General features: G+C 62.4%; 97 protein-coding genes, 2 tRNA genes and 2 pseudogenes. 62 read left to right on the top strand and 39 right to left on the bottom strand.

The features are described from left to right. Positions 1–230: 230 nt before the first annotated feature. Together hutC and NKH80_RS17695 are read right to left on the bottom strand one after the other, a co-directional pair. Positions 231–992 (bottom strand): histidine utilization transcriptional repressor HutC, encoded by a 762-nt coding sequence (gene hutC / locus NKH80_RS17700; protein WP_352506564.1) that lies wholly within the window; start codon positions 990–992, stop codon positions 231–233. Then, the gene (locus NKH80_RS17695) at positions 989–2,341 is read right to left on the bottom strand and encodes a formimidoylglutamate deiminase (RefSeq protein ID WP_352992719.1); all 1,353 of its coding nucleotides are present in this window, start codon (positions 2,339–2,341) and stop codon (positions 989–991) included. The genes hutC and NKH80_RS17695 overlap by 4 nt, the downstream gene beginning before the upstream one ends. 98 nt (positions 2,342–2,439) lie before the next feature. Here NKH80_RS17695 and hutI point away from each other — a divergent pair, with 98 nt between their 5' ends. The 8 genes from hutI (at position 2,440) to NKH80_RS17655 (ending at position 20,732) form a co-directional block, all read left to right on the top strand. Further along, entirely contained in the window at positions 2,440–3,675 is a 1,236-nt protein-coding gene (hutI, locus tag NKH80_RS17690; protein ID WP_352738316.1) for an imidazolonepropionase, read from the top strand. Beyond that, positions 3,672–5,207, top strand: coding sequence for a histidine ammonia-lyase (gene hutH / locus NKH80_RS17685; RefSeq protein ID WP_352992717.1), 1,536 nt, complete (start codon positions 3,672–3,674; stop codon positions 5,205–5,207). Before hutI ends, hutH begins: the two co-directional genes overlap by 4 nt. A 421-nt stretch (positions 5,208–5,628) precedes the next feature. Next, positions 5,629–6,447 carry an N-formylglutamate deformylase gene (gene hutG / locus NKH80_RS17680; protein ID WP_352992716.1) on the top strand — a complete coding sequence of 273 codons (819 nt, stop codon included), beginning with the start codon at positions 5,629–5,631 and terminating at the stop codon, positions 6,445–6,447. Between the two features lie 32 nt (positions 6,448–6,479). Continuing rightward, on the top strand, positions 6,480–8,150 hold the full coding sequence (gene hutU / locus NKH80_RS17675) for a urocanate hydratase (protein ID WP_352992714.1): 1,671 nt from the start codon (positions 6,480–6,482) through the stop codon (positions 8,148–8,150). An 8-nt stretch (positions 8,151–8,158) separates the two neighbouring features. After that, on the top strand, positions 8,159–8,746 hold the full coding sequence (locus NKH80_RS17670; protein ID WP_352992712.1) for a HutD/Ves family protein: 588 nt from the start codon (positions 8,159–8,161) through the stop codon (positions 8,744–8,746). A gap of 267 nt (positions 8,747–9,013) precedes the next feature. Further along, complete coding sequence (locus tag NKH80_RS17665; RefSeq protein ID WP_352992710.1) at positions 9,014–17,584, top strand: glycoside hydrolase family 94 protein; 8,571 nt, start codon at positions 9,014–9,016, stop codon at positions 17,582–17,584. 364 nt (positions 17,585–17,948) lie between these two features. Beyond that, on the top strand, positions 17,949–19,718 hold the full coding sequence (locus tag NKH80_RS17660; protein ID WP_254817502.1) for a glucan ABC transporter ATP-binding protein/ permease: 1,770 nt from the start codon (positions 17,949–17,951) through the stop codon (positions 19,716–19,718). A gap of 258 nt (positions 19,719–19,976) precedes the next feature. Further along, a complete protein-coding gene (locus NKH80_RS17655) occupies positions 19,977–20,732 on the top strand; it encodes a heme ABC transporter permease (RefSeq protein ID WP_352703203.1) in 756 nt (251 codons plus the stop codon). A 13-nt stretch (positions 20,733–20,745) separates the two neighbouring features. Here NKH80_RS17655 and NKH80_RS17650 read toward each other — a convergent pair whose 3' ends face one another. Next, positions 20,746–21,804 carry a D-TA family PLP-dependent enzyme gene (locus tag NKH80_RS17650; RefSeq protein WP_352992707.1) on the bottom strand — a complete coding sequence of 353 codons (1,059 nt, stop codon included), beginning with the start codon at positions 21,802–21,804 and terminating at the stop codon, positions 20,746–20,748. A gap of 143 nt (positions 21,805–21,947) precedes the next feature. On the opposite strand from NKH80_RS17650, the gene NKH80_RS17645 reads away from it, so the two are divergent. Next, positions 21,948–22,634: a D-lyxose/D-mannose family sugar isomerase gene (locus NKH80_RS17645; RefSeq protein WP_352992729.1), complete on the top strand. Its 687-nt coding sequence runs from the start codon at positions 21,948–21,950 to the stop codon at positions 22,632–22,634. A gap of 407 nt (positions 22,635–23,041) precedes the next feature. On the opposite strand, the gene NKH80_RS17640 is transcribed toward NKH80_RS17645, so the two are convergent. Genes NKH80_RS17640 through NKH80_RS17615 form a run of 6 tightly spaced genes read right to left on the bottom strand, consistent with a single transcriptional unit; the run spans position 23,042 to position 28,998 of the window. Next, the gene (locus NKH80_RS17640; RefSeq protein ID WP_352992705.1) at positions 23,042–23,908 is read right to left on the bottom strand and encodes an RDD family protein; all 867 of its coding nucleotides are present in this window, start codon (positions 23,906–23,908) and stop codon (positions 23,042–23,044) included. After that, positions 23,895–24,926, bottom strand: a complete 1,032-nt coding sequence (locus NKH80_RS17635; RefSeq protein ID WP_352992703.1) for a stage II sporulation protein M — start codon at positions 24,924–24,926, stop codon at positions 23,895–23,897. Before NKH80_RS17635 ends, NKH80_RS17640 begins: the two co-directional genes overlap by 14 nt. After that, on the bottom strand, positions 24,923–26,230 hold the full coding sequence (locus tag NKH80_RS17630; RefSeq protein WP_352992701.1) for a DUF58 domain-containing protein: 1,308 nt from the start codon (positions 26,228–26,230) through the stop codon (positions 24,923–24,925). The genes NKH80_RS17635 and NKH80_RS17630 overlap by 4 nt, the downstream gene beginning before the upstream one ends. After that, positions 26,227–27,183, bottom strand: coding sequence for an AAA family ATPase (locus NKH80_RS17625; RefSeq protein WP_352506550.1), 957 nt, complete (start codon positions 27,181–27,183; stop codon positions 26,227–26,229). Before NKH80_RS17625 ends, NKH80_RS17630 begins: the two co-directional genes overlap by 4 nt. Continuing rightward, positions 27,170–28,369 carry a DUF4350 domain-containing protein gene (locus NKH80_RS17620; RefSeq protein WP_352992699.1) on the bottom strand — a complete coding sequence of 400 codons (1,200 nt, stop codon included), beginning with the start codon at positions 28,367–28,369 and terminating at the stop codon, positions 27,170–27,172. Before NKH80_RS17620 ends, NKH80_RS17625 begins: the two co-directional genes overlap by 14 nt. Then, positions 28,366–28,998 carry a DUF4129 domain-containing protein gene (locus NKH80_RS17615; protein WP_352992697.1) on the bottom strand — a complete coding sequence of 211 codons (633 nt, stop codon included), beginning with the start codon at positions 28,996–28,998 and terminating at the stop codon, positions 28,366–28,368. The genes NKH80_RS17620 and NKH80_RS17615 overlap by 4 nt, the downstream gene beginning before the upstream one ends. Positions 28,999–29,191: 193 nt before the next feature. Here NKH80_RS17615 and NKH80_RS17610 point away from each other — a divergent pair, with 193 nt between their 5' ends. Continuing rightward, complete coding sequence (locus tag NKH80_RS17610; protein ID WP_352992695.1) at positions 29,192–29,926, top strand: hypothetical protein; 735 nt, start codon at positions 29,192–29,194, stop codon at positions 29,924–29,926. Positions 29,927–29,991: 65 nt separating this feature from the next. Here the strand turns inward: NKH80_RS17610 and NKH80_RS17605 are convergent, their stop codons facing one another. Both NKH80_RS17605 and NKH80_RS17600 read right to left on the bottom strand, forming a co-directional pair. Beyond that, positions 29,992–30,465: an N-formylglutamate amidohydrolase gene (locus tag NKH80_RS17605; protein ID WP_352689418.1), complete on the bottom strand. Its 474-nt coding sequence runs from the start codon at positions 30,463–30,465 to the stop codon at positions 29,992–29,994. Between the two features lie 23 nt (positions 30,466–30,488). After that, positions 30,489–30,740: pseudogene (locus NKH80_RS17600) on the bottom strand (cysteine hydrolase); the annotation flags it as partial. Between the two features lie 152 nt (positions 30,741–30,892). Here NKH80_RS17600 and NKH80_RS17595 point away from each other — a divergent pair. From NKH80_RS17595 to NKH80_RS17565, 7 genes are all read left to right on the top strand, one after another. After that, a complete protein-coding gene (locus NKH80_RS17595) occupies positions 30,893–31,615 on the top strand; it encodes a LuxR family transcriptional regulator (RefSeq protein ID WP_352689417.1) in 723 nt (240 codons plus the stop codon). Positions 31,616–31,698: 83 nt separating this feature from the next. Further along, the gene (locus NKH80_RS17590; RefSeq protein WP_352689416.1) at positions 31,699–32,358 is read left to right on the top strand and encodes an acyl-homoserine-lactone synthase; all 660 of its coding nucleotides are present in this window, start codon (positions 31,699–31,701) and stop codon (positions 32,356–32,358) included. Between the two features lie 37 nt (positions 32,359–32,395). Next, positions 32,396–33,430, top strand: coding sequence for a hypothetical protein (locus NKH80_RS17585; RefSeq protein ID WP_352506544.1), 1,035 nt, complete (start codon positions 32,396–32,398; stop codon positions 33,428–33,430). Between the two features lie 472 nt (positions 33,431–33,902). Further along, positions 33,903–34,334: a YybH family protein gene (locus NKH80_RS17580; protein ID WP_352992692.1), complete on the top strand. Its 432-nt coding sequence runs from the start codon at positions 33,903–33,905 to the stop codon at positions 34,332–34,334. Positions 34,335–34,771: 437 nt separating this feature from the next. After that, a complete protein-coding gene (locus tag NKH80_RS17575; protein ID WP_352992690.1) occupies positions 34,772–35,206 on the top strand; it encodes a hypothetical protein in 435 nt (144 codons plus the stop codon). Continuing rightward, positions 35,203–35,718: a hypothetical protein gene (locus tag NKH80_RS17570; protein ID WP_352992688.1), complete on the top strand. Its 516-nt coding sequence runs from the start codon at positions 35,203–35,205 to the stop codon at positions 35,716–35,718. Before NKH80_RS17575 ends, NKH80_RS17570 begins: the two co-directional genes overlap by 4 nt. A 30-nt stretch (positions 35,719–35,748) precedes the next feature. Continuing rightward, positions 35,749–36,672, top strand: coding sequence for an AbiTii domain-containing protein (locus tag NKH80_RS17565; RefSeq protein WP_352992686.1), 924 nt, complete (start codon positions 35,749–35,751; stop codon positions 36,670–36,672). Between the two features lie 296 nt (positions 36,673–36,968). Here NKH80_RS17565 and NKH80_RS17560 read toward each other — a convergent pair. Together NKH80_RS17560 and NKH80_RS17555 are read right to left on the bottom strand one after the other, a co-directional pair. Next, positions 36,969–37,042, bottom strand: a tRNA-Gln gene (locus NKH80_RS17560). Between the two features lie 111 nt (positions 37,043–37,153). Beyond that, the gene (locus NKH80_RS17555; protein WP_352992726.1) at positions 37,154–38,086 is read right to left on the bottom strand and encodes a lysylphosphatidylglycerol synthase domain-containing protein; all 933 of its coding nucleotides are present in this window, start codon (positions 38,084–38,086) and stop codon (positions 37,154–37,156) included. A gap of 327 nt (positions 38,087–38,413) precedes the next feature. Between NKH80_RS17555 and NKH80_RS17550 the strand changes: the two genes are divergently transcribed. Both NKH80_RS17550 and NKH80_RS17545 read left to right on the top strand, forming a co-directional pair. Continuing rightward, entirely contained in the window at positions 38,414–39,844 is a 1,431-nt protein-coding gene (locus NKH80_RS17550; protein ID WP_352992684.1) for a Ppx/GppA phosphatase family protein, read from the top strand. 58 nt (positions 39,845–39,902) lie between these two features. Then, positions 39,903–40,613: an RlmE family RNA methyltransferase gene (locus NKH80_RS17545; RefSeq protein WP_254817516.1), complete on the top strand. Its 711-nt coding sequence runs from the start codon at positions 39,903–39,905 to the stop codon at positions 40,611–40,613. Between the two features lie 217 nt (positions 40,614–40,830). Here the strand turns inward: NKH80_RS17545 and NKH80_RS17540 are convergent, their stop codons facing one another. Continuing rightward, positions 40,831–42,252: an MFS transporter gene (locus tag NKH80_RS17540; protein WP_352992682.1), complete on the bottom strand. Its 1,422-nt coding sequence runs from the start codon at positions 42,250–42,252 to the stop codon at positions 40,831–40,833. Between the two features lie 293 nt (positions 42,253–42,545). On the opposite strand from NKH80_RS17540, the gene guaB reads away from it, so the two are divergent. Genes guaB through NKH80_RS17525 form a run of 3 tightly spaced genes read left to right on the top strand, consistent with a single transcriptional unit; the run spans position 42,546 to position 45,067 of the window. After that, on the top strand, positions 42,546–44,048 hold the full coding sequence (guaB, locus tag NKH80_RS17535; RefSeq protein WP_254817518.1) for an IMP dehydrogenase: 1,503 nt from the start codon (positions 42,546–42,548) through the stop codon (positions 44,046–44,048). Positions 44,049–44,079: 31 nt separating this feature from the next. Continuing rightward, positions 44,080–44,619: a hypothetical protein gene (locus NKH80_RS17530; protein ID WP_352992724.1), complete on the top strand. Its 540-nt coding sequence runs from the start codon at positions 44,080–44,082 to the stop codon at positions 44,617–44,619. 28 nt (positions 44,620–44,647) lie between these two features. Then, positions 44,648–45,067 carry an MAPEG family protein gene (locus tag NKH80_RS17525; protein WP_352649936.1) on the top strand — a complete coding sequence of 140 codons (420 nt, stop codon included), beginning with the start codon at positions 44,648–44,650 and terminating at the stop codon, positions 45,065–45,067. A 12-nt stretch (positions 45,068–45,079) separates the two neighbouring features. On the opposite strand, the gene rnd is transcribed toward NKH80_RS17525, so the two are convergent. Beyond that, positions 45,080–46,231, bottom strand: a complete 1,152-nt coding sequence (rnd, locus tag NKH80_RS17520) for a ribonuclease D (protein WP_352992679.1) — start codon at positions 46,229–46,231, stop codon at positions 45,080–45,082. A 73-nt stretch (positions 46,232–46,304) separates the two neighbouring features. Then, positions 46,305–47,552, bottom strand: coding sequence for an MFS transporter (locus tag NKH80_RS17515; protein WP_352689404.1), 1,248 nt, complete (start codon positions 47,550–47,552; stop codon positions 46,305–46,307). Between the two features lie 257 nt (positions 47,553–47,809). Between NKH80_RS17515 and NKH80_RS17510 the strand changes: the two genes are divergently transcribed. The 4 genes from NKH80_RS17510 to aspS all read left to right on the top strand — a co-directional run bounded on the left by NKH80_RS17510 (position 47,810) and on the right by aspS (position 52,868). Continuing rightward, positions 47,810–49,078: an ABC transporter substrate-binding protein gene (locus NKH80_RS17510; RefSeq protein ID WP_352992677.1), complete on the top strand. Its 1,269-nt coding sequence runs from the start codon at positions 47,810–47,812 to the stop codon at positions 49,076–49,078. 20 nt (positions 49,079–49,098) lie between these two features. After that, entirely contained in the window at positions 49,099–50,019 is a 921-nt protein-coding gene (locus NKH80_RS17505) for a carbohydrate ABC transporter permease (protein WP_352506571.1), read from the top strand. Between the two features lie 19 nt (positions 50,020–50,038). Next, on the top strand, positions 50,039–50,863 hold the full coding sequence (locus tag NKH80_RS17500) for a carbohydrate ABC transporter permease (RefSeq protein WP_352820779.1): 825 nt from the start codon (positions 50,039–50,041) through the stop codon (positions 50,861–50,863). Positions 50,864–51,077: 214 nt separating this feature from the next. Further along, positions 51,078–52,868 (top strand): aspartate--tRNA ligase, encoded by a 1,791-nt coding sequence (aspS, locus tag NKH80_RS17495; protein WP_352820971.1) that lies wholly within the window; start codon positions 51,078–51,080, stop codon positions 52,866–52,868. 80 nt (positions 52,869–52,948) lie between these two features. On the opposite strand, the gene NKH80_RS17490 is transcribed toward aspS, so the two are convergent. Then, complete coding sequence (locus tag NKH80_RS17490; protein WP_352992675.1) at positions 52,949–54,142, bottom strand: aq_1923 C-terminal domain; 1,194 nt, start codon at positions 54,140–54,142, stop codon at positions 52,949–52,951. A gap of 369 nt (positions 54,143–54,511) precedes the next feature. Here NKH80_RS17490 and parC point away from each other — a divergent pair, with 369 nt between their 5' ends. Together parC and NKH80_RS17480 are read left to right on the top strand one after the other, a co-directional pair. Further along, positions 54,512–56,764: a DNA topoisomerase IV subunit A gene (gene parC / locus NKH80_RS17485; RefSeq protein ID WP_352992673.1), complete on the top strand. Its 2,253-nt coding sequence runs from the start codon at positions 54,512–54,514 to the stop codon at positions 56,762–56,764. 279 nt (positions 56,765–57,043) lie between these two features. Continuing rightward, entirely contained in the window at positions 57,044–58,264 is a 1,221-nt protein-coding gene (locus tag NKH80_RS17480; protein ID WP_352506529.1) for an AI-2E family transporter, read from the top strand. Here the strand turns inward: NKH80_RS17480 and NKH80_RS17475 are convergent. The 3 genes from NKH80_RS17475 to NKH80_RS17465 form a co-directional block, all read right to left on the bottom strand. Beyond that, entirely contained in the window at positions 58,252–59,148 is an 897-nt protein-coding gene (locus NKH80_RS17475) for a DMT family transporter (RefSeq protein WP_352506528.1), read from the bottom strand. The two genes, NKH80_RS17480 and NKH80_RS17475, sit on opposite strands and share 13 nt — an antisense overlap. A 122-nt stretch (positions 59,149–59,270) precedes the next feature. Further along, a complete protein-coding gene (locus NKH80_RS17470; protein WP_023717252.1) occupies positions 59,271–60,035 on the bottom strand; it encodes an arginyltransferase in 765 nt (254 codons plus the stop codon). Positions 60,036–60,173: 138 nt separating this feature from the next. Next, positions 60,174–60,644, bottom strand: coding sequence for an RDD family protein (locus NKH80_RS17465; RefSeq protein WP_352506527.1), 471 nt, complete (start codon positions 60,642–60,644; stop codon positions 60,174–60,176). A 210-nt stretch (positions 60,645–60,854) separates the two neighbouring features. Between NKH80_RS17465 and sthA the strand changes: the two genes are divergently transcribed. Then, positions 60,855–62,243 (top strand): Si-specific NAD(P)(+) transhydrogenase, encoded by a 1,389-nt coding sequence (gene sthA / locus NKH80_RS17460; RefSeq protein WP_352506526.1) that lies wholly within the window; start codon positions 60,855–60,857, stop codon positions 62,241–62,243. 9 nt (positions 62,244–62,252) lie between these two features. Here the strand turns inward: sthA and NKH80_RS17455 are convergent, their stop codons facing one another. Beyond that, positions 62,253–62,927: an alpha/beta hydrolase gene (locus NKH80_RS17455; protein WP_352689395.1), complete on the bottom strand. Its 675-nt coding sequence runs from the start codon at positions 62,925–62,927 to the stop codon at positions 62,253–62,255. Between the two features lie 217 nt (positions 62,928–63,144). Between NKH80_RS17455 and NKH80_RS17450 the strand changes: the two genes are divergently transcribed. Further along, positions 63,145–64,320, top strand: a complete 1,176-nt coding sequence (locus tag NKH80_RS17450; RefSeq protein ID WP_352992670.1) for an OpgC family protein — start codon at positions 63,145–63,147, stop codon at positions 64,318–64,320. A gap of 23 nt (positions 64,321–64,343) precedes the next feature. On the opposite strand, the gene NKH80_RS17445 is transcribed toward NKH80_RS17450, so the two are convergent. Next, positions 64,344–65,426: a LacI family DNA-binding transcriptional regulator gene (locus NKH80_RS17445; RefSeq protein WP_352506523.1), complete on the bottom strand. Its 1,083-nt coding sequence runs from the start codon at positions 65,424–65,426 to the stop codon at positions 64,344–64,346. A 164-nt stretch (positions 65,427–65,590) separates the two neighbouring features. On the opposite strand from NKH80_RS17445, the gene NKH80_RS17440 reads away from it, so the two are divergent. Both NKH80_RS17440 and NKH80_RS17435 read left to right on the top strand, forming a co-directional pair. Continuing rightward, positions 65,591–65,734 carry a hypothetical protein gene (locus NKH80_RS17440; protein ID WP_352506522.1) on the top strand — a complete coding sequence of 48 codons (144 nt, stop codon included), beginning with the start codon at positions 65,591–65,593 and terminating at the stop codon, positions 65,732–65,734. 63 nt (positions 65,735–65,797) lie between these two features. After that, entirely contained in the window at positions 65,798–65,941 is a 144-nt protein-coding gene (locus tag NKH80_RS17435) for a hypothetical protein (RefSeq protein ID WP_352477145.1), read from the top strand. Between the two features lie 70 nt (positions 65,942–66,011). Here the strand turns inward: NKH80_RS17435 and NKH80_RS17430 are convergent. Next, a pseudogene (locus tag NKH80_RS17430) lies at positions 66,012–66,384 on the bottom strand (DUF423 domain-containing protein). Between the two features lie 53 nt (positions 66,385–66,437). Further along, on the bottom strand, positions 66,438–67,697 hold the full coding sequence (locus tag NKH80_RS17425; RefSeq protein WP_352992668.1) for a multidrug efflux MFS transporter: 1,260 nt from the start codon (positions 67,695–67,697) through the stop codon (positions 66,438–66,440). A 181-nt stretch (positions 67,698–67,878) separates the two neighbouring features. On the opposite strand from NKH80_RS17425, the gene NKH80_RS17420 reads away from it, so the two are divergent. Together NKH80_RS17420 and NKH80_RS17415 are read left to right on the top strand one after the other, a co-directional pair. Next, complete coding sequence (locus NKH80_RS17420) at positions 67,879–68,541, top strand: GntR family transcriptional regulator (RefSeq protein ID WP_352506519.1); 663 nt, start codon at positions 67,879–67,881, stop codon at positions 68,539–68,541. Between the two features lie 97 nt (positions 68,542–68,638). After that, positions 68,639–68,896 carry a DUF982 domain-containing protein gene (locus NKH80_RS17415; protein WP_023674477.1) on the top strand — a complete coding sequence of 86 codons (258 nt, stop codon included), beginning with the start codon at positions 68,639–68,641 and terminating at the stop codon, positions 68,894–68,896. A 51-nt stretch (positions 68,897–68,947) separates the two neighbouring features. Here the strand turns inward: NKH80_RS17415 and NKH80_RS17410 are convergent, their stop codons facing one another. Next, positions 68,948–69,106: a hypothetical protein gene (locus NKH80_RS17410; RefSeq protein ID WP_254817539.1), complete on the bottom strand. Its 159-nt coding sequence runs from the start codon at positions 69,104–69,106 to the stop codon at positions 68,948–68,950. A 120-nt stretch (positions 69,107–69,226) separates the two neighbouring features. Next, positions 69,227–70,270, bottom strand: a complete 1,044-nt coding sequence (locus NKH80_RS17405) for an aldo/keto reductase (RefSeq protein WP_352689393.1) — start codon at positions 70,268–70,270, stop codon at positions 69,227–69,229. 279 nt (positions 70,271–70,549) lie between these two features. Between NKH80_RS17405 and NKH80_RS17400 the strand changes: the two genes are divergently transcribed. Beyond that, positions 70,550–71,023: a polyphosphate kinase 2 family protein gene (locus NKH80_RS17400; protein WP_352992665.1), complete on the top strand. Its 474-nt coding sequence runs from the start codon at positions 70,550–70,552 to the stop codon at positions 71,021–71,023. A gap of 45 nt (positions 71,024–71,068) precedes the next feature. Here NKH80_RS17400 and NKH80_RS17395 read toward each other — a convergent pair whose 3' ends face one another. The 3 genes from NKH80_RS17395 to NKH80_RS17385 form a co-directional block, all read right to left on the bottom strand. After that, entirely contained in the window at positions 71,069–71,716 is a 648-nt protein-coding gene (locus NKH80_RS17395) for a dihydrofolate reductase family protein (protein WP_352506517.1), read from the bottom strand. Positions 71,717–72,231: 515 nt separating this feature from the next. Beyond that, on the bottom strand, positions 72,232–73,263 hold the full coding sequence (gene hemB / locus NKH80_RS17390) for a porphobilinogen synthase (protein WP_352506516.1): 1,032 nt from the start codon (positions 73,261–73,263) through the stop codon (positions 72,232–72,234). Positions 73,264–73,349: 86 nt separating this feature from the next. After that, entirely contained in the window at positions 73,350–74,096 is a 747-nt protein-coding gene (locus tag NKH80_RS17385) for a DUF8605 domain-containing protein (RefSeq protein WP_352992662.1), read from the bottom strand. 223 nt (positions 74,097–74,319) lie between these two features. Here NKH80_RS17385 and NKH80_RS17380 point away from each other — a divergent pair, with 223 nt between their 5' ends. The 16 genes from NKH80_RS17380 to NKH80_RS17305 all read left to right on the top strand — a co-directional run bounded on the left by NKH80_RS17380 (position 74,320) and on the right by NKH80_RS17305 (position 89,272). Next, a complete protein-coding gene (locus NKH80_RS17380; protein WP_352992660.1) occupies positions 74,320–75,363 on the top strand; it encodes an enoyl-CoA hydratase/isomerase family protein in 1,044 nt (347 codons plus the stop codon). Continuing rightward, the gene (locus NKH80_RS17375) at positions 75,360–75,782 is read left to right on the top strand and encodes a DUF6163 family protein (RefSeq protein ID WP_352506512.1); all 423 of its coding nucleotides are present in this window, start codon (positions 75,360–75,362) and stop codon (positions 75,780–75,782) included. The genes NKH80_RS17380 and NKH80_RS17375 overlap by 4 nt, the downstream gene beginning before the upstream one ends. A gap of 203 nt (positions 75,783–75,985) precedes the next feature. Continuing rightward, positions 75,986–76,501, top strand: a complete 516-nt coding sequence (ldtR, locus tag NKH80_RS17370) for a transcriptional regulator LdtR (RefSeq protein WP_023674486.1) — start codon at positions 75,986–75,988, stop codon at positions 76,499–76,501. 352 nt (positions 76,502–76,853) lie between these two features. Next, positions 76,854–78,107, top strand: a complete 1,254-nt coding sequence (locus tag NKH80_RS17365) for a L,D-transpeptidase family protein (RefSeq protein WP_352689388.1) — start codon at positions 76,854–76,856, stop codon at positions 78,105–78,107. Positions 78,108–78,545: 438 nt separating this feature from the next. After that, positions 78,546–79,859 (top strand): serine hydroxymethyltransferase, encoded by a 1,314-nt coding sequence (glyA, locus tag NKH80_RS17360; protein ID WP_254817549.1) that lies wholly within the window; start codon positions 78,546–78,548, stop codon positions 79,857–79,859. A gap of 69 nt (positions 79,860–79,928) precedes the next feature. Beyond that, positions 79,929–80,507 carry a hypothetical protein gene (locus NKH80_RS17355; RefSeq protein ID WP_352992658.1) on the top strand — a complete coding sequence of 193 codons (579 nt, stop codon included), beginning with the start codon at positions 79,929–79,931 and terminating at the stop codon, positions 80,505–80,507. A 153-nt stretch (positions 80,508–80,660) separates the two neighbouring features. Then, positions 80,661–81,170: a transcriptional regulator NrdR gene (gene nrdR / locus NKH80_RS17350; protein WP_352506509.1), complete on the top strand. Its 510-nt coding sequence runs from the start codon at positions 80,661–80,663 to the stop codon at positions 81,168–81,170. Positions 81,171–81,172: 2 nt separating this feature from the next. Further along, positions 81,173–82,303: a bifunctional diaminohydroxyphosphoribosylaminopyrimidine deaminase/5-amino-6-(5-phosphoribosylamino)uracil reductase RibD gene (ribD, locus tag NKH80_RS17345; RefSeq protein WP_352992655.1), complete on the top strand. Its 1,131-nt coding sequence runs from the start codon at positions 81,173–81,175 to the stop codon at positions 82,301–82,303. 30 nt (positions 82,304–82,333) lie between these two features. Further along, positions 82,334–82,951, top strand: coding sequence for a riboflavin synthase (locus tag NKH80_RS17340; RefSeq protein WP_352506507.1), 618 nt, complete (start codon positions 82,334–82,336; stop codon positions 82,949–82,951). Between the two features lie 130 nt (positions 82,952–83,081). After that, the gene (ribH, locus tag NKH80_RS17335) at positions 83,082–83,576 is read left to right on the top strand and encodes a 6,7-dimethyl-8-ribityllumazine synthase (RefSeq protein ID WP_352506506.1); all 495 of its coding nucleotides are present in this window, start codon (positions 83,082–83,084) and stop codon (positions 83,574–83,576) included. Continuing rightward, positions 83,573–84,073, top strand: a complete 501-nt coding sequence (gene nusB / locus NKH80_RS17330; RefSeq protein WP_352506505.1) for a transcription antitermination factor NusB — start codon at positions 83,573–83,575, stop codon at positions 84,071–84,073. The genes ribH and nusB overlap by 4 nt, the downstream gene beginning before the upstream one ends. Next, positions 84,070–85,287: an MFS transporter gene (locus NKH80_RS17325; protein ID WP_352992653.1), complete on the top strand. Its 1,218-nt coding sequence runs from the start codon at positions 84,070–84,072 to the stop codon at positions 85,285–85,287. Before nusB ends, NKH80_RS17325 begins: the two co-directional genes overlap by 4 nt. A 159-nt stretch (positions 85,288–85,446) precedes the next feature. Further along, positions 85,447–86,358 carry a glycine betaine ABC transporter substrate-binding protein OsmF gene (gene osmF, locus NKH80_RS17320; RefSeq protein WP_352992651.1) on the top strand — a complete coding sequence of 304 codons (912 nt, stop codon included), beginning with the start codon at positions 85,447–85,449 and terminating at the stop codon, positions 86,356–86,358. A 42-nt stretch (positions 86,359–86,400) separates the two neighbouring features. Beyond that, complete coding sequence (locus NKH80_RS17315) at positions 86,401–87,576, top strand: ABC transporter permease (RefSeq protein WP_352992649.1); 1,176 nt, start codon at positions 86,401–86,403, stop codon at positions 87,574–87,576. Continuing rightward, positions 87,573–88,511 (top strand): ABC transporter ATP-binding protein, encoded by a 939-nt coding sequence (locus tag NKH80_RS17310; RefSeq protein WP_352506502.1) that lies wholly within the window; start codon positions 87,573–87,575, stop codon positions 88,509–88,511. The genes NKH80_RS17315 and NKH80_RS17310 overlap by 4 nt, the downstream gene beginning before the upstream one ends. Next, on the top strand, positions 88,508–89,272 hold the full coding sequence (locus NKH80_RS17305) for an ABC transporter permease (protein ID WP_352506501.1): 765 nt from the start codon (positions 88,508–88,510) through the stop codon (positions 89,270–89,272). Before NKH80_RS17310 ends, NKH80_RS17305 begins: the two co-directional genes overlap by 4 nt. 26 nt (positions 89,273–89,298) lie before the next feature. Here the strand turns inward: NKH80_RS17305 and NKH80_RS17300 are convergent, their stop codons facing one another. Continuing rightward, positions 89,299–89,532 carry a hypothetical protein gene (locus NKH80_RS17300; protein WP_352506500.1) on the bottom strand — a complete coding sequence of 78 codons (234 nt, stop codon included), beginning with the start codon at positions 89,530–89,532 and terminating at the stop codon, positions 89,299–89,301. Between the two features lie 79 nt (positions 89,533–89,611). Here NKH80_RS17300 and NKH80_RS17295 point away from each other — a divergent pair, with 79 nt between their 5' ends. Both NKH80_RS17295 and NKH80_RS17290 read left to right on the top strand, forming a co-directional pair. Then, positions 89,612–90,112, top strand: coding sequence for a DUF2165 family protein (locus NKH80_RS17295; RefSeq protein ID WP_352506499.1), 501 nt, complete (start codon positions 89,612–89,614; stop codon positions 90,110–90,112). 252 nt (positions 90,113–90,364) lie between these two features. After that, a complete protein-coding gene (locus NKH80_RS17290) occupies positions 90,365–92,506 on the top strand; it encodes a sodium-translocating pyrophosphatase (protein WP_352477171.1) in 2,142 nt (713 codons plus the stop codon). Between the two features lie 123 nt (positions 92,507–92,629). Here NKH80_RS17290 and NKH80_RS17285 read toward each other — a convergent pair whose 3' ends face one another. Beyond that, the gene (locus NKH80_RS17285; RefSeq protein WP_352506497.1) at positions 92,630–93,163 is read right to left on the bottom strand and encodes an outer membrane protein assembly factor BamE; all 534 of its coding nucleotides are present in this window, start codon (positions 93,161–93,163) and stop codon (positions 92,630–92,632) included. Between the two features lie 114 nt (positions 93,164–93,277). Between NKH80_RS17285 and NKH80_RS17280 the strand changes: the two genes are divergently transcribed. From NKH80_RS17280 to NKH80_RS17250, 7 genes are all read left to right on the top strand, one after another. Next, entirely contained in the window at positions 93,278–93,817 is a 540-nt protein-coding gene (locus tag NKH80_RS17280; RefSeq protein WP_352506496.1) for a ubiquinol-cytochrome C chaperone family protein, read from the top strand. A 41-nt stretch (positions 93,818–93,858) separates the two neighbouring features. Next, positions 93,859–94,407, top strand: coding sequence for a YceD family protein (locus NKH80_RS17275; protein ID WP_352992646.1), 549 nt, complete (start codon positions 93,859–93,861; stop codon positions 94,405–94,407). A 123-nt stretch (positions 94,408–94,530) separates the two neighbouring features. Continuing rightward, the gene (plsX, locus tag NKH80_RS17270; RefSeq protein ID WP_352477175.1) at positions 94,531–95,601 is read left to right on the top strand and encodes a phosphate acyltransferase PlsX; all 1,071 of its coding nucleotides are present in this window, start codon (positions 94,531–94,533) and stop codon (positions 95,599–95,601) included. Positions 95,602–95,610: 9 nt separating this feature from the next. Beyond that, positions 95,611–96,582, top strand: a complete 972-nt coding sequence (locus NKH80_RS17265) for a beta-ketoacyl-ACP synthase III (RefSeq protein WP_352506495.1) — start codon at positions 95,611–95,613, stop codon at positions 96,580–96,582. Positions 96,583–96,686: 104 nt separating this feature from the next. Further along, positions 96,687–97,010 (top strand): integration host factor subunit alpha, encoded by a 324-nt coding sequence (locus NKH80_RS17260; RefSeq protein WP_023717292.1) that lies wholly within the window; start codon positions 96,687–96,689, stop codon positions 97,008–97,010. A gap of 242 nt (positions 97,011–97,252) precedes the next feature. Continuing rightward, entirely contained in the window at positions 97,253–97,795 is a 543-nt protein-coding gene (locus NKH80_RS17255; protein ID WP_254817568.1) for a MerR family transcriptional regulator, read from the top strand. Positions 97,796–97,854: 59 nt separating this feature from the next. After that, a complete protein-coding gene (locus tag NKH80_RS17250; RefSeq protein WP_254817569.1) occupies positions 97,855–98,196 on the top strand; it encodes a hypothetical protein in 342 nt (113 codons plus the stop codon). A 127-nt stretch (positions 98,197–98,323) separates the two neighbouring features. Here NKH80_RS17250 and NKH80_RS17245 read toward each other — a convergent pair whose 3' ends face one another. Beyond that, positions 98,324–98,509: a hypothetical protein gene (locus NKH80_RS17245; protein WP_352506494.1), complete on the bottom strand. Its 186-nt coding sequence runs from the start codon at positions 98,507–98,509 to the stop codon at positions 98,324–98,326. 315 nt (positions 98,510–98,824) lie between these two features. Here NKH80_RS17245 and NKH80_RS17240 point away from each other — a divergent pair, with 315 nt between their 5' ends. Then, positions 98,825–99,103, top strand: a complete 279-nt coding sequence (locus tag NKH80_RS17240; RefSeq protein WP_352506493.1) for a helix-turn-helix domain-containing protein — start codon at positions 98,825–98,827, stop codon at positions 99,101–99,103. A gap of 118 nt (positions 99,104–99,221) precedes the next feature. Then, entirely contained in the window at positions 99,222–99,680 is a 459-nt protein-coding gene (locus NKH80_RS17235) for a YbaK/EbsC family protein (RefSeq protein WP_352506492.1), read from the top strand. A 38-nt stretch (positions 99,681–99,718) separates the two neighbouring features. On the opposite strand, the gene NKH80_RS17230 is transcribed toward NKH80_RS17235, so the two are convergent. The 7 genes from NKH80_RS17230 to NKH80_RS17200 form a co-directional block, all read right to left on the bottom strand. Further along, entirely contained in the window at positions 99,719–99,910 is a 192-nt protein-coding gene (locus NKH80_RS17230) for a hypothetical protein (RefSeq protein WP_352506491.1), read from the bottom strand. 121 nt (positions 99,911–100,031) lie between these two features. After that, a complete protein-coding gene (locus NKH80_RS17225; RefSeq protein WP_254817574.1) occupies positions 100,032–100,226 on the bottom strand; it encodes a hypothetical protein in 195 nt (64 codons plus the stop codon). A gap of 831 nt (positions 100,227–101,057) precedes the next feature. Then, positions 101,058–101,134 (bottom strand) — tRNA-Pro (locus NKH80_RS17220). Further along, positions 101,125–102,450: an O-antigen ligase family protein gene (locus NKH80_RS17215; RefSeq protein WP_352896583.1), complete on the bottom strand. Its 1,326-nt coding sequence runs from the start codon at positions 102,448–102,450 to the stop codon at positions 101,125–101,127. The genes NKH80_RS17220 and NKH80_RS17215 overlap by 10 nt, the downstream gene beginning before the upstream one ends. Continuing rightward, the gene (locus tag NKH80_RS17210) at positions 102,447–103,982 is read right to left on the bottom strand and encodes an undecaprenyl-phosphate glucose phosphotransferase (protein WP_352992644.1); all 1,536 of its coding nucleotides are present in this window, start codon (positions 103,980–103,982) and stop codon (positions 102,447–102,449) included. Before NKH80_RS17210 ends, NKH80_RS17215 begins: the two co-directional genes overlap by 4 nt. Positions 103,983–104,098: 116 nt before the next feature. After that, positions 104,099–105,223, bottom strand: a complete 1,125-nt coding sequence (locus NKH80_RS17205) for a glycosyltransferase family 4 protein (RefSeq protein ID WP_352992642.1) — start codon at positions 105,221–105,223, stop codon at positions 104,099–104,101. Between the two features lie 12 nt (positions 105,224–105,235). After that, a complete protein-coding gene (locus NKH80_RS17200; protein ID WP_254817578.1) occupies positions 105,236–105,799 on the bottom strand; it encodes a polysaccharide biosynthesis/export family protein in 564 nt (187 codons plus the stop codon). Between the last annotated feature and the right edge of the window lie 223 nt (positions 105,800–106,022).

Raw genomic sequence — 106,022 nt, 5'->3', positions numbered from 1 at the left:
CGCTCAACTGCCTCTCCAAAGAATCCTTTCTCAGCCTAAACTCAACCCCAAAATCGCCATATGCGATTCCCCTGCCCTCGAGGGGAGGGTCGGCGAGTAGTCGAAGCGAAGCGGAGACTGCGAGACGGGGTGGGGTCGGCGAGGTTGCTCCGACCCCACCCCGCGTCACAAAATGCCGCCGCGCGGCAATTTGCTCCGCGACCCTCCCCTCAAGGGGGAGGGTTAGGAGCTCACCCCTGCGACGGCGTGAACCTTGCCACGAGAGTGTGGTTCTCTGCCGCATAGGTGAACCGGACATGGGTGACGGGGTGCTCGGCGCTCCATGTCCGCCGCTCGATCACCAGGCACGGCGCGCCGGTCTCGATGTCGAGCGCCGCCGCGATGTGCTTTTCGGCGGCAACCGCGCGAATGCGATGCTCGGCCGCACTCCACGGCACGCGCCCGATCAGCCACGGACCGGGCGCGGTCTCGAAAAACGCCTCTTCGGCGGCTTCCGGCACGGCAGCCAGGTTGATCAGCCGCTGCTCGTGGGCAAACGGCCGCTTGCCGGCGAAATGCAGGCATTCCAGCGCCAGCACCGGCCCGGCGACGTCGAGTTCCAGCAGGGCTCGGTCGTCGGCGCTGCTGCGCCTTCCGCTTCGCGCCATGCGCTCATAGCGGTAGGGCAGGCCAAGTGCCTCGACCTCGATCCGGATGTCGTGGATTTCGAGAACGGCCGCCTGCGATTGCGGCCGGCGGACAAAGCTGCCCGAACGACGCCGGCGCTCGATCAGCCCAGCCTTGGCCAGTTGCGACAGCGCCTTGTTCACTGTCATGCGCGAACAATTGTATTCGGCCGTCAGTTCATGCTCGAACGGAATGCGGTGGCCGGGCGCCCAGGCACCCGACAGGATCCGTTCGCTGATGTCCGACAGGATGCGCTGGTGCAGCGAAAGAACCTCGCCGCCGTCCGCGCTTCCAGAATCCGCGCTTATTGTCGCGATCATGCTCATGCCGAAAGCGCCGTCATCACCTTGCGGAACCGCTCGGCGATAGCATCGCGCCTGGCATGCATGCCGCCGCTGACCAGTTTCCTGCCATGCACCCAGACGCAGTCGATCTTGGTGCCGTTGGCAAAAATCCAGACGTCAAGGATTGCATCGCCCGTCTTGCCGGCCAGCGATGGATGCTTGCCGTCGAGCGAGACGAAATCGGCCGGGGCACCTGCTGCGATCTGCGAGGGGCCGGCGCCCAGCGCGGCACTGCCGCCATCGAGCGCTGCGTCGAACAAAGCACGGCCGGTCGAGCCGCCGGCGACGGCCAGCACGTTGCGGGCGCGGTGGGCGAGGCGCTGCGAATATTCGAGCTGCCGCAACTCGTCCGGCAGGCCGATCAGGACGTTTGAATCCGAGCCGATGCCAAAGCGGCCGCCATGCTGCATGAACAAGGACGCGGCAAAGGTGCCGTCGCCGAGATTGGCCTCGGTGATCGGACAAAGGCCGGCAACGGCGCCGCCTTTCGCCATTTGCACCGTCTCTGTGTCGGTCATGTGGGTGGCGTGGATCAGGCACCAGCGCCGGTCGACCTTGGCATTGGCAAGCAGCCATTCGACCGGCCGCGCCCCGGACCAGGCAAGGCAGTCCTCGACCTCCTTCATCTGCTCGGCGACGTGGATGTGGATGGGCCCCTCCGGCGCCATCACCGTGATGTTTTCCAGTTCCTCCGGTGTCACGGCACGCAGGCTGTGCGGGGCGACGCCGACAACGCCTTGATTCAAGCTGCGAACGGATTCGCGGCATTTCTCAACAAGCCGCGAGAACTGGTTCACATTGTTGATGAACCGCCGCTGGCCTTCATTTGGCGCAGCGCCGCCGAAAGAGGAATGCGCGTAGAACACCGGCAACAGCGTCAGCCCGATGCCCGTCTCGGACGCTGCGGCAATGATGCGCTCCGCCATCTCGGCGATGTTGGCATAGGGCCGGCCGTCGCGGTCGTGGTGTAAATAGTGAAACTCGCCGACGCGCGAGAGCCCGGCCTCCAGCATCTCGACATAGAGCTGGGCCGCGACCGCCTCGACCTGGTCCGGCGTCATCGACAGCGCGAAACGGTACATCACCTCGCGCCAGCTCCAGAAACTATCGGCGGAAGGCCCGCGCAATTCGGCAAGCCCGGCCATGCCGCGCTGGAAGGCGTGGCTGTGCAGGTTCGGCATGCCGGATAAAAGGATGGCATGGCGCTCGTCGCCAGGCAGGAGCGAGGTATTCGCCTCGACCGTGGCGATCCTGCCGTCGGAGATGACGATCCGCACATTGCTGTGCCAGCCGTCGGGCAGAAGTGCCTGTTCCGCGAAGATTGCCGTCACGTTTTTCTCCAAATCCCGGTCTGCCATGCGATGATAGTGCTTGCAGTGCCTTTTGATATGTATATACATAATCGTCACCGATTGAAACGGAAAAGATGATGGCTGCAGAGAGCAAAAGCCGGGCAGGGGAGGTTCGCCTGTGGCGCAATGCGCGCCTCGCGACCATGGTGGATAGCAGCACCGGGTCAGGCGTCGTCGAGCACGGTGCAATCGCCGTGCGCAATGGCCGGATTGTCTATGCCGGGCCGGAAGCCGACATGCCGGCAGCGCTCCGCGAAAGCGCCGAGGCGATCGACTGCGACGGTCGCTGGATCACGCCTGGCCTGATCGACTGCCACACTCATCTTGTCCACGCCGGCAACCGTGCCAATGAATTCGAGATGCGGCTGGCCGGCGCCACCTATGAAGAGGTTGCCAAGGCCGGCGGCGGCATCGTTTCCTCGGTCAAGGCGTTGCGCGCCGCCAGCGAGGACGAGCTGGTCGCCCAGTCGCTGCCGCGCCTCGATGCGCTGATCGCCGAAGGCGTCACCACAGTCGAGATCAAATCCGGCTACGGTCTCGACCTCGAAAACGAGAAGAAGTCGTTGCGCGCCGCGCGACGGCTGGGCGGTGAGCGGCCGGTGACGGTCAGGACCACTTTCCTCGGCGCCCATGCGCTGCCGCCCGAAGCAAAAGGTGACAAGGACGCCTTTATCGATCTTGTCGCCAACGAGATTTTGCCGGCCATCGCTGCCGAGGGCCTGGCCGATGCCGTCGACGGCTTTTGCGAAGGCATTGCATTTTGGCCGGAGCAGATCGCCCGCGTGTTCGATGCCGCGAAGGCGGCGGGCCTGCCGGTCAAGCTCCATGCGGACCAGCTGTCCAATCTGCACGGCGCCGAACTTGCGGCGCGCTATCGTGCGCTATCGGCCGACCACCTCGAATATACCGACGAGGCAGGTGCGGCGGCGATGGCGAAGGCCGGAACCGTGGCGACCATCTTGCCCGGCGCCTACTACTTCATCCGCGAGACCAAGAAGCCGCCGATCGCCCTTTTTCGCCAGCATGGCGTCAGGATGGCCGTTGCCACCGATAACAATCCCGGCACGTCGCCGCTGACCTCGCTGCTGCTGACCATGAACATGGCGGCGACGTTGTTCGGCCTGACCGTCGATGAATGCCTTGCCGGCGTCACGCGCGAGGCTGCCCGCGCGCTCGGGCTGCTTGGACAGACCGGTACGCTGGAGGCCGGAAAATCCGCCGATCTGGCGATCTGGGACGTCGAACGCCCAGCCGAACTCGTCTACCGCATGGGCTTCAACCCGCTGCATGCCCGCATCTGGAGGGGACAATGACCGAACTCAAGCTAAGGCCAGGCAATGCCACGCTGGCCGAATGGCGCGCCATCTATCGCGGCGCCGCACTGAGACTCGACGATGCCTGCCGGCCGAAGATCAAGGCCAGCGCCGAGGCTGTCGCCAGGATCGTTGCCAAAGGCGAGCCGGTCTATGGCATCAACACCGGCTTCGGCAAGCTGGCCAGTGTTCGCATCCCCGCCGCCGACCTGGAAACGCTGCAGCGAAACATCGTGCTGTCGCATGCCGCCGGCGTCGGCGAGCCGATACCCGTCGCAATTTGCCGGCTGATGATGGCGCTGAAGCTGGCCAGCCTGGCACAGGGCGCCTCCGGCGTGCGGCCGCGGACCATCGAACTGCTCGAGGCGATGCTGGCCAACGACGTTATTCCCGTGGTGCCGGCGCAAGGCTCGGTTGGCGCTTCCGGCGACCTTGCGCCGCTGTCGCACATGACCGCGGTGATGATCGGCGTCGGCGAGTGCTTTACCCCGCATGGCCGCTTTCCCGCCAAGGTCGCCTTCGTTTCGCACGGCCTGGAGCCGGTGATACTGGGCGCCAAAGAAGGCCTGGCGCTGCTCAACGGCACCCAGTTCTCGACCGCGTATGCGCTTTCCGCTTTGTTCGAAGCGGAGGTGCTCTACCAGTCGGCACTGGTCGCCGGCGCGCTGTCGACCGATGCCGCCAAAGGCTCCGACGCTCCGTTCGATCCACGCATCCATCTGCTCCGGAAACATCGCGGCCAGATCGAGACGGCCGAGGCGTTGCGCAATTTGATGGCCGGCAGCGCCATCCGTGAATCGCACCGCGTCGGCGACGAGCGCGTGCAGGATCCGTATTGCCTGCGCTGCCAGCCGCAGGTGATGGGCGCAGCACTCGACGTGCTCCGCAAGGCCGCGGACACGCTCGCCACCGAGGCCAACGGCGTCACCGACAATCCGCTGATCTTTGCCGAGGACGACTCCGCACTTTCGGGTGGCAATTTCCACGCCGAGCCGGTGGCCTTCGCCGCCGACATGATCGCGCTCGCCGTCTGCGAAATCGGCTCGCTGTCGGAGCGGCGCATCGCCATGCTGGTCGACCCGGCGCTGTCGGGCATGCCGGCCTTTCTCACGCCCAAGCCGGGTTTGAATTCCGGTTTCATGATCCCTCAGGTCACGGCCGCGGCACTGGTTTCTGAAAACAAGCAAAAAGCCTATCCGGCCAGCGTCGATTCGATCCCGACCTCGGCCAACCAGGAAGACCATGTCTCGATGGCGGCGCATGGGGCGCGCCGGCTCATCGGCATGGTCGAGAATGCGACGGCCGTCATCGGCATCGAATTGCTGGCCGCCGCACAGGGCTGCGATTTCCATGCGCCTCTGGCCTCGAGCGCGGCACTGGAGGCGGTGCGCCGGCTGGTCAGGGCAGAGGTGCCGCATCTCGACAACGACCGGCACTTCCACCCGGACATGGAGAAGGCCATCGCCATGGTACGCAGCGGCGCGGCGGTGGAAGCGGCAAGCGCGGTGAAGCTGCCGGGGATTACGTCATGACACTGTTATCGCTGCGTTACGCCGCGATGGGTCGTGTTCCGTCGCGCCCCCCTCTGTCCTGCCGGACATCTCCCCCTCCAGGGGGGAGATTGGCAGCTTCGCGGACTGCGCCCTTTCTGCATCCTACGAGATTGGCGAAAGTAGAGATGATAGCCAATCTCCCCCCTGGAGGGGGAGATGTCCGGCAGGACAGAGGGGGGCGCTGTCCCGCCAACCTCAGCCCGGCAACACCGAAACTTTCAAGGCCAGAAACAAAAAACCCGCCTCGAGGGCGGGTCGTCGGGCTGAATCAGCACCATAGGCAAATTAGTAGCATAGCTGCCGGCACAAAGCAAGAACAAAATACGTCGCAACCGACAAAAAGCGAGATCGGTGTTCAAAGACGGTCGCAAAGTGGCGTTCTGTCGCGTGGAGACTTCCGATGACCTCGCCCTCCTGGCTCACCGTCACCCAAGGCACGGCACCCTTGCTGGTTTCGATCCCGCATACCGGCATCGATCTCGCCGGCCTCGACAGCCGGCTAATCTCGCCCTGGCTCGGTCGCCGTGACGCCGACTGGTGGATCGACAAGCTTTATGACTTCGCAGAAGACCTCGGCGCGACCGTTGTGCATACGGCGATTTCGCGCACCGTCATCGACGTCAACCGCGATCCGTCCGGCGCCTCGCTCTATCCCGGCCAGACGACGACTGGGCTCTGTCCGACCGAGACCTTTGACGGCGATCCACTCTACCGCAAAGGTGAAGAGCCGGGACCGTCGGAGATCGACGAGCGCCGCGAGAAGTTCTTCGTGCCTTATCATGCCGCGCTGCAGGCCGAGATCGACAGGCTGCACGCTTTGCATGGGAAGATCGTCGTCTATGACTGCCATTCGATCCGTTCGGTGCTGCCGCGCCTATTCGAAGGCAAATTACCGGTCTTCAATCTCGGCACCAACGACGGCAAGAGCGCCGATCCGACGCTGCAGGAGAAAGTCAGGCCGATTCTGGGCGAAACCGGCGAGAGCTTCGTCGTCAATGGCCGCTTCAAGGGCGGCTGGATCACGCGCCATTTTGGCCAGCCGCAAAACGGCGTCCACGCGCTGCAGATGGAGCTGTCCAACCGCGGCTATCTGCGCGAGCCCGAAGGCAAGGGCATGCCCGGCAATTGGCCGGTGCCTTACGATGCCGAATTCGCGGCGCCAATCCGCATCACGCTGAGAAAGATCCTGGAAACCGCGATCGCCTGGGCCGAGCGCTGACGCGCGGCGCGCTTCATTCGAAAGGGACAATCATGACCGATCCTCGCCACAACATCCGTGAAGTGCGCAGCCCGCGCGGCAGCGAGCTCAATGCCCGCACCTGGCTGACGGAAGCGCCGTTGCGCATGCTGATGAACAATCTCGACCCAGACGTCGCCGAAAACCCCAACGAGTTGGTCGTCTATGGCGGCATCGGCCGGGCGGCGCGCACCTGGAATGATTTCGACCGCATCGTTGCCTCGCTTAAGACACTCGGCGACGACGAGACGCTGTTGGTGCAATCGGGCAAGCCGGTCGGCGTGTTCCGCACTCATCCTGACGCCCCGCGCGTGCTGATCGCCAATTCCAACCTGGTGCCGCACTGGGCGACATGGGAGAAATTCAACGAGCTCGATAGAAAGGGCCTGATGATGTACGGCCAGATGACGGCCGGCTCGTGGATCTACATCGGCACGCAAGGCATCGTGCAGGGCACCTATGAGACCTTCGTCGAGGCCGGCCGCCAGCACTATGGCGGCAATCTCAGGGGCAAGTGGATACTGACCGGCGGCCTTGGCGGCATGGGCGGTGCCCAGCCGCTCGCCGCGGTCATGGCCGGCGCCTGCTGCCTGGCCGTCGAATGCGATCCCGACCGCATCGATTTCCGGCTGCGCACCCGCTACGTCGACGAACGCGCCGACACGCTCGACGAGGCTCTGGAAAAGATCGAGCGCTGGACCAAAGCCGGTGAAGCGAAATCGGTCGGCCTCGTCGGCAACACCGCCGACATCCTGCCGGAGCTGGTGCGGCGCGGCGTGCGCCCCGACATCGTCACCGACCAGACCTCGGCGCATGACCCGCTCAACGGCTACCTGCCCAAGGGCTGGTCGCTGGCCGAGTGGCGCGAGAAGCGCACCAGCGATCCGAAGGCGGTGGAAAGGGCTGCCCGCGCGTCGATGCGCGAGCACGTCGAGGCGATGGTGGCGTTCTGGAACGCCGGCGTGCCGACGCTCGACTACGGCAACAACATCCGCCAGGTGGCGAAGGAGGAGGGCTTCGAGAATGCTTTTGCCTTCCCAGGTTTCGTGCCGGCTTATATCCGTCCGCTGTTTTGCCGCGGCATCGGCCCGTTCCGCTGGGCAGCGCTTTCCGGAGACCCCGAGGATATCTACAAGACCGAAGCCAAAGTGCGCGAACTCACGCCCGGCAACACCCATCTGCACAATTGGCTCGACATGGCGCGCGAGCGCATTGCCTTCCAGGGCCTGCCGGCGCGCATTTGCTGGGTTGGGCTCGGCGATCGCCATCGGCTCGGCCTCGCCTTCAACGAGATGGTCGCCAGGGGCGAACTGAAGGCACCGGTGGTCATCGGCCGCGATCACCTCGATTCCGGCTCGGTCGCCTCGCCGAACCGCGAGACGGAGGCGATGAAGGACGGCTCGGATGCCGTCTCCGACTGGCCGCTGCTCAACGCCCTGCTCAACACCGCGTCCGGCGCCACCTGGGTTTCGCTGCACCATGGCGGCGGCGTCGGCATGGGCTTTTCGCAGCATGCCGGCATGGTCATCGTCGCCGACGGCACGCCCGAGGCGGCCAAGCGCCTGGAGCGGGTTCTGTGGAACGACCCGGCGACCGGCGTCATGCGCCACGCCGATGCCGGCTATGACATCGCGATCGAGTGCGCCAGGGAGAACCAGCTCAACCTGCCCGGCATTTTGGGCTGAGCCGCGCCTTGCGCATCCTTCGGGCAGCCGAATACCGGTCGATGCCGTGGAAGAACGCCGGCGGGGTCACGACGGAGATTGTCGTGTCGCCGCCAGGTGCCGGGCTCGACGATTTCGACTGGCGCGTCTCGATGGCGCGCGTCGAGGGCAGCGGCCCGTTCTCCGGCTTCGCCGGCGTCGACCGGACCTTGGCCTTGCTGGAAGGCGAGGGCATGGTCCTCGATATCGCCGGCCGGCCGCCGGTCGAAATCACCAAGGCTTCCGGCCCGCTTGCCTTTCCGGCCGACGTGCCGACGCAAGCCACGCTGATCGCTGGCCCGATCATCGACCTCAACGTCATGACCCGCCGCGCCCGGGCGACCCACACGGTCGAGCGGCTGCTGATTTCGGCTCCGACGGAGATCCAGGCCGAAGCCGATGAAACACTTATTCTGTGCGTCGACGGCGAACTCAGCGTGGCCGGCGCGGCGCCCGTGCAACTTGGGCCGCTCGACGCGCTGTTGCTCGGGGCGCAAGCGCCGGAACTGCGCCTGGATGCGGTCCGGCCGGCGATGCTGTTCGTGATCCGCATCGACCGCACTGCCGGCAACGATTAACGTCTGTTTCCAAACATGATCGTGACGCCGGCCAAATATCGCGTAAGCTGGTCGCTGCATCACGAAAAAGCCTGAATCTTCCGCCGATCAGAAGCCGAAACGATGCTCATAGTGCTCGCCTGGAAGTTGTCGAGAGACGGCATCTTGTCGTGGTGCGGAAACAAACTTTCGGCCAAGTGTTGCGATGCAACCAATTGCATTTGGACCGGTTTTAGGGACATTGCCGTGGCGGTGACGCCGCACTGCGTCCCCAACACGGAACCTTAGATGAATATCCAGACCAATCTTGCACAGATCGAAAAGACGAGCGCCAGCTTCCCGGCTGTCACCGACGAGCCGATACGCTCCCATTTCCTGCCGGAAGATCGGCTCCGAGCGTTGGGCGCAGCCCTTGCCAATGGCGATGCCAAGGATTTGTTCGGTCTGACGCCTTTCGATTTTCAGGCGCGCATCCGCGACAGCGCCAGGAAGATTCTCGATGTCTACCGTTCCACCAACGCTGCCCAGGCGAGGGGCGAAACGATCACGCCCGCGGCGCAGTGGCTGCTCGACAACAACTACCTGGTCGAGGAGACCATTTTTCAGGTCAAGCGCGACCTGCCGCGCCGCTTCTACCGCCAGTTGCCGACGCTGAAACTGTCGGATGGATCCAGCGTGCCGCGCGCCCTGGCGGTCGCGTGGACCTATGTCGCGCATTCCGACAGTTCCGTCTCGTCGGCCATGTTCAAGGCGATCGTCGAAGGCTTCCAGTCCGTCGAGCCGCTGAAGATTGGCGAATTATGGGCGCTGCCGTCGCTGCTGCGCTTCGTCCTGATCGAGAACCTTCGCCGGATCGCGGTCCGCGTCAATCGCACGCGGGAACTGCGCCAGATCGCCAACGAGGTCGCCGACCGTGTGCTGGCGACGGACGACAGCGCCGACCGGCAGGCGATACTTTCCCACTACAGCGCCCATGCGCAGGACACCACCTTCGCCACCCAGTTGCTCTACCGGCTGCGTGACGGCTCGCAAAATGCCGGCAGGGCGCTGGAATGGCTGGAAGGCGAGCTGGAAAGGACCGGCTCCGACGCCGAGGAGATCATCCTCAGCGAGCACCACACGCTGTCCAGCGGCAACGTGACCACCGGCAACATCATCCGCGGCCTGCGCCTGATCAACGACGTCGACTGGACGGTGTGGTTCGAGGGCGTCAGCCGCATCGACACCTTGCTGCGCGAACGCACCGATTTCGCCGCGCTCGATTTCTTTTCGCGCGACCAATACCGGACTGCGATCGAGGAGCTGGCGCGCCGTTCCGATCTCTCCGAATTTCGCGTTGCCGAAAGGGCGATCGAGCTCGCCGGCCATGCTGCCGATGCACCGGGCTCCGAAAGCGGTCCGATCGCTCACACCGACGTCGGCTTCTTTCTGGTCGGCCCGCGCCGGCAGGAACTCGAGCGGTCGATCGGCTACCGGCCGACCATCGGCAAGACGCTGAACCGGACGTTCCGCAAGACCGGATGGCTGGGCATCGTCGTGCCGGTGTTTGCCCTGACGGTCCTGCTTCTGGTCGTTTCCGGCAATGCGCTTGCCAATCTCGGCCTGTCGGTGCCGTCGATCGTCCTGATGCTGGCCCTGTTCGCGGTGCCGGCCAGCGAAGGCGCGCTCGCATTCTTCAACACCGTCGTCTCGCTGTTTTTGAAACCGACGCGTCTCGTCGGCTATGATTTCAGGCACGGTGTGCCGCCCGAGGCGCGCACGCTGGTGGTGGTGCCGTCGCTGATCGGCTCGCGCGACGATGTCGAGGAGAACATCCGCAACATCGAGGTGCATCACCTCGCCAACACGGCGGGTGAGGTCTATTTCGCGCTGCTTTCCGACTGGCCGGACTCGAAGACCGAGATCGATACGGCGGATGTCGAAATCCTCGAATTCGCCCGCGCCGAAATCGCCAGGCTGAACGCCCGCTATCCCTCGGAAGGCGCACCGCGCTTTTATCTGCTGCATCGGCGCCGGCTCTACAACGCATCGCAAGGCGTCTGGATGGGCTGGGAGCGCAAGCGCGGCAAGCTGCACGAATTGAACCTTCTGCTGCGCGGCGACAGCGACACCACCTTCTTGCCGTTGGAAGTGCCATTGCCGGAGAGCGTCGTCCACGTCATGACGCTGGACGCCGACACCCGCACCACCCGCGACGCCGTCGCTGCGCTGGCCGGCAAGCTTTGCCACCCGCTCAACCGTCCGCATTTCGATGTCGCACGGCGCGAGGTTACTGCAGGTTATTCCATCCTGCAGCCGCGCATCACCGCGTCGCTGACCAGCGGCGACGAGGCATCGTTCTTTCAGCGTGTCTTTTCCGCCAATCGCGGGCTCGATCCGTACGTCTTTGCCGTGTCAGACCTCTACCAGGACATCTTCGGCGACGGTTCCTTCACCGGCAAGGGTCTTTACCATGTCGACGCCTTCGAGGCGGCGCTGAAGGGCCGCATCGAGGAAAACACCATCCTCAGCCATGATCTGCTCGAAGGCGCCCTGGCGCGCTCGGCCTTGGTCACCGACGTCGAACTGGTCGAGGACTATCCGACCCGCTATTCGGTCGATGCGTCGCGCCACCATCGCTGGGCACGCGGCGACTGGCAGCTTCTGGGCTTCATCCTTGGCCCGCGCTCAAACGTGCCGGCGCTGTCGCGCTGGAAGATGGTGGACAATCTGCGCCGCTCGGTGACGCCGATCTTCTGGGTGATGGCCGCGATCGCCGGCTGGACGCTGCTGCCCTTCACGCAGGCCGCGCAATGGCAGGCGCTGCTGATCCTCACGCTGTTCATGGCGCCCACTTTCGACATCGTCAACGCCATCCTGCCGAAGAGCGGCGATCAGACGCCGCGCGGCCATTTCTCGGCACTGGCACGCGACGTTGCCTTCGGTACCGCCCTGGTGGCGCTGAAGATTGTCCTGATGGCGCACCTAGCCTGGATGATGGGCGACGCAATCATCCGCACGCTCTACCGCCTGTTCGTCAGCCGCCAGAACCTGCTCGAATGGCGCACCGCCTCGCAGGCACACAAGGGCAGCGACAACGATCTCGGCTCCTACTACAGCATCATGTACGGCGCCGTGATCATCGGCGTCGTCGGCCTCGCCGTCCCGGTGCTGGCCGATTCCACCGGCGCCTTCGTCGCCTTCTTCTTTGCCTTGTTCTGGATCGGCTCGCCCGCCATCGCCTGCTGGATCAGCCGTTCGGCCGAAACCGAGGACCGCCTGCGCATATCGGCCGCCGACATCCACGCGCTGCGCACCGTGGCGCGGCGTACATGGCACTATTTCGAGACTTTCGTGACGGCCGAGCATCACCATCTGCCGCCGGATAATTTCCAGGAAAGCCCGGCCCCCGTGGTGGCGCCCCGCACCTCGCCGACCAATATCGGCGTCTACCTGCTGTCGGTGATTTCGGCACGCGATTTCGGCTGGATCAGCCTCTCCGACGCCGTCAACCGCATCGACGCGACCATGTCGACCATCGAGAGCATGCCGCGCGATCGCGGTCATCTCTTCAACTGGTACGACACCACGACGTTGAAGCCGCTCTATCCGCTTTACATTTCTGCAGTCGACAGCGGCAATCTCGCCGGCCATCTGGTGGCTGTGGCCGCAGCCTGCGCCGAATGGGCCGAAGCGCCGTCGGTGCATGTGCAGGGCGACTTCGAAGGCATCCTCGATACTGTCACCATCCTCGACGAAAGCCTTGAGGAACTGCCCGACGACCGGCGTCAATTGCGGCCCTTGCGCCAGCGGCTCGCCGACCGTCTCGACGGCATGCGGCGGGCGGTCGAATTGATCAAGGCGCAGCCGGAGATGGCGTCGATCCGTACCATCAACCTGGCCGTCCTGGCCGGCGAGATACGCAAGCTCGCGACAGCCATCCACACCGAGGCCGCGTCGACCCAGAGCGACACCATCGCCGATTGGGCGGCCAGGCTCGAAGCCACCTGCGAGGCGCATGTGCACGACGCGCACAGCGACGAAAACGCCGTCGCGGCATTGCGGGCCAAGCTTCTGACGTTGCGCGAGCGCACGCGCCGTTTCGCCTTCGAGATGGATTTCTCGTTCCTGATGCGGCCCGAACGCAAGCTCCTGTCGATCGGTTACCGGGTCGAGGAGCATCAGCTCGACGAAAGCTGCTACGATCTTTTGGCCTCCGAGGCGCGGCTGACCAGCCTGTTCGCCATCGCCAAGGGCGATTTGCCGACCGAGCACTGGTTCCGGCTCGGCCGGCCGATCGTCGAGATCGGCTTCCAGGGCGCACTGATGTCCTGGTCCGGCTCGATGTTCGAATATCTGATGCCGCCCCTGGTGATGAAGGAACCGCAAGGCAGCATTCTCAACCAGACCAGCAAGCTCATCATCAAGCGCCAGATCCAGTATGGCCGTTCGAAGAACGTTCCCTGGGGGATTTCGGAAGCGGCCTACAACGCCCGCGACCGTGAACTGACCTATCAGTACACCAATTTCGGCGTGCCCGGGCTCGGCCTGAAGCGCGGCCTTGGCCAAAATACGGTAATCGCGCCTTACGCGACCGTGCTGGCAGCGCAGTTCACGCCGCATGAATCCGTGCAGAACCTGGCCAGGCTGAGGCGGCTGGGCGCGCTGGGCCGGCACGGCTTTTACGACGCGGTGGATTTCACGCCGCAACGCGTCCCCGAGGGCACCGACCACGCCGTCGTGCTCAACTACATGGCCCACCACTCCGGCATGTCGATTGCCGCAGTTGCCGATGCGATCTTCGAAGGGCGCCTGCGCGATCGCTTCCACAGCGATCCGGTGATCGAGTCGGCCGAATTGCTGCTGCAGGAAAGGGCGCCGCGCGACATCCCGACTGCGACCGTCAGGACCGAGGCCGACGAGCGCTCGAAGGACGAGACCGAGCTGGAAAGCCCGGACACCCGCATCGTGCTCGATCCGCTCAAGGCGCTGCGCTCGACCAGTGTCATGTCCAATGGCCGCTACTCGGTCATGGTCACCGCCACCGGCTCCGGCTACAGCCGCTGGGGCGACCTTGCCGTTACGCGCTGGCAGCCGGATCCGACCGAGGACCGCCTTGGTTCCTATATTTTCCTGCGCGACGCCAGTAACGGCGACTGGTGGTCGGCCACCGCGGAGCCGAAGCGTGCCGCCGGCGAGCGGGCGCAGACGCTGTTTTCCGACGACAAGGCGAGCTTCGTCAAATCGGTTGGATCGCTGCGTTCGGAAGTCGAGTGCATCGTCATCTCGGAAGGCAATGGTGAGGGCCGACGGGTGACGCTCCACAATGATGGCCCCGCCGACCGGCATATCGAAGTAACCTCGTTTGCGGAACTGGTGCTGGGCTCCGAGCCCTCCGATAATGCCCATCCGGCTTTTTCGAAGATGTTCGTGGAAACCGAGATCGCGCCGAACAACGGCGCGATCTTCGCCACCAGGCGCAAGCGCGAAAAGGATGAACCCGACGTCACCATGGTGCATTTCGTCACCGACCCGTCTGGATCGGCGCGCGACGCCGAGGCGGAAACCGACAGGCGCGCCTTCATCGGCCGTGGCCGCACCATCACCGAGGCGGCTGCCTTTGATCCCGGCGCCAAGCTTGGCGGCCATTCCGGCTTCACCCTGGATCCGATCGCCTCGCTTCGCCGGCAGGTGCGCGTGCCGGCCAACAAGAAGATTTCGCTGACCTTCTGGACCGTCGTCGGTACCCATCGCGCCGAATTGGATGCCGCCATCGCCCGGCTCGACCATCCCGAAAGCTTCGCCCGCCAGGCGATGCTCGCCTGGACGCGCTCGCAGGTGCAGACCCGGCACCTTGGCCTCAGTCTGTCGGACGCCGCCAATGTGCAGAAGCTGGCGCGCTATCTGATCTATCCCGACCCGTTCCTGCGCCTTCCCGGCGAATCCATCGTCTCCGGGCTCGGCAGGCAGTCCAGCCTGTGGCCGACCAGCATATCCGGCGATTTTCCGATTTTCCTGGTCAGGATCGCCGATGTCGCCGATCTGGAGATCGTCGCCCAGGCGCTTCGCTTCCAGGAATACATGCGCGCCCGCGGCATGATGATCGATTTTGTCGTCGTCAACGAGCAGGCGTCATCCTACGTGCAGGACCTGCAGCGCGCGGTGGAGACGCTGTGCGAAAACAGCCGGTTGCGTGGCAAGGAACTCGGACCCCGCCAGCACATCTTCGCGGTGCGACGCGATCTGATGGAGGAAACGACCTACAGGACCTTGCTCGCCGTCGCTCGGGTGGTGCTGCATACGCGCAACGGCACCATCTTCGACCAGATCGAGCGTGCCGAGGCCGCGGCACTGCAGGCGCGGGACGCCGCCCTCCAGCCGGCAGACCTTGCCGCGCTTCGCGAGCCGTCCTTGCCGGTGCCGACGTCGCAAGCATCTGCCGCACAGGCACTGATCGAGGGCCGCGTCGACGGCAGCGGGCTCGACCAATGGAACGGTTTCGGCGGCTTCGACGGCGACGGACGCCACTACGTCGTGCGTCTTGCCGGCCGGCGCACGACGCCGCAGCCGTGGATCAACGTCATCTCCAACCCATCGTTCGGGTTCCACATTTCGGCTGAAGGCGCTGCCTTCACCTGGAGCCGCAACAGTCGCGACTATCAGTTGACGCCATGGTCGAACGATCCGGTCACCAACCGGCCGGGCGAGGGCATCTATATCTACGATCATGCCAGTGGCAGGGCGTTCTCGCCGATGGCTGCCGTGGTTCGTGATCCGACAATGACCTACGAAACCTGGCACGGGCAGGGTTTTTCGACGTTCCGCTCACAACGCGGGCCGCTGTCGATGGACCTGACCCATGTCGTCGATCCCGTCGATCCGGTGAAGATATCGCGGCTGCGCATCCAGAATTCGGGTTCGGTGCCGATGCGGCTGCGCGTCTACGCCTATGCGGAATGGGTTCTTGGCGGCCATCGCTCGCGCACCGCTGCAAGCGTCGTTCCGTCGAGGGATGCCGCAACCGGCGCATTGCTGGCGCAAAATCCCTATGGACTCGATTTCGGCGAGCGAATCGCCTTTCTGGCCGCCGACGGTGCGGTGCATTCGGTCACCGCCGACCGCGGCGAATTCATCGGCAGGCAAGGCACGAGCGAGTTTCCGCATGCGGTGCTGAGCGGCGCCGACCTGTCGGGCCGCGTAGAGGCCGGCGACGATCCCTGCGCGGCCATCGCACGCGACATCGACATCGCTGCCGGTGGCGACGTCACGCTGCTCTGGCTGCTCGGCGACGCGGCCTCGCCCGACGAGGCCAGCGCGCTGGTGCAGACCCACCGCTCCAGGGATTTCGATCAGCGGCTGGCCGACAACGAGCGCACATGGCGCGGTTTTCTCGACACCATCCAGGTCGAGACGCCGGACAAGGCCCTCGACGCCATGGTCAATCACTGGCTGCCCTATCAGAGCCTGGCCTGCCGCATCCGTGCCCGCTCTGCGTTCTATCAGGCGAGCGGTGCCTTCGGCTTCCGCGATCAGTTGCAGGACACGTTGGCTTTGCTGGCGCACGACCCCAAGCTGGCGCGCGATCAGATCCTCAACGCGGCGCGGCGGCAATTTCCCGAAGGCGACGTGCAGCATTGGTGGCTGCCGCGCACCGAGGCCGGCGTCCGCACCATGATCTCTGACGACGTGGTCTGGCTGGCCCACGCTACCGCGCGCTACCTGCTGGTGACCGGTGACACCGCGATCCTGAAGGAGCAACTGCCCTTCATCGAAGGGCAGGCGCTGAGCGAAGGCGAGCACGATGCGTTCTTCATCCCGGAAATCTCGAAGAAGACAGCCTCGCTCTACGACCACTGCGCGCGGGCGCTCGATCTTGCTGTCAAGCGCAGCAGCCCGGCCGGGCTGCCGCTGATCCTCGGCGGCGACTGGAACGACGGCATGAACCGCGTCGGCGAGCACGGCAAGGGCGAGAGCGTATGGCTGGGCTGGTTCCTGCTGAAGACGCTGGGCGAATTTGCCGATGTCGCCAAGGCGGAGCGCGATGCAAAGCGCGTGCAAGCCTGGACGAAGCACGCCGAGGTGCTGAAGCGGGCGCTGGAAAGCACCGCCTGGGATGGCGAGTGGTATCGGCGCGGCAGCTTCGACGACGGCACGCCGCTCGGCTCGCGCAAGTCGGACGAGTGCAAGATCGACTCGATCGCCCAGTCCTGGAGTGTGCTTTCGGGCGAGGGCGACCCGGCGCGGTCGACCACGGCAATGGGGCAGGCGATGAAAGCGCTCGTCGACGACGAGCTCAAGATCGTAAAACTGTTCACTCCGCCCTTCTCGAAGACGGAAAAGGACCCGGGCTACATCAAGAGCTATCCGCCTGGGGTCCGTGAAAACGGCGGCCAATACACGCACGCCGCGACATGGTTCGTCATTGCGCTCGCCGAGATGGGGCGCACCGACGATGCCTACCGCTGCCTTTCGATGCTAAATCCGGTCAACCATGCGCTCGATGAAGCCGCGGCAGAGCGCTACCGCGTGGAACCTTACGTCGTCGCGGCCGATGTTTATTCCGGGCAAGACAAGGGCGGCCGCGGCGGCTGGACCTGGTATACCGGGTCGGCGGGCTGGCTTTATCGTGCTGCGGTCGAGAGCATTCTCGGCATAGAGCGCCGCGGACAGCGCCTCCAGTTCACGCCGCGACTTCCCAGCCATTGGGACGGCTATTCGGCAACCCTGAAGATGCTGGGCGCCGAGATCAAGGTACGCGTCGTCCGCGACAAAAAGGCCCGGGCCATCTCACTTGAAGTGAATGGCACGAAGACCAAATCTTCGTCCTTCGAGCCAAAAGCCGGCGACAATGCCGAGGTGGTCGTTAGAATACCGACCTAGATTCAAGGACTTGGAGCGTCGCTCAGGGTTCCCCAGGGCACGCGCGGGCGCTCCAAGTGCCTCTACCGGTTATATTTGCGTTTGACCTTGCTGAATGCCTGCACACGACTTTGGACGTCGTGCCTGGGGTCTTGCTGATTAAAAATGTGGCAGTGCTTTCCAGTTGCCATGATTTTGCCGCAACGCTGACATTTCACCTTTTATCTCAAACTGTTAGACGATCACGGCAAATTTCGAAGCGTCGTCATCTTTTGTTCGCGGAATGGGAACGGAAGAGGTAGACGAGCATTGTTTTGCGACGCGTCAACCGATACGAGTCAAAAAATGACGCACTGCACCATAAATAATTGGCGGAGTAGCTGAAGTGTCACTTCTGCAAATCTACTGGCGAGCCCTTGGTTATCTCGCTGCCGACAGGAAACGCGTTGCGTTTATCTGCGGGGCGAATGTCGCGCTTGCCATTATCGCCATTCTCGAGCCGATTATGTTCGGCCGGGTGATCGATGCCATTTCGGACCGCGGCTCGGTATTCGCGACACTGGCAATGTGGGCCGGCCTCGGCGCGTTCAATATCATCGCCTTCGTTCTGGTAGCGCGCGGCGCCGACCGCTTTGCCCACCAGCGGCGCAGCGAGGTTCTCTGCCAGTCGTTCGAGCGCGTGATCACCATGCCGCTTGCCTGGCATCATCAGCGCGGCACCTCCAATTCCCTGCACACGCTCCTGCGCGCGGTCGAGACCCTGTTCAGCCTCTGGCTGGAATTCATGCGGCAGCATCTGTCGACCGCGGTAGCGCTGGTTCTGCTGGTGCCCACCGCGCTCAGCATGGATATCCGCATGTCGATGGTGCTGCTGGCGCTTGGCGCGCTCTATGTCGGCATCGGACGGCTGGTGATGCGGCGCACCAAGGAAGGCCAGGCGGCCGTAGAGCGGCACTACCACAAGGTGTTTGCGCATGTGACCGATTCGGTCAGCAACGTCGCCGTCCTGCAGAGCTACAACCGCATCGGCCATGAGACCGAGGCGCTGAAGCGCTACGTCAAGAACCTGCTCGACGCACAGAATCCGGTGCTCGACTGGTGGGCGATGGCCAACGCGCTGCACCGCCTGTCGTCGACGATTTCGATGATGGTGGTGCTCTTGATTGGCGCTTATCTGGTGACGCACGGCCAGTTGCGGATCGGCGACGTCATCGCCTTTACCGGCTTTGCCACGCTGCTGATTGCCCGGCTTGACCAGATGTCGGCTTTCGCCAACCAGATTTCCGAGGCGCGCGCCAAGCTCGAGGAATTCTATCATCTCGAGGACTCTGCATCCGACGCCGCCGAACCCGATGGGCTGCGCGAGCTCGTCAACGTCACGGGGCACGTCCGTTTCGAGAATGTCTGCTTCGAGTTCGGCAACTCCGGGCAGGGCGTCGACGACGCGTCGTTCGAGGTCCAGGCCGGCCAGACGGTCGCCATCGTCGGCCCCACGGGCGCCGGCAAGACAACGCTCATCAACCTTCTGCAGCGCGTCTTTACCCCGTCCAGCGGCCGTATCCTGATCGACGGCATCGACACCCGCACGGTGACCCGCAAGTCGCTGCGCCATTCGATCGCCACCGTGTTCCAGGATGCCGGCCTGCTCAACCGCTCGATCGAGGACAACATCCGCGTCGGCCGTGCGGAGGCGACCTATGACGAGGTCCATGCCGCGGCCAATGCCGCCGCCGCGCAGGATTTCATCCTTTCGAAGAGCGAGGGCTACGACACGGTCGTCGGCGAACGCGGCGGACAGCTGTCCGGTGGCGAACGCCAGCGCATCGCTATCGCCCGTGCCGTGCTGAAGGACGCGCCCATCCTGGTTCTCGACGAGGCGACCAGCGCGCTCGACGTCGAGACGGAAGACCGCGTCAAGGACGCCATCGACGAGTTGCGGCGCGGCCGCACCACCTTCATCATCGCCCACCGCCTGACCACCGTTCGCGACGCCGATCTGGTCGTGTTCATGGACAAGGGCCGGGTGGTCGAGATGGGCGGGTTCACCGAACTGTCGCTGCGCAACGGTCGCTTCGCCAGCCTGCTGCGCGCCGGCGGCCTGCTCAACGACGAGGAGGTTCGCCGCCTCAGCCGCCCGGTGAACGAAGCCGCCTGAGCAGCGCGGCCTGCCTTCTCCCCTTGCGGGAGAAGGTGGCCTCGCGAAACGAGGTCGGATGAGGGTGCTCCGGCTTGGCTCAAATCTTCACCCAAATCCATACTTCGGCGCACGGCGATCATTGGCGCCTCACTCCTTCCAGCACCCCTCGTCCGGCTCGACGCTACGCGCCGATCCGCCTTCTCCCGCAAAGGGAGAAGAGAAGACGTACCGCCGCTGTGGTTGCCGCAACTCCGCCGGCGGTCTATGTAAGGCCGCATGAGCGACACGACTTCACGCCCCTCCGGCTGGATGGATATTGCCAACCCGACGCGGTTCGTCGGGCTTGCCGACAAGGTCGTGCCGTGGCTGGCGAGCGTGGCCGCTGTCGTCCTCGCTGTCGGTCTCTATATGAGCTTCACGGCGCCTGAGGACTTCCAGCAGGGCATCACCGTTCGCATCATGTATATCCACGTGCCTTTCGCCTGGCTTGCCATGATGTGCTACACGCTGATGGCGGTCTCGGCACTGGGCACGCTGGTCTGGCGCCATCCGCTGGCCGACGTGGCGCTGAAATCGGCGGCACCCATCGGCGCCGTCTTCACCGCCCTTGCACTGATCACCGGTTCGATCTGGGGCAAGCCGATGTGGGGCACCTGGTGGGTGTGGGACGCGCGGCTGACCTCCGTCTTCATCCTGTTCCTGATGTATCTCGGCATCATCGCGCTGACCCGCGCGCTAGACGATGCCGGGCGCGCCGCCTGGGCAGCGGCCATCATAACCCTGGTCGGCTTCATCAACATCCCGATCATCAAATTTTCGGTCGACTGGTGGAACACGCTGCATCAGCCGGCGTCGGTGTTCCGGCTTGGTGGGCCGACGATAGATCCAAGCCTGTTGTGGCCGTTGCTGGTGATGGCGCTCGGCTTCACAGTATTGTTCTTCGCCCTGCATCTGATGGCGATGCGCACCGAGATCCGACGCCGCCGCGTCATTTCGATGCGCCGGGTTGCCGCGAGGCAGGCTGAACGGTAGCCCACCGATAGGATCAAGCCATACGCCCGCGTGCTGCCACCGGCAGCGTCTCGATCACCTTGTCGCCTTCGATCAGATGCACCTCGTCGAACAGGTTGGTGACGACGCAGCAATGGTCGGGCACGACGCGCACGCGCTCGCCGATGCGAAGCTCGGCGCCGCCTGACAGCGTGACGTTGCCGTGCTCTTCGCTGAGGCTGGTCACCCTTGCGCCTGAAATGCCCAGCAGCTCGCCGAAATCGGCGAGCCCCAGCGTATCGCTGGAGAGCGCCTTGCTGCCGGCGTCGAGGATGGCGCGTGTCGGCGTTGGGTGGCTGACCACCGTCGACAGCACCGTCAGTGCGCAATCGTCGAGGCTGCCGACGCCTTTGGCGACCTGGTAGCGGTCGAGATAGATGTAGGTGCCGGGCCGGTATTCGGTAACGACGCTATGCTCGCCGGAACGCCACATATCGGGTGTGCCGCCGCTGGAGATGCGCTCGCAAGCAAGGCCGGCTGCGGCAAGTGCTTGCTGCGCATCGGCGAGCCACGCCTCGGTTTCGGCGGCGCGGCCCGCCCCCGGGTAGGTCATCAGGCCGCCGAAGACGAGCCCCCGGACCTTGTCGATCTCGCTCGCCAGCGCGACTGCCTCGCCGGCCGACTGCACACCGCAGCGGCCCATGCCGGTGTCGCATTCGACCAGCACCGGCAGGCGATGGCCGGGATCGGTAAAGGTGGCGGCAAGTCCCATCAGCGTGTCCATACTGTCCGTTGTCACCGACAGGGTTACGCGGCCGTGCAGCGCCTTGAGGCGTTCCAGCTTGGCCCGCCCGAGGATATTGTAGGGCAGAAAGATGTCGGTCAGTCCGGCATCGGCCATGATTTCGGCCTCGCCGATCTTCTGGCAGGTGATGCCGATGGCCCCGGCCGCGACCTGCTTTTTCGCCCAGTAGGGCAGCTTATGGGTCTTGATGTGCGGCCGGAGCTTCAGCCCGTGCCGGTCGGCATGGGCCTGCGCTCGCGCGATGTTGGCTTCTGCGCGGCGGGCGTCGATCAGGATCGCCGGCGTATCGAGGTCGTCTATGCTGCGCATGGAATGTCACCTTTGGGAATTTGTCGGGACTTATGGCCCTGATCGTCGCCGATGTCATGAGGCCAGAATGCGGTTTACGTCGACACCGGATCGGTGTTCGGTTATGCGCTGTATAGGCGCCGCCTGAAGAAGGGATCATGATCATGAAACGCTCGGCCATCAACGACATCATCCGCGACGCCGACGCCTTCATCCGTTCGTTCGGCTACATCATGCCGCCCTTCGCCTACTGGACCCCGGAAGAAATGAAGGCGCACCGGCAGGATTCGGCGGCCATCTTCTCGTCGCGGCTCGGCTGGGACATCACCGATTACGGCCAGGGCAAGTTCGACGAGCTCGGCCTGTTCTTGTTCACTGTTCGCAACGGCCGCTACGAGGACATGAAGAAGGGCATGGGCATGCTCTATGCCGAAAAGATCATGATCTCGCGCAGGGATCAGCTGTCGCCGATGCACCGCCACAACATCAAGGCCGAGGACATCATCAACCGTGGCGGCGGCAAGCTGGTGCTGGAGCTGTTCATGCATGATCGCGATGGCGGCATCGATCCGAAGGCCGAAGTATCGGTGCCTGTCGACGGAACCATCCACAGACTGCCTGCGGGTGGATTGCTGAAGCTCGACCCAGGCCAGAGCGTGACGCTGCTGCCGGGCGTCTGGCACGCCTTCTGGGCCGAGGGCAAGGACGTGCTGATCGGCGAGGTCTCGACCGTCAATGACGATCTCACCGACAACGTTTTTCGCGAGCCGATCGGCCGCTTCGCGGACATCGACGAAGACACAGCACCGCTGCATCTGCTGGTGTCCGATTACGAGAAGTGGGTGGGCTAGGGCAGGAGGTGGCGCTGGTTGGAAATGCCGAAACCGATAGCTAGGAGTCCCAATTCACCTGCTGCAAAAATGTCCGAAAACCGATTGTGCTGTCACTGAATTCGCTCGTGCTATGCAGTGAAAAAACGATATCCACCGTGGGCGGCGCTTCTATTCTCACTATTATTAAACGCACTCCGTCATCCAGGATCTCAACGCCCGTTTCTCGTTTCCAATTCCGCCCACTTGCTGAAGTCTGGGGGAGGAATCGTCGAATTGCTCTCGCATCGATTCGTCGTTTGGAAAGGGAGTGTCGGTGAGGCTGCTGAATTCTTCCCAGGACCCAGAGACCGCCGCCTGAATTGCGCGATCTATCCTGGATTCCTCAATCGCGCTAATTTTGACCTGCATCTCGTCCCTCCTCCGGTCTAACGCTGATGCTTGTCGGCCCTGCGGTTGCCCAGCAGGAGCTTGCGTTCGAGATGGGCCCGCAACTCCCCGTAATACGCCGTCAGGAATGCGCGTGCGTCATGGGCTTGTGGTGCCGCGCCGATCTTGCGTCCGATTGTTTCGGCCACCGTCCGCAGGGCGAAATAGTCGTCGCGGCGCAGCACCTCCTCCAGCTTGTGGAGTTCGGCAATCCCGTAGGCATCGAGCTGGGCGTGGCTGAATCGGAACGCGCCGGCCGCCGGATCCTGTCGTGCCGACAGGTCTTCAAGCAAGGCGCGCTTCGGCGCCTCGACCACCCAGGTCCCTGCCAACAGGTCGCCGATCCGCATGCGGTCTCGATTGAACAGCGGGAACAAGGCAAACAGCAGCGTCCACACCAGTCCGCAGATTGTCGTCAGTGCGTCGGCAAGGTCGGTCCCGCTGCGTCCGGCGATGATCGACAGCGGCAGGAACACCTCGATCTCGCGCATCAGGTTGCGGGCAATGACCTGGTCGATCGACAGGCCGTCGCCACTGCGCGACGCGACCCGGATGCCGACGATCCGCTTGCCGGGCGTAGCCGCGCGCCGGCCTGCTTCGAAAACGATGAAGTAGGCGTTGCGCAGAAAGAAGATCAGGATGATCCAGACGACGAAGAGCGGCTGAAACCCCTCGCTGCCAAGGCCTCCCACCCCGAACAGCGCGACGATCGTGATCACGATTGCAGCCACGGCGATGAACACGACGTCAAGGAGGAAGGCGGCGGCCCGCGTGCCGGCGTCGGCGAGCCTAATCCGGAGATCGACGCCTTCGGGCGTGATCAGCGGCCGTATGGCCGCGAAGGCGGCGCGCCTACCGATCGCCATGCCGCACCGCCCGGAACAGGTAGAAATAGCCGAGCCACAGCGCCAGCATGCCACCGCCAATGGCGTAGCGCGTGACGTCGCTGGTGATGGTCTGCCTGCCAATGCCCTCGAGCAGCCCGGCAAACAGCAGCATGACCGAGACCCCGACCATGGCGTTCGCGGCGATGCGACCGGCGCGAGCCGCTGCCGCCATGCGTGTCAATTCGCCGGGAAAGGCGATGCTGGTGCCGATGCGCATGCCGGCCGCGCCGGCCAAAGCGATCGCGAACAATTCGGTGGTGCCGTGGATGGCCAGCCAGCCGCCGAGCTCCATGCCAAGTCCCTTGGACCAGTAGACTTGGAACAACGCCCCGATCATGCAGCCGTTGAACAGCATCAGCAGCACTGTCGGCACGGCGAAGGCGAAGCCGAGGGCGAAGGCCAGGATTGCGACCTGGACGTTGTGCGTGAACAGATAGGCGGCAAAGCCTGAGAGAAAGCCATTATCGCCATCATAAAGCATGTTGCGCAGCAGTTCGGCCGAGGTGTCGGGGCCGCGGCCTCCTGCCAGGCCGGGCGGGATAATCGCGTCGAACCAGCTCTTGTCGGACGCCACCAGCCAGGCGCCTGCACCAATGCCGATCACCATCAGCGCGACCGACGCCAATGTCTCGCGCCACAGGTCGCGAATGGCCTCGGGCCAGTCGTGCAGGAAGAAATCGGCGAGGCGCTTCCGCAGCCCGCGACGCGCCCCGTAGAGATAGAAATAACCGCGCAGCGACAGCGCTTCGAGATAGCCGACCAGCGCAGTGTCGAGCGAGGTTGCGCGCGCCACTGACAGGGAAGACAACGCCGATCGATAGAGCAGGGGCAGCGACAGCAGCTCCTCTTCGGAAAGCGTCCGCGGCGCACGCTTCTCGACACGCGCCAGCAGCGCCTCGAATGCCTTCCAGTCCGCCTCGCGCTCGCGGCGGAAGCTGGCCAGCGACTGGCGTACCGCGTCGCCACGTGCAGCATTGTCGACGACTGGCGCCGTCACAGCAAGTCCTCCTGCTTGAACTGCAGATAGCGCTCGACCAGCGCGGGACCCAGCCGATTGTGGTCGGCTTCAATCACATGCGCCCCGAGCAGGCGCAGCCGGCCGATGACGACCTGCCTTTCGCGCAAAAGCCCTCCGGCGACGACCGCGCGGGCAACGTCCTCGCCAGAGCGTGGCGGCATATCGGCCAGGCCCTCCAGTTCGGTGTCCTTCATCAGCATGAACAGCACGAGATGCCGTTCGGTGAGCCGGCCCACGGTGCGCAGCATCAATTCCGCGCTGATCGGATCGACAAAATCGGTGAAGATGATGACGAGCGAGCGGCGGTCGAGCCGCGCCGCGAGCGTCGTCAGCGCCAGCGTGAAATTGGTCTCCTCGCTGGAATAGTCGATCTCCGCCGCTCGTTTCTGGATCATCGCAAAGTTGGCGGGGCCGCGTACCGCGCCGCTCGAAACGCGCGGCCTTGCATCGAAGCCAAACAGGCTGACCATATCGCCGCCCTTCAGCGCGATGAACGCCGACAGCAAGGCGGCCGTCACGGCGCGGTCCACCTTAGGCACACCGTCGACCGGCTCGCACATCAGGCGTCCGCTATCGATGGCCAGCACGATGTTGTTGTTCTCCTCGATACGGAACTCGCGCGCCAACAGCTTGCCGTGGCGGGCGCTGCGCTTCCAGTCAATCATCCGCCGGCCCATGCCCGGCTGGTAATCCTTGAGCGCGTCGAACTCGCGGCCTTGACCGGCGCGGCGCTGCGCATGGCCTTCGGCAAGCGCCGCATGTTGCAGCAGCGTGATCGCTTCGCCGCGAGCGCTGCTGACGTCGGGCAGCACCGCAACCTTGCTTTCCACCGGCAGCACGACCTGGTTCCAGACTAGCCCAAACGGCCCGCGCCAGCGCACCCAGAGACGGTCGAAGCTGGCGACGCCGCGCCGCAGCGCCTGGAAGCGGAGGTTGAGCGACCCGCCTCCGGCGATCGGCTGCAAGGCCCCGCCGCTGCCGCTCACCGGCGCCAGACGCGCATCGTGGCCGACGCGAGCCTCGGCGGCGCGCGGCCCCGAGTGACGAGCGGTGATTTGCACGCCGAATTCCCCACCGACACCGACCTGCTGCGGCGCATCGATGCTGGCATTCAGCGATGCCCGTCCGCGTCCGGCCGCGGCATCTACCGCCAGGAAGGCAAGCAGCAGGCAACTCCACAGCAATCCCAGATACCAGAAGAACGGCAATGCCAGCGCGACCAGGAAGGCCGGCACCGCGCCGGCAGCAGCTGCCCACACCGCTCGGCCGCTGGGATAGATCAACGTGGTGCTTCCGTCTGGTCGACCAGGTCGGAGACGATCTGCTCGACTAGGCGGCCGTCGATCTGGGCGGCAGGCGAAAGGATGACGCGATGGCGCAGTGCCGGCACCGCCAGCGCCTTGACGTCGTCGGGGATCACATAGGCGCGTCCGTCCAGCGCCGCCCGGGCACGCGCCGCCCGCGCCAGCATGGCGCCGGCGCGCGGGCTGGCTCCGACTTCCAGATCGGCATTTTCGCGCGTAGCCCGAACCAGCGCCGCTATGTAGCCGACGACATCGTCGACAAGGGTGACGGAGCCGACGACTTCAAGGGCCTCCTGCAGCGTCTCGCGGTCTGTCTGCGCCTTGATGCCGTATTGCGCGATCTCGTGCGAGGCGGAGCCGCCGCCGTGATGGACGATGATGGCCCGTTCTTCTTCGGGGCCGGGATAGCTGACGCGGTGCTTGAACAGGAAGCGGTCGAGCTGCGCCTCCGGCAGCGGATAGACACCCTGGTGCTCGATTGGATTCTGGGTCGCGACGACCATGAAGTTGCGGCCGAGCGAATGCGTGGTGCCGTCGAAGGTGACCGCATGTTCCTGCATCGCCTCGAGCAGTGCGGCCTGCGTCTTGGGCGGCGTGCGGTTGATTTCGTCGGCAAGCAGGAGATCGCAGAAGATCGGGCCGCGCGTCAGCGTGAACTGCCCGGTCTGGAAGTTGTAGATGTTCGACCCGACGATATCGCCGGGCATCAGGTCCGGCGTGAACTGGATCCGCCCGTAGGCGATCCCAAGCGCCTGGGCGAAGCAGCGTGCGGTCATGGTCTTGGCCGTGCCGGGAGGACCTTCGAGCAGGATATGCCCGCCCGCAAACAAGGCGGTCAGCATCAGGTCGACTGTATCGTGCTGCCCGGTAATCGCCTTGGCAACTTCTTCCCTGATCCGTGTCGCCAGGGCCTTCACATCATCGACGTTCACCGAGCCTCCTTGCCGTCCAGTCGTGCAGCCGTTCTGCTGCCTGTTGCATCTGCGCCAGGTTCTTCGCCTCGCCGGCGGCTTGCGAACGCGTCGTGAAGCCGCCAGCTTGTTCCTTATCGCGAGAGTCGAGCCAGCGGTCGAGCGCTTTGCCTTGCAGTCCGTGCGGTGCCCCGAGCAGCGCGCCGGCGCGCACCCGCATCAAGGCCGCATAGCGGCCTCCCAGCTCATCCAGCCGGCCGGCACGCCGCATGAGCATCGCCGTCGTATCGACCAGCGCACGCTTGCCGAAGGCGATCGCGCGCGGGTCGATACGCGGCGGGCCGAACCGGCCAAGGCCATGCAGGAACGCCAGCGCCGCCGCGATCAGGATCGTCAGTGTCAGCGCCAGGAACGGCGGCTCGACCAGAAGCTTGGCCAGATCATACTTCCGCCCCGCGCCGTGCAGCGTCAGATCGAACATCACCGGGCCGTCGTCGGGCTGGAGCAAGGCAATCAGCCCGAGCGCGGCTGCGGCCTTTTCGGGGTCCTTGAGGGCGGCGTTGTTGATCAGGTCGGGGTCAGTCAGGATATAGAACGGTTTGTCGTCTAGTTCGGTAAGCACAGCCTTGTCATTGCCGGCTGCGATGAGAGGGTACTTGTCGGCCACCCACTGCAATTCTTCGGGTGCGGCAACCATGTTGCCTTCGATGTCGAGTTGCTTTGCCGTGCTCTGGCCGGCACCGATCTTTGCATCGGTTATCCGGCCAAGCCATTCGTTCACTACCGAACCGGGCAATCGCCCGAATTTCATGTTCCAGCCTTCATGCCCCTGCAGCGGCAGGATCTGCCATTTGGGCAGCACGAAGAGCGTGTTCTGGTCCTGGCGCAGCTCAAGAATGCGATCAAGCGCCTCCTGGTCGCTGTCGGGCGAAATGGTGACGATCAGCAGTATATCTCTGGCAAGATCGTCTTCGGTCCGCGCCATCAAGGGCGCTTCGCCGGTGAGCCGCAGCCATTCCACCAGACCGGCGTAGCCGACGCCGCTCTTCGACAGCGGCGTGGCGCCGCCATTGCCGGGTTGCCGGAAATCGGGAGCATAGGTGGACAGCAGGAAGAAACCGGCGGCCGCAAGCAGGCTGGCGAAAATCCCCCAAAACAGTGTCTTTCGATTGAACGGCTCCTGCGCCTCGACTGCCGGTGCGCTCACGTCCAGGCATCCCGGAAGGCGAAACGTTCATAGGCGCCGCGTGCTTGCCGCCAGCCTTCCGCGCCAACTGGCCGGCGCGCGAACAGCGCCGCCTCGACGATGCGGGCGATCTCGGTGAACGCATGGCGTGCCCTTCCCGGCAGGGAAGGGGCATTGGCGATGTCGCGCGCGGTGAGCGACGGGCGCAGGAAGTCCGGCAGCCGGCCGGCAATATCGGCGACGCTGCGCCGAAGCAAAAGGTGAACCGCCTCGTCATAGTCGCCGCGTGCGGCCAACGCATCCGCTTGCGACAACAGGATCTGCGCGGCGCCGGCGTCTGGGCGCCAGGCTTCTTCGTCTTCGACTTCGGGCCGCGCGCGCTGCCACGGCAGCCGCCAGGCGATGCCTTTCACCTCGAGGAAGACCAAAAGCAGGATGATTGCGACGCCCGATATCACCGCCCCCCAGAACAGATAGATCATGTAGGGGCCGAGCCACGACAAAAAATCCTGCAGCGGCTTCAGCCACTCGGGCGGCTTTGGCGGCACATAGGCCGGCAGGTCGAACTGGATCGACTCATCGGCGATCAGCTGCTTGTGCAGATTGGTCAGCCGTTCGGCTTCCGCTGTGCCTGGCTGTGCCACCGCCATCCGCTCCCCTGCAACCTGTGGTTCCCAGCCGACACTGACAATGCAGCACAAGAATTGCAAGTGGGCTGGACGGCGACCGTCAATCTTGGCAGAATCACTGTTAGGGGCGCCGTGATACTGTTACGGCGAAACACGGGGGGAAATCATGGCTTCAACGACACTGGAACGGCCTGAGAAATTCGAGATCGGCAGGGTGTTCAACAACAGCTTCGCCGTAATCGGCCGCAACATCGGCTTGTGCGTTGGGCTCGCGCTGCTGTTTTCAGGCTTGCCGGCGATTATTCTTCGGCTGTGGAGCCAACCACAAATAGATGCGGTTCTGCAGGGCGACCCCGGCGCCGCGGCCGATGCGTCTATGATGTTTCAGAATTCATGGATTACGGTCATTACGGGATTGCTATCGTTCGTTTTCGCGCTGCTGCTACAATCGGCGCTGGTGCGGGCGACTATCGAGGACTTGAATGGCAAGCGGCCGACGTTTGGCGACTGCATTCAGATAGCCATCCGCAATTTGCTGCCGACCCTTGGTATTGGCCTGCTCGTCGCCCTGGGTGTGGGCCTGGCGTCGATAGCTTTGCTGGTTCCCGGCATCATCTTATGGCTCGGATGGTGCGTGGCAGTGCCGGTTCTGATTCAGGAGCGGCTTGGCGTGTTCGGTTCGATGTCGCGCAGCCGTGTGCTGACCAAGGGCAACCGCTGGCCGCTATTTGGCCTGTTCCTGATCCTGATGGTCATCGCGATGGTCATCCAGTGGGTAATGCTGGCAGTCATCGTCATGTTTGGCGGGATCATTGCAGATGTGTTGGCAGCCTTGGTGTCGACCGTACTGTCGATGGTGCTGTCGGTTGCCACGGCGGTTAGCTATGTCGAGCTGCGTCAGGTCAAGGAAGGCACCAGCGTCGAAGAACTGTCGGAAATCTTCTCCTAAGGAACTTCGCCAAGCTTTTCACCAGCGCCTGGGTTCACGCGTTACGCTTACGCAGCCGAGTCTGTTCACGAAGCTTGCCTCTGCCGCGCCGGCAACGCTGCGGCCAGGCGCTTCGCCCATTCCTCGATGCCGGTGCGGCTCGCCAGCAGGTCCTGCCTGATCTCGATGAGGACGGCGGGAATGCCGCGATCCTCGCCATGGACCGGTATGGCGTAGTCGCCGTCGCGGCTGATCACGTAGGGCTCGTTTGCCGCGACATTGAGCGCACCGTCGATGTTCAGGCCGGCAAGCACTGCCTGGCCGAACTCGATTGCCTGGTCGTAAAGGACGCCGGCGTGCCAGGGCCTGCCAACACCGAGGAAGACTGGGGTGAAGGAATGAATCGTCGCGATCCGCGTCGCTCTGCCCTGCTTCGCCTGCTCGTCGAGATGGGCGGCCACGCGGTCATGAAACGGCGCGAACATGATTTCGGCACGCCGGCTTCGTTCCTCCGGATCGAGGCCGACATTGCCGGGGATGTCCGTGTCCTCCGATTGCACCGGAATGCTGCCGCTGGAACCAAGCGGCCGTCCTCGGTCAGGCTCTGGATGATGGTGTGGATCACCTCGACGCCATTGGCCCGCGCCGCCAGCAGGCGCTCCTGGTTGGGGATCGTTTGCGACGCCGCCTGCCGGTAGAAATAGTGATCGGGCCCGCGCTCCAGATGCGCCGGATCAGCACCCGGCTCGAGCCAGACCCGCCGCATGTCGACCAAGAGCAGCGCGGTTTCGCCGGCCCGGAACGGCTCGTTTCGTTTCGGCAATGCTGGCGTCATGCTTGGGTCCTGTCAGTTGGTGATCACAATCCGGCTGATTTAGCTGATTTTGGTCCACGCGTCCTGCGTGGCGGACACACTTATTGGGAGTATTCGAAGTTGCTAATTTGAGTTAAACTTTGTTTTCGGGCGTGGAGACGGGGGTCTCTGTGATGATCGATTCAGACGTGTTCGACTTTGTCGAACGCTGCAGGAAACATACAGCCACCGGGCCGCTGCTGAGCGACCTTCTCGATACCGTGAGGAATCTCGGCTTCGAACATCTTATCCTGAGCGGTGTGCCGCTCAGTGGCCAGAAACTTGCGCCGATGGTTGAACTGAATGGCTGGCCGGCGGGCTGGTTCGAACGCTATGTCGAGGCCGAGCATGCCGCGGTTGATGGTGTTTGCATCTACTCGGCAAAGACCCTGAAGCCGTTCCTCTGGTCCGAAGTTCCGGCAAAGTGGTCGGATACGGAAGGTTCCCGACGCGTCGCCGGCGAGGCGACGGAGTTCGGCATCTGGAGCGGCTTCGCTGTGCCGATGCTCAGCATTCACCACTGGCAATCCGTGCTGTCGTTCGCCTCCTCCGCGAAGTGCTGCACCCTCTCGCCGCGCCATCAGGTGCAACTGGTGACCATGGCGGTCTACGCGGGCATGTCGATCCAGGCCTTGGCCAATGACGATGACGACCATGAGGGCGTGCTGACCGACCGCGAAAAAGAAGTGCTCTTGTGGGCCGCGGCCGGCAAGACCTCGTCGGAAACCTCGCAGATCCTTGGCCTGACCGAGCGCACGGTCAAATGGCACTCGACACGGGCTCGCGAGGCTTTTGGCGTCGCAACGACCACGCAGGCGGTCGTCGAAGCGGTGCGCCGGCGCCTGATCCATCCCTAAGCGCGTCAACTGTCCCATCGGACAGGTGACGTATATTAGCGCGACTGCGAGTATCCCTTTGAGAACGATCGGGGGATCGCGCCATGATAACGGCCCACGTAGTCAATGCGCATAACAAGCATCTCTATGAAAACGAATTCGACGAGTTTCTGCGCCGCCGGCACGATTTCTTCGTGCACCAGAAACATTGGCGCCCTCCGAGCCCGGACGGTCGCGAGCTAGACCAATTCGATACCGACGCGGCGACTTACCTGCTGGGTATCGAAGATGGTCGCGTGGTGACTTCGGCTCGATTGATCCCAACGAGCGAGCCGCATATGGTCTCGGAGGTTTTTTCTCACATGTGCGAAAAATCGGGCGTCCCGAGGCGTCCCGATTGGGCCGAATGGACGCGCACATTCGTCGTTCCCGACAAGCGCATCGCAGGGCTGCGCGGCACGCTCACACAACTGTGCTGCGCGGTGATGGAATACGCTCTCGACGAGGGCCTCGGCGCCGTCGGCGGCATCCAGGAAACCTACTTCATGCCACACCATGGCGCGCTCAAATGGCGGGCCGAGCCGTTGGGCATGGCCAGGGAAGAAAACGGCGAGTGGTACATCGTCGCGTATATCGATGTGAACGAGGCGGCACTCGCGAGTGTGCGGAAGATCTTGGGGATTGGGCGTTCGTTGCTGGTTCGGCGTGGGAGGCAGGTGCCGTTTATCGATCACAAAAGAAGCCTGTGGCAGGCAGCTTCATGAGCAGGGTATTCTTGAGTTCCTCAAAAGGAGCATCAGCATGTTAAATCGCGCAACGTTTCTGAGTAGTGTTTTCCTTATGGTTACGCCTTATGCTCACGCGCAAAACCCGTCATATTGCAGCGTGGCCTTGACAGAAAAAGCCTACGATAAAATTTCGTCAAACATAAATTCCACGCTTGCGTTTTCTACAAGAGATGATTTGTGTAGCAGAGAATACAGCAATGTGGGAGAGGCGCAGTCTACAGCAAGAAATAGTGGTTTTAGCTTGGGATACAAGCTACTTTCAATTGATGCCTCGGACGCAAAACAGTCGTCAACTGGTCGTTGGAACATATCAGAGACTACGTTCTGCAAGTCTACAGCATCTGATCTAAAATCGGCATTTTCTGGGGACTATGAGTCAGTTGTAGCGAGCATTGCTGTTAAGTCTTGGCTCGAATGCGTGCGCCAGTCTTCTGAAAATGCGTTATATATTGAATACACTGTATCTAAGGATGGACAAGATTTTGCAGGAACGCTACGTGTGACAGCAAATACGGGTTCTTTGAATAGGCAAATTACCGGTATTTCGGTTGTCGGAAGAGCAAAAAATTCAGTTAAATGCAATATTGGTGGAATAGTTTATGAGCCTGGTGACCCTCCGTCGAACCCCATAAATGTTGAAACTGCCGGGACCGCTATAGCTTGCGAGAAAGCGGGCGACGAAGGTGTACGAATAGCGTTACAGACCTCTGGTGGCTCAACTCCCTTCATCACACTGCCAAGCGTCAGCGATCTGAAATTTAGTGAGTCGGAAAAACTGATGCAGGAAACGGTGAGAATCGGTGAAGCAGTAGTTAGAACTGAAATCCGAATTCAGTCACTAGAAGGATTTACAACAAGCTTGTCAAAGATACAGTTGTATAAGTGCCCGAAGGCGACAAATCATTATGCGCCTGGTGGTTGGGCGACATTTGGGTGTGTTGGTCAAATTAGTTCAGAGAATATTTGTACAAGCTACACTTATGTCAGCGGTAGAGGTCATGTTGCAGATGAAAAACCATGTGCTCCAATAACGTTGATGTCTCAGTAAAAATTTAGTGAGCGGTGCTATTGCAGTAAGCCTAGCCAAGCACTGCCTTTTTCGGATGGCTCTGAACCCTCCGTTGCAATCCCCTTCATCCGCATTCCGGTGACAGTGCACTATTTTCTTTCCGCTGCCTGCCTCGTTTTCCCGGTTTCACGGCTTTGCCGATTTGCCCGGCGATGCTCGGCCCACGGGTGCATCGAAAACGGCGACATCGGCGACGCGGCAATACTCGATGAGCAGTTCTTGTGGAACACATAGTCTTCGGACGTGAAAACACTTTGGCTCGCCCGGACGGTGCTGGGGGATGCGGCGGACCGGGAACGCGGGCAAGGTGCACCATGCGGCGGAGGCGACATGGTAAAAAGTGCACTCACCGTAATTCTGATCTATACTCCGGACACCAGCCCGAACGCCTACGGCAAGGCGGATGAAGCGCTTGATAGAGTTCTCTTTTTAGTCATGTGGCGATGTTAAGATGTTAGCCTCCGACCTAACGAAATTCATCGAGCAGGATCATCTGGCTCTGGATGCCTTCGTAAAGGGCGATCCTGAGCCCCTGAAAAACCTCTACTCGCGACAGGACGACGTCATTATTGCCAATCCCTTTGGCCCGCCGGCGAAGGGATGGAGAAAGGCCGCTGAGACGATGGAACGGGCCGCCGCCAATTACCGGCACGGCAAGGCCATCGGCTTTGAGCGCATCTCGGAGTATGCGACAGCCGACTTGGGATACATCATCGAGGTCGAGCGGTTCCAATCCAAGGTCGGTGGTGGCAACAAACTGGTGCCGATTGCGCTTCGAGTCACCACCATATTCCGGCGCGAGGAAGGCGCGTGGAGGATCGTCCTTCGTCATGCCGATCCGATAACCTCGGCACGCCCGCCGACGTCCATTGTCGGGGAGTAGAAGGGTTGCCGGAGAGGTTTTAGGAATTACGGTGACGGTTCACTAATTTCTTTTCGCCGCCTGCCTCGTTTTCCGGGTTCTCACGGCTTTGCCGATTTGCCCGGCGATGCTCGGCCCACGGGTCCATCGAAAACCGCGACATCGGCGACGGCGACAATACTCGATGAGCAGTTCTTGTGGAACATACAGTCTTCGGACGTGAAAACACTTCGGCTCGCCCGTACGGTGTACTGGGATGCGGCAGACCGGGAACGCGGGCAAGGTGCAAACCATGCGGCGGGGGCAACATGGTAAAAGTGCACTGTCATCGTAATTCCTGCGTGACGTAGAAACTGCCCGGCATACAAATCAGAATTGCCCTCTCCCGTCATTGACAGCCATGGGTTGTCGAGAGGTATATCTGAAGTGAGGATTGAACTCCTCACGGGGGGGGGAGCATGGATAGTGTTGTTCAAGTACTGATTGATGCCGTCATCAGGCAAGGTGAATTCGCCGCGTCTCTCGCCACTGCTGTGGTAGGCGGCTGTATCGCGCTCATTAGCTGGCGAGTCACACAAGGAGAGTTACCGCAGGCTCGGCGCCTTCGAGCGATGCTCCTCATTTTCGCTGCCATTGTCCTTATGAGCCTATCAATAGCGCTATTCTACCTTGCGTATGGCAACATTATTCACTCTATGCCTGATTTCGCGTTTATAGATAAAACGTCTGAAATAACTCCCGATCAATTCCGTAGTAAGCTTTGGGACGCCGGGTTGGGAGACGCGCAATTTTTCTTTCTCGGGCAAATGCTGTTTTTTGCACTTGGCTTCGTTGCGATCCTCATTTTCTTTATTTGCAACTACAGAGTGGTACAAGGGGGGAAACCAAAATGATCGTCGACCGTCGCAAGGCCTTAGGCGGCCTTCTAGCTACCACTACCATGTTGGGAATCGGCCGCCCCGCGCAGGCACAAGATGCTCTGGGGACTGCCGAATTGATCGCCAAAGCCACAGAATCCCTTCAATCGCCCGAATTGGTGACGCAACAGCGCGTCATCTTTTCCTTCTACGTCGAATTGCTTCGGAAGAAGCGCCTTGACGACGTGAGCCGCGCCCTTGGGACCGTGCAACTACTCGATGAGGTGATTGGGAAATCCAAGGGTCAAACCGAAGTACCGCTGCTTCGCGCGAATGCACCAGAGGTCATCAGCATATTCTCCGATGAACGCGAGAAGATGCGGGAATTTCTGATCGAATGTGGCATTAAAAGTCCGTCGGCAGCGATGGATATGATCGAGACATCTTATGTCGCAATGCTGATGTTTTTTGGCACGGAAAGTGTGAGCCAAGGGCGCGCGCCACTATTTCGAGAGTCAAGCTGGTGCTGTTGGCCGGTGTGCTTCTGACTTTCGCGGCGAGGTAACGAGGAGAAGTGCGTGGCGTTACTGCACGATATCCAATCGGCGCTATTGGACGAGAAAGGGGGCGTCGGCTCGACACTGCTAAGGCTCCGGTTCTTGGCCTCCAAGCTTGGCAGCGACATTCTGGAAGAATGGGTGAAGCACGAGGCGGATGGCTACCCGACGGACGCTGAAGTGCCGGATTATCGCATGACAGGCGTGGTCTACACCGGGACCTTTGTCGACAGAGCCAGGCAGCTGAACAATGTTCCAATACCTCAACACTTGGTCAGAACGTATGGTGGAGATCACTGGGCTGATTTCGAAATAAGAGACAGTTTATCGGTTATTGATTCAATGGTTGCAAGATCAGAAAATCGCGGGAGATACGGTATAGATTGCGGTGATCTTATACTATTACTGCAGGGAAAGATTTATGTGGGAATGTCATGTATAGCAATAAATAGCTCAATCGACATTGGGTCCTTTGTGCGTGTGCAGCAGATAGTGCGGTCCAAGGTCCTCGATCTAACCCTTGAGTTGGAAAAGAATGTTCCTGCCGCTGCCGAAATCGTGGTCGGGCAATCGGCTGAGGCCATTACCCCGGAGGACAAGGCCCAAGTCACCCACCTAACGCAGCAGGTGTTTTATGGCGACGTGACCAACATCAGCAGCACCGGTTCGTCGGCACAGATTACCCTGAACGTCGCAAAGGGCAGCAGGGATGATTTGATCTCGGCACTCACCGGGAAGGGTATTCCTAAGAAAGAGGCGGAAGAACTGGCCGCTATCGCCGCTGCGGAGCAGCCCGAAGGCGTCGACGAGCCATTTGGCAAAAAGGGGGCGAAGTGGCTCGCTGACAAGGCCAAAAAGGGCGCAATGGAAATTTGGGGGATCGGCAAGGAGGTTGGTACTCAGGTGGTGAAGGAAGCACTTATGCAGTACTACGGCCTAAAGTGACGGTACTTTGATCACGTTAAAGGGGGCGGTGCAAATTTGCGGAGGCCGAGCGCTTGGGGGCCGGCGCGGTCGGCATGCGGAGAATTTTTTACCGTGCGCGTGGATTGGTGGCGCTGATCGGGTGCCCGCGCGCGAAAAACGGGTTTGTCGACTGGTGGGGCGGAGCTTTTGATGCGGCGATAACATGGCGCGAATGATGCCATGGAACGCCGTGGATCGCCCAAGAATCCTATTCTGACCCTATTCAATGATATTTCTGATTTTTGGGAAAGGGCAAAAAAGCTAATGAAATCAACTGGCTGGGGAACCTGGATTCGAACCAGGACTAACGGAGTCAGAGTCCGTGGGTCTACCGTTAACCTATTCCCCAGCAGGCGCTTGTCGCGCAGGGTGGGCCGTCAAGCAGCCGCGCGGCCCTTGTAGCCGCCGCCGGAAAATAGTCAACCCTGTGTCTGGGTTCAATCGTCGTCTTCCCGCGCCTTCAATTCTCGCTGCGGCTGTATTGCGAGTGCTCGAAAAACAGCACGACGCCGAGCGCGATCAGCAGCGGGATGATCAGGTAGAACAGCCGGAACACCAGGAGCGCCGCCAGTACGCCGACCTGGTCCATATGTGACAAGCCCGCAAGGAACACCACCTCGAACACGCCGAGCCCGCCCGGCGCATGCGAGATCTGCGCGATCGAGAACGACACCAGGAAGACGCCGAGCACGACGAAATAGCCGGGATTGCCGGTGGCGGGCAGGGCGAAGAAGATGATCGCCGCCGCCGCCAGCAGCTCGATCGGGCCGACCAGCAATTGCCGCGCCACGATCGGCAGCGCCGGGTAGTGCAGCTGAAAGCTGCCGATCCTCAGGGGTCTCAGATGCAGCCAACTGCCAAAGACATAGGCCGCCACCACGAGCAGCATGGCAAGGCCGGCCGCCTGCGCCAGCCGGTGATGCGGCGTGCCGGAAAACCGGTCGATCACCTCGGGCTCGAGCAGCAGGACGATGCTTGAGACGAACAGTGTCGACAGCACGAAGGTGATCCAGCAGATCGCCACCAGAACGCCGACATCCTGGCCGGTCAGGCCCTTGGTGCCGTAGGCGCGGTAACGGATCACCGCGCCGGAAAACACCGAGCCGCCGATATTGTGCGACAGCGCGTAAGTGGTGAATGAGCAGAAGGTGACGAACAGCCACGACACTTTTTTGCCGATGTGCAAAAGCGCGAGGTGGTCGTAGCCCGCGAGCGAGGCATAGGCGACGACCGAGCTCAGCGCCGCGAGCACCCAGCCGCGCGCCGGGATGGCGACTATGCCGTCCCAGACATCGTCGAGCGAGATGCCGCGCAATTCGTGCAGCAACAGCCACAGCGAGAACGCCACCGCGGCGATCCCGATGACGGGCCAGAAATAGCGGCTCCAGTTCATTGCCTGACGATCATGCGTTGCAGCCCGTACCCGTTTTCCGGTTCGCAGCAGGAAAACCGCCCGCGGTCCCGAATGGTTCATTTCAGAAATGCCTCATTGAAGCCGGCTATTCAACCGGGAAGGCGCGCTGTGGCGCTGGCGTCTTTCCTTCTCCCACAAGAAGGGGAGAAGGGATCACCAACGTCGTCGCCTTCATGCCGTCGGCAAAATTCGGCCCTTGCACTCTTGGTGATCCGGCCCGGCGCTGATAGTCTGGCCGCAACTTGAACATGTAAAAGCGCCTGCTGCGTCCGGTCTCCGGTTCGCGCGGCGCCGGAAGGAACGACAGTGGAAGACCACGAAGCCGGCGCTGGTGCGCCGGGAGTGGGCGTGTCCAGGGGTTCGCCGCCGCCATCCGGCCAGGCAAACCCAACCGCCGGACGCTACGGCCGTCAGGTGCAGCCCCGGTCCGGCAATGGACAGGCTGGCGACACGTCCCACGATCACAAGGGTCAGAACGGCCCGCATCAGAACGGCAAACCCAAGAAGCGGCGCAAGCGGCGGCGCGGGCGCAAGGTTTTCGTACGCGACGAGGCTCGTCCGGTGATAACAGGCACTTCGGTGCCTGCCGACGGCGGGGCCGCGGCCGCTCGCCAGCCCCAGCCAGCGGCTTCGATCGCGCCCCAGTCCTCGATCGCGCAATCGGCTTCAATCGCGCAATTGCCTCCAGCCTTGCCAAGGCCGGGGCAGGGTGCCCGCACGCCGCCACCGCTGCAGGAATTGCCGGTGTTTGCCGCGCTCGACCTCGGCACCAACAATTGCCGTCTGCTGGTCGCGGTGCCGACGCGCCATGGCCAGTTCCGCGTCATCGATGCGTTCTCGCGCATCGTCAGGCTGGGCGAGGGCCTTACCGCCAATGGCCGGCTTGGCGAGGCTGCAATGGACCGCGCGGTCGAGGCGCTGAAGATCTGCGGCGACAAATTGCGCAACCGCAAGGTCAGGAAGGCCAGGCTGATCGCTACCGAGGCCTGCCGCACTGCCGCCAACGGCGTCGAGTTCCTCGAACGCGTCGAGCGCGAGGCCGGCCTGAAGCTCGAGATCATCGACCGCCAGACCGAGGCGCGGCTGGCGGTGTCGGGCTGCGGCTCGCTGGTCGAGCGCGACACGCAAGGCGTCGTGCTGTTCGACATCGGCGGCGGCTCGTCCGAAATCGCGCTGATCGACCTTACCGGCCACCGCTCGCCAAGGCTCGCCAACCACATCGTGTCGTGGACCTCGCTGCCGGTCGGCGTCGTCTCGCTGGCCGAGCGTTTTGGCGGCCGCACGGTGACGCGTGAGATCTTTGGCGCCATGGTCGAGGATGTCGCAATACGGCTGCGCGCCTTCGACGGGCGCGACCGGCTGAGCCACCTCCTGTCCAGCCCGAAATTCCATCTGCTCGGCACCTCGGGCACGGTGACGACGCTGGCCGGCGTCCATCTCGATCTCGAACGTTACGACCGCCGCCGCGTCGACGGGCTGTGGATGGACCGCGACAGCGTCGATCGCATGGTCAAAAAACTGGTCGGCTGGGATTTCCAGCAGCGCGTCGCCAATCCTTGCATCGGCGCCGACCGCGCCGACCTGGTTCTGGCCGGCTGCGCCATATTGGAGGCGATCCGTGCCGTCTGGCCGTCCGAACGGCTGCGTGTCGCCGACCGCGGCCTGCGCGAGGGCATACTGAGCGAGTTGATGGCCGATGACGGCGTCTGGCGCAACAGCGGGCGGGGCAGAGCATGATCCCGAAAAGTGGCTACCGGTTTTCGGACAAGATCATGCTCAAACAAGTAATCAAGCAATGACCAAGAAACCGGAAAGACCGAGCTCCGCCGGCATTCGCGTGCTGAAGACGAAGATCAAGAAGAAAAGCGGCTTGAAGGAATCGTCGCGCCGTTGGTTGCAGCGCCACATCAACGATCCCTATGTCCAGCGCTCGAAGGCCGACGGCTATCGCTCGCGCGCCGCCTACAAGCTGATCGAGATCGACGACAAGCACCATCTGCTCAAGCCAGGCATGAAGGTGATAGACCTTGGCGCGGCACCCGGCGGCTGGTGCCAGGTCGCCGCCGCACGTACCAAATCTACCGCGGAACACCCGAACGTCGTCGGCATCGATTACCTGGAGATGGACGCGGTGCCGGGCGCGCCGGTGCTGCTGATGGATTTCCTCGATCCGCAGGCACCTGAGAAGCTGGCCGAGACGCTGGGCGGTCAGCCGGATATCGTGCTCTCCGACATGGCCGCACCCACCACCGGCCACAAGCGGACCGACCACATCCGCACCATGCATCTGTGCGAGGTGGCGGCCGATTTCGCGCTGTCGGTATTGAAGCCGGGCGGACATTTCCTCGCCAAGACGTTTCAGGGCGGCGCCGAGAACGAATTGCTGGCGAGACTCAAGCGGAATTTCCGCTCGGTCCATCACGTCAAGCCGCCGGCCTCGCGCGACGAATCGGTTGAGCTCTATCTCTTGGCGAAAGATTTTAAAGGCGGAAACGGCACGGCGTGAAAAATCGCTCTGTAGCGGTCCTTCGCGCCCCCCCTCTGTCCTGCCGGACATCTCCCCCACGAGGGGGGAGATTGGCAGCTTCGGCGCGCCGCCTAATCCTGTAACCCTGGAGATTGGCGAAAACCGACGTCACGTCCGATCTCCCCCCTCGTGGGGAGATGGCCGGCAGGCCAGAGGGGGGCGCTGTCCCTCCGGCGTCCGTAAGCACGAGGAAAGGTCAACTCCCCGGCGGGCTCACCGGCTCCAGCGTCTTTGGCGGTGTCAGCCGGCCATGTCCAGACACGGCATTGCCGGCGTCCGGCGCCAGCCGCATGAACGACAGCGAGGCCGCCGCCGACACCGCCGCCACGATGAAGAAGGCGGTGTGAAAGTCGGCCAGCGTCAACGGGCCACCATGGATCGTGGTCGACACTTCCAGGATGCCGCCGGCCAGGGCCACGCCGAGCGCGATCGCCAACTGCTGGAACACCGCCGTGATCGGCGTCGCCTTGCTGGTGTCGGCGGCCGAAATCTCGGCGTAGGCAAGCGCGTTGATGCCGGTGAAGAACATCGAGCGGATGAAGCCCCCGGCGAGCAGCATGGCGAGGATCAGCCCATAGGGCGTGTCGGGTGTGAACAGGCCGTTGATGGCGATGGACGCGGCAGCGATGATCGAGCCTGAAATCAGCACCCGGCGGAAGCCGGCGACCCTGAAGATCAAGGCGGTAACGAATTTCATGCCTATGGCGCCGATTGCCGAGACGAAGGTGATCATGCCGGACTGGAACGGCGTCAGCCCGAAACCGATCTGGAACATCAGCGGCAAAAGGAAAGGTACGGCACCAATACCGACGCGGAACAGTCCGCCGCCGAGCACCGACGAGCGGAACACCCGATTGCGAAACAGCTCGAGCGCCAGCAGCGGATTCTTGGCGCGGCGCGCGTGCAGCAGATAGAGCACCGCCGATGCCAGACCGACGGCTACGGTGACAAAGCCGGTAGCGGGCGGCAGAGCCGGCAGGCTGACCACCGACAGGCCGAACACGATGCCCGATGCCGCCAACCCGCTCAGTACGAAACCGGTGAAATCGAGCGGCGGCGTCTGCGCGGCGTCGGTCTTTGGCAGGAAACGCGTGGCCAGCCAGATGCCGACCAGCCCGATCGGCACGTTGATCAGAAAAATCCAGTGCCAGGAAAAATAGGTCGTGATGAAGCCGCCTATCGGCGGGCCGACCAGCGGGCCGACCAGAGCCGGTACGGTCAGCCACGACATGGCGGCAACGAGTTCGCTTTTCGGCGTCGCGCGTACCAGCACCAGACGCCCAACCGGCGTCATCATGGCGCCGCCAATGCCTTGCAGGAAGCGTGAGACCACGAAAGCCGGCAGCGAATTGGAAATGGCGCACGCGACCGAACCGACGATGAACACGGCGATCGCGGCACGGAAGACATTCTTGGCGCCGAAGCGGTCGGCCATCCAGCCGCTGATCGGAATGAAGATCGCCAGCGATACCAGATGGGCGGTAAGCGCCAGCTTGAGCGCGATCGGGCTGCTGTGGATGTCGATGGCGATCGCCGGCAACGATGTCGCAATGACGGTCGAATCCATGTTTTCCATGAAAAGAGCGACCGCCAGGATAAGCGGAATGGTGCGGTTCACGATGGATCCGGCCTTCAAAATGTGCGTCGCGATTGCTTGCCGGCCTTGGGGCCAAACCGACAGATAGGGCGGTTATCATGGCTTGGCCCGGATGTCGCATTAATTTGCCGTCACGTTTGTGCGACCGCAAGTCGTGCAGCACCTGCGGCAAATGCAGCTTTGCCACTACACAACCATCGGCTTTTCAACGGCGACGGGACGTGTTACGAGCCAGCGCCAATCCTGAAAGGGAAGAAGACGAGTCGGCGCTGTCCATCAGGGCGAGCGCCTTTCCTGCATTCCGAGGGCTGGCCATGGCAAAAATCATCGAGACGTCCACCGGCGCATTGGCGCTGACCTTTGACGACGTGCTGCTGCAGCCGGGTCATTCCGAGGTCATGCCCGGCGAGACCGACATCCGCACCCGCATCGCCGGCGACATCGACCTCAATGTGCCGATCCTGTCGGCCGCCATGGACACGGTTACCGAGGCGCGGCTAGCCATCGCCATGGCCCAGGCCGGCGGCATCGGTGTCATCCACCGCAATTTCTCCCCGGCCGAACAGGCCGAGCAGGTGCGGCAGGTGAAGAAATTCGAATCCGGCATGGTGGTCAACCCGGTCACCATCGGTCCCGAGGCGACGCTTGCCGATGCGCTGGGCCTGATGCGCACCTACAGCATTTCGGGCATTCCGGTGGTCGAGAACGGGGGCGCCGGCGGCCACACGGTCGGCCGGCTCGTCGGCATCCTGACCAACCGCGACGTCCGCTTCGCGTCCGATCCGGCGCAAAAGGTCTATGAGCTGATGACCCGCGAGAACCTGATCACGGTCAAGGAGAACGTCGATCAGGACGAGGCCAAGCGGCTGCTCCATCAGCACCGCATCGAGAAGCTGGTTGTGGTCGATCGGGACGGCAATTGCGTCGGGCTGATCACGGTCAAGGACATCGAGAAGTCGCAGCTCAACCCGCACGCCACCAAGGATGCGCAGGGGCGCTTGCGCGCCGCCGCCGCCACCAGTGTCGGCGACGACGGTTTCGAGCGGGCCGAGCGCCTCATCGATGCCGGCGTCGACCTTCTGGTGATCGACACCGCGCACGGTCATTCGCAGCGCGTTCTGGATGCCGTGACGCGGGCCAAGAAGCTTTCCAACTCGGTTCGCATCCTGGCCGGCAACGTCGCCACCGCGGAAGGCACCTTGGCGCTGATCGATGCCGGCGCCGACGCGGTCAAGGTCGGCATCGGACCAGGCTCCATCTGCACCACCCGTATCGTCGCCGGCGTCGGCGTACCGCAGCTCTCGGCAATTATGTCGGCAGTCGAGACGGCGCAGAAATCGGGCGTTTCGGTTATTGCCGATGGCGGCATCAAATATTCGGGCGATCTCGCCAAGGCGCTGGCCGCCGGGGCCAGCGCGGCGATGATCGGCTCGCTGCTGGCCGGCACCGACGAGAGCCCCGGCGAGGTCTATCTGCATCAGGGCCGCTCCTTCAAAGCCTATCGCGGCATGGGTTCGGTCGGCGCGATGGCGCGCGGCTCCGCCGATCGTTATTTCCAGGCCGAGGTGCGCGACACGCTGAAACTGGTCCCGGAAGGCATCGAAGGGCAGGTGCCGTACAAAGGACCTGTGTCTGGCGTGCTGCACCAGCTTGCAGGCGGCCTGAAAGCCGCTATGGGTTATGTCGGTGGCCGCGACCTTGCCGATTTCCGCGAGCGCGCCACTTTTGTGCGGATATCCAATGCCGGACTTCGTGAAAGCCACGCCCATGACGTCACGATTACCCGCGAAAGCCCGAATTATCCTGGCGGAGCCTGACCGTCATGCGTCTTGGCGCAATCTGGCGGCAATGATCCTGCGGCTGTCGCGCCACGCGGCCGCACTCTGTGTCGCCACAGTGGCGGTTTTCATCATCATGACGGCGATGGAGTTCCTCTATTTTCGCCGATTGAGCGGCGGTCTGCCGTCGCTCGACATGCGCTATGCCGGTTTCACTCCGGATGAGGGCATGGCCTGGCTAACGGCTCTCGGCCGGCGCGGCAGCGAGATTATCCTCGTCTGGCATTACCTGACCTTCGACCTGCTGTTTCCGGCGCTGCTGTCGCTGACGATGGTCAGCCTGATCCTGGCCACGGGCCGGCGGCTGAAGAATTTCCATGCACTGCCTGCGCAAACGCAGGCGACATTCGCAGCTGTGCTGGTGCTGCCCTACACGCTCGCCGACTATGCCCAGAACATCGCCGTGGCTCGTCTTTTGTCCGATTTTCTGTTGGCCAATCCGGATTCGCTATCCTTCGCCTCGGCGCTGATCGTCACCAAATTCGCCCTGCTGGCGATACCGGGGACCGTCATTGCGGCTTTCATTCTGATGGCTCAGAAACGGCCTTGAAGGCTGGGTGACAACGACAGGGGGCGTCTTGAACCAGACCGCGATCTTCTGGCCGATGCTGGCGCAGGTGCTGCTGGTCTATATCGTCTATGTCGTAATGGGCCGGCGCCGCCATGGCGCGGTCAGATCGGGCGAAGCCAAGACCGGCCAGTTCAAGACGCGCTCGACGGAGCCTGGGTCCAGTATCACCGTCGCCAACAATCTGAGCAACCAGTTCGAACTGCCGGTGCTTTTCTACGTCTTATGCTTGACGCTGCACGTGACCAATGGCGTCAATTATCTGACTTTGACACTGATGTGGATCTTTGTCGTCTCCCGCTATCTTCACGCATCGGTCCACTTGACCAGCAATCGGCTAATCCTGCGCAGCAGGGCATTCTACCTGGGCGCGGTCGTTCTCGCACTTGGCTGGATATGGCTGGCGCTGCATCTGCTCGGCTTAGTCTGAGCAAGCTCAAGGCTACAAATCGAACACCGCGATCTTGCGCTTGTCGAACCTGATGGCGAGTTCGCCGCGCACCAGCTTGAGCGCGGCCTCGCCGAAAACGGCACGCCGCCAGCCTTGCAATGCCGGCACGTCGGCTTCCTCGCCCTCGGCAGCGATGCGGTCGATGTCGTCACTGGAGGCGAGTACCTTCGAGGCGACGCCTTCCCTTTCGGCAACGATCCGCAGCAGCACCTTCAGCAACTCCGCCGCGGCGCTCGACCCCTCCGGCGGCTGGAAGCTCTTCGGCAGCTTCGGCATTTCTTCCCTGGGCAGGGCAAGGGCAGCGTTGACTGCGCCAAGCAATGCCGTCGCCGTCGAAGAGCGTTCCCAGCCCTTCGGCGTGGTACGCAGCTTGCTCAGCGCCGCAGCGTCGCGCGGCGCCTGCTGCGCCACTTCGTAGATCGCATCGTCCTTGAGCACCCGGCCGCGCGGCACGTCGCGCTCGCGCGCTTCGCGTTCGCGCCAGGCGGCCACCGCCTGCACGATCGCCAGTTCCTGCGGCTTGCGCAGCCGCATTTTGAGCCGCTTCCAGGCATCCTCGGGATGCGGATCGTAGGTCTCGCGCGAGGTCAGCACGTCCATCTCCTCGTTCAGCCAGTGGGCGCGGTTTTCCCGCACCAGCTCGGCGCTGAGATGCTTGTAGACCTCGATCAGGTGGGTGACGTCGGCGAGCGCGTAGTCGAGCTGCTTTTCGGACAGCGGACGGTGGCGCCAGTCGGTGAAGCGCGAGGACTTGTCGAGCCGCGCGCCGGTGATGCGCTGCACCAGCTGGTCGTAGGAAACGCTGTCGCCGAAGCCGCAGACCATCGCCGCGACCTGGGTGTCGAACACCGGATGCGGCACCAGATCGCCGAGATGTACGATGATTTCGATGTCCTGCCGCGCCGCATGAAAGACTTTGACGATCGCCTCGTTAGCCATCAGCCTGAAGAACGGTTTCAGGTCGATGTCGGGCGACAGCGGATCAATCAGCGCCGTCACCCCGGGCGCTGCCATCTGGATCAGGCACAGGATCGGCCAGAAGGTCGTTTCGCGAATGAATTCGGTATCGACGGTGACGAATTCCGCCTTTTCGAAAGCGGCAATAACGGTCTCGAGTTCTTTCTGAGTGGTGATGACGTGCATCAAATCGCTTTTGGCAAGGGATAGGGTCTCTTTCAATTTCAGCCGCGCGCGCTTTCGTCAAGCGCAAGCACCTCTATCCAGGCTTTGCGGGTTCATCGGGATCGGCATTCCGCTTCGCCAACCGGGCAAAGACCGTAGACGTGCGCAACAGCGCCGTAAAACGGCTGCGATGGGTGGCCGGCACGGCGGAGCGCGCCTGCATCCGGTAAAGGATGACGGCCACGAAGATCGCATAGACGGTGGCGCTGAACACGAACAGCGCGCTCGGCCCGAAAAATTGCATCACCGTCGAGGCTGCAAACGGCCCGCCGATGGCGCCGAAGGAATAAAACAGCATCAAGGCAGCGTTGATCAGCACGAACTCGCCCTTGTCGGCGCGGTCGTTGGAATGCGCCGCCGACAGCGAATAGAGCGGCATGGCGAAGCAGCCGAAGATGAAGACGAGCAGGAAGTTGAGGAACGGGCTGCCGCCTGCCACGAATGCCAGGGCCAGTGCCGCCACCATCGCACAGCACGTCGTCATCAGCAGCACCGAGCGCCGGTCCCAGCGGTCGGAGAGATAGCCGAGCGGGTATTGGATTATAGCGCCGCCGAAAATGCCGACGCTGACGAAGGTGACGACGTCGGCGACCGACATGCCGATCTGCTCGGCATAGACCGGCGACAGGGTGCGGAAGGCGCTGTTTGTGACGCCGACGGCGATACAGCCGAAGCAGCCGAGCGGCGAGATCCGCCAGACGCGCGCCAAATCGAGCTTGACGTCGTCCGGCGGCGTCGGATTGGAGCGGTCGCCGAGCGACACCGGCACCAGCGAAACGGTGATCATCATCGACATGATGGCGAAGATGGCAAAGCCGCCGGCGCCGAAGATCGGGATCAGGAACTGGGCGCCCGTCACCGAGCCGATGTCGACCATCCGGTAGATGGCAAGCACCCGCGCCCGGTCGGTGTTGGTGACGCCGGAATTCAGCCAGGCTTCCATTATTGTGAACAAGCCGGCGAAGCAGAACCCGCCGGCAAAGCGCACGGCGCACCACATCACCGGATCGATGACAAGCACCAGAAGCAGCGTCCCCGCCGAGGCGATCGCCGCCAGTGCCGAAAAGGCGCGCACATGGCCGACGGACTTCATGATGCGCGTCACGGCAAGGCAGCCGAGCAAAAAGCCGGCGAAATAGAACGTGCCCATCAAGCCGATCGACGAAGCGGGAAAACCCTCCTGCGCACCACGCAGCGCAATCAACGTGCTCTGCAGGCCGTTGCCGCCGAGCAGGATGCCGGCGGCGATCAGGAGGGGGATCAGCGGGCGGATGGAAGACATGAAGGAAAGCCTGTCGTTGATCCCTTCTTGAACCATCGCCTTCGCCAATACCAGCGGCAATTCCCGGCGGCGTTGGGGCCAGCGGGGGGCTGCCGCGTGGCGCCGGACCCTCCGTGTTGGAACCAAGGCGTATCTTTGTAGTTCAGTGCTGGTGGGGCGAATACGCGTCCTGTGAGCTGGCGGTGTGCGGAGACGGTGTTGGGCATCGATGTGGTTTCTGCTGCCCGGCCTGAAGCTCCAAAGGGAGGTCCGCCGTCATGAAATTTCATCCCGCATTTGCGGCATTTGCCATGGCCGCAGTTCTGGCGGCCGGGCCGGCGCGGGCTGTCGACCTCGCCATGGTATCCGGCGATACCGGCAACGGCCAGAGAATCCTTCGCGAGATCCTCGATCAATACGAGAAGAAGACCGGCAATAAGATTAGCGTCGTTCCGCTGCCTCCCTCGGCGACGGACCAGTTTGGCCAATACCGGCTCTGGCTCGCCGCCGGAAGCAGCGACGTCGACGTCTATCAAACGGACATCATCTGGGCCCCCCAGCTTGCAAGGCAGTTCATCGACCTGACCGAAGCGACCAAGGATGTCGTTGGCACCCATTTCCCATCGATCATCAAATCGCAGACCGTGGACGGCAAGCTGGTCGCCTTGCCGATATTCACCGACGCTCCGGCGCTCTACTACCGCAAGGATCTCCTCGACAAATACGGCGCCAGGGTCCCGGCCAACTGGGCTGAACTTGCCGATACCGCCAAGCTTGTCATGGACAAGGAGCGCGCGGCCGGCAACAAGGACATGTGGGGTTTCGTTTTCCAGGGCAACGCCTATGAGGGGCTGACCTGCGATGCACTCGAATGGGTGAAGTCGAACGGCGGCGGCCAGATTATCGAGCCGGACGGCACGATCTCCATCAACAATCCGCAAGCAGTTGCGGCGCTGGAAATGGCGAGGAGCTGGGTGGGAACCATCTCGCCGCCCGGCGTTCTGGCCTATCAGGAAGAAGAGTCGCGCGGAGTCTGGCAGACCGGCAACGCCGTCTTCATGCGCAACTGGCCCTATGCCTACGCGCTTGGCAACAGCGAAAGCTCCCCCATCAAAGGCAAGTTCGAGGTGGCCACGCTGCCGCCGGGGTCGGGCGAGGGCGCCCGCCCGGCAGCAACGCTTGGCGGCTGGAATCTCGCGGTTTCCAGATATTCGAAGAACCCGGATGCAGCGATCGATCTGGTCAGATGGATCGCCTCGCCGCAGATGCAGAAGTACCGCGCCTTGAAGGGGGCATATCTGCCGACCATCCAGGCACTCTATGACGATGCCGACATCGCCAGCGCCCAGCCGGTGATTCCGCGCTGGAAGGAAGTCGTCCTCAACGCGGTGCCGCGTCCCTCGGCCCAAGCCAAGAGCAGGTACAATGAGGCATCGAGCGAGTTCTGGACCGCCGTCCACAACACCATTTCCGGCGAGGGCACGGCCGCCGACAACCTTGCCGATGTGGAGTTCTCCTTGACCAGGCTCAAAGGCACCGCCTGGTGACCTCGCCGCGCTCAGGCTCGATGCTGGCGCGTCAGCGTGCGCGCTCGGCATGGCTGCTGCTTGCCCCGACGCTCATCGTGCTCGCCGCCGTTGCCGGCTGGCCGTTGATGCGCACGATCTATTTCGGCTTCACCGATGCCTCGCTCGCCGACCTCGAAGCCCGCCGCTGGGTTGGTTTCGCCAACTATTTCTCCGTCGTGCAAATGCCGAGCGGCCGCGTCATCTACGACGGGCTGCTCGCCGATCCGGTCTGGTGGCGCGCCGTCTGGAACACCGTGCGCTTCGCGGTGATTTCGGTGACCTGCGAGACGGTGCTCGGCATGATCGTCGCGCTGGTGCTCAACACGAGGTTTCGCGGCCGCGGCATCGTGCGCGCCGCGATTCTAATCCCTTGGGCCATCCCGACGATCGTCTCGGCGAAAATGTGGCAGTGGATGCTCAACGACCAGTTCGGCATCATCAACGACGTCCTGCTCAAGCTCGGCCTGATCAGTACAAAAATCGCCTGGACCGCCAGCGCCGACACGGCGATGGTCGCCGTCCTCGTTGTCGATATCTGGAAAGCGACCCCGTTCATGGCGCTTCTCATTCTCGCCGGCCTGCAGATGCTTCCACAAGAAATCTACGAGGTCGCCAAGCTCGACGGCGTCGGCGCGTGGAGAGTTTTCTGGAAGATCACCTTGCCGCTCGTCCGACCGGCGTTGATGGTGGCCATGATCTTTCGCGGTCTCGATGCCCTGCGCATCTTCGATCTGATCTACGTGCTTACGCCAAACAACATACACACCAAGTCGATGTCGGTGTTTGCCCGCGAGAGCCTGTTTGAGTTCGACAAATTCGCTTCCGGTTCCGCCGCCTCGACGTTGCTCTTCCTTATCCTCGCCCTACTGACCATGCTCGTTCTTTGGCTCGGCCGGATAAGACTGGACAAGGACTATTGATCATGTGGGAGCACTGACCATGTGGATCGTCAAGCGCACGGCTTTCTACCTCCTCGTCGCCGTTATCGTCGTCGTCGCGGTGTTCCCGTTCTACTATGCCATCATTACCAGCCTGAAATCGGGGACGGCGCTCTTCCAGATCGACTATTGGCCGACGGCGATTACCTTTAGCAACTACAGGACCGTGTTCACCGAGGGGACCTTTTTGCGCAATCTCGTGAACTCGCTGTTCATCTCGAGCGCCGTCGTCTTCATTTCGCTGTTCCTCGGCATCACCGCTGCCTATGCGCTGGCGCGCATCCGCTTCAGAGGCCGTTCGGCGCTGCTCCTCATCATCCTGTCCGTCTCGATGTTCCCGCAATTGGCGGTGCTTGCCGGGCTTTTCGAGCTAATCCGCATCTTCGGCCTCTACAATTCGCCGTTCGCGCTGATCTTGTCCTACATGATCTTCACCTTGCCGTTCACCGTCTGGGTGCTCACCGCCTTCGTTCGCGACCTGCCGATCGAACTGGAGGAAGCGGCGATCCTCGATGGCGCCACGCCCTGGATCATCATCAGCCGCGTCTTCCTGCCGCTGATGTGGCCGGCGCTGGCGACCACCGGGCTCCTCGCCTTCATCGGCGCTTGGAACGAGTTCCTGTTCGCCCTGACGTTTACCTCCAGCAACGAGCAGCGAACCGTGCCGGTGGCGATAGCGCTGCTCTCCGGCAGCTCGCAGTTCGAGATCCCGTGGGGCAACATCATGGCCGCATCGGTGATCGTCACCGTGCCGCTCGTCATCCTTGTCCTGATCTTCCAGCGCAAGATCATCTCCGGCCTCACGGCGGGCGGGGTGAAGGGGTGAGTGCATAGTTGAACTGCCGGCACAGAGCAGCGAACTCAGATTGACGCCTCTGGCATAAATTGATGCCGGTGGGATAGGGGCGGGAAGAACGCGAACTCGACCCAGCCGCCGCTTGCCTTGACAAATGCACCCTCTCATGTGCTTTTCGCGCAAATTTTCAGGCTGGGCCATCATGCCTCGGCCGCAACCCAACATCCGGACTTTAAGAATGACAATGCATCGTTACCGCAGCCATACCTGTGCCCAGTTGAGGAAGGTCGATGTCGGCTCGACCGTTCGCCTGTCGGGTTGGGTGCATCGCGTGCGCGACCATGGCGGACTGCTGTTCATCGATTTGCGCGACCATTACGGTCTGACCCAGATCGTTGCCGATCCGGATTCGCCTGCCTTCAAGATCGCGGAGACCTTGCGTGGCGAATGGGTCGTCCGCGTCGACGGCGAGGTCAAGGCGCGCCTCGCCGACACCGTGAACCCCAATTTGCCGACCGGCGAGATCGAGATTTTCGCGCGCGAGATCGAAGTGCTGTCGGCGGCCAGGGAATTGCCGCTGCCGGTCTTCGGCGAGCCGGACTATCCGGAGGACATCCGCCTCAAATACCGCTTCCTCGACCTGCGCCGCGACACGCTGCACAAGAACATCGTGGCGCGGACGAAAATCATCGCCGAGATGCGCAAGCTGATGGGCCAGGTCGGCTTCACGGAATTCTCGACGCCGATCCTGACCGCCTCGTCGCCGGAAGGGGCGCGCGACTTTCTGGTGCCGTCGCGCATCCACCCCGGCACTTTTTATGCGCTGCCGCAGGCACCGCAGATATATAAGCAGCTGATCATGGTGTCCGGCTTCGACCGCTACTTCCAGATTGCGCCCTGCTTCCGCGACGAGGACCCGCGCGCCGACCGTCTGCCGGGTGAATTCTACCAGCTCGACGTGGAGATGAGCTTCGTCGAGCAGGAGGATGTGTTCACCACCATGGAGCCGGTGATGCGGGGGGTGTTCGAGACCTTTGCCGCCGGCAAGCCAGTGACGGAGAAGTTTCCGCGCATCGCCTATGATGTCGCCATGCGCAAATACGGCACCGACAAGCCGGACCTGCGCAACCCGATCGAGATGCAGGCCGTCTCGGGTCATTTTCGCGACTCTGGCTTCAAGGTATTTGCCAACATCCTTGCCAACGATCCGAAGGCCGAGGTCTGGGCCATTCCGGCCAAGACCGGCGGGTCTCGCGCCTTCTGCGACCGCATGAACTCATGGGCGCAAGGCGAGGGCCAGCCCGGCCTCGGCTACATCTTCTGGCGCAAGGAGGGCGAGAAGCTTGAAGGCGCCGGGCCGCTGGCCAAGAACATCGGCGAGGAGCGCACCGACGCGATCCGACAACAACTCGGCCTTGCCGATGGCGATGCCGCCTTCTTCGTCGCCGGCGATCCGAAGAAGTTCGTCTCCTTCGCGGGAGCGGCGCGCACCCGCGCCGGCGAGGAGCTCAATCTTGTCGACCGCGACCGCTTCGAATTGTGCTGGATCGTCGACTTCCCGTTCTTCGAATGGAACGAGGAGGAGAAGAAGATCGATTTCGCGCACAATCCTTTCTCGATGCCGCAAGGCGGCATCGATGCGCTTAACGGCGAGGATCTGCTCGGCATCAAGGCGTTCCAGTACGACATGGTCTGTAACGGTTTCGAGATCGCCTCCGGCGGCATCCGCAACCATCTGCCCGAAACCATGGTCAAGGCGTTCGAAACCGTCGGGCTGGACCGCGCGACAGTCGAGGAGCGCTTCGGCGGCCTTTATCGCGCCTTCCAGTATGGCGCGCCGCCGCATGGCGGCATGGCGGCCGGCATCGACCGCGTCGTCATGCTTCTGGTCGGCGCGAGGAACCTGCGCGAAGTGACCATGTTCCCGATGAACCAGCAGGCCTACGACCTGTTGATGAGCGCGCCGTCGGAAGCCAGCCCGCAGCAGCTTCGCGAATTGTCGCTGCGCGTGGTGGCGACGAAGAAAGAGGTTTAGAAAACGCTCCGAACCGGTGCTGTTGATTCATAAAAAAGCCCGGCAGCGCTGCCGGGCTTTTTGCTTGAAGCCTGTCTCGGTCAGTCTTGGTTTGCCGTAACCGTCACGCCGAGCGTTTTCGGCAGGTCGAGCGGGTTGGACATGGCGCCCGCCATGATCAGCGCGAACGGCACCGCTGCCGGCGGCTCGGCCGAGACCTCGATGCTTTGCGGATCGTCGAGGAACTTGTTGACCGCGGCCGAAACCTGCGCGGTCAGTTCCGGATTGTTGAGCTGCGCCATGCCGAAGGGCACGATCGCCTTGGCCTGGTTGGCGATGTCCTTGCCGGACATGCCTTGCTGCTTGCCGGCATAATCGAGCACCTTTTTGGTCAGCGAATCGTCGTCGAAGCGGATCGAGGCGCTGTTGAACGAAAGCTGCTGCAGCAGCCCGAGCATGGCCATGCCTTGCGCCGAATTGTCCGCGCCTTCGGGCTGCGCTGCCATCTTCTTCTGCATCTCCTGCATCGATTTGATGACGTCCAGCGTGTAGCCGCCGAGATCGAAGGTCATGCCGAGCGTGCCGGCATTGTCGACCGATATTTCGTATTTCGACAAGTCCATCCTGCCGTCGGTAGGCTGCCAGGTGCCTTCCATCTCAAGATTGCCCGATATGTTCTGGTAGCCGAGCGCGTTGATGACTTCCTTGGACTTCGGATCTTCGACCAGGGTCAGGTCGGCAGCGAATTTTTCCGTAGTGCCGGAAAACGCCATGGCCTTGCCGTCGGCCGGCGGCGTGATTGCGATGGCAAGCCCGTCCATCGAGAAAGCAGTTTTGTCAGCCACTTTGACTGTCATGTTGTCGAGCTCGGCCGATTTGTACATCATCAGCGAGCCCAGCGGACCGGTTGCGCCTTCGGCCGGAACCGTCATGTCGTGGATGACGAAGGGGCTGAGATTGAGCGTGACGCCATCCTCGCTATGTTCGAACGGCGACGTCGACACGGTCGCGATTTGATAGCCACCATTGGCTTCGGTCACCCCTTCGAGCTTGACGTCGCCGATCTTGAGCGCCTCCTTTTCGGCCGCCGGTTTGACCGCCACGCCTTGCAGAACCATGCTGGAGGTGTCGCCGGTTACTCCGGTCCAGGAGAGGTCGACACCCTGGGCGGCGAGGGCAGCCTTCAGCCGGTCGGCGACCGCGGTATCCTGCGCGAATGCCGCATTCAGCGGCAGCGTCAGCAAAAAGGTCGAAAAAGCCAGTCTTTTAATAAGTGTCGAGTGCCTGATCGTCATCGAGAGCTCCCCTGAGAGTGTCCTGAAATTCTTTTCAAATCGTCGCGTCGTCACCATTCGGCGACGAACTGGACCGGAAAAAGGCGGGCCTCGGCACAATGATCGAAAATCGCGGCTAAAGGCAAACCCGATCCATCAGGCTTGCGATAGAAGCAGGATGTAACGGGTTGATGTTGGCCGGCGTCGCGACGCTCCCAATTCCCGTTGCATAATGGATGTCGCGCAAAGTGTGCAGCGGTTTTGCGATGACGACATGCATCAAAACAAGGACCTAAAGCGTCGCATGAGGCCGGTCGAACGCGACGCGCTTTAGGAGGAGGCATACTGGTGCCTCTTGCCGCGAATCACCCGCTCGGCTAGTGCCAGCCCATGGGAAAAAGGCTTTTGCCGCCCGAGAGTGGCGGCGGCGACAATATCGAGCCGGTCGATCTGAAGAAGGCGCTGGAAGAGCGCTATCTCGCCTACGCGCTGTCGACCATCATGCATCGGGCGCTGCCGGACGTGCGCGACGGATTGAAGCCGGTGCATCGTCGCATCATGCATGCTATGCGCTTGTTGCGGCTCAACCCCGACCAGGGTTTTGCCAAATGCGCCCGCATCGTCGGCGAGGTGATGGGCAAATTCCATCCGCATGGCGACCAGTCGATCTACGACGCGTTGGTGCGGTTGGCGCAGGATTTTTCGATGCGCTACCCGCTGGTCGACGGGCAGGGTAATTTTGGCAATATCGACGGCGATAACGCCGCCGCCATGCGCTACACCGAAGCGCGCATGACCGAAGTGTCGACGCTGCTTTTGGAAGGCATCACCGAGGATGCGGTCGATTTCCGCCCGACCTACAACGAGGAAGACGAGGAGCCGGCGGTGCTGCCCGGCGCCTTCCCGAATCTGCTTGCCAACGGCTCGTCCGGCATTGCCGTCGGTATGGCGACCTCGATTCCGCCGCACAATGCGGCCGAGCTTTGCGACGCCGCGCTTCACCTGATCGATCATCCGGATGCGCCCGTCACCAAGCTGATGGACTTCGTCCAGGGGCCGGATTTCCCGACCGGCGGCATCATCGTCGACAGTCGAGCCTCGATCCTCGAAGCCTACGAAACGGGTCGCGGTGGCTTTCGCGTCAGGGCGAAATGGAGCCAGGAGGATCAGGGCAGGGGCACCTGGAACATTGTCGTCACCGAAATTCCCTATGGCGTCCAGAAGGCCAGGCTGATCGAAAAGATCGCCGAGCTCTTGATGGCACGCAAGCTGCCGCTGCTCGAGGATATCCGCGACGAGAGCGCCGAGGACATCCGCGTCGTGCTGGTGCCGAAGAGCCGCTCGGTCGATCCCGGCATCATGATGGAATCGCTGTTCAAGCTGACCGAGCTCGAAAGCCGCTTTCCGCTCAACATGAACGTGTTGTCGCGCGGCAAGGTGCCGAACGTGCTGTCGCTGAAAGGTGTGCTCAAGGAATGGCTGGAGCACCGCCGCGACGTCTTGATCCGCCGCTCCAAGCACCGCCTCGGCGAGATCGAGAGGCGGCTGGAGATCCTCGCCGGCTATTTGATTGCCTACCTCAACATCGACGAGGTGATCAGGATCATCCGCGAGGAGGACGAGCCCAAGCAAGTGATGATGGCCCGCTGGTCACTCACCAACACCCAGGCTGAAGCCATCCTCAACATGCGTCTGAGGGCGCTGCGCAAGCTCGAGGAATTCGAAATCCGCGAGGAATTCAATGGCCTGACCGGCGAGAAGAAGCAGATCGAGGCACTGCTTGCGTCCGACGCCAAGCAGTGGGCGACGATCAAGTGGGAAGTCGCCAATGTTCGCCAGAAATACGGGCCCGAGACCGACATCGGCAAACGCCGCACCGAGTTCGCCGACGCACCCGAGCATGACCTGACCGATATCGCCCATGCCATGATCGAGCGCGAGCCGGTCACTGTGGTCGTTTCGGAAAAGGGCTGGCTGAGGGCCATGAAAGGTTATCTGACCGACCATTCGGCCCTGACCTTCAAGGAAGGCGACAGCCTCAAGCTCGCCTTCCATGCCCAGACCACCGACAAGGTGCTGGTCTTCACCACCGGCGGCAAGTTCTACACGATCGGCGCCGACCGGCTGCCCGGCGGGCGTGGCCATGGTGAGCCGATCCGCATCATCGTCGACATGGACAACGACCAGGATATCGTCACCGCCTTCGTCCATGATCCCAAGCGCAAGCTGCTGCTGGTGTCGCATGACGGCAACGGTTTCATCGTGCCGGAAGAAGAAGTCGTCGCCAACACCCGCAAGGGCAAGCAGGTGATGAACGTCAAGGCGCCAGACGAAGCCCAGCGCTGCGTGAGCGTCGCGGGCGACCATCTCGCCATCGTCGGCGAGAACCGCAAGATGCTGGTGTTCCCGCTGGCCGAGATCCCGGAGATGGGGCGCGGCAAGGGCGTGCGCCTGCAGAAGTACAAGGACGGCGGCGTCCTGGACCTCAAGACCTTCACGCTCGCAAGCGGCCTGTCCTGGCAGGATTCGGCAGACCGCACCTTTACCAAATCGCGTGACGAGCTTGCCGAATGGATTGGCGCCCGCGCCTCGGCCGGCCGCATGGTGCCGAAGGGGTTCCCGCGCACGGGGAAGTTCGGGTGAAGCGGTATCTCCCCCCTTGAGGGGGAGATGTCGCCGAAGGCGACAGAGGGGGTCGGAACGTCCAGACACGACCCTTATCGCAGACGGAGGGGACTGGCGCCTCACGTATCGCAGACAGAGGAGGCTGGCGTCTCACGCTCGGCGACCCCCCTGGCCTGCCGGCCATCTCCTCCTCAAGCGGGGAGATTAGCAGCTCTACCCAAACATTTGGAATGTCGTCACGATTGCTGCACTATATCAGTGCATAAGCGACGCTATGGGCCAGGGAGAATTGGGCGCTTGAAGGAAGTCAGGATACAGAAGCCGGAGCGGCAGCAGCGCCTGTTTGGCCTGTCGACGCCGCTCAGGGCCGCTGTCATTCCGCCGCTGTCGGCGGCGCGCTGGCTCCTGGTGCTGATCGTTGCCGCTGGCGTTTACTTCTTCCACGGCTTCCTGTTTCCGGTCCTTGCCGCCCTGGTGATCGCCTTCGCCAGCTGGCCGCTCTACCGACGGCTGCTCGCCGGCGTCGGCGGCAACCGCACCATCGCGGCGACGCTTGCGATCTTGTTCATCCTGACCTTCCTGGTGGTGCCGATCGCGCTTGCCGGCACCTACGCCATCAATGAGGTGCGCGAATGGGTCAACTGGTCGATCGAGACCAACCGCTACGGTGCGCCGACGCCGCACTGGATTGCCACCATGCCGGTGGTGGGCGAATGGCTCAATGAACAATGGACGGTCAACGTTGGCCACCCTGGCGGTATCGGCGAACTGATCCAGCTGATCAGCGGCGCCAATATCGGCAGCATCTACCGCGGCGTGCTTGCCGCGGGCGGCAGCGCCTTCGGCCTTTTGCTGACGCTGCTGTTCATGATGATCGCGCTGTTCTTCGCCTATCGTGACGGCGAGCATTTCGCCGGACAGGTCGATCGCCTCGGCGAACGCATCCTGCCGGCCAGATGGGAACGGATCTCACGCGTGGTGCCGGCGACGATCTCCTCGACGGTGACCGGCATGACCGTTATCGCCATCGGCGAAGGGCTGGTGCTGGGCATCGCTTACTGGTTGGCCGGCGTGCCTTCGCCGGTGACGCTCGGCGCGCTGACCGGCATCATGGCGCTGATCCCCGGCGGCGCGCCCCTGTCCTTCACGCTGGTCTCGATCTATCTCGCCGCCAGCGGCTCGCCGATGGCTGGGCTGGCACTGTTCGTCTGGGGCGCGGTCGAACTCTTCGTCGTCGACAAGACATTGCGCCCAAAGCTGGTCGGCGGGCCGATAAAGCTGCCCTTCCTGCCAACCTTTTTCGGCCTGATCGGCGGCGTCAAGACGATGGGTTTTCTCGGCCTGTTCATAGGCCCGGTGCTGATGGCCCTGCTGGTCGCAATCTGGCGCGAATGGCTGCGCGAAGTGGAACTGACCGATGAACTCGCTGCCGCCGAACCGGCGGAGCACGATGACGCGCCGCCGCAGATCGAAATTGTCGCCGAACGTGCCGCCGCGAAAAAGAATCAGGCCGGGTGACTGACGGCGAACGTGGCGCGGCGCTTGCGCCCCTCGTGCAACTGCCAGAGCGAATGGCCGATCAAGGTCATGATGAGGATTGCGCCGCCGATCAGGCTGTAGCGCGACGGCGCTTCGGCGAAGATCATCCACACCCAGACCGGCGCCAGCACGGTTTCTAACAGGTAGAACATCGCCACTTCCGGCCCGGAGATGTATTTCGGGCCGTTGGCGAGGCAGAAGAAAGAGATCGGCATGATGACGGCACCGTTGAAGACGATCCACCATGGCGCGTTGACGTGAAAACCCACCTTGGAAACCATCAGGGCGGCGACGGCCAGCGGCAGGACCACTCCGATCAGCGCCGTGAAACCCATATCCTTGCCGCTTGCGCGCGAGATAGTGATGGCCGCTGCGATCATGAAAGCCGAGCATAGCGCCATCAGGTCGCCGAAGAGATGTCCGGTTCCAACGGAATCGCCGACAATGATCGTCACGCCGACGATCATCAGTGCCAGCGCTGCAAGCGTCAGGGGCCGTGGCCTCTCCTTCAGGAACAGCCATGACAAAAGGGCCGCGAACATGGTTGTGAACGCCAGGATGAAAACGAGGTTGGCGGTCGAGGTGCTGTAGACGCCGGTGATGAAGGCGATCGAGCCGAGCCCGTAGAGGGCGGCAACGATGAGCCCTGACCAGCCCGGGATAAGCTGCGGCGCCTTTGCGCTCAGCGAGCGCCAGACGGCCCAGATGATGAGCGTGGCGACGAAGGTCGTACCGGTGCGCAACAGCAGGATCGTCCATGCCTCGCCATCGGCGAGCCGGATCAGCGGAATGTCGACCGTCAGCGTCAGCCCGCCGATGGCGGTGATCAGAAGGCCTCTCTGGTGCTCGTTGTGGGAAGACATGCGGCAATTCTCGCGTAGGCTTGGAGGCGCAAAATTGACCTGCCCGGTTTCCAGCCGATCGGCCGGAAGCCCAGCGGGCATCTTCCTCGAAACAATTTAAGACTGAACACCGAAAGCGAAGATCAGCGCGAAACCGCTTCGTGATTGTAGCGTTCCCAACCTTTCGGGCCGAGATGCTCCTGCGGCTGGAAGCGCATCTTATAATTCATCTTGCGCGAGCCGTTGACCCAGTAACCCAGGTAGACATGGGGCAGGCCCATCGCCCTGGCGCGGGCGATGTGGTCGAGGATCATGAAGGTGCCGAGCGAGCGGTCCTCGAAGTCCGGGTTGAAGTAGGAATAGACCATCGACAGGCCATCGGCCATCTTGTCGGTGAGCGCCACGGCGATCAGCTCGCCCTGGCCCTTGCCGGTGATGAAGCTGTCGGGTCCGCGGCGACGGTATTCGATGACCTTGGTGTCGACATGGGTATCCTCTACCATCATGGCGTAGTCGAGCACGGTCATATCGGACATGCCGCCACGGCGATGGCGGGCGTCGAGATAGCTGCGGAACAGCGAATACTGCTCGGTGGAGGGCTCGGCGTCGTGCATGGCGCCGACCAGATCCGAATTATGCTGTATGACCCGTTTCATGTTGCGGCTGGCGGTGAATTCCTGCGCCAGGATGCGCACCGACACACAGGCGCGGCAGGTCTCGCAAGCCGGCCTGTAGGCGATGTTCTGCGACCGCCTGAATCCACCCTGCGTCAACAGATCGTTCATTTCCGGGGCCTTGTCGCCGACCAGGTGTGTGAACACCTTGCGCTCGAACTGGCCCTCGAGATAGGGACATGGCGAGGGCGCGGTCAGAAAGAACTGCGGCGACTGGGTCGGGTGCTGCGTCATCGAGCCTTGGAAACACTCCTGCGAATCGCTCTACCTTTGGCGCGGAAGCCGAAAAATTCAACAGGATTGTGAAAGCCTGGTTGATTGGACGTCTTCACATTTGTGCGCAAAGGCTGCGGCCGCGCTTCAAAAGTCTGCTCAGCGGCCGCTGCGGCTGACGACAGTGCCGAGCAGCAGGTCGTGCAGCGTGCGCTTGCGATCGGAAAACAGGCTCACCAGCAGGACCAGCGGCGAAAGGATGACATTGCCGGCCCAAAACAGCACCGAATGCACGACGGCGGTCAGCCCGTCGATGGGGCTGCCGTCGAGTCGGTCGAGCCGGATGCCCATTATCTTCATGCCGGTGGTGGCCTGGTCTTTACTGCCGAGCGTGTTCCAGATGTAGAGGATGGCGACGGCTGGCACGAGAATGGAAAACAGCATCCAGCCGAGGCCGAGCGTCAACAGCCCGAACAAGAACACCAGGATCGCGAATGGAATGGTGAGCAGCGCCACGATGAAATAATCGATGAAGAAGGCGAGAATGCGCCGCGTGCGTACGCCCTCATAGGCGCTGATATCTTCGAGCCTGCTGGTGATGATTTCGCCGTCGAGAACGCGAGCGTTCATGTCATTTCCTCGTAATCGAACCCGGGTTAATGCACGGGGCCGCTTGTGGATGAAATGGTGAAGGTTCGCGGCGGAATCAAGATCGAGCCGTCCACCATGTAGATGGTGACGGAGCACTTGGCGCCGTCTGTGACTTGTTGAATTTGTGGCGCGGATAGCGTTAGCTTGCTGCGGCGCAACAAAAGCGCCAAGCCGAGGGGACGGGGCGACATGGACTACGACATGCTGGTCATCGGCAGCGGCCCATCCGGGCGCCGCGCCGCGGTGCAGTCGGCCAAGCTCGGCAAGTCGGTGCTGGTGGTCGACAGAGGCCGGCGCCTCGGCGGCGTGTCGGTGCATACCGGCACCATCCCGTCGAAGACGTTGCGCGAGACGGTGCTCAACCTCTCAGGCTGGCGCGAGCGCGGCTTTTACGGTCGCGGCTACCGGGTCAAGCAGGACATTTCGGTTGGCGATCTGGTCGAGCGCCTGCATAAGACGCTCGACCATGAGGTCGAGGTGCTGCAGCACCAGTTCATGCGCAACACGGTCAAGAGCGCACGTGCCGCGGCAAAATTCCTCGGCCCCAACAAGGTCAGCCTGACCACCGACACCGGCGACTACAGCGAGGTTGGCTTCGCCCATGCGCTGATCGCGGTCGGCACCCGGCCGCACCGGCCGCGCGACGTGCCGTTCGACAAGACACGGATCTTCGACAGCGACGAGATGCTGGAGCTCGACCGCCTGCCGCGCACTCTGACGGTGATCGGCGCCGGCGTCATCGGCGTCGAATATGCAACGATCTTTTCGGCGCTCGACGTGTCGGTGACGCTGGTCGAGCCGCGCAATACCATGTTGGATTTCGTCGACCGCGAGATCGTCGACGACTTCATCCATCAGATGCGCGACCGCGGCATGACCATCCGCTTGGGCAGCGCCGTCAAGGAGATCGCCTCGAAACCCGATCATGCCGAGGTGATGCTGGCCGACGGCCGCACCATACGTTCCGAGATGGTGCTTTATGCTGCAGGGCGTACCGGCAATGTCGGCAGCCTGGGCTTGGAAGCGGTCGGCATTGAGGCCGATCCCAGGGGCCGCATCAAGGTCGATCCGCAGACGTTCCAGACAAGCGCGCCCAACATCTATGCCGCCGGCGACGTCATTGGTTTTCCGAGCCTGGCCTCGACTTCGATGGAGCAGGGCAGGGTGGCCGCCTGCCACGCGTTCGGCGTGCCGTTGCCGCCGCCGCCCGAAACCTTTCCCTATGGCATATATGCCGTGCCGGAAATCTCCACTGTCGGCCAGTCCGAGGAGCAGGTGCGCGAGAGTGGTGCAGCCTATGAGGTCGGCGTGGCGCGGTTTCGCGAGACCTCGCGCGGCCACATCATGGGCGTCAACACCGGCTTTCTGAAGCTTCTGTTTTCGATCGAAACACGCCGTCTGCTCGGCGCCCATATTGTCGGCGAGGGCGCGACCGAACTCATCCACATTGGCCAGGCGGTCATCAATCTCGGTGGCACTGTCGACTTCTTCGTCAACAACACCTTCAACTATCCGACGCTGGCCGAAGCCTACAAGATCGCCGGGCTGGACGCCTGGAACCGCATGGGGCGAGGCTAGCTTCGAGGCTTATCGATCTGACGTTGCAACGGCGGCTGCAGGATCTGCCAGCCACCGCCTGACGATCGCGGCGTCCGGATTGCCGATTTCATGGCCGGAGGCGACGGTGTGGGCCTCGACTTTGGCGCCATGCCGGCTGAGCAGTCCGACCAGCGCGAGTGCGAAGGGCCGGTAAATCAGGTCGTCGGCGCCGGATAAGATTACCACCCGTGCGTTGCTGAGATCCGCCGGCGGCACCTCGTCCAGAACCGGCATCGGGCGCAGCAAAGCCGCTTGGACGATCAGCCGCGGATGAAGCAGCATCACGCTTGAAACCAGGTTGGCGCCGTTGGAGTAGCCGATGAAGGAGGCTCGGGCGAGATCGAGGTCGTGGCGTTTCGCGGCCTTGGGGATGAAGTCAGCGAAAGCGTCCGCCTCTTTGCGGATGCTGTCCTGCTCGAATCGTATCGGCGAAATCCGCCTGAACCAGCGGAAACCGTCTTCCTGGGCGATGCGGCCACGCACCGCCACCAAGGTGGCGTGCGGCGAGACTTGGCGCCCCAGCGGCACCAGAGTCGTCTCGTCGACACCCGATCCATGCAGCAGAAAGAGGCACTCTCCGGTTGGTGCTGCGGGCCTGTAAACGCGATAAAAAAATGGCAGGTCGCGCCGCAAAAAGTCATCTTCCGGAGGTTTTTCGGACATAGTTGCATCCTTTTGTTTTCACGATGTTTTCATTCATTTGCCGGCTTCAAAACGGAATATTTTCAAGCTCCGCGAAAGTTGATTGAACCGGGCGCATTTCAGTCCGTTTCTTTGCCGATATAATCCCCGCGGGAGGGATTCGAAGCAGTGTGCGCCGGGTGGTCGCCCGGGTGGTCGCATACCGCGCATGAACAACCAGCTTTAAGGCCTTTTATCGATGACCATGCCAGTTTCGCCGGAACGCGATACGCGTATTGACGTGTTCCGGGCACTCGCCCTCCTGACCATATTCATCGACCACGTGCCGGGCACAGTTTTCGAAACCCTGACCTACAAGAATTTCGGGTTTTCGGATGCGGCCGAGGCCTTCGTGCTGATCTCCGGCATGTCCGTCGCTCTTGCCTACGGCACCAGATTCCAGCCGGGAAGCCGGTTGGTCGCAACGCTGAAGATGTGGCGCCGCGCCGGCGTGCTCTATGTCACCCACATCGTCACGACGATGGTGGTCATGGCCATCTTCTGCGCAGCGGCGGTGTTTGCGAAACGGCCGGACCTTCTGACGCTGATCAACATCGAGCCGCTCGTCAGGAATCCGCCGCAAGTCCTGGTCGGTGTCGTCACGCTCGGCCATCAGCTCGGTTACAACAACATACTGCCGGTCTATGCGGTGCTGCTGTTGATGGCGCCGGCCTTCCTGCTGTTCATCAGCTACAGGCCACTGGCCGCGCTTGCCGTGTCCGCAGCCCTTTGGCTGGTTGCCGGAATCTACCAGATCGCGCCGCCGAACTACCCGGAGCCCGGGTTCTGGTTCCTCAATCCGCTGTCATGGCAATTGCTGTTCAATATCGGCATGGCCAGCGTGTTGCATGTGCGGCGCGGCGGCACCATCCCGGTCAATCGATGGCTGGTCGGCGCGGCGGCCGCCTATGTGCTGACGGCGCTCGTCTGGGTGCATAGCCCGCTGTGGGGGCATGTGTCATGGCTCGACCTGCCGGTGGTGCTGACCGGTTTCGACAAGACGTTCCTGTCGTTGCCGCGGCTGCTGCACATCCTGGCGATGAGCTATCTGGTCGTCGCCTTGCCTTTCGTCTCGAACCTGGTCCGCACCGGCCGCGACAATCCGCTCGCCATATTGGGCAAACGCTCGCTGCCGGTTTTCATTGCCGGCACGGTGATTGCCATGGCGGCGCAGGTGATGAAGCTGATCAACCCGGGCGGCATTGCCTATGACAGTCTGCTGCTCGCCGCCGGCATCGCCATGCAGTTCGCGCTCGCCTTTTATCTGGAGTGGCTGTCCGCAATCGGCTGGTCCGGCAAGGGCAAGCCGGTCCGCAACGAGGCGCTGCCTGTTCGTCCATCCTTTGGCATCGGTCCCATGGCGGCCAATAGATAAGATTTGGAGCCGATCTGCCCCAGTCAGCCTGTACTTGGCGGTGGTCCGGACGATGCCCTGACGACAAGTTCGACGTCGAGCGTTTCTCGCCGCACCGTGCCGTCGAAGTCGAGGATTCTTCGCGCTGCCCGGCGGCCGATCTCGGCGATCGGCTGGGCGATGGTGGTGAGCGGAGGCTCGCAAGTTGCGGCTTCAGGCACGCCGTCGAAGCCGACGACGGAAACATCGCGGGGAACCGCGATGCCCCGTGCGTTGAGCCATTCCAATGCCACCATTGCGATCCGGTCCGACATCGCCAGGATGGCGGTCGGCGGTTCCGCCGAGGCGAAGATGGTTTCAAGGCCAGCCCTTGTGCTCGCCTTATCGTTTTCGGTCTCGTAGACCGGCACTTTGGTGGTGTCGACACCAAACCGGGAAAGCTCTTCGAAATAGCCGAGGAGGCGATCACGGGTTCCGGTATAGGACGCCGTCCGGACCTGCTCGGGCGAGACAAGACCGGTGCTGTCGTCCGCGAAGGCCAGCGACAACACGGCGAAGCGGCGATGTCCAAGTTCCGCCAGATGGCGCGCCGCGAGCCGGCCGCCGGCAACATTGTCGATACTGATCGCGGAGACCGTGTCGTCCTGCGAGCCGAGCTCGAGCGCGACGAAGGGGAGCTTTCGTTCGCGCGTCAGCTCAACGAGACGCGGACCGCCCTCGATGCAGAACAGGATGAAGCCGTCCACGAGGGCGCTCTGGATATTCCAGGCAAGTTTTTCCTCGTTGCCAGCCGACACGAGGGCTATTCCCGCGCCGGTGGCGTCGCAGGCCTCCGAGATGCCGGCCATCATCACGCGGGCAAACGGGTCGTCGAAGAAATAAGACAGCGGCTCGGTTGTGGCGACGCCGATTGCATTGACCTTGCCGGCGCGCAGCAGGCGGCCCTTGGGATCCGGGCCGGCGTAGCCCAGCGCGTCGGCCGCCGCCTTGACCCGCTCGCGGACCTCCTCGCGCACGATTTCGGGACGGCTGAAGACATTGGAGGCAGTGCCGTGCGATACGCCCGCGGCCTTGGCGATGTCCGCCAGCCGGATGGGCCTCCTGCCGCCTTCGGTGAGTGATGCCATTTGTTTGTCTCCAGGACTCCTGTCCAACAGTATCGCCGATTACCTAACATCTTCCTTGGATCGATTCAAATTTCTGCTTGACATTTATAATGTGACGCGTATTCTTGAATCGATCCAAGAGCGGTTTTTATCCGCAGATTGGATCGATACAAGAGGAGAGCGCCATGCACCCGGTCAATTATCTGTTCGAGGACATTTACCGGAACGACTGGAGCATCCGCTCGGGCGCGGATGTCCGTAAGGGGCGCGACAGGACCGGTCCGTGGATTCGCGACCTGCGTTTCCTCGTAGGGCGCAAGCGGAGCTGATCGGCGGCCTATTATTTGTGCCCGCGCAATGGATCGATTCAAAAAGCTAGAGGACATTAAGCCATGCATCCGATCAAGCATCTGTTCGAAGACATCTATCGCAATTATTGGGGCATCTCGCCGGCCACCGAACGGCTGGAGCGACGGCGTATAGTCAAGACGCCCAAGCGCGACGGCCAAGTCCGGCCCGAACGTCCGCAAGACTGAGCTGGCAAGACAGAGCTCGTGGATCGAGCGCGGCTGGCGAAAAGAGCAGCGGCCGCCATTGGTTGCCGCATCAATGGCGGCGCGGGTGTACCAGCGCCGAGGCGGCCATCACGAGCCAGCCGCCGATGAGCAACGTGCCGCCGATCGGCGCCGACATCGGGAACAGCCGCGAGCCAAGGAAGTCGCGGGCCAAAAGATCTCCCGAGAAAAGCAGAAGCCCGACGAGAAGGATGAGGCTTCCGGTTCGCAGGATTCTATTGCCACCGAGCAGCCCGACGGTAAGGGAAGACCGGCGCATGCATGAGCAGGAAGGATGCGGCCGTACCGACGAAAGCGCCGCCGAGATGTGCCGCCGCCGCCGAAAGAGCCACGCCGGTTGCGCCGCATAGGCTGCCGGCAAAAATCAGAATGCGACTGCCCGCCGTCTGTTCAGCCATGCTCATTTCCACGCCTCCGCGATTCCTGGCGACCGCCTGAGATAGTGCGGCGAACCGTGTCAGGATTTGCCGGCTTCCGCCAGCATGGCGCGTTCGCGGCGCGACTGGACCAGCCAGTTATAGGCCGCTCCGCCCGCCATCAGCACCGATGTGCCGAGAAACACCGAGCGCATACCGAAATGGCCGCCGACGAAGCCGCCGAGCAACGGTCCGGCGACCTGCCCGACATATTGCGCCGAGATCGACAAGCCCAGCACATTGCCGCCGACGCCGTCTGGCACATTGTGGCGGATGACGCTGGTGATGCAGGGCACGAGACCGCCAAGCGCCAGGCCCATCAAGAAACGCAGGCCGACGAGTTGCCAGCCCTGCGTAACGAAGGCCTGCGGGATCAGGAGCAGCGCCGAGACGGCGAGTGCGGCAACGATTACGTTCCAATGGCCGATACGGTCGGCGAGCTTGCCGAGCCGCGACGCTGACAGGATGGCGCCGAGCGCTGCCGCGGACATGACGATGCCGGAGATCAGCGTGACCTGGCTCTGATCTTCGATGAGCTGTTGGACATAGACGGTGATGATCGGCTCGATCGACATGGTGGCAAAACTCAACAGCATGCCGGTCGCCAGCATGGCGACGACGGGGCGCTTGTCGGGAATCTGCGACCAGCCGCCTCTCGCTTTTTCTTGTGACGCCGCCTTGACGGCAACCGGGCGAGGGGCCTCCCTGATCAGCAAGGTGGTTGCCAGAAACGCCAGGAAAATGACGCCGCCGGCGAGCAGGAAGGTGGCGCGGATTCCAATCAGCGGCGGCAGCGCGCCGCCGAGCAGCGGACCGACCAGAGCACCGGCGGTTATGCCGGCCGACAGCACGCCCAGCGCCCAGCCAGAGCGATCCTTCGGCGTCTGCATGGCAACCAGGATGGTCGAGCCCGAAGAATAGCCGCCGGCAAAGCCGATCAGCAGGCGCAGGAGCACCAATTGCCAGACGGTCTGCACCATGCCGGTCAGCGACATGCACAGCGCCATGCCGAAACTGGCACGCACCAGCATCAGTTTGCGGCCGTAGCGGTCGCCTAGCCGCCCCCACAAGGGCGCAACCAGCGCGGCAGCAAGGAAGGTGGCGCCGTAGGCAATGCCCGACCACTGGACGATCGCCGCGTGACCCTCGGCGCCCAACTGCTCGACGTACAGCGGCAGGAAGGGCAACAGCAGCGTCATCGCTACAAGCGTGCTGAACGAGCCGGCAAAACACACGGCGAGATTGCGACGCCAGTGGACGGTGTGCGTGCCTTGCGTGGCGAGGGTGGCGTCTTGCGGCATGTCCTGTCCTGTCCCGCCGGCTTGGATGAAAACTTGTTGTGGATCCCATTTTGGTATACCAGATTGGTATCCATCATGGACGCAAGGCTGGTCGCTGTCAATGCGGCCCCTGCAAAGGGATCGGCAACAAATGGCCGGTGAACAGAGAGCCAATGAACCGGCTCCAACAAAAGGAACGCCAATGTCGCAGATGCAAAACGTCGAAAAGCAGCTTCGCGAGATGATCCTCGGGCTCGAGATCGGTCCCGGCGAGCGGCTGACGGAGCGCTGGGTCGAAAGCCGTTTCGGCGCCTCGCGCACGCCGGTCAGGGCGGCATTGCTGCGGCTCGAGACCGAAGGCCTGATCTGCCGCGACGGCCGCGGCTGGACGGTCTCGCCTATTAATCTCGCCGAACTCGAGCAGATCGCCGTCTATCGCGAGGCGGTCGAGGTCGCGGCGCTCAGAATAACTTGCACCTTGCAGGACCGGAGTGCCGTCGAAATCATTGAGGGGATGCTCGATTCTTGCGACGACAAGACGCCGCGCGAGGAATGGCATCGCGTCGGCATGGACTTTCATATCGAGTTGGCGCGTCTGTCCGGCAACGAGTTTCTGTTCAGAGCGGTTCGCGACGCGATGACACGCCTGTCGCGCGCCCGCTGGCTCGAGGTTCGCGACGAGGCAGCACTTGGCCGTGCCTGGGCCGAACACCATGCCATTCTGTCGGCGGTACGGGCCGGCGATGCCGATAGCGCTGCCCGCCTGCTTTCAACCCATATCATCGGCAGCCGCGACCGGCTGGTGACCTCGCTGCGCAACGACCGGCGCGGCCTGCGCGCCCGGGGATTTGCCGTCGTCGCTTGAGTGAGGATCCGCGGCCATTGATGACGAAAAAGGGCAGATGAGCGAAGAATGCTACTTTCGGTCTCGCTTCGCAAATGCCGATGGCGTAAGAGCGGCGATGGAAAACAACCGATTTGACACACCCGTGACCGTCAAGGGCGCGGCAGGAAGCAATCAGCTCTTGCGTACGGCCCGCGAGGCTTCCGACTACCTCCTCAACAATTGGCCCGGCAAGCGCAGCCCCAAGCACCGCGAAGCGCTGCAGGCCTGTCATGATGCGCTGGCCGGCGACAAGCCGGCCATGAACGCAAGACGGGCCTTCATTGCCGCCGCTCGTGAAGTGAACGTCTTCGTCAGCGACAAGGCGCCCGCCTGAGGCATAGCGGGATTTGACCGAGGCCCGGACCGCCTGACAGGCCGGGCGTCATCACTCGGCCGTTTCGGTTTTGGTTTGGGACTCGCTCTCGCCCTCGGGCTTCGATCGCTCCTTGGCTGCGACCTTGGCAGCCTGCTTTTCCGCCTTCTTGGCAGCCTTCTGCCGGTCGCGTTCCTTGCGTTCCTGACCGTAGTTCGGTGCTCGTGCCATATCGGTTCCTTTCATTGTGCTTGGCCTTTGCCTAGGAGCATTGGGCCGCAAACACAACACCGCAAGGCACGATCGGCTCCATATCTCGGCGCAGTCCGGGAACCTGGCTTCAGGCTGTTTTCAGGCGCCGTCGCGGTCGAGGACGAGATCGGCCGGACCGAACCGGTCCTTTGCCGTGAATTGCTGGTGCCAGTAAGGATAGAGCACGGGCGGCCTGCTGACCGCGTCGAGGCGTGTGCGCTCCTCATCGCCAAGCACAAGGCTTGCAGCGGCGATATTGTCTTTGAAATGCGCTTCGGTTCGTCCGCCGATCACCAGCGAGCTGACGGCGGGCCGACCGAGCAGCCAGGCAAGCGCAACCTGCGCCGCCGACACACCGTGGTTGTTGCCGATGTCGATCAGCGCGTCGACGATCCGCCACAGCCGGTCCTCGTCGCGGATCGGCGGTTCCGACCAGCCGCTGAGCTGGCGGGCGGTCGGCTGGTCACGGTGGTATTTACCGGACAGCAACCCGCCGGCAAGCGGGCTCCAGACCAGCACGCCGAGCCCTTGGTCGACCGAGATCGGCAACAATTCATACTCGGCCTCGCGCGCTTCCAACGTGTAATGGATCTGCTGGGTGACGAAGCGCGGCTGGTGATGACGGTCACTGATCCCCAGCCCCTTCATCACTTGCCAGCCGGAATAATTGGAGCAGCCGACATAACGGACCTTGCCCTGCGCGACCAGCGTGTCGAGCGCGGCGATGGTTTCCTCTAGCGGTGTCAGGCCATCCCACTCGTGCAGGAAATAGATGTCGATGACATCGGTCCTGAGGCGCTTCAGGCTCCTCTCGCATTCGCGGATCAGATGGTAGCGCGACAAGCCTTCATCGTTGGGGCCTTTGCCGATCCGCATGCGTGCCTTGGAGGCGATCAGCACGTCGCCCTTGCGCTTGCCTCCGAGCGCCTCGCCGATGATCTCTTCCGACACGCCGTTCGAATAGACGTTGGCGGTGTCGATAACATTGACGCCGGCATCGATGCAAAGGTCGATCATCCGACGCGCCTCGTCGAGGTCGGTCTTGCCGACCGCCGAAAACGCGCCGCCGCCGCCGAATGTCATTGTCCCCATGGTCAGCGTCGAAACCTTCAGCCCGGAACGGCCGAGAGTGCGGTATTCCATGTCGTATCCTCACGATTTATCGGGAAAGGGCGTTGCAAACGACAGCCCTCAATGAACCGGGCATTTGTAGGATAATTCGTTCCGCTTGTCGCCAGTTCCGCAGGGCAAGCTCGATCACATCTTTCGGATTGAACGCACAGCCAGCGCAGCAGTGGCTGCAATAAAACCGTCATTGCCGGCCTATACTAACATCGGTTCAGCGCTTCGATTTCCGGCCGCCGGGCCGGGCGGCGGAGCGCCTGACAGCGGCCGGCAAGGACTGTAAGCGGAGCAGCGCAAATGATCGAGATAAAACAGAATTCCCCGGCCGGGGACTGGCTGGAAGCGGAACTCGCCGACACGCTCGACGAAGATTATAAGCTGGAAATCTCGGAGCCGGCGCTGTCGATGGAGATCGCCAAGATCTACAAGAATGCGCATCCGCCATCGATCGACCGCCTGCAGTATTTTCGCGATCTCATCATCCTGCAATCCGAATTGATCAAGCTGCAGTCCTGGGTCGCCTATCACAAGAAGAAGCTCGTCGTGGTCTTCGAGGGCCGCGACTCGGCGGGCAAGGGTGGCGCCCCGTGGTTCATCGTCGAGGGCAACGACAAGAAACGGGCACGGCTGAACTGCATCGACCAACTCCTCAAGCAGATGCCTTATGAGGAGGTGCCGCACGAAGAGATCATACTGCCGGAGCGCGTCTTCAATCCCGAATACGAGCGCCAGGTACTGCCGCGCGAACTGTATGTGCCGGAGAAGTACTGACTAAAGCGGCGAGGAGGGCGCTGCTCTGTGGCGCCCTGCGACAAGCTAGGCACGTTCGATGATGACGTGCGTGGCTTTCGGCGTCGCGACCTGCTCGCTGCAGCGATAGCCGAGCTTGGGCATGTCGATGCCGGCAAAAAGGTTCTCGCCGGCGCCGAGCAGGACCGGTGAGATCGCCAGATGCAATTCGTCGATGAGCTTTTCCTGGAGATATTGCCGGATCGTGGCGACGCCGCCGCCGAGCCTTATGTCCTTGCCGTCAGCCGCTGCTTTCGCCTTTTGTAGCGCTGAGTGGATGCCATCGGTCACGAAATAGAAGGTCGTGCCGCCCTCCATTACAATCGGATCACGCGGATGATGCGTGAGCACGAAGACCGGCACATGGTAGGGCGGGTTGTCACCCCACCAGCCTTTCCAGCTGTCATCCGGCCATTCGCCGCGGATTGGCCCAAACATGTTGCGGCCGAGGATCCATGCGCCGACGTTTTCGAAGCTGCGTGCGGCGAACGCCTCGTCAGTGTCCGTGGTCCCGCCATCCTTGCCGAGGACCATCTTGCGGAAAGTGCGGGTGCCGAACATCCATCCGTGCAGGGCTTCCCCGCCAACACCCAGCGGGTTCTTCAGGTCTTGGTCGGGACCGGCGCCGAAGCCGTCGATCGACAGGGTGAAAGCGCTGACGCGAAGTTTGGACATGAGAGCCTCCTCGATAACCAATTGTGACATGCAAGCAGTTATCGGGTTAGCTTAACTGATTGCATTTTGCAAGCGGTGTTTTTGGATCGCCGGCTAGCGATGAACGGCTGGGCCACAACCGCCAATCTCCCAACGCTGGCGATTGGCCATAACCAACCATCCCGTCGTCATCCTGGAGCGAAGCAAGGAGCGAAGCGACGCGGCGCAGACCCTAGGATCCATGCCGTGACATCGGCCGAAGAATACAGCGGCCCAGAACGACGAACCACGCGAATGGAGATCAAGAAGACCAATCCGGAATGGGCCGAACTTTTTCGGAGAACCGGATGGGTGCGTTCGTTTTCGATCCGCCGGAGCGCTGCCGCCAGGTCACGGCATGGATCCTGGGGTCTCCGCGACGGAGCTTCGCTCCTGCTCCGCCCCAGGATGACGAGGGGGAGGGAGGATTCGGCCAATCCCGAAGGTTTACGACAGGCCCCATCCCATGCACCAAAGTCCCAAAACGATGCGATCACCTATCCCTTCAGCATCGCCGCTACTTCGGGCGCAAAGTAGGTGAGAATCCCGTCGCAGCCGGCGCGCTTGAACGCGAGCAGCGATTCCAGCATTGCCTTGTCGCCGTCGATCCAGCCATTGGCGGCGGCGGCCTTGATCATCGAATATTCGCCCGAGACCTGATAGGCGAAGGTCGGCATCTGCAACTCGTCCTTCAGCCGGCGGATGATGTCGAGATAGGGCAGGCCGGGCTTGACCATCAGCATGTCGGCGCCTTCGGCTAGATCCTGCTCGGCCTCGCGCACCGCTTCGTCGGAATTGGCGTGGTCGATGTAATAGGTCTTCTTGTCGCCCTTGAGCAGGCCGGCGGTGCCGACCGCCTCACGATAGGGGCCGTAAAAGGCGGATGCGAACTTGGTCGCATAGGACATGATCGCTACATCCTGAAATCCATTGGCGTCGAGCGCATCGCGGATGGCACCGATCCGGCCGTCCATCATGTCCGAGGGGGCAATGATGTCGGCCCCCGCCGCCGCCTGAATGACGGCCGCCGCCGACACCTGCTCCACCGTTTCATCATTGACGATAATGCCCTCGCGCAAGATGCCGTCATGGCCATGCGAGGTGAACGGATCCAGCGCCGCGTCGGTGATGATGCCGATCTCCGGCACCGCCCGCTTGATGGCGCGGGTGGCGCGGTTGATGATGTTTTCGGGATCGAGGATGTGCGAACCGGTCTGATCGCGCAGGCCGAGCTCCACATTGGGGAAAGTGGCGATCGCCGGAATGCCAAGCTTGGCCGCGCGCTCAGCCTCCTTGACGGCGAGGTCGAGCGACAGGCGGAACACGCCGGGCATGGCGGCGATCGGTTCGCGCACTTGTCTGCCGTCGACGACGAAGATCGGCCAGATCAGATCGTCGACCGAGAGCCGGTTCTCCTGGACAAGGCGGCGCGACCAATCGGCCTTGCGCATGCGCCGCAGCCGCCGGCTGCCGGTGATCTCGTCGACGCTGCGCGCGCCGGCAGGCTTTGCAGGTGTGAATTTGTTCATCGCCAAAACTCCGGACGGGCGGCTTTTACCACGAGCCTTCGCTGCTGACCAATGCGACACGATTGTGCCAGCGGTCCTGTTGGGCGTTATTCTGGTTGACCATTGCCCGACAGGATCTGCGCAGCACCCCGCATGGCGACGCGGAATGCCTCGTCGAAGCTGACACCGCGCACTTGCCACTTATAAGCCTTGCCGTTCATGGCAAGCCGCCAATCGGCGATCCAGCCCAACTCTTTGTCGCTCCAGATCAGGCTGCCGGCGAGCGCCTGATCGGCACCGGCCTTTCGGGCAAGCTGGTCCAGCGTCGCCATATCGGCATGGCGCAGGGCCCGGTCGTCAAGCTTCGAGGCCGACAGCATCGACGCTTCGGGAAACAAAATCCGCATGACCAGCGGACCGGTGGCATTGACGAAGGATTCGCGCATCGCCGCCCCGCGCTGGTCGTCGGCAGTCAGCGCGAAATGCCTTGTGCCTTGCTCCGCCGCCAGAAAAATCGCCAGGCGTGGCCGCTCGGCAAGCCATGGCTTGCTGCCAAGCGCGGCAAGCACCGGATCGATGACGTCGGGCCTGTATAGGCAGGTGAGATCATGCGGCCGGTCGTGCGTGCCTTGTTCGTCATGGACCGGAATGCCTTCAAGGCGGTCGTGGTAGCGGAATTCGGCAACGAAGCTGCCGGCCTTGTCGCGCAGCGCCGCCACCTCAGGTTTTTTCGCCAGCCGCTGATCACCGGAGACACGGACCAGCACCGCATCCAAACATGTCTTGAAACCGATCTGGCGATTGACCTCGCCCTGGCCGGTGACGATGGTCTGCGACTGGTAGAGACTATCCACGGTTTCGGCCGATACGGGGAGGAGTGTTCGCAGCGATTAGGCCGACCACCACAACAGCAAGGCGTGGCAACCAAGGCATGGCCCAACCTTCCAGTTCAAAGCGCCAGCATTAGCACCGGCTGCGGCCACGGGCCAGCAGGCGGGATTGGCGCTGCCATTGACGTGGCTATGCGCCACGCATTAGCACTTCACTCCCGGCGGGCGCGGGAGGGATTCTCTGGCGATGGATTTTGGCGGAGGCGACGAGATTCGCTTCGAAAGGTTGGGCAGGGCCGGCGTCGTCACGCTGACGCGGCCGCAGGCGCTCAATGCCGTAACCCACCGCATGGTCAAGGCGCTGGACAAGGCGCTGCGCAGCTGGGAACGCGACGATGGTGTCGACGTCGTCGTCGTCAAGGCCGAGGGCAGGGCATTTTCGGCGGGCGGCGACATCCTCCACATCTACGAAGCCGGCCGGGCTGGAAAACCGCCGGTCGAGTTCTTCGCCGACGAGTACCGGCTGAACGCCCGCATCGCCCGTTTCAAGAAACCCTATGTCGCCCTGATCGACGGCATCGTCATGGGCGGCGGCGTCGGCATCTCCTTCCATGGCTCGCAGCGGGTGCTGACCGAGAACGCGCAATTTGCCATGCCAGAGGTCGGCATCGGCTTTTTCCCGGATGTCGGCGCCAGCCATCTGTTGCCGGATCTCGGCGGCAGCTTCGGCATGTATCTGGCGCTGACCGGCAACCGCATCCGCTATGGCGATGCTTTGTGGTCGGGCCTCGCCACCCATACGATCAAGGCGGAGGACCAGCCCGGCTTTCTCGACCGGCTGGCGGCAAGCGGCGACCCGGAATCGGTGCTGCGCGGCTGCTTCGTCCCGGCCAAACGCGAGACAGACAGGCCGACGCTGGAAGCCATCGCTCGGCATTTCGCGCAGCCGTCACTGGCCGATATGGTCGCCAGCCTGGAGCGGGCAGCCATCGCCGACGAGTTCGCGGCAAAGACGCTGGCCACCATCCGCACACGTTCACCGACCAGCCTGCATGTCGCGTGGCACCAGATCAGCGCCGGGCAGACGTTGTCGATGGACGAGTGCATGAAAATGGAGTTCCGTATCCTCAACCGTATGCTTGTCGGGCACGACTTCTATGAAGGTATCCGCGCCGCCATCATCGATAAAGGCTCGACGCCGCAATGGCGGCCGGCAGGCATCGATGACGTCAGCGCCGCCGACGTCGATGCCTATTTCGCATCGCTCGGCGAACGGGAACTGAAGCTGTGAGCGAGGCCACCTCGAGACGCGTGGTGCTGCAGCCCTCGACGATCGAGGTCATCTTCGCCTGGTTCCAGCGCGTTATCGCCGGCTATTGTCTGCTGTTCGGCATCTTGTACTGGATCCGGCTGATCGGCGTTTACCCCGGCCAGTTGTGGCGCTTCGATCTGATGCCGGTGCACTGGCAGGTGGCGGCGGTGGTGCTGGCGGTGTTTTTTCCATTCGCTGCCGCCGGCCTGTGGATGCTGGCGTCCTGGGGGCCGGTGATCTGGTTCATCTGCGCGGTGACCGAGTGCGTCATGTATGCTGGCTTCCCCGACTTGTTCGGCCGCCGGCCGCTGATCGTCGCCTCGCACCTTGCGGTGGCGCTGCTCTACATAGTGTTCCGCGTGGTGATCTGGATCCAGAAGCGGCAAGCCCGGCGATAGCAATTCCGGCCAGGATCGTTGGCTAAATCTTTAGGTTAATCATCCTTGCTCGGGTGACCGTCCGTTAAGCCTCTTTCGAAACCCCTTACCGGTAAGCTCTTGTTAGCCTTGGCGTTTAAGTCGAATTTTATGAGTATTCGATAGTGTCGCGATCAAGGTGAAGAACAAAAAAATCACCGGGCGACAAACGAGAGGCAAAGACAATGATCAATTCGCGTCCGGCGGCGAAGACCGCCAACGTATCCGATGACCGCCGCGAGGCGATCCGTTCGCTGTACATGGAATCGCTGCAGCTGGTCGAGCGGCTGCATCGCCGTCTGCTTGATGTGATCAAGGACGAATTCGACCGCAACGGTCGCTCCGACATCAACGCCATCCAGGCGCTGCTGCTGTTCAACATCGGCAATTCGGAGCTGACCGCTGGCGAACTGCGCTCGCGCGGCTATTATCTCGGCTCGAATGTCTCCTACAATCTAAAGAAGCTGGTCGATCTCGGCTTCATCAACCACCAGCGCTCGCGCATCGACCGCCGTTCGGTCCGTGTCTCGCTGACGCCGAAGGGCAACGAGGTGGCGGAAGTCGTCGCCGGCCTTTACGAACGCCATGTCGGCTCGATCGAGCAGGTCGGCGGCATCAACACGGAAGAGTTCAAGCAGATGAACCGCGCCCTGCAGCGGCTGGATCGGTTCTGGAACGATACCATCGCCTATCGGATGTAATCGCACCCGCCGCAGCAAGATCTGAAGCTGGACCACGGAAGTGCTGCCGCGGAGCAGACCAAAGACCGGTGCCGAAAAGCACCGGTCTTGCCGTTTCGTCAGGCCGGCCGATCCAAATTCGAGCAACAGCCACGTTGCCGCCATATTCGAATGGAACCGAAGATGCGGGTGATGCTGGGCCAAAGCCGTGCATTTGTCCTGTGCTCAAGTCACTTCCATGTGTTTTTACACCCATGTGTTTTTACACCGAAGTGATGCGGGCCATGGTTGGCTAATTGTTAAGAAGCCAACTCTAGAGTGCGGGCGAGACCGCCCGGTGGGTTGAATTGTAGCAAGAATGTCTGGACCATCCATGAGAACCAGCCGCCGTTTCTTCCTTTCAGGAGCCTCCGCGCTCGCAGCCGCAATGGTCGCCGGCCGCGCCAGTGCACAGGATGTGATCGGGGATATCCTGAAATCCTCGGCGCGTGGCAATTGGGACGACCAATTCGATGCGCGTGCCAGCGAAGGCGGCAAGGTTGCCTCGACGCTGCCGATCTTCAGCCTGCAGACGGTGTCCTTCACCGAGCAGGCGATCATGCAGTATCAGAATATCGTCGCGCAAGGCGGCTGGGAGCAGGTTCCAGACACCAAGAAGCTGCAGCTTGGCGTCGAGGATCCCGATGTGGTGCCGCTGCGCAGGCGCTTGATGATATCGGGCGATCTGGCGCAGAGCGCCGGGCTCTCGGAAGCGTTCGATTCTTACGTCGACTCGGCGCTCAAGCGCTTCCAGTTGCGTCACGGCTTGCCGGCCGACGGGACCACCGGCAAATATACTTTCGCGGCAATGAACGTGTCGGCGCCGGTTCGGCTTGGTCAGCTGCAGACCAATCTGCAACGGCTGCGTGAGCGGGCCGGCACGCTTGGCAACCGCTATGTGCTGGTCGACATCCCGGCGGCGCAGATCGAGGCTGTCGAGAACGACCGCGTTGTGCTGCGCCACACCGCGATCGTCGGCAAGATCGATCGCCAGACGCCGATCGTCAATTCCAAGATCAACGAAATCATCGTCAATCCGTACTGGAACGCGCCGGTCTCGATCGTGCGCAAGGACATCATTCCGCTGATGCGGAAGGACCCCAACTATCTCAAGGATAGCCATATCCGCCTGTTCGCGCCGGACGGCAGCGAGGTCGACCCAATGACGGTCGACTGGTCGACCGACGATGCCGAAAAATATCGCTTCCGCCAGGATCCCGGTTCCGGCAACGCGATGGCCTCGGTCAAGATCAATTTCCCCAGCCCGGACGGCGTCTACATGCACGACACGCCGCAGCAGAGCCTTTTCGGCAAGCTGATGCGCTTCGATTCCTCTGGCTGCGTGCGCGTTCAGAACGTGCGCGACCTCGTCACCTGGATTCTGCGCGACACACCGGGCTGGGATCGCCAGCATTTCGAGGCGGCGATCAAGACCGGGGAGAACACGCCGGTGCAGGTCACCAATCCGGTGCCGGTCTATTTTCTCTACGTCTCGGCCTGGTCAACAGGGCCGGGCGTGGTCCAGTTCCGTGACGACATTTACGGCCTCGACGGAGCCAACGAGCTGCAGATCACATCCGCGCTCTAAGCAGCTGAGTTCATTTGCAAAAGGCCGCCGGAAGGGCGGCCTTTTTCGTTGCCGGGTCTTTCGCGACAAGCTTCGCTGGGCCGATCGCCGGATGGGGCTGCGCTTCCTGCGGGTCTGGGTCGGCGACATCGCGACGCGCGTCTCGGCGCGATTACACAAGCGCAAGGCCGAGCCGTTCGGGCTGCGCGTCCGGATCGCCGGCTCTGTTGCCGGCGTGCGCGGCGCCATCACGCCGGCCAGATCAACGACCATACGATGCAGGCGCTGTTCACCGAGATCACGCTCACCGAAGCCTGCCGGCCCTTCAGCAGGGCAAGGGAATAGGCCGCCAGTCTCTCTGGCGCAATCCGGCCAGCAAATTTCGCGCTCCAAACGTGGCGGGCCGAAAGCAACTGTGTTAATGGCGCGACAGACCCCGAACCTTGAGGAGTTCAGCCCATGGCAACAGCAGCGGCAGTGTCGAACAAATTCGAATCCTTCTTCGAAACCACGCTTGCCGATGCCGATCCCGAGATTTTCGGCGCCATCCGCAACGAACTCGGTCGCCAGCGCCATGAGATCGAGCTGATTGCCTCGGAAAACATCGTCTCGCGCGCCGTGCTCGAGGCGCAGGGGTCGATCATGACCAACAAATATGCCGAGGGCTATCCAGGCAAACGCTACTATGGCGGCTGCCAGTTTGTCGATGTCGCCGAGGAACTGGCCATCGAACGCGCGAAAAAGCTGTTCGGCTGCAACTTCGCCAACGTCCAGCCGAATTCCGGCAGCCAGATGAACCAGGCGGTGTTCCTGGCGCTGCTGCAGCCCGGCGACACCTTCATGGGTCTCGACCTCAATTCCGGCGGGCACCTGACGCATGGCTCGCCGGTCAATATGAGCGGCAAATGGTTCAAGGTCGTCTCCTATGGCGTGCGCCGGGACGATCATCTGCTCGATATGGACGCGATCGAGAAGACCGCCCATGAGACCAGGCCGAAGCTGATCCTGGCCGGCGGCACAGCCTATTCACGTGTCTGGGACTGGAAGCGTTTTCGCGAGATCGCCGATTCGATCGGCGCCTATCTGATGGTCGATATGGCTCATATCGCCGGACTGGTCGCCGGTGGCATGCATCCGTCGCCGCTGCCGCATGCCCATGTGGTCACCACCACGACGCACAAGTCGCTGCGCGGCCCGCGTGGCGGCATGATCCTGTGCAATGACGAGGACATTGCCAAGAAGATGAATTCGGCCGTCTTCCCCGGCCTGCAGGGCGGACCGCTGATGCATGTCATCGCCGCCAAGGCGGTGGCCCTGGGCGAGGCGCTGAAGCCGAGCTTCAAGGTCTATGCGGAGAGCGTCGTTGCCAATGCCAAGGCACTGGCCTCCAGCCTGCAGGAAACCGGTCTCGACATCGTCTCCGGCGGCACTGACAACCATCTGATGTTGGTCGACCTGCGCCCCAAGAACGCCACCGGGAAGCGCGCCGAGGCTGCCCTTGGCCGCGCCAACATCACCTGCAACAAGAACGGCATCCCCTTCGACCCGGAAAAGCCTTTCGTCACCTCGGGCGTTCGGCTTGGCACGCCGGCTGGCACCACGCGCGGCTTCGGCCAGGCTGAGTTCCGCGAGATTGGCAAGCTGATCGCCGAGGTGCTGGATGGACTGAAAGTCGCCAATTCCGACGATGGCAATGCGGCCGTCGAGGCAGTTGTGAAGACCAAGGTGGCGGCATTGACGGATCGTTTTCCACTTTACCCGTATCTTGGTTGACCGACGCCGAGTGTCCTCCATGTGCGCGACAATCCCGGTGCGACAGCAAGGCACCTGCGGAGAAGCTCAATGATGCAAACTTTCCGTGTCGCCGGCTTTGGTGCCTTGCTGGCATCGGCCATTTTGCAGCTGTCCGGCCTCGCCTTGGCGCAGACCGAGCCGACGCCGGCAGCGCCAAGGACAGAGACCTTCGGCAGGTGGTCCACCACGATGGACGAGGTCAACACCGGTGAGGATGTGCGCAAGACCTGCGCCGCTTCGACGGTCTTTTTCGACGCTAACGGGACCACCGGTACCCTTACGCTGGCCATCTCGAATGGCGACGTACTGCCACCCGGAGGCTATCCGAGCCTCATCATCGCGGTGAGAAACAGTGACTTGCCCAAAGGTGACAACGTCCCGGTGGTGTTTCGCGACGTTAACGACAAGATCAAGGCTGGTTTTCATCTTATCGCCGACGGACAGTGGATGATGGACAACAAACCCGAGACCACGCTTGCCATACTGCGTGCCATGCGCCGTACGAGCGCCCTTGATGTCAGCTTCGCCGACAAGCCGGTCGCGACCATATCGATGGACGGCTTCACCAAGGCCTATCGCTATCTCGGCACGTCCTGCGGCTTCCCGACCGGCGACGTCGCTCCCTGATTGGCGTATTGCCGTTCAACTGCTTGCCACTCTCGCAATTTTCCTCGTGCCTCGCTATCTCTGAGGCGCGATCGGTCATCGGCCATACTTTGCCATCGTGGCAAAAACCTCTAAGCCTTTCGCTCCACGAGAATCGCGAACCGAAGGCTCTCCATGCGCTGCCCTTATTGCCAGTCCGAAGATACCCAGGTGAAGGATTCGCGCCCTGCCGAAGACGGAGCGGCGATCCGCAGGCGGCGCGTCTGCCCGGATTGCGGCGGCCGCTTCACCACTTTCGAGCGCGTCCAATTGCGCGATCTCGTCGTCGTGAAGAAGTCTGGACGCAAGGTGCCGTTCGACCGCGACAAGTTGCTGCGCTCTGTCGAGATCGCGGTACGCAAGCGCAATGTCGACCCGGAACGTATCGACCGGGCGGTGACCGGCATCGTGCGCCAGCTCGAAAGCTCGGGCGAGACCGAAGTGGCTTCGGGCGAAGTCGGCCGGCTGGTCATGGAGGCGCTTAAGTCGCTCGATGATGTCGCCTATGTGCGCTTTGCCTCCGTCTACCGCAATTTCCGCGAGGCCAAGGATTTCCACGACGTGTTGGGTGAACTCAAAGGCGACGAGCTCAAAACCGACGAGCCCAGGGGCGAAGAGCGGAAGAGCGAAGAGGATGCCAGTTGAGCATGGCAGGGTCCGAACGCAGCACGGCTGAGCAAGAGCTCCTCGATCGCCGCTATATGGCGGCAGCCCTCAGGCTGTCGCGCAAGAATGCCGGCCGGACCTCGACCAATCCTTCCGTCGGCACGCTGATCGTGCGTGATGACGGCAACGGGCCGATGATCGTCGGCAGCGGCGTCACCGCCGTCGGCGGCCGGCCGCATGCCGAGACCGAGGCTTTGGCAGAGGCCGGCGAACTGGCGCGCGGCGCCACCGCCTATGTAACGCTGGAGCCCTGCGCCCATCACGGCCGCACGCCGCCTTGCGCCAATGCGCTGGTCAGTGCCGGCGTGGCGCGTGTGGTCGGCGCTGCCAGCGATCCGGACCCGCGTGTTTCCGGCAAGGGCTATGCAATCTTGCGTGCCGCTGGGGTCGAGGTGGTGGAAAAAGTGCTGGCGGCCGACGCCGCGGAGCAGATGGCCGGCTATTTGATTCGATCTCTGAAAAAACGCCCGGAAGTGATTCTGAAGCTTGCGCTTTCAAGCGACAACAAGATCGGCGTGAGAGGCGAGGGACAAGTCTCCATCACCGGCGATATCGCCCGGCGCGAAGTCTATCTGATGCGGGGCGAAGCCGATGGCATATTGATCGGCATCGGCACGGCACTGGAGGACGATCCGGCGCTGACGGTTAGGCTTCCGGGACTGGAGAGCCGTTCGCCGGCGCGCATCATGCTCGACCGTCAGATCAGGCTAGCCGAGACTTCGAAACTGGTCGCCGGCGTCGACCGTGTGCCGCTCTATATCGCTGCCTGCGCCGAGGCCGATCCGCACCGGCGCGCCGCGCTCGAACGCGTCGGCGTTCGCTTCATCGGCACTGAGACGTATGAAGGCGATATTGCGCTGCCGGAACTGCTCGAGGATCTGGCGGCGCTCGGCATGGCCAGCCTCTTGGTCGAGGGCGGCGCCAGGGTGGCCAAGGCGTTCCTCGACGAACAACTGGTCGATCGTATCGTGCTGTTTCAGGGGCCGGACGCGATCGGCGAGGGCGGCATTGTATCGCCAATCGATGCCAACAATATCCCGCCGGGATTTCGCAAATTGCGCAACATGCGTTTCGGCGAAGACACATATGCGGAATGGATAAGAGACATCTAGGACCGAACTGATGTTCACGGGGCCAAACTAATGTTCACTGGAATCGTCACCGATGTCGGCACCGTCGCTGCCGTGAAGCCGCTCAGGGAAGGCGTCGGTTTGCGTATCGACACCGCCTACGATCCGCAGACCATTGCCATCGGCGCCTCGATTTCCTGTGGCGGCGTCTGTCTGACGGTAACGGGACTGCCGGAAGACGGCGCCAACGCACGGTGGTTCGAGGTCGAGGCCTGGGAAGAAGCACTCAGACTGACGACAGCTATGGCCTGGAAATCCGGCACGAGGATCAATCTGGAGCGGGCGCTGAAGATCGGCGACGAACTCGGTGGCCACATTGTATCAGGCCATGTCGACGGCATGGCCGAGATCGTGGCCCGCAAGGAGGAGGGTGACGCCGTGCGCTTTACCCTGGAAGCACCGCGCGGGCTTGCCAAATTCATCGCCCCCAAGGGTTCCGTCGCACTCGACGGCACTTCGCTCACCGTCAACAAGGTCGAAGGCACCCGCTTCGACGTGCTGTTGATCCATCATTCGCTGACCGTCACCACCTGGGGCGAACGCCAGGTCGGCGACTGGGTCAATCTCGAGATCGACACCATGGCCCGCTACGCCGCGCGGCTGATGGAGGCGGCGAAGGAGGGGCTTTGAGGCGCTCGTCCATAAAGCCCATTCCCTGATGCGATCGCCGCCGAGTTGGCCTTGAAAGTTCCTTCGGCAATCTTCCGCTTGCGATCAAACCGGCTTCGGCCTAAGTCACCGGCGATCCCCGGAGACATCTATGGCAGGCACATCCCAACACGGCAAAGCGTTCACCCGTCCGAAGAAGAAGGCGCACCTTCTTGTCATCGAGGCGCGCTTTCACGACGACCTTGCCGACGCGCTGCTCGAAGGCGCGACCAGCGCGCTCGACCAAGCGGGCGCGACATACGATGTCGTCACCGTTCCTGGTTCGCTCGAAATCCCCGCCGTGATTTCCTTCGCGCTCGACGGTGCCTCCGAAGGCGGGACGAACTATGACGGTTTCGTCGCCCTCGGCACAGTCATCCGCGGCGACACCTATCATTTCGAGATTGTCGCCAATGAATCCAGCCGTGCCCTGATGGACCTGTCCGTGCAGGATTCGGTCTGTATCGGCAACGGCATCCTGACCACCGAAAACGACGAACAGGCGTGGACACGGGCCAGGCGTTCGGAAGGCGACAAGGGCGGCTTTGCGGCGCGCGCGGCGCTGACCATGATCGCTCTAAAGGAACAGCTGGGAGAGCGAACGTGAGCGAACCCGCTTCGCCCGGCCAGCCTGCGGTTCGCCATGCCAACAAGCGCGGTGCAGCCCGTCTGGCCGCTGTACAGGCGCTCTATCAGATGGACGTCGCCGGCAGCGGCGTGTTTGAGATCACCGCCGAATACGAGGCGTTCAGGCTCGGAAAGGAAGTCGACGGCGCGCTCTATCGCGAAGCCGATGCGCAATGGTTTCGCGCCATTCTTGCAGGCGTCGTCGAGCACCAGAAGACCATCGATCCGATCATCCGACAGGCACTGACCGAGGACTGGCCTCTATCCAGGCTCGATTCCACATTGCGCGCCATATTGCGCGCCGGCGTCTACGAGCTGATGCAGCGCGAGGACGTGCCGGTGGCGGTCATCGTCTCCGAGTATGTCGACATCGCCAAGGCATTTTACGAGGACGACGAGCCGAAACTGGTCAATGCCGTGCTTGATCGCGTGTCGCGCCGGGTGCGCGGCGAGGGCCGCGGTAAGGACGCCTCATGACCGCCGTCGTCGCCGTTGAGGCGGGCAAGGAAGCGCGTCGCACCGCCTTCATCCTCGCAGCCTCGCAGGCGATCATCGGCTCGGCCGCACCCATCGCCATTTCCATGGGCGGATTGGCCGGGCAGTATCTGCTCGACGCTGACAAGTCGCTGGCAACCGCGCCGATCACCGGCTTCAATGTCGGCGTGGCACTCGGTTCCCTGCCGGCCGCGGCGGTCATCCGCCGGCTCGGCCAGCGCGACGGCTTCATGACCGGAACGGCGGTGACAGCGCTTGGCGGCCTGATCGCCACGCTGGCGCTGTTTCATCCCAGCTTCTGGCTGTTCGCTTTCGGCTTGGCCGTGATCGGGATCGGGGGCGCCTTCGTCCAGCAATTCCGCTTTGCCGCCGCCGACAATGCTCCGCCTGAATTCAAGGCGCGTGCCATCTCCTTCGTGCTGGCCGGCGGCATCGTCACCGCCATACTCGGGCCGCAGATCGTCATCTTCACCGGCGATCTGTTCTCGCCGGTGAAGTTTGCCGGCTCGTTTGCGTCCATCCTGGTGCTGGCGGCGGTCGGCGCCGCCATTCTCTCTTTGTTGCGTATCCCAGCCAAGGGAACCGAGAAGGTTGAAATTTCCGACGGCGACGCCAGGCCGCTCTCAGAAATCGTCACCAGGCCACGCTTCGTCGCGGCGTTGTTTTGCGCCATCGGCAGCTACGCACTGATGAGCTTCGTGATGACCGGCGCGCCGCTGGCCATGGTCGGCTGCGGCCTTTCGACCGACGACGCCACGCTCGGCATTTCCTGGCACGTCATGGCGATGTTCGCGCCGAGCTTCTTCACGGGGTCGCTGATCCATCGTTTTGGCGCTGAACGGATCGTGGCTATCGGCCTGGTACTGCTCATTGGCTGCGGCATAGTCGCGCTGTCGGGGTTGGCACTGTGGCAGTTCTGGACGACGCTGATCCTGCTCGGCCTTGGCTGGAACTTCAGCTTCATCGGTGCCACTGCCATGGTGGCCGACAGCTACCAGCCATCCGAAAAAGGCAAGGTCCAGGGGTTCCACGATTTCGTCCTGTTCGGCTCCGTCGCCTTCGCCTCGCTGATGTCGGGCGCGGTCTACAATGCCTGGGGCTGGGAGATGCTGAACTGGATGATTTTCCCGGTCGTCGCGCTGTGCTTCGTGGCACTGGGCGTGTTGAAGATGACGGGCTTGCGGGCGGCCAACTGACGTCACGCTGTCGGGGCGTCGCGGCAGCGGATTCACTCACATCCGAACAAAATTATTGCGCCCATCCCCCCTCTTATGAAACCGTGTACCCCGACGGGGCATCGAAGCCATGCTCATATGCGGCAGCCGTATTCCGGTTCACAGCAAGGGATTTGTGAGATGTTTTCAATCAAGGTTCTGGCCGGCGCTGTACTAGCGCTCGGAATTACGTTTGCCTCGGCGAGTGCCCAGGTGGTGGTGTCGTCGAAGATCGACACCGAGGGCGGCGTGCTCGGCAATATCATCCAACTGGTGCTGAATGCCAATAATATCCAGACCACCGACCGTATCCAGCTCGGCGGCACGCCCGTGGTCCGCAAGGCGATTACAGCCGGCGAGATCGACATCTATCCGGAATACACTGGCAACGCCGCCTTTTTCTTCGAGAAGGCCGACGATCCGGTGTGGAAAGACGCCGCCAAGGCCTACGAGACTGCCAAGAAGCTCGACTACGACGCCAACAAGATCGTCTGGCTGTCACCGTCACCGGCCAACAACACCTGGGCGATCGCCCTGCGCAAGGAGGTCGCCGATACCAATAAGCTCGTCACCCTTTCTGACTTCGGCAAATATGTCTCGGGCGGCGGCAAGGTGGTGCTGGCGGCCTCCGCCGAGTTCGTCAATTCGGCGGCCGCGCTGCCCGCGTTCCAGAAGACCTATGGCTTCACGCTGAAGCCGGACCAGTTGATCACGCTGTCGGGCGGCGATACGGCGGCGACCATTGCCGCTGCGGCCAACCAGACCAACGGCGCCAACGCCGCCATGGTCTACGGCACCGACGGCGGCATCGCGCCCTCCGGCCTAGTCGTGCTTGAAGACGACAAGGTTGTGCAGCCGGTCTACCAGCCGGCGCCGATCATTCGCGAGGCGGTGCTGAAGGAGCATCCCGAAATCGAGACGCTGCTGAAGCCGGTCTTCGGCAAGCTCGATCTCGTCACGCTGCAGGAGTTGAATGGCCGCGTGCAGGTTGGCGGCGAGCCAGTCAAGGGCGTCGCTGAGGACTTTTTGAAAAAGAACGGCTTCCTGAAGTAAGGCGATTCCGGCGCTCCGCTTCAAGGTGCGCCGGATCGGCCGATGGGGGAGGGCGTGCGCATCCGGTTCGACAAGCTTGGCGTGGTCATCGCGGCGATATCGGCCTATGCGGCTTTCGCGGCGCCATTCGCCACCTTCCGTGCCAATCGCATCGTACCCGGCGAGGCGCGCTCGATCCTCGAATCTTTGCCCGCGGCGGTCGGTCCGCTATTGATGGCGATTGTTGTCGCAGCGGCGCTCATTGCGCTGCTGAAAACGCCGCTTGCTCTGCGCCTCGCCGCCAGTGCGGTTGCACTTGCGGCGCTGGCGCTGCTGATCGGCGTTGCCGGCAGCTTCCTGACGCCCGCAGGCAACACCTTCGCCCGTATCTCGCCGGCTTCGGGCTTCTGGCTGCTTATCTTCGCCTTCACCCTTCTGCTCGCCGACGTGCTTACAAGGCTGAACCTGTCGCCGCAGGCACGGGTCGGCGTGCTTGTTGTCGCCGCAGCGGCAATCGGCCTGCTGCTCGTCTCGGGAAGCTGGAACAGCCTGTCGATTCTCAAGGAATATTTCAATCGCTCCGATAGTTTTTGGGCGGAAGGCTCCAAGCACGTTACGTTGGCGCTGGGTTCGCTGGCGGCTGCGGTGATTATCGGCCTGCCGCTCGGCATCCTCTGCCATCGCGTCGAGAAATTGCGGGCCGGCGTGCTCAACGTGCTGAACATCATCCAGACCATTCCTTCGATCGCGCTGTTCGGCCTCTTGATCGCGCCGCTGGGCTGGGTCGCTTCGCAGGTGCCGGGTGCTGCCGCGCTCGGCATTCGCGGTATCGGCACAGCGCCGGCTTTCGTCGCCCTGTTCCTCTATTCGCTGCTGCCGGTGGTGGCTAATACCGTGGTCGGCCTTGCCGGTGTGCCGCGTGCCGCCAACGACGCAGCGCGCGGCATGGGCATGACCGACCGCCAGCGGCTGTTCGGCGTCGAGTTTCCGCTCGCCTTCCCGGTGATCCTCACCGGCATCCGCATCGTGCTGGTGCAGAATATCGGCCTCGCCACGATTGCCGCGTTGATCGGCGGCGGCGGCTTTGGCGTGTTCGTGTTCCAGGGCGTCGGTCAGACGGCGATGGACCTGGTGCTGCTCGGCGCCGTGCCGACGGTGGCGCTGGCCTTCGCCGCCGCCATCATCCTCGATGCAGTGATCGAAATGAGCGCCAGCAAGCGCAGGTTTGAAACGGCATGATCGAGATCGAAGGGATCACCAAGCGCTACGGCGAGACGACAGTCGTCAACGACGTGTCGATGGTAATCGAGCCGCGCAGCATCGCCGTCATCGTCGGCACCTCCGGCTCCGGCAAGACGACGCTGCTTCGCATGATCAACCGGCTGGTCGAGCCGACATCGGGCGTGATCAAGCTCGACGGCGTCGACAACCGCTCGGTGCCGGATTATGAGCTGCGCCGCAGCATAGGCTATGCCATCCAGGGCCACGGCCTGTTTCCGCATCGCACGGTGGCGCAGAACATCGCCACTGTGCCGGTATTGCTCGGCTGGGACGCCAACCGCATCAAGGCCCGCGTCGACGAGCTGATGACGCTATACCAGCTCGACCCGCAAGACTACGGGCCACGCTATCCGCACGAGCTTTCCGGCGGGCAGCAGCAGCGCGTCGGCGTCGCTCGGGCGCTTGCCGCGGAACCCAACGTGCTGTTGATGGATGAGCCGTTCGGGGCGCTCGATCCGATTATCCGCAACAAGGCGCAGGAGGATCTGCTGGCGATCCAGAAGCGCTTCGGCACCACCATCATCCTAGTCACCCATGACATGGAAGAGGCCGTTCACATGGGTGACAAGATCGCCGTGATGGACGGCGGCAAAGTGGTGCAATATGCCGAGCCGGCCGAGATACTGGCGAAACCGGCCAGCACGTTTGTCGAAACCCTGGTAGGTGCCAGCGAAAAACCGTTCCGGCTGTTGTCGCTTGGCCGGGTCCGCGACGCGGTGGAAAACGGCACCGCCGAAGGCGAGGCGATCCCCGGTGACGCCAGCCAGCGCGACGCGCTCGCCGAACTCCTGTGGTCGGGCCGCCCTGCGCTGCCGGTGACAGATACCGACGGCAAGCCGCTTGGCCGCGTCACGGTGGACGGGCTAGTTAAGCGCGCGGCGAGACCGGCATGAAAGAGGCTGGCTTCAAGGCTTGGCTTCCATCACTGCTCAGGCTTGCCCTGGTGGTGGTGCTTATCGCCTTCGTCACCAATCCCGGCTGGTTCGAACCGCTGCTGAAGCCGCTGACAGAGAACAACGCGCCGGTAATCTACAATCAGGGCAGCCTGTTGACGCTGACGCTGCTGCATCTGCGGACCGTGCTGATCGCGACGGTTGCCGCGACGATCGTTGCGGTCGCGCTCGCCATTTTGGTCACCAGGCCGGCCGGCGCCGAATTCCTGCCGCTGTCGCGCAGCCTGGTCAATATAGGCCAGACCTTTCCACCGGTGGCGGTGCTGGCGCTTGCCGTGCCGGCGGTCGGCTTCGGCGAAAAGCCGACGCTGATTGCGCTGTTTCTCTATGGCCTGCTGCCGATCTTCGAGAACGCGCTGACCGGCCTGACGACGCTGCCGGCCAACGTCGTCGAGGCGGCGCGTGGCGCCGGCATGACTGGCTGGCAAAGGCTGGTCAAGGTCGAGCTGCCGCTCAGCGCGCCGACCATTCTCGGCGGTATCCGGCTGTCGGTGGTGATCAGCCTTGCCACCGCGACCATCGGCTCGACAGTTGCGGCGAGGACATTGGGCGAGGTGATCATCGCCGGCCTGCTGTCGAACAACCTCGCCTTCATCCTGCAGGGCGGCCTGATCGTCGCCGCCCTTGCCGTACTGATCTATGACGGGCTGTCGGCGATCGAGCGCCGCACAGCGCGGCGCATGGGACGCGAGGCGGAGTAAGCCTCTCCGAGCGAGCTTCGTTCCTTTCAGCGGCCGATCGAACGCGCCGGATGATCAAGCGTCAGTTCGAGCGCCATACCCGTCCCGCTGGCGATCCAGCGGCGGCGGATGACGGCGAAATCGTGCTGTGTACCGGCTCTAACCACAGAGACCAAGTCGCCCACAGCGCAATCACTATCGAGATCGAGGGCTTCGACAGTCTCGGCAATGTCTTGCTTGCCGGCATAATGTCTTGCAATGGCTGTGAGTACGATGATCACTGGGCCACCCGTTGCGCGATCTTCGGGACTCGGCGATTGATGAGTGTGATCCCCCGATCTTTCAGCAGGAGTTCTTGCCATGACCGCGCGTTTCTCCAAGATCGTCATGTGTTTGTGTCTGGCGGCTTTCGCCTTCCTCGTCGCCTTTGGCAACATCACCGATTACGGCTCAAACTTCGCCTTTGTCCAGCATGTGCTGAGCATGGACACGACCTTTCCCGGCAACGCACTGATGTACCGCTCGATCACCAACCCGGCCTTGTGGACGGCAGGCTACTGGCTGATCATCCTTGGCGAGGCGCTGACCTGCCTGCTGTACCTGATCGCCGCCTGGCAACTTTGGCAGGCGCGCAACGCCAGCGGACAGGCTTTCAACGATGCCAAGAAGTTCGCCATCATTGCCGCCACAATTGGCTTTCTCGTTTGGTATTTCGGCTTCATGGTCGTTGGCGGCGAGTGGTTTGCCATGTGGCAGTCTTCGACATGGAATGGTCAGGAGGCGGCGTTCAAATTCTACATGACCATGCTGGTGGTGCTGGTCTTCGTCGTCCAGCCGGACGGCGACCCGCGCAAAGCTTGACGGCCCTTCGTCGATTTCAATCGATCTAACCGGATGGCGGTGTCGACAGGCGCACTGCCGTCCAGCCTTTTGGGCGAAACCCGGGATCTTTTGGGCGAAAGCCGGACAAGAACCGAACAATATCTTGACGTTCCGAGCCCTGTTTCGCATAAGCCGCTGCGAAGGGACGGATTCCGGTTGCGGAAATTCGTCCCCTGTCTCAACGGCCCGGGGAGGGGTTCTTTTGGGCCACCAATCGAGGAAAATTCGGCAATGACCATAATTTCAGCTGTCATCGCCTGCGGTCTGCTTTCAGTCCTTTACGCCATCTGGGCGACACGTTCGGTTCTCGCGGCCGATCAGGGCAATGCACGCATGCAGGAAATTTCCGCGGCCATCCGCGAAGGCGCGCAGGCTTATCTGGCGCGCCAGTACACCACCATCGCCATCGTCGGTGTCGTGGTCCTGCTGCTCGCCTGGTGGCTGCTTTCGATTACCGCCGCCATCGGCTTCCTGATCGGCGCCGTTCTGTCGGGTGCCGCTGGCTTCATCGGCATGCACGTCTCGGTGCGGGCCAATGTGCGCACCGCGCAGGCGGCTTCCAACAGCCTCGCTGCCGGCCTTGAGATCGCCTTCAAGTCGGGCGCCATCACTGGCATGCTGGTTGCTGGCCTGGCCCTTCTCGGCGTCTCCATCTACTACCTGATCCTGACCCAGTTCATGGGTCTGCAGCCAAACGATCGCGTCGTCATCGACTCGCTTGTTTCGCTCGGCTTCGGCGCCTCGCTTATATCGATCTTCGCCCGTCTCGGCGGCGGCATCTTCACTAAAGGCGCCGACGTCGGCGGGGATCTCGTCGGCAAGGTTGAAGCCGGCATTCCCGAAGACGATCCACGCAATCCGGCCACCATTGCCGACAATGTCGGCGACAATGTCGGCGATTGCGCCGGCATGGCGGCCGACCTGTTCGAGACCTATGCAGTGACTGTGGTCGCCACCATGGTCCTCGCCGCCATCTTCTTCGGCGGCACCGCCGTTCTCGGCGCGGCCATGCTCTATCCGCTGGCCATCTGCGGCGCCTGCATCCTCACCTCGATCGTCGGCACTTTCTTCGTCAAGCTTGGTTCCAGCGGCTCGATCATGGGCGCGCTCTACAAGGGCCTGATCGTGACCGGGCTGCTGTCGATTGTCGGCCTTGCCGTAGCCACTTCGGCATGTATCGGCTGGGGGGAGATCGGCACCGTCGCCGGCATGGCTATTACCGGCACGAACCTGTTCATCTGCGGTCTTGTCGGCCTTGCGGTGACCGGCCTCATCGTGGTGATCACCGAATATTATACCGGCACCAACAAGCGTCCGGTGAACTCCATCGCCCAGGCCTCGGTCACCGGTCACGGCACCAACGTCATCCAGGGCCTCGCGGTCTCGCTGGAAGCGACGGCGTTGCCGGCGATCGTCATCGTCGGCGGCATCATCTCGACATACCAGCTTGCCGGCCTCTACGGCACGGCGATCGCGGTGACGACGATGCTCGGCCTCGCCGGCATGATCGTCGCGCTCGATGCCTTCGGCCCGGTTACGGACAATGCCGGCGGCATTGCCGAAATGGCGGGCCTCCCCAAGGAAGTGCGCCAGTCAACCGACGCGCTTGACGCTGTCGGCAACACCACCAAGGCGGTAACCAAGGGCTACGCCATCGGCTCGGCCGGCCTCGGCGCGCTGGTGCTGTTCGCGGCCTATTCTAACGACCTGAAGTTCTTTGCCGCCAATGGCGACAAATACCCGTACTTCCAGGGCATGGGCGACGTCTCCTTCGACCTCTCCAATCCTTACGTCGTCGCCGGCCTGATCTTCGGCGGCCTGATCCCGTATCTGTTCGGCGGCATCGCCATGACCGCCGTCGGCCGCGCCGCGGGTGCTATCGTCCAGGAGGTGCGCAAGCAGTTCCGCGAGGATCCGGGCATCATGGCCGGCACCTCGAAGCCGAACTATGCGCGCGCCGTCGACCTTCTGACCAAGGCAGCGATCCGGGAGATGATCGTTCCGTCATTGTTGCCGGTGCTGGCGCCGCTGGTCGTCTATTTCGGCGTCCTCCTGATCTCCGGTTCGAAGGCATCCGCCTTTGCCGCGCTCGGTGCCTCGCTGCTCGGCGTCATCGTCAACGGCCTTTTCGTCGCCATCTCGATGACCTCCGGCGGCGGTGCCTGGGACAACGCCAAGAAGTCGTTCGAAGATGGTTTTGTCGACAAGGACGGCGTCAAGCATATGAAGGGCTCCGAAGCGCACAAGGCCTCGGTAACCGGCGACACGGTCGGCGACCCCTACAAGGATACTGCCGGCCCGGCGGTCAACCCGGCGATCAAGATCACCAACATCGTCGCGCTGCTGTTGCTGGCCGTTCTCGCGCACGGCTAAGCTCGGTCGCTACGACCTTAAGACAAAAACCCGCGGGATCGCTCCCGCGGGTTTTTCATTGCCTGAGATGTGCCGCTTACAGGGAAGCGAAAGGAACGGAAGGAAGCCGACACCCTGGGTGGATCAGGTGCCGCCGAGCGAGCTGCCGCCGCTGGCGCCGGGAACACCAGGCGCCAGCTTGCTGGCGCCACTGATGATCTGGCTGAGGAAGTTCTGGTCCTTGCCGCCGGTCGGCGTGGTGCGCGAGATGAAGTCGAACACTTTGCCGTCCTTCAACCCGTAATTGGCTATCTGCGTAACGCGCCCATCATCGCCAAAATAGACCGCCAGTACATGCTGGTCGACCAGCCGCGGCTTGTCGAAGGCGACGTAGCGCTTGCGCGTCTGCGAAATGTAATAAAAGGCCTCGTTGTCGAAGGTCGCTTTCGTCGAGGGAGTGCCGAGCGCCAGCAGCACCTGTTCGCGGCTTGAGCCGACCGGCACCAGGTCGATCGCCTGCTGGTCGATGACGTAGCCTTGCGTCAGCGTCTCGCTCGGATTGAGATCGCCGATCATCTTGGATGAATTGCAGGCGGAAAGCGCCGCAGCGATCACCAGCAGCGGAACCGCACCGGTGGGCCTGGGCAGGAAAGTCGACTTGAATTTCAGCGCGCGCAACTACAACTCCATAAGCTGGCCGCAACTTGCGCTGGGCCGCAAAACCGGTAAACCAGCTTGCTTGCCGATGCAACAAGGCCACTTCAACAAACGGTCCCGGGAGACCACCCTCAAATGTTCCAGCGCCTCTTTGGCCGCGAACGACATGCCAACCGCGCCATCACCGAGGCGCTTTACGCACAAATCGTGGCGGCGGCGCGGCAAACGGTGTTTTATTCCGCCTGGAACGTGCCGGACACGCCGCTCGGCCGCTTCGAGATGCTGTCGTTGCACATGTTCCTGTTCCAGCACCGGTTGCGCGGCGAGGGTGGTGCGGCGGCAGAGGTTGCGCAGGTGCTGATCGACGAGTTCTTCATGGATGTCGAACATTCATTGCGGGAATTGGGCATTGGCGACGTCGGCGTGCCGAAGCGCATGCGGAAACTGGCGAAGATGTTCTACGGCCGCACCGCCGCCTATGACGATGCACTGCAACGAAATGACCATGATGCACTTGCCGCCGCCCTTGCCCGCAATGTCAGGCCCGATGCCGGCGCCTGGCCGCAAGCGTCGCAGCTGGCACTCTATGCCGCCAATGCATCCAGGCAACTCACGGAACAGCCGACCGAATCGATCGTTTCCGGCACGGTGGTATTTCCCGTGGCCAACGCTTGAGCGGCGGCAGGCCGAATGAAGATGGCGAAGTGGAGGCGAAGATGAAACGTCCTGATATCCACAGCCCAGTGTCATTCCGGGCAAATGTCGCTCGGCTGCCGCAAAAGGGGCTGCCGGTGGTGATCGATGCCGACGCCGGGCAGCGCGCCCTGCTGGCCGCCGAGCACGAGCTGCTTTCGGTAGAAAACTATCGCGCCGAACTCCTGGTCGAGCCTTGGAAGCGCAACGGGGTGAAAGTCAGCGGCCATGTCGAGGCCGATGTAACGCAGGCCTGCATCGTCACCCTCGACCCGGTCAAGGCGCATATCGACGAGCCGGTCGAAGCGCTGTTCCTGCCGGAGCAATCCAAACTCGGGCGGCAAGGTTTCAACGGCGGCGGTGAGATCCTGCTCGACGCCGAAGGGCCGGACAGCCCGGAAACCTTTTCCGGCGACGCCATCGACGTCGGGGCGCTTGCCGAACAGTTCTTTGGCTTGGCGATCGATCCCTATCCGCGCAAGCCCGGTGTGTCGCTGGAGGCTGCCGGCGATGCCGAGCCTGTGGAGAATGAATTCCAGCAAAAGCTGAGATCACTGTTGGGAAAATCCTGATAGCTGATCCAATTTGAGAAAAGTTGGTTGTGCGGCAGCCCAAAACCGTTATTTTCGCCGAACCTTCGCGAGCCCCGTACCTTGGCAAGCCCGCTGGCCAAGCAACCGTGAGATGAACACCGCGTGATCAGGATTTCCATCGATGCCATGGGCGGCGATCACGGGCCAAGCGTGGTCATCCCGGCGCTCATGACTGTCGCCACCCGCCGTCCGGACATACGCTTCGTCATTTATGGGCGCGAAGAAGTGGTACGGCCCGAACTCGCCAAATTCCCCAAGCTGGCGGACGTGAGCGAGTTCATCCACTGCGAGATCGCAGTCCGGATGGACGACAAGCCGAGCCAGGCGCTGCGCCATGGTCGCTGGAAATCATCGATGTGGAAGGCCGTCGAGGCGGTCAAGGCAGGCACTGCCGACGCCTGCATCTCAGCCGGCAATACCGGGGCGCTGATGGCAATGTCCAGGTTCTGCCTTCGCACCATGGCGACCATCGATCGCCCGGCAATCGCAGCGCTCTGGCCGACATTGCGCGGCGAAAGCGTGGTGCTGGACGTCGGCGCCACTATCGGCGCGGATGCGCATCAACTGGTTGATTTTGCCATTCTGGGCACCGGCATGGCGCGCTCGGTTTTCGGCATCGAACGGCCGAGCGTCGGCCTGCTCAATGTCGGCGTCGAGGAGATCAAGGGTCAGGAGGAGGTCAAGGAGGCGGGCCGCATGCTTCGCGAGGCCAACATGGCCTCGATGAACTACCATGGCTTTGTCGAGGGTGACGACATCGGCAAGGGCAGTGTCGACGTCGTCGTTACCGAAGGATTTGCCGGCAACATCGCGCTGAAGACGGCGGAAGGCACGGTCAGGCAGATCGCCGGGTATCTGCGCGCGGCGATGAACCGCACGCTGATGGCCAGGATCGGCTATATCTTCGCGAAGACCGCCTTCAATCGCCTGCGCGAGAAGATGGATGTCGGCCGCTCCAATGGCGGCGTCTTCCTCGGGTTGAACGGCATCGTGGTGAAAAGCCATGGCGGGGCTGATTCGGATGGCTTTGCGGCGGCGATCGAGCTTGGCTACGACATGGTACGCAACAATCTGCTTGACCGCATCGAAGCCGATCTCGACCTGTTCCATGCCCGCAATCCGAATGCCCAGACAATCCGGAAATCCGACGTCGTCATCGACGCAAAGGAATAGGAAAGAGCATTGATCAGATCAGTCGTGCGCGGCACGGGCGCCGCGCTGCCCCGCCGCATTATGAAGAATGCCGATTTCGAAGGCATGGTCGAGACATCGGACGAGTGGATCGTCCAGCGCACCGGTATTCGCCAGCGCCACATCGCGGCCGACGACGAGACGACGGCCTCGCTGGGCGAGGCGGCGGCGCGCGCAGCCCTCGACAGCGCCGGCCTGATGGCGGACGACATCGACCTGATCGTGCTGGCGACCTCGACGCCCAACAACACCTTTCCCGCGACCGCGGTCGAGATCCAGAACCGGCTCGGCATGCACCACGGTTTTGCCTTTGACCTGCAGGCGGTTTGCTCCGGCTTCGTCTATGCAGTGACGACCGCCGACCTCTATATCCGCGGCGGCTTGGCCAGACGGGTGCTGGTGATCGGCTCGGAAACATTTTCGCGCATTCTCGACTGGAACGACCGCTCGACCTGCGTTTTGTTCGGCGACGGCGCCGGCGCGATGGTGCTGGAAGCAGGCACGGGAGCAGGCGGCATCGCCGACCGAGGCGTTCTGGCGGCCAGCCTGCGCTCCGACGGCATCCACAAGGACAAGCTTTTCGTCGACGGTGGGCCGTCGACCACCGGAACGGTCGGGCACCTCAGGATGGAAGGCCGCGAAGTGTTCAAGCATGCGGTCGGCATGATCACCGACGTTATCGAGGCGACGTTCGCACAGGCCGGCATCAGCGCCGCCGATCTCGACTGGTTCGTGCCGCATCAAGCCAATAAACGAATTATTGACGCTTCGGCCAAAAAGCTCGGGATAGAGGAGCGGAAGGTGGTCGTGACCGTCGATCTGCACGGTAATACCTCCGCTGCTTCCGTGCCGCTGGCACTGTCCGCGGCCGTCGCCGACGGTCGCATCAAAACGGGTGACCTGGTACTGCTTGAGGCGATGGGCGGCGGCTTCACCTGGGGCGCGGTCCTGCTCCGCTGGTAAGTGCCGAACTATCGGGTTCGGGTCCTTGACCTTGACGGATCAATTACTTAGGTTCTGCCGTTGCTTGTATCGATTTATGTTTTTGAGCTGATGGGACGGTTCGTATGGGGGGAAAGACACTTACGCGCGCCGACCTCGCCGAAGCCGTTTACCGCAAGGTTGGGCTGTCGCGTACTGAATCGGCTGAGCTTGTCGAGGCGGTGCTGAATGAGATCTGCGAGGCGATCGTTCGCGGCGAGACGGTGAAGCTGTCGTCCTTCGCGACCTTCCACGTCCGCTCCAAAAACGAGCGCATCGGGCGCAATCCCAAGACCGGTGAGGAAGTGCCGATCCTGCCGCGCCGGGTGATGACCTTCAAGTCGTCGAACGTGCTGAAGAACCGTATCCTGCGCTCCCATCAAAACAGCAAAGCCAAGGGCAGCAAGTAGACGCCCGATCCACTTTGCTGAGAATCATGCTCCAGGCTTCGGTTGAAAAACGAGCCGTGCTTTTGCGCTGGGCTTGAATATTGTTTCATAAACCGCTGAAATAGATGCGATTCGGTAGGCCGGATCGGTATTTGGGTGTGATCCGTTCCGGCGGGACGGAAAGCTGCTCTCTTTGTCAAGCGTGACGTCGCCCGAACCCGGTTCCCGCCTTCGCGATCATGCTCTAGCGTGAGGATTCGTCCATGGACAAGAGCCCTGATGCTTTCCGCACCATCAGCGAGGTCGCGGAGGATCTGGATTTGCCGCAGCACGTGCTGCGCTTCTGGGAGACGCGTTTCAACCAGATCAAGCCGATGAAGCGCGGCGGCGGCCGCCGCTACTACCGCCCGCAGGATGTCGAACTGATCAAGGGTATTCGCCATATGCTCTACGATCAGGGCTATACGATCAAGGGGGTGCAGAAGCTGTTGCGCGAGAACGGCAACCAGTTTCTGATCGCCGTCGGCAATGGCGACATGGCGGCGGTCGAGGCGATCTCGCAGCGCCGACAGGCTGACACGGTACCGCTGACGCAAGCGGCGCAGCCGCGCGGCCCGGACGACGAAATGCTGGTCGGCCAGCCGAGGGTGAAACCCAGCCGTCGTTTTTTCGGCATCGGCAAGACCGACGAGGAAGGTCCGGTTCCGCCGGACACGTCAAAACTTTCCCGTGACAATCGCGCATTGCTGCAGGAGGCGCTGTTCGACCTCCTGGAATGCAAGCGCCTGCTCGATCAAGTTCGCTAGACCGGAACGGTCTTCAGGGTCATGCGTTAGGCTTCCTTCTGCAGAGAAGGAAGCACGTCATGCCATCGCTTTCGAGCATCTCCGACACCGATCTGAACAAGCAGGTCGCGGCCCTGACCAGGGAACTGGCCACCTTGAAGAAAGCCGTGTTAAAGCGGGGCGGCGCCTTTTACGAAGACGGGCGCGATACCGCATCGGATTATTATTCGGATATCACTGAGCGCCTCGGCGACGCCTTGCCGGCAATCAGAAGGCAAGGCCGGGCGATCGAGAAGACCGCCCGAGATCACCCGGCGACGGCGGCCGCTGTCGGACTGGTTGTGGTCGGGCTCGTCGCCAGTCTGTTCCTCGGCGGCCGGCAGCAACAAGCACCGCGGGCGCGTTCAAGATCGGCACGTTGAGATAAGCAAATGGCGGCGGTCAGCGGACCGCCGCCATTGTTCGCCGACACGGCAAACCCGGTAAGCGTGCCGCCCTTGATCAAGGGCCAGAATGCCTTGTTTGCCGGTTGTTCGTCCGAGGGTGTTTTCAGTACTTCTTCGCCACAACCTTCTTGTGATGGTGGCGGTAGTGGCGGTGGAGGCGGTGATGGCGGTGATGCTTCTTGACGGTGGTGTGCATCGTCGTTGCATTCGCGCTGCTTGCGCCGATGATCGGCATCGAGAGGGCAAGTGCGATTGCAAGTCCAAGGGCGGAGAGAAGAGGCTTGTTCATGACATCGTTTCCTTTTTGCGCAGGCGGAATTTAAGCGTCACCGATTCAGTCGGTGACCCGATCGGTGCGGTTGCGACTATCGCCTTGAAGTTTTCGGCAGTTTTTCCGGCCTGTAGAATTTTGTTTCCGAACCGTGTCTGCCGATGATCCGGCCAGATGTCGGCGCACCGGCATCCGCCATTGATTCCGGCGTCGGTTCACGATGCCGTGACGCTATCTTTGATGCTTGGCAAATCACCGACGAGCGGGCATTCTCCCGATCGTCTCAGGCAACAACATGATTTGATCTAACTCTTTCATCCCACGGAGTTGCCAATGCCCCAAATAGCAAAACGCGAACCTTACTCCGACCTGGCGGCGAGCGCGGTTACGCCTGAACGCAGTGCCGTCCGCACCGCCCGGGAAGCCCGTGGATACAGCATCGAAGAGCTGTCCTTGGCGTGCGGGCTGGCAGCCTATGAGATTGCCGACATCGAAAGCGGCAAGGATGCCGATCCTTCGAAACGTCGGCGTATTGCCTCCGCGCTTCAACTTCCGGAAAGCGCTCTGTTTGACGAAGCCGTGTTGCCTGTCAAAAGGCGATCCGTGTCGTAGCGACGTGTCATGCTTTTATTCCACGAGCTCGCCATGGGTCGCCCTGGCGGGCTTCGTTTTTTCGGCCACGTAGTGGACTTGCCGGCCGCCAGGCGACGCCAGACGGAAATTGCCGGAGATGAGCCTCGAATCCGTTCGCGCCTTTTTCGACGCACACGCGCCCGACATCGACGTTATCGTCACGGAAGCCAGCTCGGCGACAGTGCCTCTGGCCGCCGAAGCGCATGGCGTAGCGCCAGCGCAGATTGCCAAGACGATCTGCTTGCGCGCCGGCGACCAGACGATGCTGATCGTGGCCAGCGGGATCTCCAGGCTGGACAATCGCAAATTCAAGGACCGGTTCGGCGGCAAGGCGCGAATGCTGGATGCCGAACAGGTGCTTGCCGCGACCGGTCATCCCGTCGGCGGGGTGTGCCCATTCGGCCTACCGGCGCCGCTCCCGGTCTACTGCGACATCTCGCTGAGCGCCTTTGACGAGGTCGTCCCGGCGGCAGGCGCGACGAATGCCGCCGTACGGCTCAGCCCGCAACGCCTGGCCGAACTCGTCGACGCCGAGTGGGTGGATGTGTGCCAGTAGCCATTTACCCGGGTCGTGGGATCCGCTGAGCGTTACCGCTACTCGGTCTTCTGTGGCTCTTCTTTCTTGATCGTCTGAGCGTCCGTGGCAGTCGACATATCGGCCTTCTCGACGCTCGCTGTCGTCTGCGTGTCGACCGATGCCTGGACCTTTGAATGCGCGGGGCAATCCGCAGAGGCAACTGATATGGACATGGTCAGTGCCGCGGCTATTGCGAGGAATGTCTTCATGATCATTCTCCTCGTTCGTTCGATGGGCAAAGTTAGCCCGTCTGGCACCGACGGCCAAATCACATTTGTTCACACGCTGGCCCAGTAATTCAAATGGCTGCGCGGATAGCCGCTTGCCGTATCAAAGCCCACTGGCTCCGGCCGGAGGATTTTTGGCGTTAAAGATCTCGCCGCTCAGAGCCAGTCTCAGGTCTTCGGCGCTGAGCTGACCACTTTCGAACAAATCCATCACCCTGCGGCCGAGCACTTCTCTGCCTGGATCGCCGTCAGCGAGGCCTAGTTCACGGCATCGGGCATCAAGTGCCTTGGTCAACATGGTCAGCTCGGCAGGACAGGCAACCCCTTGAAGCGACATTGCATCTCTCCCGGAAGGGCGAAAGCGCGTGGCATCTTCCTAGCGTCCGCTCGCCCTTACAACTGCGAACGACGGCAATTCAAATAAAGCCAACCTTTTTCGAACTCAACATTCAAACGTACCAAAACGCCGCGCGCTCCAATGCGAGGATCCTGCTACAATACGGTATGGCCGTCCGAATAGCGGTTATCCTCGCGCTTCTCTTCGCCTTCGCCTACGGTTTCGCAAAACTCGCGGAACATTATGGCAGAGTTGGCCACAGACCCTCTCCGTGTGAAGAATTGCCCTATCCTGATTGTCCTGATCAAAAAGCTCTTCCGCGGGAAGAAACTGAGCCTTGAGCACGCCTGTTCAGGCCAGGCCAGGCCAGCCATCGGGATTGAATTAGTTCTTTCCAACCGACGGTTGGTGGACGCATTGCAGCTGATGGGCCTAGGGTTCACTACGATCCGCGCGCACCGGGCATGCCCAAACCCCCGAGTCACCCCTGCCTGATGCAAGGCGCCTGATCGAGTCCCGCCGTTCTGGCATGTGCGGCGGGACCTTTTCTTATTGAAGCTGGAATACGGGCTCACGATAAAGGTTGGCGTACGCAGCAAACGTCGCCTAGCCACTGTCGCGCGGTTTCTCGGTGGGCTTCTGGCTAGCCGCCAGCCTCCGTGCCTCGCGCACGAGTGATCGTGATCGATTCTTCGATGAGATCACGCGCCTGCGTACGTTGCGCTGGCTGCAGTGCGGCTATTGTCTGTACAGCCAGTTTGGGGGAAAACTGGCTAAGCCTTTGGATTTTAATGGTCGGAGTGGCCGGATTCGAACCGACGACCCCTTGACCCCCAGTCAAGTGCGCTACCGGGCTGCGCTACACTCCGGACCGGTCGCGATGTATCGTGATAGACCGGCTCCGGTCAACCGAATTCGGTTGCTGTCCTGCCTGAAGCAACGGCAACGGGCATTGCGCCGCCCGCAGCTGCCACTGGTGGCGGTATTCGAGCGCGATGGCACCCCAGATCAAGCCAAGCAGCAGGTAGACATGGCGCCAGTGGTCGATGTCGATGAAGGTGCCGAGCCCGATATTGCCGATGAAGGCGACGTAGGCGCATAGAAGATAAGGCTGCCACGGCCGGTCGCGCAGCAGAATGCGGAAGCCGGCGGCGATCGTCCAGCACGTCAGCGTCAGGAACGACACGAAGCCGAGCCAGCCGTAATCCATCAGCATCTTCAGCCAGATGTCGTGCGTGTCCTCGCCGAACATCTTGCCGAAGACGAGCGGGCCGATGCCGAACGGATGCTCCAGTGCCATCTGAAAGCCGATCGTGTAGCGGGCGAAGCGGCCGAGGCGGGCGGTGTCGTAGCTTTGTTCAAGCTGTGCGCGGTTCGAGAACATCTCGGCGACGCCCGGCAGTTGCAGGATGACGATCATTGCGATGACCAGCAGTCCGACGGCGGCGATGGTCATGACGACCACGCGCAGCCGGAACTTGCCGCTGGCGCTCTGCAGGAACAAGGCACCGGTTAGCAGGATCGCCGAAACGGCGAACATGCCCCAGGCGCCGCGCGAAAAGGAAAAGAAGATGCCGGCGGTGATGATCAGCAGCGGCACAGCCAATAGAGGCATGCGCGCGACCGAGCCGGTAAGCAGCAGATAGAGCAGGTAGATGCCCGGCAGCACCAGGAACGGCCCGAACACGTTCGGGTCCTGGAAGGCGCCGGCGGCGCGGTCGTATTTGGTGAAGATCTCGGCTCCCGGAAAGGCATGAAAATAGCCGGCTATGCCGACCAGCGAAGTCAGCACCGCCGACACCACATAGGCGACGAAGATCACCCGATAGAGACTGGGCCGGACCGCCGTTACCGAAGCGAAGAAAACCGCGGTTAAGGCCAGGAACAGCGAGACGGCGAGATAGAGCGGCGTGCCGGCGAGGTCCGACATCTGCGTCATCGAGATCATGCCGCCGATGTTCATGATCAACAGCAGCACCAGAAGCGGCACCGCCGCGCGCTGTATGCGCATTCCGAACAAGGGCCACACCACGATCAGCCCGATCATATAGACGTCGTACGGCGCCGGCTCGGCAATGACGAAGCCGGACAGGAAGACGCCGAGGAAAACCGCCCCTGACGCAATCAGTGCGATCAGCTTGGCGTTGACCGCCGCCGCCGGCAATTCATAGGCCGTCGCGCTCAATATGCATTTTCCGTGTTGAGCAGGCGGATCGGCGTCAGGAACAGGATTTTGAGGTCGAACAGGAGCGACCAGTTCTCGATGTAATAGAGGTCGTATTCCGTCCGCATGCGAATCTTCTCGTTGGTGTCCATCTCGCCGCGCCAGCCATTGATCTGCGCCCAGCCGGTTACACCGGGCTTGACCTTGTGACGGGCGAAATAGCCGTCGACCACCTCATTGTAGAGGAGGTTGTGCGACTGCGCGGCAATGGCGTGCGGGCGCGGCCCGACCAGCGACAGCGAACCGAACAGCGAATTGAAGAACTGCGGCAATTCGTCGATCGAGGTCTTGCGGATGAAGCGGCCGACGCGGGTGACGCGTGGATCGTTCTTTGTCACGGTCTGCTTCGCCGTCGGGTCCGCCTTGTCGGTGTACATCGACCGGAACTTATAGACCTCGATGATCTCGTTGTTGAAGCCGTGCCGCTTCTGGTGGAACAGCACCGGCCCCTTGCTGTCGAGTTTGATCGCGATCGCGGTCGCCAGCATCACCGGCGAGAACACGATGATGCCGATGATTGAAAAGACGATGTCGAAGGCGCGCTTGGCGACCGAATCCCAGTCGTTGATCGGCTTGTCGAAGATATCGAGCATCGGCACCGAGCCGATATAGGAATAGGCGCGCGGCCTGAACTGCAGCGCGTTCGAATGCGCCGACAGCCGGATGTCGACCGGCAGCACCCACAGCTTCTTCAATAACTGCAGCACGCGCGATTCGGCGGTCAGCGGCAGTGATACGATCAGCATGTCGATGCGCGCGATGCGGGCAAATTCGATGAGTTCGGAAATTGTGCCGAGCTTGGGATAACCGGCGACAACCGGCGGCGACCGCTTATCGCCGCGGTCGTCGAAGATGCCGCAGATGCGGATGTCGTTGTAGGGCTGCCTTTCGACCGAGCGGATCAGTACTTCCGCCGCCTTGCCGCCACCGACGATAACGGCGCGGCGCTCCATCCGCCCATCGCGCGCCCAGCGCCGGATCAGCTTCGACATCACCAGGCGGAGACCCAGGATCAGCACGAAGCCGACAACAAACCACGTGCCGAAGAGCAGGCGCGAATAGTCTTCCGACATTTTCATGGTGAAGGCGGTGAGCGCCATCAAGGCGAACGTTCCGGCCCAGACCAGCAGGAGCCGGCCAAAATTGGCGATCGGCCGCATTAGCGCGACGATCTGGTAGCAGTCGGTGACGTCGAGCAGAACGACGGCGAGGAACGAGGTGGCGGCGATCGTCAGGGAGTATTGCCAGGCAAGATAGTTGAAAAAGCCGACGTAGTAGAAATAGACGGCAAGACCTGACACCAACAGCAGCGCGAATTCCGCCATGCGCAGGACGCCGCTCACCATGATCGGCGACATCGTATCGCGCCGGTATTGCGAGGCGACCTGGCGGGCGACGTCGTTCATGCCGCCGGCCGTGTTGTTCTCGGCAGGGGCGTTGAATTTGCGCACCGCGTCTAGCGAAAAACGGCGCGCGGGGTCGATTTCGTTCATGGGGCGTCCGCAGGTTTCCCTCAGGTGAATAGCAAAAGAGAGCTAAGAAACCCTTGAAACAACAGATGGCTTTGGAGACGCTTTCACCAGGAGCAGCCCGGTGGAAACCCGTTGCTCTATTTTTTGAGCGCGGCAAAATAGGCCTTTTCGATTTCAGCGGCCATTACATCGGCGCCGAATCGTGCCTTGAGGTCGGCGATGCCGGGCATCAGGCCCTTGTAGGCGTCGAGATCGGCCAATGCGGCGCTTATCTTGTCGCCAAGTTCGCGCGGGTCGGGCCGGATCAGGGCAGGCGAGCCGGTGTCGAAGATTTCCGGTATGCCGCCGACCGACGTCGCGATGATCGGCTTGCCGGCGGCGAGCGCTTCCAGAACGATATAGGGCATGGCTTCCGCGCGCGAGGGAACGACGACCAGTTCGGCGAGCCTGAAGGCGAGCCTGGCCGGCATCGGCGCCAGGAAGCTGACCTCGAGGCCGAGCTGATTCACCTGGGCGCGATAGCGCGGCAGGTCGTCGCCGTCGCCGACCATCAGCGCCTTCAATGGGTGGCCGAGCCGTGTTGCGGCTAGCCCCAGCGCATCGATGAAGATGTCCGGGCCTTTAAGGTCTCGCATCATGCCGATATAGAGGAGGTCAACCGCATCGTGCTCGGTCCGCACCGGCTCGAACTCGGCGGCGCGCAGGCCGTTGTGGACGAGAGCGTTCGGAATCGGCGGCTCGCCGACCTTCCTGCGATAAGTCCGTCGCTCATAGTCGGAAACAAACAGCAGGCAATCGGTGAAGCGAGCCATGAAGCGCTCGAGCGCGAAGAACAGCTTCCCCATGGCGGTGGTCTCGTCATAGTGAAGCGAGCCGCCATGCGGCGAATAAAGGCGGGCTACGCGAGACCTGGATACCCGCAACAATGAGCCGAACAGACGGGCATAGGCGCCACCTTTGGCGCCATGCCCGTGCAGCACGTCCGGCCGCAATTCTTTTATGATTCTATAGGTGCGCCGGGCCGAGGCGAGATCGCCTGGCCCGACATGCCGCTGCATCGGCGTGCGGTGAATGCCGAGCGCCAGGCTGCCCTTCATCTGTTCGAACAGCCGTTCCTCGAAATCGCCGCCCGTCGTCGAATCGCAGACGATGCCGACGGCATGGCCAGCGGCGACCTGAGCCTCGGTCAGGTCGCGCACATGCCGGAAGATGCCTCCGACCGGTGAGCGAAAGCAGTGGACGATCCTGAGTGTGTCCGCCACTTGGTCAGCACATCAAAACAGGCGTTCGCGAACATAGACTGTATCGCCGGGCAGTAGCGGGTCGGAGGTCACCACGCGTCCGGTTATCACTTTGCCGTTGATGTCGCGGGTAATGTCGACGCTTTCCTGGTTGGCGCGTGGCGTGAACCCGCCGGCGATGGCGACGGCCTTCTGCACGGTTAGGCCCGGAACATAGGAATACTGGCCCGCCGCACCCACTTCACCCATGACGAAGATCGGTCGATAGCGATCGATTTCGACCGAAACGTCAGGATCCCGCAAATAGCCCTGGCGCAGTTTCTCGGCGATCTCGCCCTCGAGCTGCTGGGCGGTGTGGCCGCGCGCCGGCACGTTGCCGACGAGCGGCAGCGAGAGATAGCCGGATTGGTCGACACTGTAGGTGTTGGTCAATCCTTCCTGCTCGAACACTGTGACGCGGACGCGGTCGCCGGCGCCGAGGCGATAGGGCTGGTCAAGAACTTCATGGAATGCGGCCGGCGTCGGCCGGTAGCTGGAGCAGCCCGAAAGCATCGATACGGCAAGCAGCGCGCGGAAAAGGGGAGCAGTGCTTTTCATGAGCGGACACGTACCTTTGAATAGCCGGCGACTCTGCGGCAAACCTTAACGATCGAGCTCGGTTATCATCCTGTTAGGGTTAATGGCCGGTAAAGGCGCACGGCCGATACGGGCCGGATCGACAAATGCAGATCGTTTTCAGCCTCTTGTTTGCGGCTTGTTAGTAGAGCCTAACAGGCTCTTACCGCGATATTAACGGCTGAGTTACCATAGTTGTTTACGG

It is taken from the genome of Mesorhizobium sp. M0904, assembly GCF_040319475.1.
In the GTDB taxonomy this organism is placed as follows: domain Bacteria; phylum Pseudomonadota; class Alphaproteobacteria; order Rhizobiales; family Rhizobiaceae; genus Mesorhizobium.
This window is presented reverse-complemented; position numbering and strand designations above follow the sequence as displayed.

What these genes read in the sequence shown, in the direction of transcription:
- hutC (WP_352506564.1), bottom strand. Translation starts at nt 992, where the DNA reads ATGAGCATGATCGCGACAATAAGCGCGGATTCTGGAAGCGCGGACGGC.
- hutI (WP_352738316.1), top strand. Translation starts at nt 2,440, where the DNA reads ATGGCTGCAGAGAGCAAAAGCCGGGCAGGGGAGGTTCGCCTGTGGCGC.
- hutH (WP_352992717.1), top strand. Translation starts at nt 3,672, where the DNA reads ATGACCGAACTCAAGCTAAGGCCAGGCAATGCCACGCTGGCCGAATGG.
- hutG (WP_352992716.1), top strand. Translation starts at nt 5,629, where the DNA reads ATGACCTCGCCCTCCTGGCTCACCGTCACCCAAGGCACGGCACCCTTG.
- hutU (WP_352992714.1), top strand. Translation starts at nt 6,480, where the DNA reads ATGACCGATCCTCGCCACAACATCCGTGAAGTGCGCAGCCCGCGCGGC.
- NKH80_RS17665 (WP_352992710.1), top strand. Translation starts at nt 9,014, where the DNA reads ATGAATATCCAGACCAATCTTGCACAGATCGAAAAGACGAGCGCCAGC.
- NKH80_RS17655 (WP_352703203.1), top strand. Translation starts at nt 19,977, where the DNA reads ATGAGCGACACGACTTCACGCCCCTCCGGCTGGATGGATATTGCCAAC.
- NKH80_RS17650 (WP_352992707.1), bottom strand. Translation starts at nt 21,804, where the DNA reads ATGCGCAGCATAGACGACCTCGATACGCCGGCGATCCTGATCGACGCC.
- NKH80_RS17645 (WP_352992729.1), top strand. Translation starts at nt 21,948, where the DNA reads ATGAAACGCTCGGCCATCAACGACATCATCCGCGACGCCGACGCCTTC.
- NKH80_RS17640 (WP_352992705.1), bottom strand. Translation starts at nt 23,908, where the DNA reads ATGGCGATCGGTAGGCGCGCCGCCTTCGCGGCCATACGGCCGCTGATC.
- NKH80_RS17615 (WP_352992697.1), bottom strand. Translation starts at nt 28,998, where the DNA reads ATGGCGGTGGCACAGCCAGGCACAGCGGAAGCCGAACGGCTGACCAAT.
- NKH80_RS17595 (WP_352689417.1), top strand. Translation starts at nt 30,893, where the DNA reads ATGATCGATTCAGACGTGTTCGACTTTGTCGAACGCTGCAGGAAACAT.
- NKH80_RS17590 (WP_352689416.1), top strand. Translation starts at nt 31,699, where the DNA reads ATGATAACGGCCCACGTAGTCAATGCGCATAACAAGCATCTCTATGAA.
- NKH80_RS17585 (WP_352506544.1), top strand. Translation starts at nt 32,396, where the DNA reads ATGTTAAATCGCGCAACGTTTCTGAGTAGTGTTTTCCTTATGGTTACG.
- NKH80_RS17580 (WP_352992692.1), top strand. Translation starts at nt 33,903, where the DNA reads ATGTTAGCCTCCGACCTAACGAAATTCATCGAGCAGGATCATCTGGCT.
- NKH80_RS17575 (WP_352992690.1), top strand. Translation starts at nt 34,772, where the DNA reads ATGGATAGTGTTGTTCAAGTACTGATTGATGCCGTCATCAGGCAAGGT.
- NKH80_RS17570 (WP_352992688.1), top strand. Translation starts at nt 35,203, where the DNA reads ATGATCGTCGACCGTCGCAAGGCCTTAGGCGGCCTTCTAGCTACCACT.
- NKH80_RS17555 (WP_352992726.1), bottom strand. Translation starts at nt 38,086, where the DNA reads ATGAACTGGAGCCGCTATTTCTGGCCCGTCATCGGGATCGCCGCGGTG.
- NKH80_RS17545 (WP_254817516.1), top strand. Translation starts at nt 39,903, where the DNA reads ATGACCAAGAAACCGGAAAGACCGAGCTCCGCCGGCATTCGCGTGCTG.
- guaB (WP_254817518.1), top strand. Translation starts at nt 42,546, where the DNA reads ATGGCAAAAATCATCGAGACGTCCACCGGCGCATTGGCGCTGACCTTT.
- NKH80_RS17530 (WP_352992724.1), top strand. Translation starts at nt 44,080, where the DNA reads ATGATCCTGCGGCTGTCGCGCCACGCGGCCGCACTCTGTGTCGCCACA.
- rnd (WP_352992679.1), bottom strand. Translation starts at nt 46,231, where the DNA reads ATGCACGTCATCACCACTCAGAAAGAACTCGAGACCGTTATTGCCGCT.
- NKH80_RS17515 (WP_352689404.1), bottom strand. Translation starts at nt 47,552, where the DNA reads ATGTCTTCCATCCGCCCGCTGATCCCCCTCCTGATCGCCGCCGGCATC.
- NKH80_RS17510 (WP_352992677.1), top strand. Translation starts at nt 47,810, where the DNA reads ATGAAATTTCATCCCGCATTTGCGGCATTTGCCATGGCCGCAGTTCTG.
- NKH80_RS17505 (WP_352506571.1), top strand. Translation starts at nt 49,099, where the DNA reads ATGCTGGCGCGTCAGCGTGCGCGCTCGGCATGGCTGCTGCTTGCCCCG.
- NKH80_RS17500 (WP_352820779.1), top strand. Translation starts at nt 50,039, where the DNA reads ATGTGGATCGTCAAGCGCACGGCTTTCTACCTCCTCGTCGCCGTTATC.
- aspS (WP_352820971.1), top strand. Translation starts at nt 51,078, where the DNA reads ATGCATCGTTACCGCAGCCATACCTGTGCCCAGTTGAGGAAGGTCGAT.
- NKH80_RS17490 (WP_352992675.1), bottom strand. Translation starts at nt 54,142, where the DNA reads ATGACGATCAGGCACTCGACACTTATTAAAAGACTGGCTTTTTCGACC.
- parC (WP_352992673.1), top strand. Translation starts at nt 54,512, where the DNA reads ATGGGAAAAAGGCTTTTGCCGCCCGAGAGTGGCGGCGGCGACAATATC.
- NKH80_RS17475 (WP_352506528.1), bottom strand. Translation starts at nt 59,148, where the DNA reads ATGTCTTCCCACAACGAGCACCAGAGAGGCCTTCTGATCACCGCCATC.
- NKH80_RS17470 (WP_023717252.1), bottom strand. Translation starts at nt 60,035, where the DNA reads ATGACGCAGCACCCGACCCAGTCGCCGCAGTTCTTTCTGACCGCGCCC.
- NKH80_RS17465 (WP_352506527.1), bottom strand. Translation starts at nt 60,644, where the DNA reads ATGAACGCTCGCGTTCTCGACGGCGAAATCATCACCAGCAGGCTCGAA.
- sthA (WP_352506526.1), top strand. Translation starts at nt 60,855, where the DNA reads ATGGACTACGACATGCTGGTCATCGGCAGCGGCCCATCCGGGCGCCGC.
- NKH80_RS17455 (WP_352689395.1), bottom strand. Translation starts at nt 62,927, where the DNA reads ATGTCCGAAAAACCTCCGGAAGATGACTTTTTGCGGCGCGACCTGCCA.
- NKH80_RS17450 (WP_352992670.1), top strand. Translation starts at nt 63,145, where the DNA reads ATGACCATGCCAGTTTCGCCGGAACGCGATACGCGTATTGACGTGTTC.
- NKH80_RS17445 (WP_352506523.1), bottom strand. Translation starts at nt 65,426, where the DNA reads ATGGCATCACTCACCGAAGGCGGCAGGAGGCCCATCCGGCTGGCGGAC.
- NKH80_RS17440 (WP_352506522.1), top strand. Translation starts at nt 65,591, where the DNA reads ATGCACCCGGTCAATTATCTGTTCGAGGACATTTACCGGAACGACTGG.
- NKH80_RS17435 (WP_352477145.1), top strand. Translation starts at nt 65,798, where the DNA reads ATGCATCCGATCAAGCATCTGTTCGAAGACATCTATCGCAATTATTGG.
- NKH80_RS17425 (WP_352992668.1), bottom strand. Translation starts at nt 67,697, where the DNA reads ATGCCGCAAGACGCCACCCTCGCCACGCAAGGCACGCACACCGTCCAC.
- NKH80_RS17420 (WP_352506519.1), top strand. Translation starts at nt 67,879, where the DNA reads ATGTCGCAGATGCAAAACGTCGAAAAGCAGCTTCGCGAGATGATCCTC.
- NKH80_RS17415 (WP_023674477.1), top strand. Translation starts at nt 68,639, where the DNA reads ATGGAAAACAACCGATTTGACACACCCGTGACCGTCAAGGGCGCGGCA.
- NKH80_RS17410 (WP_254817539.1), bottom strand. Translation starts at nt 69,106, where the DNA reads ATGGCACGAGCACCGAACTACGGTCAGGAACGCAAGGAACGCGACCGG.
- NKH80_RS17405 (WP_352689393.1), bottom strand. Translation starts at nt 70,270, where the DNA reads ATGGAATACCGCACTCTCGGCCGTTCCGGGCTGAAGGTTTCGACGCTG.
- NKH80_RS17400 (WP_352992665.1), top strand. Translation starts at nt 70,550, where the DNA reads ATGATCGAGATAAAACAGAATTCCCCGGCCGGGGACTGGCTGGAAGCG.
- NKH80_RS17395 (WP_352506517.1), bottom strand. Translation starts at nt 71,716, where the DNA reads ATGTCCAAACTTCGCGTCAGCGCTTTCACCCTGTCGATCGACGGCTTC.
- hemB (WP_352506516.1), bottom strand. Translation starts at nt 73,263, where the DNA reads ATGAACAAATTCACACCTGCAAAGCCTGCCGGCGCGCGCAGCGTCGAC.
- NKH80_RS17380 (WP_352992660.1), top strand. Translation starts at nt 74,320, where the DNA reads ATGGATTTTGGCGGAGGCGACGAGATTCGCTTCGAAAGGTTGGGCAGG.
- ldtR (WP_023674486.1), top strand. Translation starts at nt 75,986, where the DNA reads ATGATCAATTCGCGTCCGGCGGCGAAGACCGCCAACGTATCCGATGAC.
- NKH80_RS17365 (WP_352689388.1), top strand. Translation starts at nt 76,854, where the DNA reads ATGAGAACCAGCCGCCGTTTCTTCCTTTCAGGAGCCTCCGCGCTCGCA.
- glyA (WP_254817549.1), top strand. Translation starts at nt 78,546, where the DNA reads ATGGCAACAGCAGCGGCAGTGTCGAACAAATTCGAATCCTTCTTCGAA.
- NKH80_RS17355 (WP_352992658.1), top strand. Translation starts at nt 79,929, where the DNA reads ATGATGCAAACTTTCCGTGTCGCCGGCTTTGGTGCCTTGCTGGCATCG.
- nrdR (WP_352506509.1), top strand. Translation starts at nt 80,661, where the DNA reads ATGCGCTGCCCTTATTGCCAGTCCGAAGATACCCAGGTGAAGGATTCG.
- ribD (WP_352992655.1), top strand. Translation starts at nt 81,173, where the DNA reads ATGGCAGGGTCCGAACGCAGCACGGCTGAGCAAGAGCTCCTCGATCGC.
- NKH80_RS17340 (WP_352506507.1), top strand. Translation starts at nt 82,334, where the DNA reads ATGTTCACTGGAATCGTCACCGATGTCGGCACCGTCGCTGCCGTGAAG.
- ribH (WP_352506506.1), top strand. Translation starts at nt 83,082, where the DNA reads ATGGCAGGCACATCCCAACACGGCAAAGCGTTCACCCGTCCGAAGAAG.
- NKH80_RS17325 (WP_352992653.1), top strand. Translation starts at nt 84,070, where the DNA reads ATGACCGCCGTCGTCGCCGTTGAGGCGGGCAAGGAAGCGCGTCGCACC.
- osmF (WP_352992651.1), top strand. Translation starts at nt 85,447, where the DNA reads ATGTTTTCAATCAAGGTTCTGGCCGGCGCTGTACTAGCGCTCGGAATT.
- NKH80_RS17315 (WP_352992649.1), top strand. Translation starts at nt 86,401, where the DNA reads ATGGGGGAGGGCGTGCGCATCCGGTTCGACAAGCTTGGCGTGGTCATC.
- NKH80_RS17310 (WP_352506502.1), top strand. Translation starts at nt 87,573, where the DNA reads ATGATCGAGATCGAAGGGATCACCAAGCGCTACGGCGAGACGACAGTC.
- NKH80_RS17305 (WP_352506501.1), top strand. Translation starts at nt 88,508, where the DNA reads ATGAAAGAGGCTGGCTTCAAGGCTTGGCTTCCATCACTGCTCAGGCTT.
- NKH80_RS17295 (WP_352506499.1), top strand. Translation starts at nt 89,612, where the DNA reads ATGACCGCGCGTTTCTCCAAGATCGTCATGTGTTTGTGTCTGGCGGCT.
- NKH80_RS17290 (WP_352477171.1), top strand. Translation starts at nt 90,365, where the DNA reads ATGACCATAATTTCAGCTGTCATCGCCTGCGGTCTGCTTTCAGTCCTT.
- NKH80_RS17280 (WP_352506496.1), top strand. Translation starts at nt 93,278, where the DNA reads ATGTTCCAGCGCCTCTTTGGCCGCGAACGACATGCCAACCGCGCCATC.
- NKH80_RS17275 (WP_352992646.1), top strand. Translation starts at nt 93,859, where the DNA reads ATGAAACGTCCTGATATCCACAGCCCAGTGTCATTCCGGGCAAATGTC.
- NKH80_RS17260 (WP_023717292.1), top strand. Translation starts at nt 96,687, where the DNA reads ATGGGGGGAAAGACACTTACGCGCGCCGACCTCGCCGAAGCCGTTTAC.
- NKH80_RS17255 (WP_254817568.1), top strand. Translation starts at nt 97,253, where the DNA reads ATGGACAAGAGCCCTGATGCTTTCCGCACCATCAGCGAGGTCGCGGAG.
- NKH80_RS17250 (WP_254817569.1), top strand. Translation starts at nt 97,855, where the DNA reads ATGCCATCGCTTTCGAGCATCTCCGACACCGATCTGAACAAGCAGGTC.
- NKH80_RS17245 (WP_352506494.1), bottom strand. Translation starts at nt 98,509, where the DNA reads ATGAACAAGCCTCTTCTCTCCGCCCTTGGACTTGCAATCGCACTTGCC.
- NKH80_RS17240 (WP_352506493.1), top strand. Translation starts at nt 98,825, where the DNA reads ATGCCCCAAATAGCAAAACGCGAACCTTACTCCGACCTGGCGGCGAGC.
- NKH80_RS17235 (WP_352506492.1), top strand. Translation starts at nt 99,222, where the DNA reads ATGAGCCTCGAATCCGTTCGCGCCTTTTTCGACGCACACGCGCCCGAC.
- NKH80_RS17230 (WP_352506491.1), bottom strand. Translation starts at nt 99,910, where the DNA reads ATGAAGACATTCCTCGCAATAGCCGCGGCACTGACCATGTCCATATCA.
- NKH80_RS17225 (WP_254817574.1), bottom strand. Translation starts at nt 100,226, where the DNA reads ATGTTGACCAAGGCACTTGATGCCCGATGCCGTGAACTAGGCCTCGCT.
- NKH80_RS17210 (WP_352992644.1), bottom strand. Translation starts at nt 103,982, where the DNA reads ATGAACGAAATCGACCCCGCGCGCCGTTTTTCGCTAGACGCGGTGCGC.
- NKH80_RS17200 (WP_254817578.1), bottom strand. Translation starts at nt 105,799, where the DNA reads ATGAAAAGCACTGCTCCCCTTTTCCGCGCGCTGCTTGCCGTATCGATG.